This is a genomic window from Solilutibacter silvestris, from assembly GCF_050574925.1.
In the GTDB taxonomy this organism is placed as follows: Bacteria; Pseudomonadota; Gammaproteobacteria; order Xanthomonadales; family Xanthomonadaceae; genus Solilutibacter; species Solilutibacter silvestris_A.
The window spans coordinates 514,651-629,993 of sequence record NZ_JBCMOO010000002.1 but is presented as its reverse complement, the minus strand read 5'-3'; the positions used below and the strand labels follow the sequence as shown (position 1 = coordinate 629,993).

The following is a 115,343-nucleotide window of genomic DNA, read 5'->3' as shown; positions in this document are numbered from 1 at the left end:
CATCCTCGGCCGCGGTGGTTCCGATACCTCGGCGGCGTATTTCGGTGCGCTGCTCGGCGCCGAGCAGGTGGAGATCTGGACCGACGTGCCGGGCATGTTCAGCGCCAATCCGCGCGAAGTGCCGGATGCGCGCCTGCTGGCGCGGCTCGACCACGCCGAGGCGCAGGAAATCGCCACCACCGGCGCCAAGGTGCTGCATCCGCGTTCGATCGCGCCCTGTCGTGAAGCCGGCGTCACCATGCGCATCCTCGACACCGGCAACCCGCACCTCGACGGCACCCGCATCGACGCCAGCGGCCGCACCGTGCCCGGCGTCAAGGCGGTGAGCCGCCGCAACGGCATCGTGCTGGTGTCGATGGAAACCATCGGCATGTGGCAGCAGGTCGGCTTCCTTGCCGACATCTTCGATCGCTTCCGCGCGCACGGCCTGTCGATCGACATGATCGGTTCGTCGGAAACCAACGTCACCGTGTCGCTCGATCCCAGCGAAAACCTGGTCAATACCAGCGTGCTGGCGGAACTCTCCGCCGATCTCGCCCAGGTGTGCCGGGTGAAGGTGATCGCGCCGTGCGCGGCGATCACCCTGGTCGGGCGCGGCATGCGTTCGCTGCTCGACCGCTTGTCCGGCGTGTGGGCGACGTTCGGGCGCGAGCGCGTGCACCTGATCTCGCAGTCGTCGAACGACCTCAACCTGACCTTCGTGGTCGACGAATCCGACGCCGACGGCATGATCCCGGCGCTGCACGCGGAACTGATGCGCAGCGGCGCGATGCCGGTGCACGAGCCCGGCGTGTTCGGTCCGAGCTGGCAGCAGCTGGTAGCGCCGCGCGCGCCGCGACCGCAGCCGTGGTGGGTACAGGAACGTGCGCGCCTGCTCGACATCGCGGCGCGCCATACGCCGGCCTATGCCTACCACCTGCCGACCGTGCGCGAACGCGCGCGTGCGCTGGCCGCGATTCCCGCGATCGACAAGCGCAGCTATGCGATCAAGGCCAATCCACACCCGGCGATCCTGCGCGCGCTGGTTGAGGAAGGTTTCGGCCTGGAATGCGTGTCGCAGGGCGAACTCGAACATGTCTTCGCATCGGTGCCGGGATTGAAGCCGGAGCAGGTGCTGTTCACTCCGAATTTCGCGCCGATCGACGAATACCGCGTGGCGCTGGAGCGTGGCGTCATCGTCACCGTCGACAACGTCGAACTGCTGCAACAGTGGCCGGAAGTCTTCCGCGGCAAGTCGCTGTGGCTGCGCATCGACCTCGGCTACGGCGACGGCCACCACGCCAAGGTCACCACCGGCGGCAAGGACGCCAAGTTCGGGCTGTCGACGCAGCGCTTCGACGAGTTCGTCGATCGCGCGCGCGCGATCGACGTGCGCATCACCGGCGTGCACGCGCACCTTGGCAGCGGCATCGAGACCATCGGTCACTGGAAGGGCATGATCGATGCGATGGCCGGTTTCGCGCGCCGCATCGGCAGCGTGGAAATCCTCGACATCGGCGGCGGCCTGCCGATTCCCTATCGCCCCGACGAGGATCCGTTCGATCTCGCCGCGTGGTCGCAGGGGCTGTCGGAGATGAAGGCGGTGCATCCGGCGTTCAAGATCGCGATCGAGCCGGGCCGCTATCTGGTGGCGGAGGCGGGTGCGCTGCTGACCCACGCGACGCAGGTGGTGGACAAGGATGGCGTGCGCCGCGTCGGTCTAGATGCCGGCATGAACACCCTGATCCGTCCGGCGTTGTACGACGCCTGGCACGGCATTGCCAACCTCAGCCGACTCGGTGACGGCGACGAGCGATTGTTCGACGTGGTCGGCCCGATCTGCGAATCCAGCGATCTGTTCGGCAAGGAACGCAGCCTGCCGCGCGCGACCGCAGCGGGCGACGTGATGGTGATCGCCGACGCCGGCGCCTACGGCTACAGCATGGCCAGCACCTACAATATGCGTCATTTGCCGCATCAGGAGATCATTGAATGACAGCGTGGGCCTTCCAGCGCGATTCCATCCGCGCCTTCCGCTTCGTCGATTGCGGCTTCGATCCGCAGACCGGCGTCGCCAGCCTGCGCTACGCCTTCGATGACAGCCCGGTCCTGACCGAGACGGTCACCATTCCTGGTGCGCCGTTCGTACTGGACAATGCCCGCAAGCGCGCAGTGGATGCGGCGACGCGTCTGCTGCACCTGATCGCCGGCGTCAGCTATTACAAGGCGGCCGTGCCGGAGGAGATCCGCATCGAGAACGGGCCGATCGATGCATCGGTCGCCGAGTATCTCGAGAGCGTCTACCTCAATGGCCTCGGCGAGTTCGCCTATCGCAATGGCCTGAGCCTGCATGGCCGCATCCGTTTTCCGCATTCCGATGCGTCTTCGCAGCCGGCGCCTGCGCTTGGCTTGCGCGAACATGCGCTGGTCGCGATCGGCGGCGGCAAGGATTCGCTGGTGTCGATCGAAGCGCTGCGCTCGGCTGGCATCGCCCAGACGGTGACCTGGGTCGGTGGCTCGCAGCTGATCGCGCAATGCGCGGCGCGCACCGGCCTGCCGACGCTCAACATCGGCCGCCAGATCGCGCCGGAACTGTTCGAGCTCAATCGCCAGGGCGCGTGGAACGGCCACATCCCGGTGACCGCGATCAATTCCGCGATCATGGTACTGGCGGCGTTGCTGGGCGATGCCGACCAGGTGGTGTTCTCGAACGAACGTTCCGCCAGCTACGGCAGCCTGATCGAAGGCACCGGCGAGGTGAATCACCAGTGGTCGAAGGGCTGGGCGGCCGAACAGGGGCTGGCAAAGGTCGTGCGGGAAACCGTCGCTGCCGATCTCCGCTACTACTCGCTGCTGCGTCCGTTGTCGGAGCTCGCGGTGGCGCGCCAGTTCGCCAGGAACGACCATTACGACGCCTGGTTCTCCAGCTGCAATCGCAATTTCCACCTGCTCGGCGAAAAGCCGACGCAGCGCTGGTGCGGCGTCTGCCCGAAATGCCACTTCGTCTTCCTCGCGTTGGCGCCGTTCGTGCCCAAGCCGAGACTGGTCGGCATCTTCGGCCGCAACCTGCTCGATGATCGCGACCAGATCGCCGGTTACGACGCGCTGCTGGAATACCGCGATCACAAGCCCTTCGAATGCGTGGGCGAGGGCGGCGAATCGCGCGCGGCGATGGCGGCGTTGTCGGATCGCTCCGAATGGCGCGAGGACGAAATCGTCCAGCGTTTCCGCAACGAGATCCTGCCGCAATTGGCGGGCGACAATCTCGCCATCGAACCGCTGCTCGAATTGAGCGGCGAACACGGCATTCCCGAATCCGTCTGGGCGCGCGTGCGTGGGCCATTCTCTGCTTGACGGCAAACGCGTCGCGCTCTGGGGCTGGGGGCGCGAGGGCAAGGCGACCTATCGCGCCTTGCGTGCCGCGCCGTTGGCTGGCGGCGATATCCGCTATCCCGATGCGCTGACGCTGTTCTGCAATGCGCAGGAAGCCGAGGATGCCCGCGCGCTGGGCGACCCCCTGCTGCGGATCGATACCGAAGTCGATGGCGAGCGCCTCGCCGCCTTCGACGTGGTGATCAAGTCACCGGGCATCAGCCCCTACTCGGAAATCGCGCGTGCGGCGCAGTCGCGTGGCACCCGCTTCATCGGCGCGACCCAGTTGTGGTTCGCCGAGCGCCGCGATGCCGACACCTTGTGCGTGACCGGCACCAAGGGCAAGAGCACCACCACCGCGATGCTGGCGCACCTGCTGCGCGCGGCCGGCAGGCGCACCGCGCTGGTCGGCAACATCGGCGCGCCGCTGATGGAATTGATCGACGGACAGGCCGATGCCTGGGCGATTGAACTCAGCAGCTACCAGACCCGCGATGTCGCCGAGAGCGGGGCGCATCCGCATCTCGCCATCGTGACCAACATCTACCCGGAGCATCTCGACTGGCATGGCGGGCAGGAACGCTATGTCGCCGACAAGTTGTCGCTGGTGACGGAAGGGAAACCGCGCATCGCCGTGCTCAATGCCGTCGATCCGATCCTGGCGCAGTTGCAACTTCCCGACAGCAAGGTGGTGTGGTTCAACCATGCCGATGGCTGGCACATGCAGGGCGACGTGATCCATCGCGGCGATATGGCGATCTTCGATACCTCGAACCTGCCGCTGCCCGGCGCGCACAACCGCAGCAATCTGTGCGCGGTGCTGGCCGCGCTGGAAGCGATCGGACTTGATGCCGCGGCGCTGGCGCCGCACGCCGCGAGCTTCCAGCCGTTGCCGAACCGACTGCAGGCGCTAGGGGAACGCGATGGCATCCTCTACGTCAACGATTCGATCAGCACCACGCCGCATGCGACGCTGGCCGCGCTCGATCTCTATCGCGAACGTCCGACGGCGGTGCTGATTGGCGGTCATGACCGCGGGCTCGACTGGCACGACTTCGCCGAGGCGATGCGCACGCACGCGCCGCGCGCGATCGTGACGATGGGGCAGAACGGTCCGCGCATCCACGAGCTGCTGGCGCCGATCGCGGGGGAAGGCGGGTTCGCCCTGGCGCAGGCGCGCGATCTCGAAGACGCGATGCGGATCGCCCGCGATGCGTTGGAAGGCGGTGGCGTGATGCTGCTGTCGCCGGGTGCGCCGAGTTTCGGCCCGTATCGCGATTACGTCGCGCGTGGCCGCCATTTCGCGGAGCTGGCCGGTTTCGATCCGGAACGCATCAGCGCCATTCAGGGCATGGGCATCGCCTGACCCGGATCGGCGGTATCCTCGCGCTTTCGCCACGGGAGAATGTCATGCGTCGAATCCTGGTCGCTGCCGGATTGCTGTTTGCCTGTCTGCCCGCGTTCGCCGCGATGAAGAGCAAGCCCGTCGAATGGACGGTCGGCAAGGATCGTTTCAGCGGTTACGTCGTCTATGACGATGCTTCGAAACTCAAGCGTCCCGGCCTGCTCATGGTTCCGGACTGGTATGGCGTGACGCCGGCCGCGCTCGACAAGGCCAAGCAGCAGGCGGGCACGGACTACGTGGTCTTCGTGGTCGACATGTACGGCAAGGGCGAGCGCCCCAAGGGCGACGCCGAAGCGCTGGCGCAAGTGAAGAAGCTGTACCCGAATCCGGCGTTGATGCGCGAGCGGATGCAGGCCGCGCTGGACACCTTCAAGGCGCAGGCGTCATCGGTGCCATTGAACAGCGCGAAGATCGGCGCGTTCGGTTTCTGCTTCGGTGGATCGTCGGTGCTGGAGCTGGCGCGCAGCGGCGCGAAACTGGCCGGCATCGTCACCTTCCACGGTGGCTTGCATACCGAATCACCGGCAGCTGCCAATTCCGTGCATACGCCGTTGCTTGTCCTCAATGGCGCGGCCGATGAAGGCCAGAAGGCGGCGATCGTGCCGTTCGAGGAAGAGATGGATCGCGCCGGTGCCGATTGGCAGTTCGTCAATTTCAGTGGCGCGGTGCACTGCTTCGCACTGGAAACCGCCAACAAGCCGGGATGCAAGTACGATCCCCGCGCGGCGCGGCGCGCCTACGCGATGATGCACGCCTTCTTCGCGGGGCGTTTCGCGGTCGATTGACCGGCGCGCGGATCAGCGGTCGCGGTTGACCGCGTAACGCGCCAGTCCGCGCAGTGCGGCGACGGCATCGTTGTCGGCGAGGCCGTCGATCGCCGCCTCGGCGGCATCGGCATAACGCTGGGCGACCGCGCGGCTGTAGCCGAGGCTGTCGTGCGCGGCGATTGCGGTAGTGACTTCCGGCAGCGCCGAGACATCACCGGATTCGACGATCGCCCGCAAACGATCACGGGTCGCGGCGTCGGCATGCGCCATCGCATGGATCAGCGGCAGCGTCATCTTGCCTTCGGCGAGATCGTCACCGAGGTTCTTGCCCATCGTCGCCGCATCGGAGGCGTAATCGAGCACGTCATCGGCGATCTGGAAGGCGTAGCCGAGATGCATGCCGTAATCATGCAGCGCCTGTTGCGTCGTGGCGTCGGCGTCCGATAGCAGCGCGCCGAGGCGGGTCGCCGCGGCGAACAGGATCGCGGTCTTGCGCTCGATCACGCGCAGGTAGGCGGGTTCGTCGGTATCGGGATTGCGCACGTGCAACAGTTGCAGCACTTCGCCTTCGGCGATCATGTTGGTGGTATCGGCGAGGATGCGCTGCACGTCCATCCGTTCCAGCTCGACCATCAGCTGGAAGCTGCGCGAATACAGGAAATCGCCGACCAGCACGCTGGTGGCATTGCCCCAGACCGCGTTGGCGGTGCTGCGGCCGCGACGGAGGTCGGATTCGTCGACCACGTCGTCGTGGAGCAGGGTGGAGGTGTGGATGAACTCGACCACCGCGGCGAGCTGGTGGGCGTCCGCGCCCATGTGCCCGAGCGCGCGCGACGCCAGCAACAGCAGCATCGGGCGCAGGCGCTTGCCGCCGGCGCCGATGATGTATTCGGCGACCTGGTTGATCAGCACGACGTCCGACGCCAGCCGGCGGCGGATCAGGGCGTCGACGGCGGCCATGTCGGGCGCGGCCAGTTGCTGGATGGCAGGGAGGGAAAGCGCGGAACGATCGGTCATCGGGAGGTTGGCCGGGATGCTGTGCCGATTATAGAAGGTGAACGCGGATCGTCCGGGAACGGGGAAAAACCTGACCCGCCACTGCGACATCGGCCGGCTGGCGGGGCCCGGCGCGCTAGAATGGAATATCCCTGTCGGCGGCAACGCCGGCATCCAATCAACCAATGACCAAAACGTAAGGAGCCAGACATGGCACGCGGAATCAATAAAGTGATTTTGGTCGGGAACCTCGGCAACGACCCCGACACCAAGTTCACCCAGGGCGGCATGGCGATCACCACGCTCAGCATCGCCACCACCACGGTTCGCAAGGACCGCGACGGCAACCAGCAGGAAAAGACCGAGTGGCATCGCGTCAAGCTGTTCGGCAAGCTCGGCGAGATCGCCGGCGAATACCTGAAGAAGGGCCGCGAGGTCTACATCGAAGGCCGCATCGAATACGGCAGCTACGAGAAGGACGGCGTCAAGCACTACACCACCGACATCATCGGTGACGAGATGCAGATGCTCGGCGGTCGCCCCGATGGGGGCGGCCAGGGCGGTGGCGGTGGTGGCTACGAGCGCAGCGCGCGCCCGGCCCCGGCCCAGCGCCGTGAACCGGCTCACCAGGCCCCGGCGGCATCGGTCGCCGATTTTGGCGGTGACTTCAACGACGACGATATTCCGTTCTGAACCGGAAACATCGCGTGATGCATCGGACGGCGCCTGCGGGCGCCGTCTTCGTTTTCGCGGCATTTATCGCAGCGCAGCTGGACTTGACCGCCGCCAGACCTTAGTTTGTCGGCACTTCCGTCCACGGACCCGACATGGCCAACCCGCAGAACGCAGCCGCGCCCCGCAAGGAATTCACCCTGCGCGGCATCATCCTCGGCATCCTCATCACGGTCGCATTCACCGCGGCCAACGTGTTCTTCGGATTGAAGGCGGGCCTGACCTTCGCGACCTCGATCCCGGCGGCGGTCATCTCCATGGCCCTGCTGCGCGGCTTCAAGGATTCGACCATCCAGGAAAACAACGTGGTGCAGACGGTGGCGTCGGCGGCGGGCACGCTGTCGTCGATCATCTTCGTCCTGCCCGGCCTGGTGATGATCGGCTGGTGGACGCACTTCCCGTTTTGGGAGTCGTTCCTGATCTGCGGGCTCGGCGGCATCCTCGGCGTGATGTACTCGATCCCGCTGCGGCGCGCGCTGGTCACCAATTCCGACCTGCCGTATCCCGAAGGCGTGGCCTGCGCCGAAGTGTTGAAGGTCGGCAGCGGCGACGACACCAAGGGCGTGGAAGAGAGTCGCGCTGGCCTGCTGGCGGTGATGTGGGGTGCGATCGTCGCGGCGGCATTCGCGGCGGTGGTGGCGACCAAGGTGTTCGCCAGCGACGTCGCCAACTATTTCCGCATCGGCGATGGCGACAAGGCGCCGGTCTCCGGATACGACTTCTCGCTGTCGATGGCCTTGCTTGCCGTGGGTCATCTCGTCGGCCTGTGGGTCGGCCTGGCGATGCTGCTCGGCGCGGTGATCGCCTGGGTCTGGGGCGTCCCGCATTATTCGGTTTTCTCGACTGTCACCTCGAATGTTGCCGATATCGCTGGCGATACGTGGAGCCACAAGATCCGTTTCATCGGCGCCGGCACCATTGGCGTCTCCGCGATCTGGACGCTGCTGAAGCTGATCAAGCCGGTGATCTCCGGACTCACTTCGGCGATGGCGGCATCGAAAGTGCGCAAGGCTGGCCAGTTGCACACGCTCGACCGCGTCGAGCACGACATCCCGATCGGCGTGGTCGGCGCGATCATGCTCGCCAGTTTCGTGCCGATCGCGTGGCTGTTCGGTCATTTCGCCAATGGCGCCGGACTCGGCGACCACATGTGGCTGCTGGTGATCGGTGGTCTCGTCTATTGCGTGGTGATGAGCTTCCTGGTGTCGGCGGTCTGCGGCTACATGGCGGGACTCATCGGTTCCTCCAACAGTCCGCTGTCGGGCATCGGCATCCTGGTGGTGATCGGTGCGGCCTTGTTGCTGGTGTTCGCGGTCAAGCCGATGTTGCAGCCGGGGCAGGAGAAGTCGCTGGTCGCCTTCGCGTTGTTCGTCACCGCGGTGGTGTTCACCGTCGCCGCGATCGCCAACAACAACCTGCAGGATCTCAAGACCGGGCAACTGGTCGATGCGACGCCGTCCTGGCAGCAGTGGGCACTGGTCGTCGGTGTCGTCGCCGGCGCCGCGGTGATCCCGCCGGTGCTCGATCTCGTCAACCAGGCCTATGGCTTTGCTGGTGCGCCCGGCGCGGTGGCTGGCAAGGCCTTGCCGGCACCACAGGCAGGGTTGATCTCCGCACTCGCGCAGGGCGTGATCCAGAACAACATCGACTGGAGCCTGATCGAAATCGGCGCCTGCATCGGCGTGGTGCTGATCATCCTCGACGCGATCATCCAGAAGGTCACCAACCACAAGGGCCATTGCTCGCCGCTCGCGGTCGGCCTCGGCATCTACCTGCCGACCTCAGCGACGCTGATGGTGGTCGTGGGCTCGCTGGTCGGCGCGCTCTACGATCGTCGCGCCGAGCGCAGCAAGCGACCTGAAGCCGCCAAGCAGATGGGCGTGCTGCTGGCCTCGGGCATGATCGTGGGCGAAGGTCTGATCGGCGTGCTGATCGCCGGTGTCGTCGCCTTCCAGCTGTTCCCGCTGGAACTGGTGGGCGATGGTTTCGCCACCGCAGCCAAGTGGATCGGTGGCGGCGTCTTCGTCCTGGTGATCCTGGGGCTCTACCGTTACGCCGAGGCATTGTCGAAGCGGGCGGGAGCGTAACCTTCCACCGCAGCGCAGCAGGCGACAGGCGCGGCAACCGCTAGAATCGTCCGATCCCTCGATCGGACGACTTTGATGACTCTCCGCCACGCCCTGCTGCCGCTCGCGCTGCTTGCCGCACTTCCCCTGTCCGCGCAGACGCAGCGCGGCTTCACCGTGCGCGACATGGTCGCGCTGGATCGCTACTCGTCGCCGACGCTGACGCCGGACGGCGGCGTGGTGGTGTTCGCCAAGCGCCAGATGAATTCCGAAGTCACCAAGGCGTCGACCTCGCTATGGACGCGCAACCTGCGCACGCGCGACATGGCGCCGCCCAAGCGCCTGACGCCGGAAGGCTGGAACGTCAATTCGCCGACGGTGTCGAAGGACGGCAAGACCGTCTACTTCCTCAGCGGCAAGAACGGCAGCTCGCAGCTGTATGCGATCCCGCTGATGGGCGGTGAGCCGAAGCAGCTGACCGACCTGCCGCTCGATGTCGATGCCTACCAGTTCGCGCCCGATGGTCATCACGTGGCCGTGGCGATGGCGGCATTCCCCGAGTGCAAGGGCGATCTCGCCTGCAGCAAGCAGAAGTTTGATGCCAAGCCCAAGACCAGCGGCGTGGTGTTCGACCGCATGTTCATTCGCCACTGGGATACCTGGAACAACGGCAGCTACAACCGCGTGTTCGTGACCGACATCGGTGATGCCGCGGCCAAGAACGCGACGCTGGTGAGTGGCGCGATCAACGGCGACATTCCGTCCAAGCCGTTCGGGGATCTCGGCGATCTCGCGTGGTCGCCCGATGGCAAGCAATTGGTGATGAGCGTGCGCCAGGGCGATCGCGTCGAACCGTGGAGCACCAACTTCGACCTGTGGCTGGTCAACGCCGACGGCAGCGGCGAGCCGCGCAACCTGACCGCGGCGAACAAGGCCTGGGACGCCGGCCCGGTGTTCTCGCCAGACGGCAAGACCCTGTACTACCGCGCGATGAAGCGCCCCGGTTTCGAGGCCGACCGTTTCGCGTTGATGGCGATGGACATGGCCAGCGGCAACACGCGCGAGATCGATGCGAAGTGGGATGCATCCGCAGACGGCATCTCCCTGTCCGCCGATGGCAAGACGATTTACACCACTGCCGTCGAACTCGGCCAGCATCCGCTGTTCGCGGTCGATGTCGCCAATGGCGAAGTGACCGCGATTTCGGGTGCGAAGAAGGGCTCGATCTCGTCGTTCGCCGTCGCCGGCAACACGATCGCCTTCATGCGCAACAGCCTGCAGAGCGGCGACCAGTTGTTCGTCACCGATGCCCAAGGCAAGGCGCCAGAGCGCGCGATTACCCCGAGCGCCGGCGAGATGCTGCCGGGCGTGAAGTTCGCCGACGCCGAGCAGTTCACCTTCATCGGCTGGAACGGCGAAACCGTGCATGGTTACGTGGTCAAGCCGTGGAACTACCAGCCGGGCAAGAAGTATCCGGTCGCGTTCCTGATCCACGGCGGTCCGCAAGGCAGCTTCGGCAACGGCTGGAGTTATCGCTGGAATCCGCAGACGTATGCCGGTCAGGGCTATGCCGCGGTGATGATCGATTTCCACGGTTCCACCGGCTATGGCCAGAAGTTCACCGACGCGATCAGCCAGCACTGGGGCGATCGCCCGCTGGAAGACCTGCAGAAGGGTTGGGCGGCCGCGTTGCAGAAGTATCCCTTCCTCAACGGCGACAAGGCCTGCGCGCTCGGTGCGAGCTATGGCGGGTTCATGGCGTACTGGATCGCCGGCAACTGGAGCCAGCCGTGGAAGTGCATCGTTGCCCACGATGGCGTGTTCGACAACCGCATGATGGGCTACGCCACCGAGGAGCTGTGGTTCGGCGAATGGGAGAACGGCGGCACGGTGTGGGAGAACACTGCCGGCTACGAGAAGTTCAATCCGATCAACCACGTCAAGGACTGGAAGGTGCCGATGCTGGTCGTGCACAGCCAGCAGGATTTCCGCATCCCGGTGGAGCAGGGCATCGCCGCGTTCAGCGCGTTGCAGCGCAAGGGCATCGAATCGAAGTTCCTCTACTTCCCCGACGAAAACCACTGGGTGCTGAAGCCGCAGAACAGCATCAAGTGGCACGACACGGTGAACGACTGGCTGAAGTCGCACATCGGCCAGTAATCGCGTGGAGGCCGTCACCCGGGTTCCGCTGATCCAGGACGACATCGTCGTCCTGGGCGTTCTCGCCGCCGTGCTCGGCGGGGTGTTCTGGGCGTCTTCTCGAGAGTCCGGATTCCTGCGCCGGTTCTTCGACCTCGTGCCGCCGTTGCTGCTGTGCTATTTCATCCCCGGCATCCTCAACAGCCTCGGCGTCATCGACGGTATCCACAGCAAGCTCTACAACCCGGTTGCGAGTCGCGTATTGCTGCCGGCGTCATTGGTGTTGCTGACGCTGACGGTCGACATCCCGGCGATCCTCAAGCTCGGGCCCAAGTTGCTGCTGATGTATGTCGCGACCTCGGCCAGCGTGATGCTCGGTGGCGTGTTTGCGTTCGTGACGATGCAGGCGCTGTTCCCGGCGACGATGGGCGGCGATACCTGGGGCGGCATGGCCGCGCTCGCCGGCAGCTGGATCGGCGGTGGCGCCAACATGGTGGCGATGAAGGAAATCTTCCATGTCGATGCCGTGACCTTCGGCCAGTTTGCCGTGGTCGATGCCGCGGTCGCCTATGTGTGGATGGCCGTGCTGTTGTTGCTGGCGCAACGCGCGAAGGAAATCGACACTGCGCAAAAAGCCGACACCGCCGCACTCGATGATTTGAAGCATCGCCTTGCCGACTATCGCAGCAAGCACGAACGTCCGGCCACGCTCACCGACATGGTGATGATCTTCGGACTCGCCTTCGGCACCGTCGGACTGGCGCACTGGATCGCCGGCGCCTTCGCGCCGTGGATCGGCGATCAATTCCCGTTGGCGAAACGCGCTGGCCTCGGCGAACCGCTGGTGTGGATCATCGCCATCTGCACCTTGACCGGTTTGTCGTTGAGCTTCACCCGCATGCGTCGCCTCGATGGCGTCGGTGCCTCGACCATCGGCACGCTGTTGCTGTATGTCCTGATCGCCTGCATCGGCATGCAGATGGACATCGGCGCGGTGTTCAACAAGCCGGCCCTGCTGCTGCTCGGCGTGGTCTGGCTCGGCTTCCACATCATCATCCTGTGGCTGGTCGGGCGCCTGATCCGCGCGCCGCTGTTCTATTTCGCGGTGGGATCGCAAAGCCATATCGGTGGGCCGGCATCGGCGCCGGTCGTCGCCTCGGCCTTCCATCCCGCGCTTGCGCCGGTCGGTGCCTTGCTCGGCACGCTCGGCTACGCCACCGGCACGGTGCTCGCCTATCTGCTCGGACTGATGCTGAAGGCGCTTGCGGGCGCATGAGCGAACACAAGACGCGCCCGAGCCTCGGACTTCGCCGCCTGTGGCGTGCGCTCGGTCCCGGCATCACCACCGGCGCGGCCGATGACGATCCGTCCGGCGTTGCCACCTATTCGATCGCGGGCGCGCAGTTCGGTACCCACCTGCTGTGGCTGTCATGGCTGACCTGGCCATTGATGGGCACGGTGCAGATGATGTGCGCACGCATCGGCATGGTCACCGATCGCGGGCTGGCGGGCGCGTTCCGTCTGAAATTCCCGCGCTGGCTGGTCGGTCTGGCCTCGTTGGCGCTGCTGTTGGCCAACGTCATCAACATCGGTTCCGATCTTGCCGGGATGGCCGATGCCGCCGAGATGCTCGGTTGGGGTTCGTCGCACATCTACGTGACGGTGTTTGGCGTCGGCATCGCGATCGCGGCGATCCGCCTGCGCTACCACGTGATCGCTTCGGTACTGAAATGGCTGGCGCTGATCCTGTTCGCCTATATCGCGACCGCCTTCATCGTGAAGCCCGATTGGTCCAGCGTGCTGCACGCGGCGGCGATCCCGCAGTGGCCGCGCAATCATGACGCCTGGGCCACCGTCGTCGCGATCCTCGGCACCACCATCAGTCCCTACCTGTTCTATTGGCAGGCAGGGCAGGAGGTCGAGGAAGCGACCGCCAAGGGCCGCCGGTTGATGCGCCATCACCAGCAAGTGCCCGACGAGGACATCGCCTTCCGTCGCGCGGATGTCGCACTCGGTACGCTGTTCTCCAACATTGTGATGTTCTTCATCATCCTCACCACCGCGCTCACGCTCGGCGCGCACGGCATCACCCAGATCACCACCACGCGCGAGGCGGCGGAAGCACTGCGTCCGCTCGCGGGCAATGCGGCCTACCTGCTGTATTCGGTCGGCATCATCGGCACCGGCCTGCTGGCGATTCCGACCTTGGCGGGATCGGCGGCATACGCGTTCGCGGAAACCTTTGACTGGGCCTACGGGCTCGACCGCAAGTTCCGCCAGGCGACATCGTTCTACGCAGTGTTCGCGTTGGCGATCCTCGCCGGCGCGTCGATGGACTTCATGGACATCGATCCGATCAAGGCGCTGTTCTGGACCGCGGTGATCAACGGCGTGCTGGCGCCGTTCCTGCTGGTCGGCGTGCTGCTGGTGGCTTCGGATCGCAAGCTGATGCAGGGACAGCCGAGTTCACGCATCAGTCGCGTGTGCGTGGCCATCGCCACGGTGTTCATGTTCGCAGCGGCGATCGGGTTGTTCGTGTTCTGAAGTTCAGCAGCAGCGCGAGCGGCCCTTGCCGTAGCGCGCCTGCATCCGCTCCACGAAGAACTCCTCGCGCGTCATCGGCGTGCGTTCGGGATGATGGCTGCGGACGTGGGCAACGTAGGCAGCGTAATCCGGCACACCGATGGCCAGGCGCGCCGTGCGTTCCAGCCAGCGCCAGGCTTCAGTGATCGAAGGCGACATAAGGCGTCTCCCGCGCGGTCGGCACCGTGGACCAGTGCGCGCGCAGCATCTCGCGGATGCCGAAGATCGCCGTCAGCACCACGACGATCACGAACACTGCGCACAAGGCGGCATCGAGCTGGTTGTTGAAGATCACCCGCTGCATGTCCTGCAGCGACTTCGCCGGGGCCAGCACTTCGCCGCGGGCGACCGCTTCCGAGAACTTCTGTGCGTTGGCCAGGAAACCGATCTTCGGATTGGGGTGGAGGATCTTCTGCCATCCCGCGGTCAGCGTGCAGGCGAGCAGCCATACCGTCGGGACCGCCGGAACCCACAGCCAGCGGCTGCGCTTCGACTTCACCATCACCACGCAGCAGAACACCAGCGCGATCGCCGCCAGCATCTGGTTGGCGATGCCGAACAACGGCCACAGCGTGTTGATGCCGCCCAGTGGATCGACCACGCCCTGGTAGAGGAAGTAGCCCCAGGCGCTGGCCGCAAGCAGGGTACAGATGATGTTCGCGCCCCAGTCATGCGTGCGTGCGAACGGCGGATACACGACGCCGGCGAGATCCTGGATCATGAAGCGCGCCACGCGCGTGCCGGCATCGATGGTGGTGAGGATGAACAGCGCTTCGAACAGGATGGCGTAGTGGTACCAGAACGCCATCAGCCCTTCGCCGCCGATCAAGCCGTGCAGGATCTGCGCCATGCCGACCGCCAGCGTCGGCGCGCCGCCGGCGCGCGCAAGGATGGTGGTTTCACCGATGTTGTGCGCGGTCGACGTCAGCACGTCGGGCGTGATCACGAAGCCCCAGTTCGAGATCGCCTGTGCCGCCGCTTCCGGCGTGGTACCGATCAGTGCCGCCGGTGCATTCATGGCGAAGTAGATGCCGGGATCGAGCACGCAGGCGGCGATCAGCGCCATCACCGCAACCATCGCCTCCATCAGCATGCCGCCGTAACCGATCAGCTTGGCTTCGCTTTCGTTCGACAGCATCTTCGGCGTGGTGCCGGATGAAATCAGCGAATGGAATCCCGAAACCGAACCGCAGGCGATGGTGATGAACAGGAACGGGAACAGTTTCCCGGAGAACACCGGACCGCTGCCGTCGACGAATTTGGTGATCGCCGGCATGTGGAGTTGCGGCATCGCCACGATCACGGCAAGCGCCAGCAACAGGATGGTGCCGATCTTGAGGAAGGTGGAGAGATAGTCGCGCGGCGCCAGCAGCAGCCACACCGGCAATACCGCGGCGATGAAGCCGTAGCCGATCAGCATCCATGCCAGTGCGCGGCCATCGAAGGTGAACATGTGCGCGAGTTCGGGCGATGCCGCCACCTTGCCGCCGCCCCAGATCGCCAGCATCAGCAGCACGAAACCGATGATCGACGCCTCCAGCACGCGGCCCGGGCGCAGCCAGCGCAGCGACACGCCCATCAGCAACGCGATCGGGATGGTTGCCGCGACGGTGAACGTGCCCCAAGGGCTGCCGGCCAACGCCTTCACCACCACGAGTGCGAGCACCGCGAGCAGGATCACCATGATCATCAGGATGCCGATCATCGCAGTGACGCCGGCGGCCGCGCCCATTTCGCTGCGGATCATCTCGCCCAGCGAACGGCCATCGCGACGCACCGAGAACACCAGCACCAGGAAGTCCTGCACCGCGCCGGCGAAGATCACGCCGAACAGGATCCACAGGAACCCGGGGAGATAGCCCATCTGCGCGGCGAGTACGGGGCCGACCAGCGGACCTGCGCCGGCGATCGCGGCGAAATGGTGGCCGAACAGGATGGTCTTGTCGGTCGGCTCGTAGTCGAGGCCGTCCTTGTGCCGCCATGCCGGCGTCATCCTGCTGGGATCGAGATGCACCGCGTGCGTCGCGATGTAGCGCGCGTAGAAGCGATAACCGATGAAGAAGACCGACACCGATGCCGCGACCAGCCACATCGCGTTGATGGTTTCGCCACGTTGCAACGCCACCACGCCGAGGCAACAGGCGGCAAACACCGCCAATGCCACCCAGCCCAGCATCTTGATCGCCTGCATGCCGTTCGCTCCACGGGGACTCCCGCGAGCGTGGCGCTTCACGGCGCGGGCGTCAATGCGCGCCGCGGCACGGGATGTTCGACTTTGGTCGTATGCCCGCTGCGATTACAGCCAGCGCACCTTCTTGAGGTAGCGGTAGAGCGCGATGCAGCCCGCGGCCACCAGCACGATCATCACCGGATAGGCATAGGGGTGGTCGAGTTCCGGCATGTGGTGGAAATTCATGCCGTACCAGCTGGCGACCAGTGTCGGCACCGCCAGCAGACCGGCCCAGCCCGCCAGTTTCTTCACCACTTCGCCCTGGTTGATGGTGACCAGCGACAGGTTGGTGTTCATCGCGGTCGAGGCCATCTCGCGCTGCACGTCGATGATGTCGGCGGTGCGCGCGGCGTGATCGGCGATGTCGCGGAAATACGGGCGGGCTTCGTCGGGGATGCCGAAGTCCTGGATGCGCACCAGTTGCTTGAGGATGTCCTGCATCGGCAGCACCGCCATGCGCATCTTGGTCAGTTCCTTGCGCAGCGTGTACAGGCGGCGGATGGTGCCGCGGCTGAAATCCTCGGCGAAGATCGCGTGTTCGAGGGCGTCGAGTTCCTCGGCGAAGGCATCGACGATCGGTTCGTAGTTGTCGACAATGAAGTCGAGCACGCCGTGCAGGGCCACCACCGGCCCCATTTTGAGGCGGTCCGGTTCGCGTTCGAGTTTCTGGCGCACGGGCGCGAAACTCAGCGACGCGCCATGACGAACCGTGAGCAGGAAGCGCGGGCCGTAGAAGATGTGGGTTTCGCCGAGGCGCAGGTGGTGGTCGACCAGTTGCGCCGTGTGCACGGCCATGAATAGCGTGCTGCCGAACACTTCCAGCTTGGGACGCTGGTGGGCGCTGTGCGCGTCCTCGATCGCGAGATCGTGGAGACCGAATTCTTCCTGCAACTCGTCGAGCTGGTGCTCGTCGGGCTCGTAGAGTCCGACCCAGACGAAGCTGCCGTCGTCCTTCGCCAGCACGTCGCTGATGTGTTCGAGCGGAATGTCCTGGCGCACGCCATCGTGGTAGACCGCGCAATTGATCACGCAGGCGAGGGCGTTCGCGGGGGGTGGAGCGGGTGGCGAAGTGGTGGTCGGAGTATCCATCGCCCGCATCCTGCACTCAGTCGCGTGAACGGACAAGCGTGCGGGGCGGCCAGGTTGCCGCCAGCGCCCAATGGATCGGCACCAGCAACGCCACCCAGGGCGCGTTGCGTTGCAGCGGCCCCAGCCACGACACCATCAGACCGCAGAAGGCGAATACCGCCAGCAGCATCAACACGCCACGGCCGAACCGGCTGTCGTTGCCGTACACCCACTGCAGCGCCGGCCACAGCATCAGCAGGGCGAGCGGATTGAGCAGCCACAGATTGTGGTTGGCGGCGGCGACCCAGTGCGCGGTGGCGATCCATGCATAGAGCGACACCGCGCCGAACACGCCGCAGAACAACCAGAACGGCAGCGCGAAGGCGGCGAGCAGGCGCGGGCGCCTGCGTCCGAATGCGAGGATCAGTGCGGCCAATGCAAAGCCCGTGATCAGGAACGGCCACAACGGCAGCGATGCCTCTTCGGGCGCCGGCGCGAGCCGATGCGGCAGCAGCTGTTCCGTCGCACTGACCAGGGGCGCGCCGTTGTTGTTCGCGGTTGCGAGGCTGTCGGCGAGGCGCTGCGGCAGGAAGGCGTCGTCCCAGTGCGTCAGCGGCACGTCGCTGGACGGACCCAGTCCCAGTTCGAAGCCGTAGCGCATCCACGGCGCGGGCGATGCCAGGCGCGTCGCTTCGCTGCGAAAGGTTTCGCCGTTGGAGCTGCCTTCCAGCTGGCGGCGCAGTTGGCCGCCAAGCGCGCGATCGAGCGCGTCGCGCACGCGGGTGGTGCAGTTGTCGCGGAAATAATCGTAGTGGTAGCGGCTGTTCTGCGGTTGCGCGTTGAGTTCCAGCGCCGATTGCAGGGCCTGCGCCTGTTCCGGCGTCAGGTTCAACCACTGGATCGAGACGCCGCGGCCTTCTTCCTGGTAATTCTGCAGGTCCTCGCGCAGCGGCAGCGGCACCAGCGAATACAGCATTTCGCCGCGGATGAAGCGTCCGGTGAATCCGGGCTCGCCGGGATCGAAGAAGCCGAAGTTGTAGGAGATCGGTTCGCCCTTGGCCAGATCGGCCACGATGATCGCGTCGTGGCCAAAGCGTTCCCAGAAGACTTCGCCGGGCTGCATCGTCATCACGCCGATGCGTGGCATGGCCGACGCCGGCAACGCGATCAGGGCAAGCAGGAAAATCTGCAGTACCGCCCGCACCCACTTCATCCCGCGTGGACACCGACATGGAAGGCGTGCACGCGACGGGCATCGGCGTTGGCGACGCGGAACACGAAACGGCCCATCGCCAGTTCCTCGCCGGCTTCGGGCAGGTGCCCGATCGCCGCAGTCACCAGGCCGCCGATGGTGTCGTACTCGTCTTCGTCGAAATCGGCGCCGAAGCGTTCGTTGAAATCGCTGATCGGCGTCAATGCATCGACCACGAACTGGCCGTCGGCGCTGGCGCGGATGTGTGCGGCGTCGTCGCTGGCGTCGTCGTGCTCGTCGTCGATGTCGCCGACGATCTGTTCCAGCACGTCCTCGATGGTGAGCAGGCCGGCGACGCCGCCGTACTCGTCGATGACGATGCCCATGTGGTTGCGCGACAGGCGGAACTCGCGCAGCAGCACGTCGAGGCGCTTCGATTCCGGAATCAGGAAGGCGGGACGCAGCAGGTCGCGCAGGCCGTGATCCTTCTGTTCGACCACCACGCGCAACAGATCCTTCGCCAACAGGATGCCGAGGATCTCGTCCTTGTCCTCGCCGTGCACCGGGAAGCGCGAATGACCGGATTCGAGCACGACCGCCAGTGCTTCCGCCATCGGCTGGTCGATCTGCAGCATGGTGATCTGCGCGCGCGGCACCATCACGTCGTCGACGGTGAGGTCGGAGATCGCGATCGCGCCCTCCATCATCCTCAAGGTGTCCGCGCCGATCAGGCCGTCGGCGCCGGCATCGCGCAGGAATTCGAGGACATCGCCACGGGTGGTGGGTTCGCCGGACAGTGCGGCGCCAATGCGTTCCAGCCAGCTCCGGTGTTCGGGCTGGCCGTTGGGACTGTCAGGATCGTCGGCCATTGGGTCGAGCGGGTCGCGTCATTGCGGGGAAGACGGTTCAGTCTACCTTGCGGCGGTGGCTCGCTGGTGACTGTCGCATTCAGGCGTAGGGATCGGCGATCCCGAGCTCCAGCAGCACCTCGCGTTCCAGCTGCTCCATGGCCTGGGCATCGGCGTCGTGCTCATGGTCCCAGCCCAGCAGGTGCAGGCAGCCGTGCACGGTCAGGTGCGCGTAATGGTGGTTGAGCGATTTGTGCTGTTCCTTCGCCTCTTTCGCCACCACCGGCGCGCACAGCACCAGGTCGCCGAGCAGGGGGAATTTCGCCGCCTTGGGCAGTCCGGGCGGACGCTCCGCCGGGAAGCTCAACACATTGGTGGCGTAATCCTTGCCGCGATAGTGGCGATTCAGCGCACGGCCTTCGTCGGCGCCGACGATGCGCAACGCGAGATCGGCTTCGAGGATGCGGCCTTCCAGCGCCGACGCCACCCACAGGCGGAAGCTGTTGGCGGCCGGCACGCCGGTGCGTGGCACGGCGTAGCTGACAGCGACATCAAGGCGAACGGGTCCGCGGGTCATGAGGGGAGTTTACGCCAGTCGGGCAATCGGCAGATGCCGCCAGCCTTTCAGCCCAGCAGATCGGCAATCGAGTCAATGACTTCCATGATGCGCAATTTGTCGATTTCGGAAGCAACCCGGAACACGCTGAGCAAGCGTACTTCGCTGGGGGTGTGGGGGATGAGTCCTTCCGCGCCGGCGACAGGTTCGAATAGCGATTCGACCACCATTGGCCCGCGTCCTGTTGCTAGCCATTCAAACGATATCCCGGTCAGTGCGGCCAACTTCTGCAGGTTGCTCGTTGACGGACGGGCATCCAGGTTTTCCCAATTGGTGATGGCGCTGCGGCCGATGCCCAGGCTGGCTGCCATGGCCTTTTGCGAGAAACCAATTTTCCTGCGTGCGATGCGAATGCGTGTTGCGATATCCATGGCAAACCGGGAGGTTGTGGGGTTTACATAAATAAATTGAAGAAGGCATTGCAGGCATCTCCAACATGACCCCACATGCTTACGTTAGCTTCGTTGTTCGTTCCTCGCTGTCAGATTTTTCCGATTTTCATATGCAAAAACTGAATTCGAATCGCGATCGATGAATTTGTACAGTTTTGCTGTCATCGGGAGATTTCATCGAAGAAAATTCATGAACACATTGGAATGGCCGCCTGCGATTTCTGACAGGTCAAGCATTTTGTCCATTGACGAGATTCATCGCCGCCAACTAGAACTGATCGCAAGACGGATTGCATGCGAATCAGATGTCACAGGGATTGTTTCGTAAAGAAGTTCTGGAAGCCAAGCGCGCAAGTTGGTTGGGCAGCATCTCGCTGGTGCAACCACTGTCGCTATGGGTATTGACAGGTTTTGCCGCGGCTGCGGCTTTGGCGATTGTTCTGTTTCTGGTGCTCGGGAGCTGTGCCCGTCGCGAACGTGTCACCGGGCAGTTGGTGCCCAGTCGGGGTTTGGCAACAGTGTTGGCGCCGGCAACAGGCGTCGTCTCGGTGGTAGATATTCCGGAGGGAGCAAATGTTCAATCCGGCCAGCGCCTGGCGGTGGTGACGATTCCATCCGCGACCGCTGCAAGCGGCAATACCGCGCAAGCACTGGAAGCGGGCGTGCAGGAGAAAGAGCAGGGGTTGTTCGCAGCACAGACGGCACAGGACGCGGTCTTGAACACGCAGGCGGCTGGTCTCTCCGCGCAGCTGGCCAGTGCCCAACGCGAATGGACTCACATGCAGGATGAGATAGCGACCCAGCGTCGGCAGGTGGCCGTCGCCAATGATTCACTGGATCGCCTGAAACGCGCCGAGCAGGACAAGCTGGTCAGCATCCTGCAAGTGAAGCAGCAGGAAGGCGCGGTGCTGGCCCAGGCAAGCCAATTGCAGGCATTGCAACGTCAGGCCATCGAAGCACAGCGCAACATCGAACAACTGCAACAGCAATTGCGCTCCATCCCTGGTCAACGCATGACCGCGCAAGCCAACTATCGCCGCGATCATGCCGCGCTGGAACAGGAACGAGTCGAAACTGCCGCGCGGGGCGCGCTTCAGGTCAATGCTCCAGTCAGCGGACTGGTAGCGACCCAGCTGGCAAAGCCGGGGCAGGCAGTGCAAGTCGGCCAGCCATTGATGAGCGTGTTGCCCAACGACAGTGCCTTGGAAGCGGAACTGCTGGTGCCGAGTCATGCCATCGGCTTCATCGAGCCGGGGGATCAGGTGTTGTTGCGCTATCAGGCATTTCCGTACCAGAAGTTCGGGCACTACGAAGGGAAAGTCACCCGGATCAGCCGCAGCGCATTGAGTCCGAATGAAATGAATGCTCTGGGGATGAAAAGCGACAGTAGTGAAACCGTTTATCGCGTGATGGTGCAGTTGGCGAAGCAGACGGTGATGGCTTATGGCAAGCCCGAAGCACTGAAGCCAGGAATGGTGCTTGAAGCGGATGTGCTGGGTGAAAAGCGTTCGCTGATCGAGTGGATATTCGAGCCGTTGTATTCGCTCAAGGGGCGGGTGTGATAGGTATGATTTCGGGGTGGTCCCGGAACGGGGCGCAACGTTTTGCGCAGTTTTCAGGAGTAGGTAATGCGTGCATTGACCGTGATTGAAATCGAAGTTGTATCAGGAGGGGATAATGAATGGACGGATCCGGACTTTATGCCGCCGTCAAATCCGCTGGGAGATCTTGCGAGTACGCCCAAGAAGCAGCCTACTGCGAATCAGCAGGCGGTAGCTATCTGTGACAGCCAGAACCTAGCAAATAGCGCGACAATCACGTTCCTTGCCAATAGCGGTTCGACTTCTGCCGCAACTACCGTCGGTGCCAGCGCTGGATTGCCCGGTACTGCAAGCGTGACGGCATCGACTGGGGTGACGGGAACGTCAAATACGGGCTATACAGTCACTACGAATTGTGGGGATGCCAGATCGCAGCCCGATTTCAGTGGCGCTCAGACTGGGGCTTTCGGTACTACGATTCCAGGTAGTTCTCCGCCGCGATGATGAGACCGATTGATTCGCTGCAAGGCACATGCATTCGCATGTGCCTTGTCATTCTGGCTACGTTGTCAGTGTGCGGCTGTCAGTCGTCTCGTGGGACGGCAGAACCCATCTCGCTTAGCTTGGATCGGAATATCTGGTTCGTTGGTACTCCATCACCGCGCACCATCATGGTTTGGTATGGGAAGCCACATTCACTGAATGATTGCCCTGGGCGCCCAGGGCTGGATAGTAAGCTTGTTTCAAGGCAAAAAGAGCGCATCGTTTTCGCAAGTTCCTGCAAATATTTGCATGTTCTAATGGGGAGTGACTATGCAGAGATCTCAAGTGCGAAAATGAGGAGGATTGTTGCTACCCATGAATCATTCCACATAGCTGTTCAAGCTGGAATTCCGGTCAGAATGAAGTTCAATCTTCTGGATGAAGAGGATGGGTTGCCCATAAATCCAGACAAGGTGAATGGCTTTTATCGCGCGCTGACAACTATATTGCAGTCGGGAGATAACACGGGGATATGCAAGCAAATGCATGCAGAATATGGAAGGCTCAACACAAATGAACAGATTTCTGTAGCTAGCCGGATTCAACTTGAATGGCCTGCAGAGTACTACATGGTCAAAAAAATAAATCTGACAGAGAAGGAGTATCTGAAATTTAGATTGGATGGCCTGAGATTCTCTTCCAATGGCTTCAAATTTCCGCCGGGAGACTGGCTCTATATTTCGAGTTATTACGGGTTCAAGAAAATCTCGGCTCGGTATTCGGCAATCGAATGGCAAAAAAAATACCAGGATGGTGAGATGTTGCTGGACATACTCAATGAGTCCTTAGGGTGCAAGGAAAACTTGGTTGCCCATGCGGCGCCCACTGTTTTTACGATGGAGGCACCCAGCAAACTGTATGGCCCTTGATGGGCCTCTTGGTAATGTCATGAAGCCTGTTCTCCAATCTGAAGCCGCCGAATGCGGCCTCGCTTGCCTTGCGATGGTGTTGAATCACTACGATCGCAACGTGGAGGTGGCGGATCTTCGACGCACCCAATCGGTCTCCTTGAAGGGAATGACGCTCAAGGATTTGCTCAAGATCGCGTCGGATCAAGGATTGTCGGCACGGCCCGTACGCCTGGAACTCGGTGAGCTGTCGCAGTTGTCGTTGCCCTGCATCCTGCATTGGAACCTGAACCACTTCGTGGTCCTAACCCGGGTCACGCGAACGCACCTTGTGGTGAACGACCCCGCAGTCGGCCGCAAGAAAATCTCCCTTCGCGAAGCCTCGGAACAGTTCACCGGGGTGGCAGTGGAGTTATCGCCTGCGGCCAGCTTCGAGAAGCAGGAGTCGAAACCGACCGTTTCCCTGAAGCAGTTGTCGGGCTCGATCTGGGGGCTGCGCCGCGGCCTGTTCCAGATCCTGTTGCTGTCGTTGGCGTTGCAGATCTTCGCACTGGTAGCCCCGCTGCTGTCCCAGCTGGTTATGGATCAGGTGATCGTGGGGCGGGACTACAGTCTGCTGACCGTCGTCGTCATCGGCTTTGCCTTGTTGATCGTGATCCAGATGGGCATCGGGCTTGCCCGCAGCTGGGCCGGCATCGTGCTGTCCACACAATTGGGGTTGCAGTGGAATGCCAATGTGCTGCGTCATGTCCTGAAGCTACCCAAGGACTTTTTCGAGAAGCGGCATCTGGGAGACATCACCTCACGGATGGGATCGGTCAACACCATCCAGGGCATGGTGACATCCAGTGCGGTCAGCGTGATTCTCGATGGGTTGATGGCAGTGACCACGCTTGCGGTGATGCTCAAATACAACTCCATGTTGTTTCTGGTCAGCCAGGCGGCATTGGCGATCTATTTCGTAGTTCGCTTTGCCAGCTATCGCATGTTCAAGGAGGCCAACGAGAAGCAATTGGTCCTCTCCGCCAAACAGAACAGTTACTTTCTCGAAACCCTGCGCGGGATCGGTTCCATCAAGGTGTCTGGAGTCGAGCAGGACCGGCATTCGACTTGGCTGAATCTGGCGACACAGACCCAGAATCAGGGCATCCGCATCTCCAAGATGGGCATGTGGTACGGCACGGCCAATGGCTTCATCTTTGGGATCGAAAAGCTGCTGATCATGTATTTTGGTGCCAGGCTGGTGATGGACAACACGTTTTCCATCGGCATGTTGACGGCCTTTCTCGCCTACAACGAGCAGTTCAGCAGCCGGATCGCCAGCCTGATCGATACTTTCATCGGCTTCAAGATGCTGCGGCTTCACAGTGAACGCCTAGCCGATATCGTGCTGACCGAACCCGAAGCGGGATATGACCTGCCGGAAGTGCCCGCTCCGTCCCATGCGGGCATTGAAGTCAGCGGACTGAGTTACCGATACGCCGATGGCGAACCCTGGGTGCTCAAGGACTTCAATCTGTCCATAGCGGACGGGGAATCCGTGGCCATCGTCGGGGCCTCCGGCTGCGGCAAGACGACATTATCCAAACTCCTGCTCGGCCTGCTCACCCCCAACCAAGGCACGATCCGGATCGGGGGGCTGGATCTGCACAAGACCGGTCCGCGCAACCTGCGGACAATGATGGGCGTGGTGATGCAGGACGATCAACTATTCGCCGGCAGCATCGCCGAGAACATCAGCCTGTTCGATCAGGAGTTCGACCAGGAGCGGATTGAGCATGCTGCGAAGCTGGCCGCGATCCATGAGGAGATCATGGCGATGCCCATGGGCTACCACAGCCTGATTGGCGATATGGGCAGTTCGTTGTCCGGCGGGCAGAAGCAGCGCATCCTCCTGGCGCGGGCACTGTATCGCAAGCCCAGACTGTTGATTCTGGACGAAGCCACCAGTCACCTCGATGTGGCCCGCGAGCGGCTGGTCAACGATGCCGTCAAGGAACTCAAGCTGACCAAGGTCATCATCGCCCATCGTCCCGAGACCATCGCCAGTGCCGATCGTGTGCTGGAAGTGGAAGGGGGCAGGGCCGTGCGGGATTTCAAGCCTGTTATCACGCCACAAGCCGAGCAGCCTGTCGTTCTGCAGGCCTAATCTATCTTGGAGTCGATCCCTATGGAGATGATGCTTAACGATGTTGAAAAACAAGCGCTCCTAAAACTGCGTAAAAAGCAAAATCAATGGCCACTTATGCGGTGGGTTTTGATTGTGTTGGGGGTATTGAACATATTTGATGCTGCTTCAGTCTATTTGAGATATCACGACGAAGCGCTTGCCCTTCTAGCCAGTTCAGCCGGATTGGTTTCAGTAGTCCTTGCTGTGTCGATGTGGCACGGGAATCCGGCGCGAATTCTGTTGCTCAAGCTGTTCGAGACCCAAGATCGATCGTAGTCTTGCTGTGCATTCAAATTGATGGTTCTTCACGGCTTGGTTCGGATGATTTATGTTTCGCTATGCCGAATCCTATTCCGTTCTAGTTGTTGCTTATTCGTATATTAATTCGCGGAGTGGATATGTCAAAACCGGAAAATGAAAATCAGAATGCTGTTTTCAATGCGATTCTGGTTATATCGCCTTGTCTTTTCAGTTTGCTCATAACTCTTCGCGTCAATATGATTTGGGCTGTGCCAGTCGCTCTAATATTGAGTGCGATCCTCTTGAAGTTGGCCACATCCAAGCGCCAGAAGATCGCAGTCGCGATTGCTTGCATTGTTCCAGCACTGCTTGTGGCCACGATAACGTTTAGCTATCAGATTGGTAAGAGCATGGCGCTTCGAGATAATTCAACATGCGCGATCAGTTCAAAGGGCTGATCGCAGTCAAACCAATTTTCAGTGCTGTTACGCGTCAGATATTAAACGTCAAGGATTATATTTATGACAAGCGGATTTTTAGAGCCATATCTGTCTGGCGTGCTTCCATGGCTTTATAATTTATAAAGAGTCCCCAGTCTGGACTGCCGTTGGACTAATAGGCAATGCAATCTTCGGATCACGCTTCCTGATCCAATGGCTTCACTCGGAAAAACACAAGAAAATTATTGTGCCCCCGATTTTTTGGCAAATGTCTTTTTGGGGTAGTTTGCTGGCCCTGTTTTACGCTTTCCATATCGACAAGCTGCCAGTAATTCTCGGGGCAGTTGCCTTGCCCTTCATCTACAGTAGAAATATCGTGCTTCAGAGGCGCCAAGTTGCGGCATAACTCAAGCATTAGCTCTGCGTCGGAATCCCCATGATTAAGCAAAAGGCATTCTTTTTCTCTGGGTTGATGTTTTTACTGGCAGGGATCATTCTGTTGAGCGTTGGCCTGTCTGAGCATAAGCGCGCCTTGATAGTATTAGGCTGCGCAAATATTGTTCTCGCCGCCACATACGGCGCGTTGGCTTATCGTGAAGCCAAATTCAATAAGAAAACTAATCGGTAGGTCTAACTGCACGTTCAAGCTGATCCCGCTTTACGGCATTGATTGTTGCAATATGCCGGTTTTGCAGTTCCGGTTGCCAGTCTCGATGCGGTATGACTCAGGCGGCATTACTGCCGCTTTCGCCATCGCGCGCATCCCGTGCCTCATACGCGTTGACGATCCTCGCCACCAGCGGATGACGCACCACGTCGCGCGATTCGAAGAAGGTGAAGCTGACGCCGTCGACATCGCGCAGGACTTCGATGGCATCGCGCAGGCCGGATTTCACGTGCTTGGGCAGGTCGATCTGGGTCATGTCGCCGGTGATCACCGCGGTACTGCCGAAGCCGAGTCGCGTCAGGAACATCTTCATTTGTTCGATGGTGGTGTTCTGCGCCTCGTCGAGAATCACGAAGGCGTCGTTGAGCGTGCGTCCGCGCATATAGGCGAGCGGCGCGATCTCGATCACCGATTTCTCCAGCAGCTTCACCACCTTCTCGACGCCGAGCATTTCGTACAGGGCGTCGTAGAGCGGGCGCAGGTAGGGATCGACCTTCTGGGTGAGGTCGCCGGGCAGGAAGCCGAGCTTCTCGCCGGCCTCGACCGCCGGGCGCACCAGGATCAATCGTTGCACGCGCGATTCGTTGAGTGCATCGACCGCCATCGCGACCGCGAGGAAAGTCTTGCCGGTGCCGGCCGGGCCGATGCCGAAGTTGATGTCGTGGGTGGCGATCTCGTGCAGGTATTTCTTCTGGTTGGCGCCGCGTCCGCGGATGTTGCCGCGCTTCACCCGCACCGACACGTCCTGCGGAACGTAATCGGCTTCGCGCCTGTCGCTGCCATCCCCATTCCCGTGCGCGAATGCAGCGAGGCGGACGTTGATGGCGTGGTCGTCCAAGGTCTCGCCCGCGGTCTCGTCGTAGAGCGAACGCAGCAAGCGTTCGGTGTCGGCGACCGCGGAGGCCTCCTCGCCGGTGATGCGGAACACGTTGCCGCGATTGGCGATCTCCACGCCCATCCGCAGTTCGATCTGGCGCAGGTGTGCGTCGAACGGCCCGGCCAGGTTGGCCAACCGCGTGGTGTCGTCGGGGTCGAGGGCGAAATCGCGTTGGGAGGTACTCATATGTGCATAGGGTACCGCCGAGTGCATGACGGTTGCGAACATGGCCCCTTGCACCGCGCTGCCCGGATAGCCCCGGGCAGCGCACGCCATTCAATCAGGCCGCAACCGCCTGCGGCTGGAATTGCTCTTCTTCGGTGGAACCCTTGAGGGCGGTCGTCGACGATTTGCCGCCCTGGATGGTCTGCGTCACCGCGTCGAAATAGCCGGTGCCGACTTCGCGCTGGTGCTTGACCGCGGTGAAGCCGCGTTCGGCGGCGGCGAATTCCGCTTCCTGCAATTCGACGAAGGCGCTCATCTGGCGCTGGGCGTAGCCGTGCGCGAGGTTGAACATCGAGTAGTTCAGTGCGTGGAAGCCAGCCAGGGTGATGAACTGGAACTTGTAGCCGTAGCTGGCGATTTCCTGCTGGAACTTCGCGATGGTGGCGTCGTCGAGGTTCTTCTTCCAGTTGAAGCTCGGCGAGCAGTTGTAAGCCAGCAGCTTGCCGGGATACTTCGCGTGGATCGCTTCGGCGAACTTGCGCGCGAATTCCAGATCGGGCTTGCCGGTTTCGCACCACACCAGGTCGGCGTAGGGCGCGTAGGCGAGGCCGCGGCTGATCGCCTGGTCGAGGCCCTTGTCCGTCTTGTAGAAGCCTTCGACGGTGCGTTCGCCGGTGCAGAACGGTCGGTCGTTGTCGTCGATGTCGCTGGTCAGCAGGTCGGCGGCTTCGGCATCGGTGCGCGCGACGATCAGGGTCGGCACGCCCATCACGTCGGCTGCCAGTCGCGCGGCAGTGAGCTTCTCGATCGCTTCGCGGGTCGGCACCAGGACCTTGCCGCCCATGTGGCCGCACTTCTTCACCGAAGCGAGCTGGTCCTCGAAGTGCACACCCGAAGCGCCGGCCTCGATCATTGCCTTCATCAGTTCGAAGGCGTTGAGCACGCCGCCGAAACCGGCTTCGGCGTCCGCGACGATCGGTTGCAGGTAGTCGATGCTGTCGTCGCCTTCGGCATGGCTCAGCTGGTCGGCGCGCAGCAGGGTGTTGTTGATGCGCTTCACCACCTGCGGGACAGAATTGGCCGGATACAGCGACTGGTCCGGGTACATCTCGCCAGCCAGATTGGCATCGGCGGCGACCTGCCAGCCCGACAGGTAGATCGCCTTCAATCCCGCCTTGACCTGCTGCATCGCCTGGTTGCCGGTGAGCGCGCCAAGCGCGTTGACGAAGTCCTCGCGGTTCAGCGAATTCCACAGTTTCTCGGCGCCGATCTTTGCGATCGAATGTTCGACGCGCACGGTGCCACGCAGGCGCACCACGTCTTCGGCGCTGTAGTCGCGGCGGATGCCGGCCCAGCGCGGGTTGTTGCTCCACTCGTGCCTGAGTTGTTCGGCGGAGGGAAGAGTGTTCGTGCTCATACAAATCTCCTGGCGTGCGGTTTGAGTGGTGGATGGAACAGGGATCAGGGCAGCTGCGCGTAGGCGGGCAGGGTGAGGAAGTCGGCGAGCGTGTCGGCGTGGGTGAGGTCGTGCAGCAAGGCGATGGCGTCGTCGATGCGGTCGCTGCCGGGGATGTTTGCGGCGCGCAGACGCGAGGGCAGGCCGATCAGCGCGCGCTCCAGCAAGGCGAAGTCGAGCGGGGTGCCGTCGTCGAGATGCAGATCACCGTGGTGCAGCCATTGCCACAATTGCGTGCGGGCGATTTCGGCGGTCGCGGCGTCTTCCATCAGGTTGTGGATCGGCACGCAACCGTTGCCGGCCAGCCACGCGGCGAGATAGCGCACGCAGACTTCGACATTGCCGTCGAAGCCGGCGCGGGTGATGGTGCCGAGGCTCGGACGCAGCAGATCCGTCGCGGAAACATTCACGTCTTCGCGCAGCACGTCGAGTTGGTTGTCGCCGGTCACGACCGTCGCGAAGGCGTCGCGTGCAATCGGGGTCAGCGCCGGATGGGCGACCCAGGTGCCGTCGTGACCGGCACGCGCCTCGCGCAACTTGTCGGCGGTGACGCGTTCCAGCGCGCGGGCGTTGGCTTCGGCATCGTTGGAGATCGGGATCTGCGCCGCCATGCCGCCCATCGCGAACGCGCCACGGCGATGGCAGGTCTGGATCAGCAATTCCGAATAGGCTTTCAGGAACGGCTGCGTCATCGTCACCTGGCCGCGTTCCGGCAGCACGCGGTCGCGATGTCCGCGCAGTGTCTTGATGTACGAAAAAATGTAGTCCCAACGCCCGCAGTTGAGCCCGACGATGCGATCGCGCAGGGCGTGCAGGATTTCGTCCATTTCGAACGCTGCGGGCAGCGTCTCGATCAGCACCGTCACCTTCAGCTGTCCATGCGACAGACCAAGTTCGTCCTCGACGAAGGACATTGCCTGGTCCCACAGCGCCGCTTCTTCCATCGATTGCAGCTTGGGCAGGTAGAAGTAGGGGCCGCGATCCTTCGCCGCGAGTGCGCGTGCGTTGTGGAAGCAGAACAGTCCGAAGTCGAACAGGGCGCCCGACATCGCCTCGCCATCGACGGTCACGTGCTTCTCGTCGAGGTGCCAGCCGCGTGGCCGCACGATCAGCACGGCGCGTTCCTGTTCCGGGCGCAGCGCGTAATGCTTGCCGTTGTCGCCAGTGAATTCGAGGTTGCCGGCGATGGCGGCTCGCAGGGCGATCTGGCCTTCGACCAGGTTGGCCCAGGTCGGGGAGGTGCTGTCCTCGAAATCGGCCATGTAGCAATCGGCGCCCGAATTCAGCGCGTTGATCGCCATCTTGGGATCGACCGGCCCGGTGATTTCGACCTGGCGGCGTTGCAGGGCGGTCGGGATCGCGGCCACCTTCCAATCGCCAGAGCGGATGGCGGCGGTATCCGGCCGGAAGTCGGGCAGGGCGCCGGCATCGTAGCGGGCCTGGCGCTGGTGGCGATCGTCCAGCAAACGGCGGCGAACAGGCTCGAATTTGCGGTGAAGTCCGGCCAACAGGGCCAGGGCGTCAGGGGTCAACAGGCCATCCTGTCCGTTGGCCTGGGCGGTCACATGCGGGAGGTCGGGCGCGAAGGTCTGGGGCTGGGCGGACATCGGCGGGATCTGCGGCACAGCGATCTGCTGCACTGCAACCATCCGGCGCCGGATAGTATTTCGCAACGCAAAGTTGTCAATCGAATATATTTGGAAAACTAATACTGAAATCCCGGCCATGAGCGAAGACCGCGACCACGCGCCTCGTTTCTCCTACAAGGGCAGCCGCCTCAAGCCCTTGCGCGCGTTCTGTCAGGTGGCGCGATTGGGGTCGATTTCGCGGGCGGCCGAGGCGCTGTTCCTCAGCCAGCCGGCGGTGAGCCTGCAGATCCAGGCGCTCGAACGCGAATTCGGCACGCGCTTGTTCCAGCGCCAGGGCCGTCGCTTCGATCTCAGCGAGGACGGCACGCTGCTCTACGGATTGGTCGCGCCGCTGGTCGATGGCCTCGACGGCTTGCACGGCAATTTCCGTGAAGCGCTGCAAGGGCAGGGAACCGGTGAGCTGCAGATCGCCGCGGGCACTTCGACCATCATCCACCTGCTGCCGCCGATCGTCGCCGCCTTCAAGGCCGCGCATCCCGACGTCAAGCTGACCTTGCACAACGTCACCGGTGCTGGCGGACTCGAAATGTTGCGCGCCGACAAGGTGGATCTCGCGGTCGGTTCCATGCTCGACGTGCCCAACGACATCCGCTACGCGCCGGCCTACAACTTCGATCCGATGCTGATCATGCCGCCCGACCATCCGCTGGCCGGCAAGCAAGACATCACGCTGTCGGATCTCTCGCCCTACGGATTGATCCTGCCGCCGCAGCGACTCACCACTTATCGTTTCGTCGACCTGGTGTTCCAGCGCGCGCGCGTGCCCTACACGGTGGCGATGGAAGTCGGTGGCTGGGAAATCATCAAGCAGTACGTGGCGATGGGCATGGGCATCAGCATCGTCACCTCGATTTGCCTGACCCCGGCGGACCACGAGCGTCTCGTTGCGCGTTCGCTGGCGCGCTATTTCCCCTCGCGAAGCTATGGCGTGGTACTGCGCAAGGGCAAGTTCCTGTCGAAGCACGCGCGCGCCTTCGTCGATCTGATCAAGCCGGACCTGCTCGATGCCCGCGACTACTACCACAGCGGTCATTCCGATCGCTGATACGGCTTCGATTGACCCTCACGATGGCGTCGGCATGAGTGGATCACCCCGGATAACATCCTGTTAACAAGACAAAGCGCACTGTGTTCTGGCACTACGGCGCAATGCCGTAACGGCCACTCAGCCGCGCGCACTTCCCCCTCCTTTCTCCGCACTGAGCCTTCGTGTTCCCGCCCCGGCAGGAACTCCGGCTTCGGCCGCCCGCCATTCCGTATATCTGCGGATACGCACTCCAAAAAGGCATCAAACCATGAGCACCATGACCAGCACTCCGAACACCAAGAATCTTCTCGATACCGCTGCCGCCGATGGCTCGTTCAAGACTTTCGGCAAGGCCATCGAGCAAGCCGGCATGAGCGACACCTTGCGCGGCACCGGCCCCTTCACCGTTTTTGCACCGACCGATGCGGCATTCGACAAGCTGCCAGCCGGCAAGTTGGACAACCTGTTCAAACCGGAAAACAAGCAGGAACTCGTCTCGCTGTTGAACTATCACGTCATGAACGGCCGCAAGTCGGTGGCCGACATCGGCAAGTGGGAAGCGGCAAGAACGGTCAACGGCCAATCGGCTCCGATCAAACTGGCCAATGACAAGGTCAGCATCGATGGCGCATTGGTGACTACAGGCGACATCAACTCGAGCAATGGTGTCATCCACGGCATCGACAAGGTCAATATTCCGACCAAGCAATAAGCATTCCGACCAGGCAACAGGATGTTGCTGACGTAAATCGGGAGTTGTGGAGCGGCGGGCAAGGGAGGGCCCGGCCGCTTCTTTTTTACATGAAGATGCTGAGCGCGACGACCGGCGTCACCGATCGTGTGTTGTGGCCCCACGCCGGGATGTAACGCGTTCCGAAGATCACGCCGATGCGCGGCGACCAGTTGTATTCAATCGCCGGAACGACCGCGAAGGTGTCGCTGGCGTGACTACGGCTGCGCACGCCGGATGCGTCGCGCAAAGTTGTCGCGGCGTCGTGGCGATAGTAGAAATCCGTCGCCACCACCCAGTTGCTGGTGATGCTGTATTCCCAGGCATTGTCGAAGGCAACGCTGTTTCCGGGGCGGGCATGGCCGTCGAAGCCGACGGCGGTGCCGTACACGCTGAGGTCGCGGACATGCGCGCGATCCGAATGGGAACCACTGATGTTGACGCGACCGCGCAGGATGCGGCCGTTCGGCATCCAGAAATAGTGCTGCGCGTAGATCCCGAGCGTCGTCGTGCGGGCGCCGCTGCCGAAGCCGTTGCTTGCGCGATCGAGGCGATCGTATTTGCCAGTCGGCAATGATTCCTCAATCGCGACGGCGATCGCCGGTCGGTTCTTTTCCCGCGAGTAGGTGGTCAGCGCGTATTGCGCATGCAGCGATATGTCACCGGTTCCGATGCGCGTGCTGCCACCACCGCCATCGATGCGGGTGTAGCCGAACAACGGGCGCAAGCCGACGGTGACCCGGTCGCTGAGTCCATAGAGCATGTAGGTCTGCGATCCCCAGGCATCGACGCCGGAACTCCTGGCGTCATAGAAATAGGATTCGACATAGCCGTGGCCTTTCGGCAGCGGCGCCGGCGAATTGGAGATTACCGAGCCCGTCCACCAGGCATCATCCAGCGATTGTTGCGCGGGCGAAGTGGTTTCTTCGGCGAAGGCGTGTCCTGCGATTGCGGATCCGCACAGGAAAGCCGCAAGCGACAGTGTGCGAGTCATGCGCTTGCAATCGAATCGATCGATGAACCGGGGCATCGCGGTTTCTCCATCTATCCCGGATTATAGGGACGAAAGCGGTGTGATCCGGATGTGCCGATCGTCAGGGTGATTGGACTGAATGCAGGCGTGCGCGCATCTTCGCGACATCAAGCCTGCGAATGACGCGTGGAAGATTGGTCCAGATCGCGTGATAGCCGTAACCGCCACGCTGCATCTCGCGGATCGCGTCTTCCTTGCTCCAGTCCTGCACCACCACGCGATAGGCCGCGATCATCACGCCGGTGCGGTCGGCGCCGTGTTGGCAGTGCACCAGCATGGGTTGTCTCGCTGGATCGCTGGCGATGCGCAGGAAGTCGAGGATCTCGCCGTCGGTGACGTGCCAGGTCCATACCGGGATGTGTTCGAGCGTCGCGCGTGGCGAGCCGGGGACGGTATCCGGCATTGGCCGCAGGTTGACGATGGTGCGGATCCCGAGCGCATCGGCAGCGGCGAATCCCTGTGCGTCCGGCAGCGACGAACGCCACAAGGTTGGCGTCACCCGGTGGAGGTTGTGCAATCCGGCGTTGGCGACGGGTTGCGCCCAGGTCGACGGGCGCTGCGTGGAATCAACCGCGTGCGTGGTCATGCAGCCGGAGACGGCGCATGCCAGCAGGGCCGCGATCAGGCATTGCCCGACTGCCGGACGTGCGATGAAGTGGGTCATGCGGATTCGGAAGGGATCTGTCGGATGCGACTTGCCGGGATGGGCGCCTGGGCACAGTATCGGTCAGCAGATGTGCACAGTGGGGGGAGGGAAGCGAATGCCTGCGAACAAGACGCAACCGACCGAAGCCAGTGTCGAGCAATTTCTCGCGTCGATCGAACCCGAGTCGCGTCGGGCGGATTGCACGGCATTGGTGGCGCTGATGGCGAAGGCCGCAAAATCGCCTGCCCGAATGTGGGGCAGCGGCATCGTCGGGTTCGGCGTGCATCGCTACAAATATGAGAGCGGGCGCGAAGGCGAGACCTGCGCCGTCGGTTTCGGTTCGCGCAAGGACGCGATCAGCATCTACGGCTTGCATGGCGCCGGCGAGGCATCCGGCCTGTTGGCGAAACTCGGCAAGCACAAGACCGGCAAGGGCTGCCTCTACGTCGCGCGCATGAGCGACATCGATGCCAAGGTGCTGGAGAAGATGGTGGCCGCCGCGACGAAGGCGCGAGCGAACGGTTAAACGACCGCCGCCACGCGCCCGCGCAAGGAATTCGGCAGCGCCTCGGTGATCACGACATCGACGAATCCGCCGACCAGGCGCGGATGTCCGGCGAAATTCACCTGGCGCATGTTCTCGGTCTTGCCGGTGAGTTCGCTGGCGTCCTTGCGCGAGGCGCCGGTGACGAGGATGCGCTGCATCGTGCCCACCATTGCCTTCGACAGCTCGTAACTGTGCGCGTTGATGTGCGCCTGCAGTCGCGACAGTCGCGCGTGCTTGGCCTCGTCGCTGACATCGTCGGCAAGGTCGGCGGCCGGCGTGCCGGGGCGACGCGAATAGATGAAGGAGAACGACTGGTCGAAACCGACGTCCTCGATCAGCTTCATCGTCTTCTCGAAATCGGCATCGCTTTCGCCGGGGAAGCCGACGATGAAGTCGGAGCTGATCGCGATGTCCGGGCGCACCGCGCGCAGCTTGCGGATCTTCTGCTTGAACTCGAGCGCGGTGTAGCCGCGCTTCATCGCCGAGAGGATGCGGTCGCTGCCGGACTGCACGGGGAGGTGCAGGTAGTTGGCGAGCTTGGGCACGTCGCGATAGGCCTCGATCAGCGAGTCGGAGAATTCCAGCGGATGCGAGGTGGTGAAACGAATGCGCTCGACGCCGTCGATCTCGGCGATGGTGCGGATCAACAGGGCGAGGTCGGCGACTTCTTCGCTGTCGCTGATCGGGCCGCGATAGGCGTTGACGTTCTGGCCGAGCAGGTTGATCTCGCGTACGCCCTTGGCGGCGAGCTGGGCGACTTCCACCAGCACGTCCTCGAACGGGCGGCTCACTTCCTCGCCACGGGTATAGGGCACCACGCAGAACGAGCAGTACTTCGAGCAGCCCTCCATGATCGAGACGAAGGCGGTCGGGCCTTCCGCGCGCGGCTCGGGCAGGGCATCGAACTTCTCGATCTCCGGGAAGCTGATGTCCACCTGCGGCCGGCCGGATGCGCGACGGGCGCGGATCAGTTCCGGCAGGCGGTGCAGGGTCTGCGGACCGAACACGAGGTCGACGTAGGGCGCGCGCTTGACGATGCCTTCGCCTTCCTGGCTGGCCACGCAGCCGCCGACGCCGATCAGGACAGGCTTGTCGCCTTGCTTCAGGCTGCGCCAGCGGCCCAGCTGGCTGAAGACCTTCTCCTGGGCTTTTTCGCGGATCGAGCAGGTATTGACCAGGATCACGTCGGCTTCTTCGGCGTTCGTGGTCAACTCCAAGCCTTCATGCTCAGCGAGAACGTCGGCCATTTTCGCCGAATCGTACTCGTTCATCTGGCAACCGTGGGTCTGGATATACAGCTTGCCTTTCACGGCAGTCAGGTCGGTCATCTTCGTCTCCGGGGCGCGGTGGGGAATCCGGGCCGGATGGGTTGGGGCGCATATTCTAATGCCGACCCCGTGTTCCGCACTTGTATCCGCCTGAATTTTGTGGAGACTTCGCAGGATGATCGGGGGGCGACTCGCGCTGGCTTTGTTCGCACTGGCATTGGCCGGACCCGCTGCGGCCGGCACCCTGTATCGCTGCGAAGGCGCCGGTGGCACCACCTATTCCGGTACCCGCCTGGCCGGGATGCGTTGCACGGCGATGAGCACGTACCGCTCCAGCCCCACAGCCGTTTCCCCGCCGCCTGCCGCGACCGTTGCGCCTGCCGTGCAGGGCGCGGCGCCCGTGGCGGTCGCCGCCAACGACACCCAGCCGGCCACCGCCGTCCCGACCGTTTCCGCGACCGGGAGCGCCACTGCCGGTCGAGGTGAGCGCCGTGTCAGTGGCGCGGTCTACTCCTATATGAAGGACGGCATCCGTTACGTCACCAGCAAGCCGCCGCGCGGTGTCGCCGCCGCCGACCTGAAGACCATCCGCTACTCCTTCATCGAGCGCTGCTTCGCCTGCGATCCGACTTCGCATATCAACTTCCGTACCCTGGCGCTGAACACCAGCGCCTACCAGAGTGAAATCTCCTCGGCCGCCAAGCTCTACGGCGTGGAGGAAGCGGTCGTGCGCGCGATCATCCATGCCGAATCGGCCTACAACCCGCGGGCCATGTCCCGGGTCGGGGCCCAGGGGTTGATGCAGCTGATGCCGGCCACCGCCCGTCGCTTCGGGGTCGGCAATCCCTTCGATGCCGCCCAGAACATCCAGGGGGGCGTCCAGTACCTGGCGTGGCTGGCCAAGCGCTACAACGGCGACCTCACCCGCATGGCGGCCGGCTACAACGCCGGCGAGGGCGCCGTGGACAAATACGGCGGGGTGCCGCCCTACAGCGAGACCCGCGCCTACGTCGAGCGTGTCCGCACCTTGGCCGATCGCTACCGGACCCGCAGCAGCGCCAACTGAGCACGGCGTCGCGGCCTTGGGGTGGCCCGGCGGATTGTCGGTTCGTTAAGCCTTCCGTTACACTTTCCTGTCGAACGATGGCCGGGCGTGGCAGCGCGTCCGGACGGATCGCCAACCTTACAAACATCTTTGCTTTCGGAGTGCCGGATGGCCAACAACGAAGTACACGACGGTCCGGCCAGCCCGGGACGTCGGCGCTTCCTGACCGCAACGACTGTGGTCGTGGGCGCGGTAGGCGCGGGTTTCGCGGCGGTTCCCTTCATCAAGTCCTGGAATCCGAGCGCGCGCGCCAAGGTTGCGGGCGGCCCGGTGACCGTCAACGTCGCCAACCTGGTGGCGGGCCAGATCCTCGGTGGCGGCGTCGCCTGGCGCGGCCAGCCGATCTACGTCATCAAGCGCACCACCCAGATGCTGGACATGCTGCCGCAGATGGACGCCATGGTCGCCGATCCGAAGTCGCAGAACACCGACCAGCAGCCCAAGTACGCGCAGAACGAACACCGTTCGATCAAGCCCGACGTGCTGGTGCTGATCGGCGTCTGCACCCACCTCGGTTGCGCCCCGGAGCTGCATTCCGAGGTGAAGCCCGAACCGTTCGATCCCGACTGGAAGGGCGGTTTCTTCTGCCCCTGCCACAAGTCGCGCTACGACATGGCCGGTCGCGTGCTGAAGTCGCAGCCGGCGCCGGCCAACCTGCCGGTGCCGCCGTACCACTTCGAAGGCGACAACCTCGTCATCGGCATCGATCCGCCGGGAGCCGCGTAAATGAGTAACGTCATCACGCGCACCGCGCAGAACGTCATGGACTGGGTCAACGAGCGGGCGCCGGCTTTGATGCCGATCTACCGCAAGCACATGACCGAGTACTACGCGCCGAAGAACTTCAACTTCTGGTACTACTTCGGCGTGCTCAGCCTGGTCGTGCTGGTCAACCAGATCCTGACCGGCATCTTCCTGACCATGCACTACAAGCCGGACGCGAAAGAAGCGTTCGACTCCGTCGAATACATCATGCGCGATGTCGACTGGGGCTGGCTGATCCGCTACATGCACTCGACCGGCGCCTCGCTGTTCTTCATCGCCGTCTACCTGCACATGTTCCGCGGCCTGATGTACGGCAGCTACCGCAAGCCGCGCGAGCTGGTGTGGCTGCTCGGCATGGTGATCTACCTGGTGCTGATGGCCGAAGCCTTCATGGGCTACGTGCTGCCGTGGGGCCAGATGTCGTTCTGGGGCGCCAAGGTGATCATCTCGCTGTTCGGCGCGATCCCGGTGATCGGCACCGACCTGACGCACTGGATCATGGGCGACTACATCCCGTCGGATGCCACGCTCAACCGCTTCTTCGCCCTGCACGTGATCGCGCTGCCGATCGTGCTGCTGCTGCTGGTGGTGTTGCACCTGGGCGCCCTGCACGAAGTCGGTTCGAACAATCCGGACGGCGTCGACATCAAGAAGGGCCCGAAGGGCAACCGCTGGGACGCGAACAAGCCGGCTGACGGCATCCCGTTCCATCCGTACTACACCGTGCACGACCTGGTCGGCATCGGTTTCTTCCTGATGTTCGCCGCGTTCGTGATCTTCTTCATCCCGAACTTCGGCGGCCTGTTCCTGGAACACGACAACTTCACTGCGGCCAACCCGCTGGTGACGCCGGCCCACATCAAGCCGGTGTGGTACTTCACCCCGTACTACGCGATGTTGCGCGTGGTGCCGTCGTTCTTCGGCATCAAGCTGTGGGGCGTGCTGGTGATGTTCGGTGCCATCGTGCTGCTGTTCCTGGTGCCGTGGCTGGACAAGTCGCCGGTCAAGTCCTATCGCTATCGCGGCAAGCTGTCGTGGGCGATGCTGCTGGGCTTCGCGCTGGCCTTTGTCTGGCTGGCCAAGATCGGCGGCGGCCCGGGTACCGATCCCAAGGAAGCGATCATCGGCCGCGTGCTGACCGTCTTCTACTACCTCTTCTTCCTGACCATGCCGATCTGGACCAAGATCGACAAGACCAAGCCGGTGCCGGAGCGGGTGACGTTCAACCATGACTAAGTCGATGACACCGAAGAACATGCTGAAGTCGCTCGCTGCATTCGCTTTGCTGGGCCTGCTGTCCGCGCCGGTGCTGGCGTCGGAGGATGGCGTCGAACTGCAATCCGCGGGCACCGACCTCACCGACAAGGGTTCGCTGCAACGCGGTGCCAAGGACTTCCTGAGCTACTGCGCCGGCTGCCACTCGCTGAAGCACCTGCGCTACTCGCGCCTTGGCGACGATCTCGGCCTGTCCGAGCAGGAAGTGATGGACCAGCTCAATGTCACCGGCGTGAAGAACGTCGGCGAGCCGATCCTGGCGTCGATGACGCCGGAAATGGCCAAGGCCGCGTTCAACAAGGAACCGCCGGATCTTTCGCTGATCGCACGCGTGCGCGGCAGCGACTGGATCTACACCTACCTGAAGTCGTTCTACCTCGACCCGACCCGCCCGGTGGGCTGGAACAACACGATCTTCCCGGGTGCGTCGATGCCGAACCCGCTGTGGTCGCTGCAGGGCACCCAGCAGCCGGAATACACCGCGAAGGTCGCGACCGGCGAGAAGGACGAGAAAGGTCAGGCCATCATGGCTTGCCCACACGGCACCACCGATACTGACCAGGGCTGCATCAGCCGTTTGGTGGTGGCGTCGCCGGGCACGCTGAAGCCGCAGCAATTCGACCAGGTGGCGCGCGACATCACCACCTTCCTCGAATATGCCGGTGAACCCGCGGGTCTGAAGCGTCCGGCGATCGGCGTGTGGGTGCTGGCGTTCCTGGCACTGTTCACGTTCTTGGCGTGGCTGCTCAACCGCGAATACTGGAAGGACGTGCACTGAACGGTGCACGCGACGATGGCTCCGGCAATGGCCGGGCCAGGAGGAGAGATTGATGATGACGATGGCACCCGCAGGCGGACCGCGTTCGCGCAACACGCTGACCCTGTATTCCGCGCTGGACGACGTGGTCTGCCATCGCGTCAGGTTGGTACTGGCGGCGAAGGGCGTGACCTATGACCTCGTGCCGGTCGATCCGCAATCGCCTCCGGAAGACCTGATCGACCTCAACCCGTACCAGTCGGTGCCGACCCTGGTCGAGCGCGACCTGGTGCTGTACGCGGCGTCGGTGGTCAGCGAATACCTCGACGAGCGCTACCCGCATCCGACCCTGATGCCGATGGATCCGATCTCGCGCGCCCGCGTGCGTCTTGCGATGCTGCGCATCGAGCACGATTGGGTGCCGCAGGTGCAGGCGATCCAGCTCGGCAACAAGACCCAGGCCGAAGCCGGCCGCAAGCGCCTGTCGGAGCTGCTGGTGCAGTCGATCCCGCTGTTCAAGGCCAGCAAGTTCTTCCTCAACACCGAGATGAGCCTGGCCGATTGCGCGATGGCGCCGATCATCTGGCGCCTGCAGGCGCTGGACGTGCCGCTGCCGAAGGACGGCAAGGTGATCGAGGATTACGGCAACCGCATCTTCCGCAACCCGGGCTTCACCCGCAGCCTGACGGAAGCGGAAAAGAAGCTGCGCGCGCTGCCGGAGTGAGTGGCGACGCCGACCTGGGGATGACCAGCCAGCGCCCGTACCTGTTGCGGGCGATCTACGAATGGATCGTCGACAACGGCATGACGCCGCACGTGCTGGTGGACGCCAAGCGTCCCGGCGTGAGCGTTCCACCAAGCACGATCCGTGACGGACAAGTGGTGCTGAACATCGCCGAGCGCGCGGTGGGACAGCTGCGCATGGACAACGACCTGATCGCCTTCAACGCGCGTTTCGGGGGTGTCAGTCACGCGGTGTTCGTGCCGATCGACGCGGTGCTGGCGATCTATGCGCGCGAAACCGGGATGGGCATGGCCTTGCCGCCGGATGCGGAAGTCGCCGGCGATGGTGCCGAATCCGCGGAAGATGCCGACGGCGATCACCAGGAATCGTCCGCGCCGCCTGCGATCTCGCCGTTGCGCAGCGTGCCGAGCGATGCCTCGCCCGATGACGCTGGCGACGACGAGCCTTCGCCGACACCGCCGCCGAAGCGCGGCGCGCATTTGAAGATCGTCAAGTAAGACGCGATCCCGCTGCGCTCAGTGCAGCGGCGGGCTGAAATCCGCGACAACCACTGGTTCCGGGCGCGTCGGGCCGGCGAATTCCACCAACCGGTCACCCAGTAGCACCAACTGCCCAGCGTGGCGATCGTTGCCGTCGCTGGAGTACTCGAAGCGGAAGCGGCGCTCGAGTTTCAGCCAGCCATCGCCGGGATCGCGGCGCAGGCGGATGCCGGCGCTTTGCACGCTCTCGTCCAACCATTGCACCTGCGCGGCATTGCAGGCATTGCGCCCGAGTTCGCGCGCGCGATCGTAGGCGCCACGAGCGGACTGCCACCACCAGAAACCGATCCCGAACAGGATCAGCGCGATGAGCGGTGCGGCGTCGCTCATGGATCGCGCAGGCGCAACAGCGCCGCCCAGTTCTGGCGATTGAAGCCGCAGGCCGATTCGTTGTCGGGCGAGCAACCGACCTGGAAGTCTTCCTCTTCCCCCTGCATGCCGATGTTGACCGGGCGCGGCAGCACCAGCAGGTTCTGCGCGTCGAGTTGCAGCTTGCGCAGGGTCACCGCGTTCTCGACATTGCCGCCGATGGTTTCGACGAAATGCCGGTTGAAGTCGGTGCGCACGACCACGTCGCAGTGCGCGGCCTGGTTGAGCGACGGATTGGCGGCAAACGCGGCGCGCAGGCCGTCATAGCCGATGATGGTGCGCGACAGGCGCACGTAGCACAGCAGGTCGCCAAGCTGGGGGCGCGAGATGGCGGGATTGATCGCGTAGTACGGCCCGCGATTGGCGAACGCATCGCGGATGTAATCGATGTGGCGCGGCGACGTGTGGAACCCGGGGATCTGCGCCTTGGTCATCACGTAGGAAATGAACGCCGCCGACCACGGCGTGTCGATGATGAAGCCGCGGCAATCGGAGCGAATGCCGGCAGTGACCATGCCAAAGGCCGATTCGCAGGCACTGGCGCCGGGGCGTCCGCCATCGACCATTTCGCCCAGGGTGTTGCCGTCGCGCCAGTACTCCGAGACCTTCTGCCAGGCTTCGGTGCCGTCGTTGAGGCGGGAGCGCTCGGCTTCGGTGACGGGCAGGGTGCGCAAACCGCCATCGATCGCGATGAAGGGCGAATACCAGTTCCGGTTTTCGCGCTGGGCGATTTCGAGAATGCGCTGCGCCGGTGTACCGGTGGGCACGTAGGCGCGCGGGGAGGGCGCAGGGGTGGGGATCGTTGATTGCGATTGCTGCTGCGCTTGCGTTGCAGTCGGTGGTATCGGCGTTTGCTGCTGTGTGGATTGCTGCGGTTGTGCAACCGGAGGCGCGGTTGGCACTGGCGTGATCTGCGACTGCGCCGATGCCGTGCCGGCCAGCAGCAGGGCTGTGAGCGCGAGGGAGATCCGGTTGGTCATGGTCATGATCCTTGGTTGGGTCCCCTTGGATGGAAAATCAAGCGAGGTGCGCCGGTACTGGCCCCAGTTTCATCGACAGGTCGATGGCGTGCACGTGCTTGGTGAGCGCCCCGATCGAAATGCAGTCGACGCCGTCTTCGGCGATGGCGCGCAACGATGCGAGGTCGACGCTGCCCGACACTTCCAGCGGAATCTTTCCGCCGAATTCGTCGTGGGCGATGCGGACCGCCTCGCGGCGCGTCGTCGCATCGAAATCGTCGATGAGGATGCGGGTGCAGCCGGTGGCCAACGCCTCGCGCAACTGCTCGATCGTTTCGACTTCGATCACCAACGGCAGCTGCGGAAAGCGCGCATGCGCGAGGTCCGCCGCCGCAGCGATGGAACCGGCGGCGCGAATGTGGTTTTCCTTCAACATCACCGTGTCGTACAGGCCGATGCGATGGTTGTGGCCGCCGCCCATCTGCACTGCGTATTTCTGGGCGATGCGCAGGCCGGGCAGGGTCTTGCGGGTGTCGAGGATCTGCGCGCGCGTGCCGGCGACGGCTTCGACGTGGCGCGCGGTGATCGTGGCGGTGCCCGACAGCGTCTGCAGGAAATTGAGGGCGGCGCGTTCCGCCGTGACCAGGGCGCGGCTGCGGCCGTGCAGGATCGCGAGCACCGTGCCGGCCTTGACGCGCGTGCCTTCCTCGACATGCCAGTCGATGCGGACATCGGGGTCGAGCGCGCGATGGCAGGCGTCGAACCACAGTCGCCCGGCGATCACCGCGTCTTCCTTGCACAGCAGGTAAGCGGTGTCGGCGCTGTCAGGCAACAGGCTGGCGGTGGCGTCGCCGCTGCCGATGTCTTCCGCCAAGGCGGCGCGCACGTTCTCCGCGACCACCGCCGGATCGGGCGGCTGCACGCTCGGTGCGACGAAACTCATCCCTGCGCCGGTCCGGCCAGCGATCCCGCGTCCAGCGCCTCGTCGGGCAGCAGCACTGGGATGCCGTCATCGACGCGATAGATGCGCTTGCCATCGCGGGTCACCAGCGCCTCGCGCAGGGCGTCGGTCTGGCGATGCCCGCCGAATTGCACGCCGGACTGGCCGATCGTCGTATTGAGGGCCTTGAGGCGCTCGCCATCGAGTTGGGCCAGCGGCTGGCGCGTGACCGGGCAGACCAGGATGTCCAGCAACTTCTTGTCCATGCGACGGAATTGACGGAATGCGGGGAGAGAACCGATAGAATACGTCTTTAATCGTGGAGACGGCGATGAGCGGCGATCACCCGGCCCCCTTGGTGGGCATCGTGATGGGTTCGCGTTCCGACTGGGAAACCATGGTGCATGCGGCGGAGAAGCTGCAGGCGCTGGGCATTCCGCACGAGGTGAAAGTGGTTTCGGCGCATCGCACGCCCGACGTGCTGTTCGATTACGCCGGGAACGCCGCGTCGCGTGGCCTGCGCGCGATCATCGCCGGTGCCGGTGGCGCCGCGCACCTGCCGGGCATGCTGGCATCGAAGACCGCGCTGCCGGTGCTCGGCGTTCCTGTGCAGTCGAAGGCTTTGAACGGCCTCGATTCGCTGCTGTCGATCGTGCAGATGCCGGCCGGCATTCCGGTCGCGACCTTCGCCATCGGCCATGCCGGCGCCGCCAATGCGGCGCTGTTCGCGGCGGCGATGCTGGCGACGACCGATGCGGATATCGCGAAATCGCTGGCGGCGTTTCGCCAGAAGCAAACCGATGACGTCAAGGCCGCGGACGATCCGCGCATCGCATGACAACGGTTGGCATTCTCGGCGGCGGGCAACTGGCCCGCATGATGGCGTTGGCGGGCGCGCCGCTCGGCCTGCGTTTCCTCGTGCTCGACAGTGTGGTCGATGCCTGCGCCGGGCAGTTCGCGCCGATGGTGGTCGGTGACTACACGGATGAAGCCGCGCTGGCCGAATTCGCCTCGCGCATCGACATCGCCACCTTCGATTTCGAGAACGTGCCGGCGCAGTCCGCACAATGGCTGACCGATCGCGTGCCTGTGTTCCCGAATCCGCGTGCGCTGGGATTGACGCAGGATCGCCTCGCCGAGAAAACCCTGTTCCGCGAACTCGGCATTCCCGTCCCCGATTTCATGGACGTGCCCGATCGCGCGGCGCTGGATGCGGCGGTCAAGACCATTGGCGCGCCGTGCATCCTCAAGACGCGTCGCCTCGGCTACGACGGCAAGGGCCAGTTCCGCCTGCGCGACGATCGTGCGGAAACGCTCGATGCCGCGTGGGATGCGCTGGGGGCACAGGCAAGCCGCACCGGCCTGATCCTCGAAGCCTTCGTTCCGTTCGAAGCCGAAGCATCGGTGGTTGCAGTGCGTGGTCGCGACGGCGAATTCCGTGCCTGGCCGCTCACCCGCAACTGGCACGTCGATGGCGTACTGTCGGCGAGCCTGGCGCCGGCGGGATTTCCCGTCGAGCTAGAAGCACAGGCGACTGCGTATGCGCGCACCCTGGCGGAGTCGCTCGATTATGTCGGCGTATTCGCGCTGGAACTGTTCGTGCGCGATGGCAGGTTGATGGCGAACGAGATCGCGCCGCGCGTGCACAACTCCGGTCACTGGACCATCGAAGGCGCGGAAACCTCGCAGTTCCAGAACCACTTGCGCGCGGTGCTCGGATTGCCGCTCGGCAGCACGCGCATGGTCGGGCATGCGTGCATGCTCAACTGGATCGGCAGCATGCCCGATGCGAATCCGGTACTCGCGGAGATCGGCGGCCATTGGCACGACTACGGCAAGGAAGCGCGCGCCGGACGCAAGGTCGGCCATGCGACATTGCGCGACGATTCGACGCAGGCGTTGGCAGATGCGTTACGGCGTGTCGGTGCTGCGTTGGGGCGTGACGATCAGGTCGCGCCGGTCATCGAGGCGTTGCGCGCCTAGCGCTTCACGCTGCCGGCGGATGCTCGCCGAGTTCGCGCATGCGCACGATCAAGCCGATGTTGTAGACCAGCGTGTAGCTGATCAGCACGGCCGCGATGGCCATGGTCAGCACGCTCGGCTGCTGTTGCGCGCCGGTCATTCCGCCGCCCTGGGTGAAACGCCAGATCAGGCGTCCCGCCAGCGCCAGCGTGAGCAGGCCGCCGATCCACGGATTCGGGATGTAGGTGCGCACGCCATCGCGCCATTCGGCATGGGTGTGGCGCAGGCCGAGCCATCCCAGCACGACGCCTGCAGCCAGGCCGCCTGCCATCGGCAATGCGGCATGCGGCACGAAGACCGCAGCGAGCGCCAGCATCACCGTCACCACCGAGATCAGCGCAAGGCGGAAGTAGGTGCGCTTCGGCTGCCACGCCTGCGGGCCGAAATTGCGGCGGACGCGACGATAGAACATCCATGCAATGAACACCGGCATGGCGTAGGGCAGGAGTTGCTGGGACTGGAAGGTCATGGGGCGATTGGTAGGCGGGACTCGTCGGCATCCTGCCACAACCGCATGTGACAACGGCCGGGAGTCCCGGCCGTTGCTGGTCCAGCGATCGCGACGCAGGCTTACTTCAAGTTGCCGGCGATGAAGTCCCAGTTCACCAGGCTCCAGAAGTTCTCCATGTACTTCGCACGCAGGTTGCGATAGTCGATGTAGTAGGCGTGTTCCCACACGTCGCAGGTCATCAGCGGGGTGTCTTCGCCGGTCAGCGGGGTGGCGGCATTCGACGTGCTGACCAGCGCCAGCGAACCGTCCTTGCGCTGCACCAGCCACGCCCAGCCGGAACCGAAGGTCTTGATCGCGGTGTCGGTGAACTGCTGCTTGAAGGTCGCGAAATCGCCGAAAGCCTTGTTGATGCCGTCGGCCAGCTTGCCGGTCGGCTCGCCGCCACCGTTCGGCTTCATGCAGTTCCAGTAGAACGTGTGGTTCCACACCTGCGCGGCGTTGTTGAACATGCCGCCCTGCGACTTCTTCACGATCTCGACCAGGTCCATCTTCTCGAACTCGGTGCCGGCGATCAGGCCGTTGAGATTGTCGACGTAGGCCTTATGGTGCTTGCCATAGTGGTAATCGATGGTTTCGCCGGAAATATGCGGTTCCAGCGCGGTGCGATCGTAGGGGAGGGCGGGCAATTCGATGGCCATGGGGAAACCTCGGGCAGGCGGTAGAATGTGCATTCTAGCGGACCGACCGTAAGTGGTCCGTGCATGCATATTCCCGGAGATCGTCATGTCCGTCATGGACCGCATCAAGGCCGATGTCGAAGGCCACCCCATCGTCCTCTTCATGAAGGGAACGCCGCAGTTCCCGATGTGCGGCTTTTCCAGCCGCGCGGTGCAGGCGCTCAAGGCCGCCGGCGCCGGCGAACTGTTCACCGTCAACGTGCTGGAAGATCCGGAAGTGCGCGCCAACCTGCCGCGCTATTCCAACTGGCCGACGTTCCCGCAACTCTTCATCAATGGCGAACTGATCGGCGGTTGCGACATCGTCAGCGAACTGTACGAATCGGGCGAACTGGCCCGGATTGTCAGCGAAGCCGGCAAGGCGTGAGCGACGCGCGTCGCCTCGACGGGCGCGTCGTCCTGGTGACGGGCGCCACCGGCGGGCTCGGCCGCGAGGCGGCAATGGCCTGCGCGCGCGAAGGCGCGACGGTGGTGATCCTCGGCCGCAAGCTGGCCAAACTGCATCGCGTCCACGATGCCATCGCTACCGAGGGCGGCGACGTGGCGATTTACCCGATGGACCTCGAGGGCGCCAGCCCTGACGACCATCTCGAACTGGCGGAAAAACTCGATAGCGAATTCGGTCGCCTGGACGGGCTGTTGCATTGCGCCGCGCACTTCAATGCGCTGGTGCCGTTCCCGCACAGCGATCCCGCCGACATCGCGCGCGCGCTGCACGTGAACGCGACCGCACCGGCGTGGCTGACCATGGCCTGCCTGCCGGTGATGCAGAAATCGCAGGACGCCGCCGTGGTGTTCGTCGTCGACGCGCCCGAGCGCTGCGAGCGTCCGTTCTGGGGCGGTTATGGCATGGCGAATCCGGCGCGTCGCGCGCTGGTGCCGATGCTGGCGGGCGAGTTCGTGCCGGAATCTCCCGTTCGCATCCATGGCCTGCAGCCAGGCCCGATGAAAACCGAACTGCGCGGTCGCGCCTGGATGGAGGATTTCGATCCATCCGTGCGCCTGCCCTCGGCCTATGCGCCGGCCTGCATCGAACTGCTATCGTCCGCGGGACGTCCGTTCACCGGCCAGATCCGGGTAGTGCAGGCATGACGCTCGCTTCCGCGGCATTGATGCTGTTCCTGATCCTCGATCCGCTGGGCAACGTCCCCGTGGTGCTGGGACTGCTGCGGCCCCTGCCCAGGGAGCGCCGGCGGGCCGTCCTGGTGCGGGAAATGCTGATCGCGCTCGGCGTGCTGATGGTCTTCCTGTGGATCGGCCCGTCCGTGCTGCGGCTGATGCACCTCGACCAGCAGGCGGTCTCGATCGCCGGCGGCATCATCCTGTTCCTGATCGGCATCCGCATGATCTTCCCGGTCCCGGAAGGGATCATGGGCGAATTGCCGGACGGTGAGCCCTTCATCGTCCCCATCGCCGTGCCCATGGTGGCCGGCCCCTCGGGAATGGCGGCGGTGATGCTGCTGGGCACCGAGGATCCCGCCCATCAGCTGCAATGGAGCCTGGCCTTGCTGCTGGCCTGGGGCGGAACGGCGGTCATCTTGCTGTCATCCACCCTTCTTTATCGCCTGCTGGGAATGCGCGTGCTGACCGCCGTAGAGCGCCTGATGGGCATGCTGCTGGTGGCCATTTCCGTGCAAATGTGCCTTGACGGTATTCGCCAATACCTGGGAGCGGCGACAGGTAGCTGAACCTGTGCGGGCTGTCGGATATCCGGCAAGTCGTTGACATGGCACTGTCATGTCGCTCACCTAAGGTTTAACATGTCGTTAACCCTGCTGCCTGCCCGGGGAGAGCCCCCTGCATGCCTGCGGGATGTGGCGCGTCTACTTATTTCATGAATCGATTCCCAAGGGGGAACTGCATGTCGTCTTCCAATCTCCGACTGTCGAAGCTGAGTCTTGGTCTGTTCGCCGCACTGGCCGTCGCGCCTGTGTTCGCGCAGAGCACCTCATCCGGCGTCGCCGGTCGCGTGACCAATGCCGGTGGCCAGCCTGTTGCCGGTGCCGAAGTCACCATCATCCACGTCGAATCCGGCACCGCCAGCCGCGTGACCACCGACGCCAACGGTCGCTATGCCGCCAACGGCCTGCGCCCGGGTGGCCCGTACACCGTGAAGGTGCATTCGTCGACCGGTGACAAGACCCAGGAAGGCGTCTATCTGAGCCTCGACAAGGTGACTGCGGTCGATTCGACTGTTGGCGCTTCCGGTAGCGACCTCGGCACGGTGGTGGTGAGCGGCTTGCGCGCTTCGCCGCTGTTCTCGCCCGACAAGGCCGGCGCCGGTACCGACGTCAGCCGCCGCACCATCGAAGCCCTGCCTTCGGCCAACGGCAACATCCAGGACTACATGCGCCTCGATCCGCGCGTGACCTACATCGATCGCGCTTCCGGCAGCATCAGCGCTGCCGGCCAGAACCCGCGCTACAACGCAGTGCGCATCGACGGCGTTTCGGCCAGCGATACCTTTGGCCTGGAAGGCAACAACATGCCGACCCGCCGCCAGCCGGTGTCCATGGAAGCGATCGAAGCAATCAAGATCGATCTTTCGAGCTACGACGTCACCATCACCGGCGGTACCGGTGCGGTGGTGAACGCCGTGACCCGTTCCGGCACCAACCAGTTCCACGGCTCGGTCTACGGCCAGTATCGTGATGGCGATTGGTACGGCAAGGGTCCGGCCGGTTATCCGAACCTGACCTCGCCGGCGCAGGACTTCAACGGCTTCACCAAGGAAAAGACCTACGGCTTCACCCTGGGTGGTCCGATCGTGAAGGACAAGCTGTTCTTCTTCGTCAACTACGAGAAGTACAAGCAGGATGCCCCGGGCGCCGACATCGCCAACAGCGCGATTGGTGCCGGTCGCTTCACCGCCGCCGACATCGCCGCGGTCCAGCAGGCATTCCAGAGCCGTTATGGCGTCAGCGCCGGCGGCACCGACAGCAATGGCAATACCGACCTGACCGAGTATGCGGTCAAGCTCGACTGGAACATCAGTGATCGCCACCGTGCCAGCCTGCGCTACAGCGACCTGAAGCAGAGCAAGCTGCGCATCAACGGTTACGGCAGCACGGCAGGCGCGTCGCTGAGCTCGTACTGGTACCAGCACGACAAGGAAATCAAGACGACCGTCGCCCAGCTGTTCAGTGACTGGACCGAGAATTTCTCGACCGAAGCCAAGCTGAGCTATCGCGATTATTCCGCGGTGCGCAACACCCCGACCCAGGGCACGCCGTCGATCCAGATCTCGACCGGCACGCCCAACAGCCTGGGCGTCGGCCAGAGCCCGAATCTGTTCTTCGGCACAGAAGTGAACTCGCAGTACAACGACCTGTTCACCAAGACCTGGAACGCTTACGCCTCCGGCACGTATCACGCTGGTCCGCACGCGATCAAGTTCGGCGTCGATTACAGCACCAACAAGATCTACAACCTGTACGCGCCGTTCGTCGATGGCGGCCTGACCTACAATTCGGTCGCCGACTTCGTCAACAACGTCAAGCCGGCCCTGGCCAGCTATCGCTATCCGGTCGGTGGTGACCTCAAGAACATGGCTTCGGCCTACACCTACAAGACCACGGGCTTGTTCGTGCAGGACCAGTGGCTGGCGACCGATCGCCTGACCCTGACCTACGGTGTCCGCGCCGACAAGTTCGATGTCAATACGCGTCCCGCCTACAACCAGTATGCGTCGGCCTACTGGGGCTACGACAACAGCCAGGTCGGTGGTGGCAAGTTCCTGTGGGAACCGCGTCTCGGCTTCAACCTGAAGCTGTCGGATGACCAGATGGCGCAGATCCGCGGCGGCATCGGCCTGTTCCAGGGCGATTCCCCGGCGGTGTGGATGAGCAACGCCTACAACACCACCGGCCTCAACTACTCGCAGGTTGATACCTACAGCAAGGCTGGCGCAGCGTCGACGACTCCGCGCATGAACACCAACTTCGTGGCAGGCGACTTCAAGCAGCCGTCGAGCTGGAAGGCCAACCTGGCGTTCGATTGGGAAATCGGCAAGACCGGCATCATCGCGTCGGCCGAACTGCTGGCCACCAGCGTCAAGGACGCGCTGTACTACAAGCGCCTCGACGTGGGCACGCCGACGACGCATGGCCAGGATGGTCGTGATCTGTTCTGGAGCAAGACCAATACCGGTTCGGGCACTGCGCGCGCCAATGGTTATGGCAGCACCAACAAGATCAACGGCATGCAGATCGGCGACGTGCTGCTGCTGGACAACACCAACAAGGGTGCCAGCCAGCAGATGACCTTCAGCCTGAGCAAGCCGTACAGCAGCAAGAGCGACTGGACCTGGAACCTGGGTTACACCTTCACCAATGCCAAGGAAGTCGCCGGCCTGACCAGCTCCACCGCGACCTCGGGCTGGAACTACACCTACGTGTACAACGCCAACGAGAACGCCTCCAACCGTTCGCGTTACGAAATCCGCAATCGCTTCAGCGGCTACGCTGGTTGGCACCACAACTTCTTCGCCAACTACAAGACCGAAGTGGGCCTGGTGTATGAAGGCCGCAGCGGTCGTCCGTACAGCTTCGTGTACTTCAACGACATGAACGGCGATGGCCGCTCGGCCAACGATCTGTTCTACGTCCCGGCTGGCCCTGGCGACGTCGAGTTCGGTGCGCTCAACACCACCACCGGTGCGTACACCGCCAACCCGGCGATGGAGAAGGCGTTCTTTGATTACATGAATGCCAACAAGCAGCTGCGCCAGTACGCGGGTCGCGTGGCTCCGGCCAACGGCGGCATCGCACCGTGGGTCAACACCTTCGATCTGCGCATCAGCCAGGAATTCCCGGGCTTCTTCAAGGGCCACAAGTCGGAGATCGCGCTCGACATCTTCAATGTCGGCAACCTGATCAACAAGAAGTGGGGCCGCATCATCGACTACGGATTCTTCGCCAACCAGCGCATCGCGTCCTACCAGGGCATCGATCCGAAGACCGGCAAGTACGTCTACAGCTTCACCGCACCGGATCGCCCGACCGTGGCCAACGCCGATGCCGATGGCTTCAACGTTGGTGTCTCGCAGTGGTCGATGCAGCTGACCCTGAAGTACAAGTTCTGATCCATCGCGACACCTGCAACACCACGAAGGCCGGGGAAACCCGGCCTTCGTTTTTTCGTGGGCAGGTCGTGAGCCTGATTCCACGGAAGGGCGCTAGAATCGAAGCATGAATACGACAACGAAGAATTCCGGAACCGATCCGCAGCCCCTGGAAAGCCAGGCCAATACCACCGTCGATGCCAGCTTGTACCCCAAGGGCAGCCTCGACATCCTGTCCCGCGAGGAAGTCGCCAGGTTGCGCGACGCCTCGGCCGGCGGCATGCACGATCTCCTGCGCAAATGCGCCCTGGCGGTGCTGACCAGCGGCAGCGCCTCCGATGATCCGCATCTGGCCAGCCGCAAATATTCCGATTTCGACATCCAGGTCCAGCAGCAGGATCGCGGCGTCCGCATCGAACTGAAGAACGCACCGGCGATGGCTTTCGTCGATGGCCAGATCATTCGCGGTGTCGCCGACCTGCTGTTCTCGGTCGTGCGCGACATCGCGTGGATGGCGATGGAAATGGGGCCGGAAGACGCGAAGGAACTGGAGACTTCAGCAGGCATCACCGATGCGGTGTTCCGCTTGTTGCGCCACGCGCGCATGCTTCGCCACGGCGACCCCAACCTGGTGGTGTGCTGGGGCGGTCACTCGATCAGTCGCGAGGAATATCTCTACACGAAGGAAGTCGGCTACGAACTCGGCCTGCGCGGACTCGACATCTGCACCGGCTGCGGTCCCGGCGCGATGAAGGGACCGATGAAAGGCGCGACCATCGCCCACGCCAAGCAGCGCAGAACCAACCCGCGCTACATCGGCATCACCGAGCCCGGCATCATTGCCGCGGAATCGCCGAACCCGATCGTCAACAACCTCGTGATCATGCCGGACATCGAGAAGCGCCTCGAGGCGTTCGTCCGCGTCGCGCACGGCATCATCGTGTTCCCGGGTGGCGCAGGCACCGCCGAGGAAATCCTCTACCTGCTCGGCGTGTTGCTGCGCGAGGAAAACGCCAAGCTGCCGTTCCCGATGATCCTGACCGGACCGAAGGATTCCGCCGCGTATTTCGAGGAGATCGATCGCTTCATCCGGCTGACGCTGGGCGAGGAAGCGACGAAGCATTACCAGATCATCGTCGATGACCCGGTGGAGGTTGCGCGCACGATGATCGCCGGCATCCGCAAGGTGCGTGAATACCGCATCGAGCATCGCGACTCGTTCTACTTCAACTGGGCGCTGGACATTCCGTTCGACCTGCAGCGTCCGTTCGACCCGACGCACGAGGCGATGGCCGCGCTCGACCTGCACCATGGTCGTCGCCCCCAGGATCTCGCTGCCGACCTCCGTCGCGCGTTCTCGGGCATCGTCGCCGGCAACGTCAAGGAAGGTGGCGTGCGTCGCATCCAGGAGCATGGACCGTTCGAGATCCATGGCGATGCCGACATCATGGCCGCGCTTGACGACATGCTGCGCAGTTTCGTCGACCAGCGCCGCATGAAAATCTCGGGCGAATACAACCCTTGCTACAAGGTCATCCGCTGAGCGGTCATGTGTTGAGTGGAATGCGCGCGCGCGCGATGTAGCGTTCGCCTTCGATTCCCGCGTTGAAACTGCCGCCTGCCTCGCGCAGGCGCGCAGTGACTCCAGCCTGTCCGACACGATGACCGCGATCCGTACGCTGCGATGACGGATCGGGCAGGGGATTGCCAATTTCGACCACGACATCGTGGTCCTCTTCGGTGATGCGGACGGTCACCGTGCCGCCTTCCATGCGTGGTTCGATGCCATGGTGGATCGCGTTCTCCACCAGCGGCTGGATCGACAATGCCGGAAGCGCCAACTGCGGCAGCGTATCGGGTTCATGCCATTCCACCTGCAGGCGTGGACCGAAGCGCAGTTGTTCGATGTCGAGATAACGTCGCGTGAGATCGAGTTCGTCGGCAAGCGTGATCGTGCGTGGGCCGGACAGGGCGGCGCGGAATAGATCGGAAAGATCGAGCAGCAATTGTTCGGCGGCATCGGGGTGGGCATGGACCAGTGCGATGCCGGTATTGAGCGTGTTGAACAGAAAGTGCGGATCGACGCGCGCCTGCAATGCCAGCAGTTCGGCCTGCTGCGCCTGCCACGCGGCGCGCTGTGCGCTCCAATGGCTGCGCAGTGCCAGCAGTCCGAAGGCCGACATCGCCAGCAGACAGGCATAGAAGCGCAGGCCTCCCGTCAGCCAGGGCGAGCCGGGCGCTGCCACGATGCCGCCGATGGCTTTTTCGGCGAGGGCGGCGGACGCCAGCGTGACGACAAGCATCAGGGCCAGACTCAGGGCAATGACGCGTCCAGCGCCAAGCGCGATCAAGCGAGCGCGCAACAGATAAAGGGCGCCGAGTGTGAACAGTACGACCCACTGCACCACGAACGAGGTCAGTCCAAAACGCACCAGATAGGAGTCGTCCAACGGGGGGGCTGCCAGGGTCAGGATCAGTGCCAGCAACTCGCCGGCGGCGAAGATCGACAGCAGGGTAGCGGGTTGCCACAGGATGTCGATTGGGTGTTCGCGGGGTGGGGTTGGGCGATCCATGGCCCATGCTACGACGCCGACTGCCGTTCAGTCGCCCGATGGTGCCGCCTGTCGGATCCTGGCGGGGCCGGGACACGGGCGGGCTACCGTGTCCCTTGTGGAAAAAGGGGTTGGATGATTCGATGGGGCGACGCATGACAAGACGGGACGAACAGGGCTTCTCCCTGATCGAGCTGATGGTGACGGTGGCGATACTTGCGATCATTGCCGGAATCGCGGCGCCGAGTTTCGTCAATCTCATTCGTGGCAACAGGGTGACCTCGGCCGCGAATGAATTGGTCGCCTTGTTGCAGGTGGCGCGCTCGGGTGCGATCAGCAATCGTGCGACGGCAACGGTCTGCCCAAGCAGTGACGGCTCGACCTGTGCCGCCGCCACCGGAAACCGCTGGATCGCCACCATGACCAAGAATGGCGTGACGACCGTCCTGCGCGATTCGACCTTCTCGAGTGGTGTCGCGGTGACCGCCAGCGCCAATCTGTCCGGTGCCAACAACAAGCTCACCTTCACTCCGAACGGATTTTCGGCGGCTGGCGCCAACACCAGTGGGACCGTCGGTATCTGCGTCGGTGCACTCTCCGGCCAGAACGACATCGACGTAAGCGCGAATATTGGGCGCATCAGTACCGCGCGGCGTGCGGCAACTTCCGCCTGTACGGCGCCTGGCGACAATTGAGGCAATCATGAAGCAGAAGACTCCATTCCATGGTCGTCGCGCCCAGCAGGGCGTCGGCATGCTGGAGGTGATGATCGCCGTGCTCGTGCTGGCGATCGGCATCCTCGGCATCGCCGCGTTGCAGGCAATCACGCTGAAGAATACCGGTAGTTCCGCAAGCCGGACGCAGGCGGCGATCCAGGTGTATTCGATGATGGACATCATCCGTGCAGATCGCGCCAATCTCGGCACCTACAACACCAACATCTATACCGCCGGTGATGGAACGGGGACTGCCGGCACCATGATGGGCTGGCTGGATGGATTGAAGACCACGGTCGCTCCAGATGCCAAGGGCAGAGTCATCTGTGATGCCAATTCCATGATCTGCAGCATCGGTGTCCAATGGAGCGATGTGCGTGCAACCGGCGGAGCGGCCATCCCCGGCAAGATCGAGGTCACGAGCCAGCTATGAATCACACATCATCCAGCATCCGCGGATTGCAGCGCGGCTTCACACTAATCGAATTGATGGTCGCGCTCGTGCTGGGCTTGCTGGTCATCGGAGCTGCGGGCAGCATCTTCCTGTCGAATCGACGCGTCTACGGATCGACGGAAGCCATCAACCGGATCCAGGAAAACCAGCGAACCGCATTCGAACTGCTGGCGCGCGATGTCCGCGAGGCGGGTGCCAACCCATGCCAGCGGTTTACCTCGACCAATCGGCCGATCGTCTTGCAAACTGCACCGAACGCCACTTTCTGGACGCGATTCCCGGATGGCTTGTTCGGCGTCGACGGCACCGGTGCCGGCGGTTCCGACAGCATCACGCTGTATTCCGGAAACAATAGTCAATACAACGTGGTCCAGCACAAGTTGCCGACCGACCCGATCACCGTCAACAACACGACGGGGCTGACCAATGGTCAGGCACTGATGATCTGCAACACCGATTACGCGATCGTTTTTGCGGCGACGAGCATCACCGCGGGCGGCACTACGATCGGGCACGACGGCGCAGGAAATTGCGGCAAGGGCCTGACGCCGACACCGGATCTCACGCAATGTGCGGCGACGAATTCCGGGCCTGGCTATTGCTATCAGGTCCCGGGCGTCCCGCCTGGAACGCCGAGCGCGACAGACACGACCAATTGTCCCAAGGGAATCGGGCAGTCACCGGCTTTCGTACTGGTGCCTACGGATGCAGTATGGACAGTCGAGGCGAATAGTCGCGGCGGCAATTCCCTATATCGGACATTCGCAGGTGCGCGGAGTGAAATTGCCGAAGGGATCACGAGCCTGAGGGTGACCTACAGGGTTGGGACGACGCCCGCTTATGTCAGCGCCGCCAACGTGACAGCAGCCAATGCCTGGTCTCTGGTGACGGGCGTCCATTTGGCGATGACGTTCCAGGCGGCCCAGGGTGCGATGGCCCAAGGCGACAACAAGGGCACCGACAACAGCGTGCTGACACGCACCTTGGACGATTTCATCGCGCTCCGGAACCATCAGGACATCCAATGAACGACATGTCGAACATGACCCGGACGAAGGCTGGCCAATCGGGTGCGGCATTGATTGTCGTGCTGTTGTTACTGATCATCGTGACCCTTCTGGGCCTGGCGGCATTGCGCGGAGCAATCATGCAGGAACGCATGGCGGCGAGCACCACCGCGCGCAGCATGGCTTTCCAGGTCGCCGAGGCCGGTTTGCGCCAAGGCGAAGTTCTTGCCCGGGACAGCAATATCACCTTCCCGGCATCCGGGTGCTCCGCCGGTCGTTGTGCCATGCCAGTGCCGAATTCCACTCCAGCGTGGATGGCGAGCGGGTTCTGGGCGAGCGGAACTGGCTTCCAGACGGGAACTGCGGTTTCGACCAGTGCTGGAAATCTAACTCCGAAATTCGTCGTCGAAAACTTCGGGCAGACGACTGCCGGCGTTGGCAGTTCCAGCTGCATCGATGCATCAAAACCCTGCATCCAGTCGGTCGTTCAGAACGTCTATCGGATTACCTCTTACGCTTCCACGCCTAATGGCGCCGAAGTGATTCTCCAATCGCTGTACAAGCGCTGATGGAGCGCGCCATGAAGAATTTTCCAAAATCATCCCTGGCGGAACGCATTCGCAATGCAGCCTTCGCTGCAGTGGCGACGCTTGCAGGGTTGCCGGCGAATGCGGCGACCACGGCCTTTCCGCAATATCCGTTGCTCACCGGAGGAAGTTCGATTCCGCCGAACATCCTGTTGATCCTCGACGATTCTGGATCGATGTCATATCCATCGATGCCCGTGGATCAAAGCAGTCTGAACGACGATGTTTCGGCTCGCTCCTATATCAACAACACGGTTTACTACAATCCCAACAGGACATATTTGCCGTGGCGCACGGCGAGCACCAACCTGAGTACCCGGTTGGCGAACGCGGATTTCACCAACGCCGCAGGCAATGCCACCGGATTCGGCAATTACAGGGATCTGCGCGACACCTCGGAATCGTACTTCTACGTTCCGAAATCCGGAGTCTCCAATCCCGGCACGAACTCCAGCAACTACGATAAATACCGGATCGCGACATCCAGTTCCGCCAACAGTTACAACGGCGGTGTGGTGCAAATGCAGATTTCTTCCACCACGACACTGTTGAACGGTTCAATAGCGTCCATTTCCAAGAACAATTATTCGAGCTGCATAGTCGTCACCACCAACTCCGCCGACAGCGTGACCATCTCGACGTCCGGCGGCAGCGGGGATGGCGATTTGTACGTCTATTCAAGCGGAAATTGTTCCGGCGGAACCTATGACGTCAGCCAGGGCAACACTAATTCCGAGAGCGTAACTTACGGGACGCCTCCGGCAACGATCAGTTTCAGGATCCTTGCGTACGCGGCCGTCAGCAACATCAGCTACACGGTCACCGCAACCACCAACTGGCAGGATGCAACGCCCACCGGCCGTAGCCAGCAGGACGAACTGCAGAATTTCGCCAATTGGTATCAATACCATCGCACGCGCAACAAAATGGCCAAGGCCGGTGCTTCGGAGGCATTTGGTCGTCTCGGCAAAAATTATCGCGTCGGCTTCGATACCATCTGGAACCGGGATACCAGCGGCAATTCGATCGGAGTGACGGGTTCCACGCCCGCCTATCCCATTCCCGTCTCTTCCGACAACGGTTTGTTCGAAGATACGGGTTCGACGACGAACCGGACCACGTTCTATTCGAGACTGCAAGGTGCCGGCGCTAATGACGGTACTCCGCTCCATGGCGCGTTGGAACGCGCGGGGCGCTATTTCGCCACCGACGACCCCTGGAAGGATTCCAGCGGCAACAAGCTGACTTGCCGGCAGAATTACGCGATTCTGACGACCGACGGTTATTGGAACCAGAAGGACGGCTTCGATGGTTCCGCCATCCAGAAATATTCAGATGGCACGAAAGCGGGTGATGGCAAGGGCAATGTCGATTCCGGGGCGGGGTATCCCTACCAGGACAGCATCGCCTATACCCTGGCCGACGTGGCCTACTACTTCTGGAAGAACGATCTGCGCACGGACATGGCGAACAATGTCCGTACGAGCGCATCGGATTCCGCCAACTGGCAGCATATGGTCACGTTCGGCGTGTCGATCGGTCAGCAGGGCAATTATGATCCGGGTGGAAATCCACCGAACCCTTTCCCCGATGTCTGGCTCAAGGACAGTTATTCGAACTCGTCTTGGTCCAACAGCGATGGCAAGCAACGCATCGACGATCTCTGGCATGCCGCCATCAACGGCCATGGCAGTTTCGTGGTGGCGACGGACACCGACAAGTTCGCCTCGGCACTGCAGGCGGCACTTGCGACGATCGATGCGCGCAGCGCTTCCGGTTCCAACATCGCATCTAGCTCGACCAAGACGGATACGTCGACGCTGACCTTCGTCGCCGGTTTCACCTCGAGCACCTGGCTCGGCGACCTGATCACCAGTCCGTTCAACGCCGCATTGACGGGCGTGTCGACGAGCGCGCTGTGGACCTTGTCCAAGACCTTCGGCGCCGGAGGCGTCAACCAGGCATTCGCGAACCGCACCATTCTCACCAGCAAGGGAGGGACCCCGGCGCTTTTCGATACATCGGTTTCCGGGGCCAGTGATTTTGCAGCGAGGACGGGCTTGTCGGACGAGGTTTCCGCCGCCGACAATATTGCGTACCTGAAGGGGGATCAAAGCAAGGAGATCGGGAAGACGGGAGGCACTTTGCGTGCGCGCGCCTGGACGATCGGCGACATCGTCGACTCCTCGCCAGCCTATGTCGAGGACACCAAGACGGTGTATGTCGGCGCCAACGACGGCATGTTGCACGGCATCGATACCAGCAATGGCAAGGTGTTGTTCTCCTACGTGCCCAAGGGCCTGGATTTCGCCGCAATGGCCAGCCTGAGTTCGACCTCATACGACCACCGCTATTTCGTCGATGGTCAGATCGATGTGGTCAGCAAGGCGAATCAGGGCAATGGCAAGAACATCCTGGTCGGCGCACTGGGGCGTGGCGGACGGGGCGTGTTTGCGCTCGACGTCAGCAATCCCAGTACGATGTCGACGACCAACGTGCTGTGGGACAACACGACGCAAGATGCGACTGCCGACAAGGACATGGGCTATGTCCTTGGCCAGGTGCGTATCCGCAAGGGCAATGGCGGCAAGACCTATGCGTTTGTCCCCAATGGCGTCGATAGCCTCAACGGCTCGGCAACACTGTACGTCTATCAACTGGACGCGAATGGCGGCATCAGCGCCACCACAAAACTCGTCGCGGATGCTGCGGGCGGCAACGGAATGATGTCGCTGGGCATGGCCGATCTCAATGGCGACGGCACCATCGATACGGTGTATGGCGGCGACTTGAAGGGCAATGTCTGGCGTTGGGATTTCACGGGCAACAATCCGCCTTCGAGCGCCGTGAAGTTGTTCCAGGCGACCGACGGTACGAATCCGCAACCGATCACCGGCGGCATCGGCGTCGGGCGCGACAGCAATGGCAATATCTTTGTCGGATTTGGCACCGGGAAGTTCATCGCCGGCAGCGACTTGCCGGGCAATCCCGGGTATGTCGCGCAGACGCAAAGCATGTACGGGGTCGTCGATAAAGGAACGACGGTCACCGGCCGCGCGCAGTTGCAGAAGCGCACGATCCCGTTCACCGGTACCAATGCATCGGGACAGTCCGTCCGCGGCTTCGAGAATTATTCCGTCCTGTCTTCGGGCAAACAGGGTTGGTACATTGATTTCACCTCACCCGAAGAGGTCATTTCCTCGCCGACCGTCTATGGTTCCGCGATGTTCCTGGCATCCGTTATTCCAGCGAGCGGTAGTGATTGCGCAGGCGCGACCGGCAGCGGGTACATCAATGCAGTCGATCTGTTCACGGGAACCAGTCCGCCGTCCGGTGGGTATTTCACCGACGGGACTGTGGTCAAGGACTCCAATGGCAACGCTGGTGTCGTCGGATCGATCGGCGTGAGCGGCGGCATGCCGACGGAGGTCAACCTGACCAATTCGTTGGCGACGGTCGGCACCGGTGCATTCTCCAGCGACGGGACAGGGAACACGGTCAGCACCGGCATCAACACTCCGACGGGCGGTCGACCGAGTCGAGTCAACTGGCGCGAAATCGTTCCGAACAATTGATGGGATCACGAACGTGAATCGGCAAAAACTGAAAAACTCGGGTTTCACCCTGATCGAGCTGATGATCGTGGTCGCGGTGATCGCGATCCTCGCGGGAATCGCGTATCCCAGTTACATCGAGCACATCAAGAAGACACGGCGGTCGGCCGCAGCGGCATGCCTGCTGGAGCGAGCGCAATTCATGGAGCGCTTCTATACGACCAACATGGGGTATAACAAGGACTCGAGCGGTGCAGCGGTTGCCATTCCCAGCACGGCATGCAAATCAGATCTGGCGCCCTATTACGATTTCGGAACGGTAACGCCGGATACTTTTGCTACTACCACCTACACGCTCAATGCGACCCCGCAGGGCGCGCAGGCGAGCGATGCCTGCGGTACGCTCAGTATCAACCAGAACGGTACGAAATCGGTCTCCAATGGCAGCAAACCGGTAACGCAATGCTTCTGATCTGACAAACGCGACACAAAAACAAAACCCCGCCATCGGCGGGGTTTTGTTTTCAATCTGGCGCCCGAAGTTGGACTCGAACCAACGACCCCCTGATTAACAGTCAAGTGCTCTAACCGGCTGAGCTATTCGGGCGTGAGCCAATTAGGATAAATCGGCTGCCTGTGAGGGTCAACCCTGCACCGATGGGCAAGGTACGGCCCCGGCAGTCCGTTCCACCCGCACGCGCCCGGCATTGTTCACCACCAGGGCGCCATAGGCCTGACCATCGACGCAGGCGGTGATGGTGGCGTTGCTGCCATAGCTGAAGCCGGAGGGCAGGTAGCGCAGGGCGGTTCGGCCATCGGTGGAATGCAGCCAGAGATCCCCGTTGCGCGGGGCCTGATGGGTGCCGAGGACCTGTTCGTCGGCACCCAGGTGGCGGTCGTCGTTGCCGTCCACGAAGACCAGCCAGCCTTCGGTCCAGTCGCCGTCATCCATGCAGCTGGTGGCGTCGCGGCTGGGGCAGGCGGTGACCGCCTTGCCGCGGGAAATCGCGACCATGCGGGCAAGGGCGAGATCGGCGGTGAGGGCGTTCAATGCGGCGCTGGCGCGATGCCTGTGCAGCAGCCGGTTGAGGCTGGGGCCACCGATGCCGGCGATGATGGTGACGATCGCCAGGCCGGCCATCAGTTCGATCAGGGTGAAGCCGCTCTGCGATCCGCGCATGTGCACCGTCCGTGTGGGCATGGACATAGCCTCGATCGCACGGGCCACGACTGCTGCCAGTTCCTGACCCGTGGCCATGTCAGGATTCGCCCCGTCTCTGTGTGGGCGACGCGGTCCCCTACACTGGTTGATCCCCCACGTCCGCGGCCCCATTTCCTGCCCATGTCCGAAGACGCCGGTTTCCAGCTCGTTTCCCCCTACCAGCCCGCGGGCGACCAGCCGCAGGCGATCGAACGCCTGGTCGCCGGGTTCGAGGCCGGCCTGGCGCAGCAGACGCTCCTCGGCGTGACCGGGTCGGGCAAGACCTACACCATCGCGAATGTGGTGCAGCAGATCCAGCGGCCGACATTGGTGATGGCGCCGAACAAGACGCTGGCGGCGCAGTTGTACGGCGAGTTCAAGTCGTTCTTCCCGCACAACGCGGTCGAGTATTTCGTCAGTTATTACGACTACTACCAGCCGGAAGCCTACGTGCCGTCTTCCGACACCTATATCGAGAAGGACAGTTCGCTCAACGAACACATCGAGCAGATGCGGCTGTCGGCGACCAAGGCAATGCTGTCGCGGCGCGATGCGCTGGTCGTAGCGACGGTGTCGGCGATCTATGGTCTTGGCGATCCCGAGGACTACCTCAAGCTGCGCCTGATCCTCGCCACCGGCGAGCGCATCGGCCAGCGCGACCTGATCCGCCATCTCACCGAGTTGCAGTACACCCGCAATGACGTCGAACTGCGCCGCGGCACCTATCGCGTGCGTGGCGAGGTGATCGACGTGCATCCGGCGGAAAGCGACGACGAGGCCCTGCGCATCGAGCTGTTCGACGACGAGATCGAGACGCTGTCGCTGTTCGATCCGTTGACCGGTGAGATCCGCCGCAAGATCCCGCGCTACACGGTGTATCCGAAGACGCATTACGCCAGCACGCGCGAATCGACCCTGCGCGCGGTCGATACCATCAAGATCGAATTGGCCGATCACCTGAAGCTGCTGCACGAGCAGAATCGCCTGGTCGAGGCGCAACGCCTGCAGCAGCGCACGCAGTTCGATCTCGAGATGATGGCCGAGGTCGGTTACTGCAACGGCATCGAGAACTATTCCCGCCATCTCACCGGACGCGCGCCGGGCGAGCCGCCACCGACGCTGTTCGATTACCTGCCGCCCGATGCCCTGCTGGTGGTCGACGAATCGCATGTGACGATTCCGCAGATCGGCGCGATGTACAAGGGCGATCGTTCGCGCAAGGAAACGCTGGTGGAGTTCGGCTTCCGCCTGCCGTCGGCGCTCGACAATCGCCCCCTGCGTTTCGAGGAATGGGAGGAGCGCGCGCCGCGTTCGGTCTACGTGTCCGCCACGCCGGGAGCGTACGAAAAGGAGAAGTCGGGCGACAACGTGGTCGAGCTGGTGGTGCGCCCGACCGGACTGATCGATCCCGAGGTGGAAATCCGCCCGGTGGCGACGCAGGTCGACGATCTGCTGTCGGAGATCAACTTGCGCGTGGCGATGGGCGACCGCGTGCTGGTGACGACGCTGACCAAGCGCATGGCCGAGAACCTCACCGAATACCTGAGCGAACACGGCGTGCGCGTGCGCTACCTGCACTCCGACATCGAGACGGTGGAACGCGTCGAGATCATCCGCGACCTGCGCCTTGGTGCGTTCGACGTGCTGGTCGGCATCAACCTGCTGCGCGAAGGCCTCGACATGCCCGAGGTGTCGCTGGTGGCGATCCTCGACGCCGACAAGGAAGGCTTCCTGCGCTCGACCAATTCGCTGATCCAGACCATCGGTCGCGCGGCGCGCAACCTGCGCGGCAAGGCCATCCTCTATGCCGACCGCATCACCAACTCGATGCAGAAGGCGATCGACGAAACCGACCGTCGCCGCCAGAAGCAGGTCGAATACAACCTCGAGCACGGGATCACGCCGAAGTCGGTGACCACCGCGGTGCTCGATGTCATGGACGGCGCACGCGACGATTCGCCGGGACGCCGCGGGCGCGGCAAGGTCTCGCAGCGCCGGGTTGCCGAGGAGCGCGAGGACTACGCGACGATGACCGCAGCCCAGATCGACAAGCGGGTGAACGAGCTGGAGCAACGCATGTACCAGCACGCCCGCGACCTTGAATTCGAGGAGGCCGGGCGCCTGCGCGACCAGATCCGCCGGCTGCGCGACGCCGAATTGGCGGGATAGGGCAACAGTGGTTGAGAAAATCCGGCCAGCCCGTTAAACTTGTCGGCCTTGCGTGGCACCCACGCGGGCGGTTAGCTCAGCGGTAGAGCACTACCTTGACATGGTAGGGGTCACAGGTTCGAACCCTGTACCGCCCACCAAAATCAATAAGTTGCAATTGATTTGGAAAGAAAACCCCGGCCTGAAGCCGGGGTTTTCGTTTTTCTGCCGCGCCAGTTTCGTCCCCGACAGTCGCGAGTCATTTCAGCCGCGTCAGATCGGCCTTGAACGCCGTGGCCCAGGTGCGGCCACCGTCGCGGGAATAGGAAATCTCGAAACGATGGGCGTTGGCCGTGATGTCGGACCAGACGCCGCGGACCAGGAGGGTCCGTCCGTCGTGGACCGTCGTGCCGTAGAACTCGCCACGACCATCCTTGAAGCTGCCGATGGTCGGTGCTTCGATCCCGCCAGAATCGCCGTCGATGTAAGTCTGGCTCCATTGCCCGGCCTTGGCGTTGTAGACGAAGAGGGTTGCGCCCTCCCAATGCCCGTTCGGGCCGTCGGCTTCGATTTCCTCCAGCCAGGCGCGGCCGTTCCAGACCGGGCGTGCCGTCTTGGTGCCTTCCATGACCACGGTGTGGGTTCCGCCATCGAACGGATCGAGCACCTGGGTGGCATGGGTGTGCCAGACGCCGCGGGCAAAATCGAAATCGTGGACGCCATCCCTGACGGGTGCGGTGGCAGCGGCAAGTGGCAAACAGGCAAGCGCAGCGACGAACACGATTCCACGCAACAACAATTTCGATATCACGACGTTCTCCCTGTTACGGATTCAGGGCGTGACTGTAGGAAACTCCCCGGGTTTCCAGTTGGGCCAATCGGGGAAATCTGGAGTGGGCCACTCCATCGGAGGCGACTGCATTCAGAGCGCGCGACGCAATGCCTTCAGGCCCATCTCGATCCCGTCGAGATCGACGGCGCCATAACCGAACACCAGGCCTTGGGAAGTCGGCGTGTCGAGGAAATAGCGATCGAACGAATGCAATTGCACGTTCGTTTCCGCCAGGCGCGCGGTGACGCGCCCGAGATGCTTGCCCGCCGATGAGAACGCCGCCACGTGCATTCCGTAGTGGGATGGCATCGGCGAGAGTTCGCTTGGAAACAACGACTGGAGCATTTCCCGGACAAGGTCCCGCCGCGTCTTGTAGACCTTGCGGAGCTTGCGCACGTGACGCGCCAGGTGTCCGTCCGCGATGAAGCGCGCGACCGTCATTTGCGTCAGGGTCGGGCAATGCCAATCGAGGCAATTCTTCGCGGCGACCAGCGTCGGCATGGCCCAGCGCGGCGCTACCACGAATCCCAGCCGCAGCGCCGGCAGCATGCATTTCGAGAAGGTGCCGACGTAGAACACGTCGTCCGCCGCCGCGGTCGATCGCAATGCCTGCAACGGAGTGCCGTCGTAACGGAATTCGCCGTCATAGTCGTCCTCGATGATGACGGCCCCGTGTTTTCGCGCGAAGGCGAGCAATGCTGCGCGTCGTTGCGCGGACATCGATACGCCGAACGGGAATTGATGCGAGGGGCATACGCAGACGATGTGCGCGGAAGCAGGCAGGGCATCGACCACCAGTCCTTCCACGTCCACCGGTACCGGAACGACTTTCGCGCCTGCCGCAAGAAACGCCGCGCGCATGGGCGGATAGCCAGGATCTTCAATGGCGACAGTGGTGATCCCCGGTTTGACCAGCGTGCGTGCGAGGAGGTCGAACGCCTGCTGGGCGCCTGCGGTTACGAGTACGTCGTCGGGTTCGCAAACCACGGCGCGCGAGACGCCGATGTGCGTCGCGATGGCGGTCCGCAACGGGAAATGTCCCTGGTTGCCCTGCGGACTCTTGAAGACGGGTGGCTTGAGTTCCATGCGCCGGAGTTGCCTGACGCTGACGCGGCGAAATATCTCGAACGGGAACAATCGCGGATCGACCAGTGCAGGACGGAAATCCAGCGATGGGGCTGTCCGCGACGATGCTGCATGCGGGTTGTCGTGCCAGAAGCCGAGTCCCTGGATCAGCTCCGGCTGCAACCACAACGGGTTCAGGCGCGGATCGGTCGTGAGTCGCGTGGAAGCGGGATCGCGCCGTGGCCGTTGTTGCTTAGTCGCGACGTAGGTGCCGGATCCATGCCGCGGCAGTACCAGTCCTTCCACTGCCAGCCGTGCATAGACGCGGGCGATGGTATTCCTGGAGACGCCGAAGAAAGCCGCGGACTGGCGTTCGGCGGGGAGTCTTGTTCCCGGAACCAATCGGCCGTCGAGGATTGCAGCGCGCAATTGGGCGTGGACGGATTCCGAGGATCGCCGGCTGCCCCTGGGTGGAAGTTCGAAGGCGATTTCGAAAGGATTGCCGGTGGCATTCCCGTCGTTGTTCACGGGGACGGGGTTTGGCCGTTGAGGCGATACACCACGCCATCCTTCATCACGAAGCCGACCTTCTGCATCCGCTTGATGTCGTCGAGCGGATTGCCTTCGACCGCGATCACGTCGGCGAGCTTGCCGGCTTCGACGCTGCCGAGATCCTTGGACTTCTTCAGAAGTTCCGCGGCGTGCGTGGTCGCCGCCTGCAGCACGAACATCGGCGGCATGCCGGCTTCGACCATGTAGGCGAATTCCTGCGCGTTGCGGCCGTGGGGATAGACCGCGGCGTCGGTGCCGAAGGCGATCTTCACCCCAGCCTTGTAGGCCTTGCCCGCGGTGGCCTGGATGATCGGTCCGACTTGTTTTGCCTTCGCCGCGACCTGCGCCGGGTAGTAGCCAGGAACGTTGGCCATTTCCTGCACGTATTTGCCGGCGACGATGGTCGGGACGTACCAGGTGCCGTGTTCCTTCATCAGCTTCATGTCGGCGTCGTCCATGAAGGTGCCGTGTTCGATCGAGTCGACGCCGGCGATCACCGCGCGCCGGATCGCCTCGGCGCCGTGCGCGTGCGCGGCGACGGTGAAGCCGTAATCGTGCGCGGCCGCGACGATGGCCTTGATCTCCTCGATGGTCATCTGTGCGTTGTCGACGCTGCTGCTCTCGTCGAGCACGCCGCCCGAGGGCATGATCTTGATGACGTCGACGCCGTCCTTGTAATGCTGGCGAATCGCCTTGTAGGCGTCGTCGACATTGTTGATGATGCCGTCCTTGGGGCCGGGATCGCCTTGCAGGTCGGCGCGATAGCCGTCGGTGTCGTCGGCGTGGCCGCCGGTGGTGCCGATCGCGCCGCCCGCGGTGAAGATGCGCGGGCCGGGCACGATGCCGGCATTGATGGCGTTGCGCAGCGCGATCGAGGTGTTGGCGGAATCGCCGAGGTTGCGCACGGTGGTGAAGCCGGCGTCGAGCGTACGCCGGGCGTACACGGTTGAGCGGATGGCGTAGTCGGCGGGGTTCAGGCGGAACTGGTCGGTGTAGCCGGTCGGGCTGGTCTCGCTGGTGAGATGGGTATGGCTGTCGATCAGGCCGGGCAGGCAGGTGGCGCCGCCGAGCTCGATGGTGCGCGCGCCGGGGATGTCGATGCGGCCGGCCTGGACCTGGCGGATGCGCTTGCCCTCGGTGACGACCGTGGTCTCGCCGAGCAGGCGACCGGCGACGGTATCGACCAGATGGCCGCAGTGGAGGACGACGGGCGTGGGCGCAGTCGCGGTCTCCGCGGAAATGGCCGGCGTGGCGGCAAATACCAGCAGGAGGGCAGCGGGCAGGCGATGCATGGCGGTGGTCCCCGGGGAGTGCTTCGATGTTGGCATATCGGGCTTTGGCATGACGCCGGTGCTGCACTGCGGTAGTCTGGCAGACCGATTTCCTGCATGTTTCCGTCGTGACCGAACAACAGCATCCCGCCGAACCCAGCCATTACGACCCGATCCTGGTCGAATCCGCCGCCCAGCGGTATTGGGAGGCGCGGCATGCCTACGAGGTGACGGAAGACAAAAGCAAGCCGAAGTACTACTGCCTGTCGATGCTGCCGTATCCGTCGGGCGCGCTGCATGTCGGCCATGTCCGCAACTACACCATCGGCGACGTCATCAGCCGCCACAAGCGCATGACCGGCTTCAACGTGTTGCAGCCGATGGGTTGGGACGCCTTCGGCCTGCCGGCGGAAAACGCCGCGATCAAGAACAAGACGGCGCCGGCGAAGTGGACCTACGCCAACATCGAGCACATGCGCGCCCAGCTCAAGAGCATGGGCTACGCGATCGACTGGTCGCGCGAGTTCGCGACCTGCCGTCCCGATTACTACGTGCACGAACAGCGCATGTTCACCCGCTTGATGAAGCAGGGTATCGCCTATCGCAAGAACGCGGTGGTGAACTGGGATCCGGTCGACCAGACCGTGCTCGCCAACGAGCAGGTGATCGATGGTCGCGGCTGGCGTACCGGCGCGATCGTGGAGAAGCGCGAGATCCCGCAATGGTTCCTGCGCATCACCGATTACGCGCAGCAGTTGCTCGATGGCCTGGACGAACTGCCGGGCTGGCCGGATTCGGTCAAGACCATGCAGCGCAACTGGATCGGCCGCAGCGAAGGCCTGGAAATCCAGTTCCGCGTCGATGGCGAAGTCGAACCGTTGACGGTGTTCACCACGCGCCCCGACACCTTGATGGGCGTGACCTTCATCAGCATCGCCGGCGAACATCCGCTGGCGAAGAAGGCCGCCGCCAACAATCCGGAACTCGCCGCCTTCATCGCCGACCTCAAGCAGGGTGGCGTGTCCGAAGCCGAGCTGGAGACGCAGGAAAAACGCGGCATGGCCACCGGCCAATGGGCGATCCATCCGATCACCGGCGATGACGTGCCGGTCTACGTCGCCAATTTCGTGCTGATGGGCTACGGCACTGGCGCGGTGATGGCGGTGCCGGCGCATGACGAACGCGACTGGGAGTTCGCCAAGGCCTACGGCCTGCCGATCAAGCCGGTCATCGTTCCGCTGGCGGTGCGCGACGCGCTGGAGGAAATCTCCGCACACGAACAGAAGCATTCCGACGTGATGCAGGCGGCGCTCGGCGTGCAGACCGCGCTCGACGTTTATGAAAACGACGCTGCGGTACAGGTCGTTTCCGATTACCTGCGTTCGATCAACGATGACGGCGCGGCGACCGAGCGTGGCTGGCTGATCAACTCCGGCGACTTGAACGGCATGGACTACGACCAGGCCTTTGATGCGCTGGCCAAGGAATTCGAAGCCGATGGCCGCGGCCAGCGCCGGGTGAATTTCCGCCTGCGCGACTGGGGTGTGTCGCGCCAGCGTTATTGGGGTTGCCCGATCCCGGTGATCTACTGCGCCAAGTGCGGCGCGCTGCCGGTGCCGGAAGACCAGCTGCCGGTGGTGCTGCCGGAAGACGTCGAATTCATGGGTACCGGATCGCCGATCAAGGCCGATCCCGAGTGGCGCAAGACGACATGCCCGCAGTGCGGTGGCGCGGCCGAGCGCGAGACCGACACCTTCGACACCTTCATGGAGTCGAGCTGGTACTACGCGCGCTACACCTCGCCGGGCGCGAAGGACATGGTGGACGATCGCGCCAATTACTGGCTACCGGTCGATCAGTACATCGGCGGCATCGAGCACGCCATCCTCCACCTGATGTATTTCCGCTTCTTCCACAAGCTGCTGCGCGATACCGGCATGGTCCACAGCGACGAGCCGGCGACGCGCCTGCTGACGCAGGGCATGGTGATCGCCGAGACCTTCTATCGCGAAGGCGAGGATGGCCGGAAGGAGTGGATCAATCCCGCCGATGTCGAGCTCGAGCGCGACGAGCGCGCGCGCATCGTCGGCGCGACCTTGAAGTCGGACGGCAAGCCGGTGCAGATCGGCGGCACCGAGAAGATGTCGAAGTCGAAGAACAACGGCGTCGATCCGCAGGTGCTGGTCGAGCAGTACGGCGCCGACACCGTGCGCCTGTTCTCGATGTTCGCGGCGCCGCTGGAGCAGTCGCTGGAATGGAGCGAGGCCGGCGTCGAAGGCATGAGCCGCTTCCTGCGCAGGGTCTGGCGCGAAGTGCATCGCCACGTCGAGGGGCCGGATCATCCCGAGCTCGATGCCGCGCAGTTGAACGATGCCCAGCGCACGCTGCGTCGCCAGGTCCACGAAACCATCGCCAAGGTCGGCGACGACTACGGCCGTCGCCACAGCTTCAACACCGCGATCGCCGCGCTGATGGAGTTGCTCAACGCGATCTCGCGCTACGACGACAACAGCCCGCAGGGTCGCGCGGTCTGGCACGAGGCGCTGGATGCGCTGGTGCTGATGCTCAACCCGGTCACGCCCCACATCAGCCACGCGCTGTGGCAGGCGCTGGGCCATCCGGAAACGGTGCTGGAAGACGTGCCGTTCCCGCAGGCCGACCCGAGCGCACTGGTCCGCACCAGCGTGACGCTGGCGGTGCAGGTCAACGGCAAGCTGCGCGGCACCATCGAGATGGCAGTGGATGCCCCGCGCGAGGCGGTCGAGGCCGCGGCGATGGCGGAGCCCAACACCGCGAAGTTCCTCGAAGGGCAGACGGTGCGCAAGGTGATCGTGGTGCCGGGGAAGATCGTCAATATTGTCGCAGGCTGACCGGAGAGCCGGCCTTTAAAGCCCGTTCCCGGTCGCGGCGCTACACTGGCGCCTCCCGACCGCATCGCGATCCCGAGCCCATGAAGAAACCGGCTGTTTCCGTGTTCGTTGTATCCGTGCTTGCCCTGGCCCTGTCCGGCTGTGGATTCCATCTGCGCGATGCGGTGCAGTTGCCGTCCGACCTCGGCCCGGTGCGCGTTGTCAGCGCGGATCCCTACAGTCCGCTGGCGGAAATGCTGTCGGAATCGATGACGCGTGCGGGCGCGGTCCCGGCCGACCCCAAGGAATCGGTTGGCGTGGCGACGCTGGAAGTGATTTCCGAACGCTGGGGTGATATCCCGATCTCGCTCGACCAGTACGGCCGTGCCCAGGAGTTCAGCCTGCGCTATGCGGTGATCTTTGCCCTGCGCGGCGCCAACGGCAAGGACGTGGTGCCGCAGCAGGCGATCGAGCTCACCCGCGATTACGTCGCGCCCGCGGCCGACGCCGTCGGCAAGGCCAGCGAACACGAGTTGCTGGCGAAGGAAATGCGCCGCGACATGGCGGCGTCGGTGATGCGCCGGATCGACGCGGTCTCGCGCAAGATCAACCGCCAAGGCCAGTAACGGGCGCGCTGGCAGGACCGAGTGGAACTCAAGCCCGACCGACTGGCGGCACAGCTCGAACGCGAACCGTTGCGCCCGGCCTATCTGATCGCCGGTGCCGAGCCGTTGCTGGTCCTGGAAGCCGCCGATGCCGTTCGGGCGAAAGCGCGCGCCGAGGGCTGCACCGAGCGTGAAGTCTTCGAGGCCGACGACCGCAGCTTCGACTGGGACGAGGTCAGCGCGAGCTTCCAGGCGATGGGCTTGTTCAGCCGGTTGCGGCTGATCGACCTGCGACTGCCCACCGGCAAGCCGGGCAAGGACGGCGCCGAAGTGATTTCGACGTTCTGTGCCGATCCGCCCGCCGATACCATCCTGCTGGTGACCGCCAACGAATGGAGCAAGGCGCACGCCGGCAAGTGGAGCGAAGCCATCGCCCGCATTGGCCACATCGCGATCGCATGGCCGGTGAAGCCGCACGAATGGAGCGAATGGATCGAGCGCCGCCTGCGCATGCGCGGCGTGCAGGCCGATCGTGATGCAGTGGAGCACCTGGCCGGGCGTACCGAAGGCAACCTGCTGGCGGCGGCGCAGGAAATCGACAAGCTCGCGCTGCTGGTCGATCCCGGCGAAGTGCTGGGCGTCGAACGGATGGACGCACTGGTCGCCGATGCTGCGCGTTTCGACGTGTTCCGCCTGGTGGATGCCGCACTGGTCGGACAGCCGGCGCAGGTGGCGCGCATGCTCGCGACGTTGCGTGCGGAAGGATTGGCGGTCCCGGCATTGCTCGGCATGGTGGTGATGGAGCTGCAGCGCCTCGCCGCGTTGTCGCGGGTGCAGGCGCGCGGCGGCAACCTGATGGCGGAGTTCAAGGCGCAGCGCGTCTGGGACAGCAAGCAGGCGGTGTACAAGCGCGCGCTGGGTCGCCATGCGGCGGGACACTGGGACGCATTGCTCGCCGAAATCGGGCGGGTCGATCGCGCGTCGAAAGGGCGCGCACCGGGCGATCCCTGGCAGTTGCTGGAACGCGTGCTGCTGGCGGTCGCCGAGCCGCGAGCGTTCAAGCTGATCGCCGTACACGCCTGACGTGACGCTGCGCATCCTCTACGGCGGCACCTTCGATCCGATCCACAACGGCCATCTCGCGGTGGCACTGCATGCGCGCGATGTGCTGCATGCCGAGGTATCGCTGTTGCCGGCACGCGATCCGCCGCACAAAGGACCCACATCCGCTGCCGCCGACGACCGCGCACGGATGTGCGAACTGGCGGTCGCCGGCCTCGAAAGCATCGATGTCGACGCGCGTGAACTGCATCGCGACACACCATCCTGGACCATCGATACCCTGCGCGAATTGCGTGGGGAGATCGGCGATCGCGCGCCGCTGGCGCTGCTGGTCGGGGCCGACAGTTTCCTCGGCCTGCCGACCTGGAAGGAATGGCGGGAGCTGCCGAAGTTCGCGCATTTCGTCATCGCCGAGCGGCCCGGTTTCGACCTGGATGCGGCGATGTCGCCGGAACTGGCAGCCGAGTTCGGCCCGCGTTTCACCGCGTCCGCCCAGGCCCTGCACGGCGCGCCTGCCGGGCTGGCCTTCCGCCTGCGCCAGCCGGCCACGCCGGAATCGGCCACCGAGCTGCGCCGGCGCATCGCCGCAGGCGAGCCCTGGCAGGACTGGGTGCCGCCCGCGGTCGCCGGCTATATCGTCCGGAATTGCTTGTATGACCCCGCCTGTATGGGGCCGGCTGCGACCCCGCCGCCCGGACATTTATAATTGGCCCGAGTCCCCGGAAGCCCGACTTTGGCCAACAATCAAGCGCACGTCATCAAGACCCAGCTCCCCAATCCGCCGCCACCGGTGGATGTTTTGCTCAAGCACGTCCGCACCGCGGTCGAGAACCTCAAGGCCAACGACATCGTCGAGATCGATGTCCGCGGCAAGACCAGCGTCTGCGATTACCTGGTGATCGCTTCGGGCACGTCGACGCGCCACGTCAAGTCGATCGCCGACGAAGTGGTGCGCGAAGCGAAGAAGCTCGACTGCCAGCCGCTGGGCGTCGAAGGCGAGCGCGAAGCCGAGTGGGTGCTGGTCGATCTCGGCGACGTGGTCGCCCACGTGATGCTGCCGCGCGTGCGCGAGTTCTACGCGCTGGAGCGACTGTGGACGGTCGGTGACGAGCCGCCCTCCGAGTCTGCTTGAAGGCGAAACTGATCGCCGTCGGCGAACACGCGCCCGCGTGGGTTGCACAGGGGTTCGCCGATTACCAGAAACGATTGCTGCATGGACTTCCACTGGAACTGGTGGAGGTCGAGCCCGGCGTGCGTGGCAAGGGTCGCGATGCCGCGCGCGCGATGAGCGATGAAGGCGCCCGCGTGCTGGGGGCGATTCCGCGCGGCACGTGGGTGGTCGCGCTCGACGGGCGCGGCAAGGCCCACAGTTCGGAACAGCTGGCACAGCGCATGGAACACTGGCGCGGGCAGGGGCGCGATCTCGTTTTCCTGATCGGCGGGCCGGAAGGGCACGCTGCCGACGTCATCGCGCGCGCCGACGAGCACTGGTCGCTGGGGCCGCTGACGTTGCCGCACATGCTGGTGCGATTGCTGGTGGCGGAGCAGCTGTATCGCGCGGTGTCGATCCTGGGGAATCACCCGTACCACCGTGCATGAAACAACACGCGCTGGCCATGCGTCGAGCCAGCGCGTGCCACCCCTCAGCGATTGAGCGTGAAGTTCACCGGCACCCGGCCGATCGCGCGCACGGCATGGCCGTTCTGCATCGCTGGCTGGAAGCGCCATGCACGCAACACCTGTTCGCGCGCGGCGCGATCGAGTTCGCGCGAGCCGCTGCTGGTCGCGATCACGACATCGATCGGCTTGCCGTTCTCGTCCACCGTCACCTCCAGGATCACCGTGCCTTCGATATTGTCGCGAAGGGCATTGCGCGGATAGACGGGTGCGGGCGCGCTCGCATAGGCGAGTTGCGATCCGCGTAATGTTGGAATCTCGGTCTTCGGCTCGACCACGGCTTCGGTCGTGCCACCACCGCTTGCAACCACCGTGCCGGATGTCGAATCCGTGCTGGCGGCAATCGGAGGCGCGTCATTGCTCGCGACCGCGGTGTTCGTCCCGGTCGGCGGAGTCACCGTGGGCGGCCGTGTTACGGGATCAGGCGTCATCCGCGGTGGACGATGGGTCACGTCGACCGGAACCAGCGGGGGTGGGGGCGTCGCGGGCAGAACGATGATGATTGGCGTGCGTTGCTCGATGCGCCCGGGATCGGGAATGCGCGTCGGCGCGAGCAGCAATCCGGCGGCGATCACGTGGATGGCGATGACGGCGCTGAAGGCGCCGATGCGGGCGAAATCGAGCCGATCGTCCTGTTGCAGGGTCCTGGCGCGGGACAACGCGAGCGTTTGCGACTGCATGATCCACCTCCGGTTTGTTGAGCCTGTGGACTACAACGCGCGACGCGCGACAACGGGGTTGGGGTCGCGCACTTCGACAGTGCGCCGATCAATCGACTGCTTGCAAGGGAACGTAAGCGGGTGGCGCAACCGGCCACCCGCTGCGGTGCGCGTACTTAGCGCCCCAGCTCGAACACCACGTTGAGGTGTGCCGAGAGGTTGGCTTCGCCCGGCGAGACTTCGGTGTCGGCCGCCGGTGCCGCTGCTGCCATCGCCTTCATCGCCATCATCGGGATCGGGCGCGGGAAGCTCGACCCACTCTCGTCGATGCTGACGATCCGGCGCACGCGCAGGCCCAGCGCCTTGGCGTACATCTCCGCACGCGCCTGCGCCTTCTCCAGCGCGCCACGGCGTGCCTCGTCATAGGCCTCGTCCGGCTTGTCGACTTCGAACGACGGGCCATTGAGATCGTTGGCGCCGGCCGCGACCAGGCTGTCCATCACCTTGCCGAGCTTGGCGATGTCGCGCACCTTCACGCTGACGGTATTGCGTGCCTCGTAGCCGGTGATCTTCGGCGGCTTGTTGGGCGTGTAGTTGTAGTTCGGATTGAGGTTCACGCCGCTGGTCTGGATGTCGCGCTCGGCGACGCCGGCGGCCTTGATGGCGGCCATCACCTTGGTCATCTGGTTGGCGTTATCGCGCATCGCGGCGTTGGCATCGGCGGCGCGGGTGACCACGCCGGTCGAGATCGTCGCCACGTCGGGGACGCGCTTGGAAGAGCCGTCGGCCGAGACCGAGAGCAGGGTGCCGTCGCTGTTGGCGATGGTGGCTTGCGGGGTGGGCTGGGCGTCGAGAGTCATGGGGACAAGGGCGGCAAGGGCGAGGGAAAGTGCGAGCGGGCGAAACGGACGCATGGTGGGCTCCTGAAAAGTTCACGTTGGTACATGACTGGTTAACGGTTAGTGATTCGCGACGGGGTTGGGTGGCCCGGAAATGTTGCCCGGTGTTCAGCCGCCGGGGGAGGCCGGGCGGCCCTCGCACGGTATCCTTGCACCATGCTGCATCTTGCCTCGCGCTCCCCTCGCCGGTCGGAACTGTTGGCCCGTCTGGGGCTGGCGTTCGGCGTGCTCGATCTCGACGTTCCCGAAGTCCGCGCCGAAGGCGAACCGCCGGAGGATTATGTCCGCCGCGTCGCTCGCGAGAAGGCCGGCGCGGGCTTGCTGCAGCTCTCCGGACAGCGCGATGCCTGGGTGCTTGCCGCCGATACCGAAGTGGTGCTGGACGACATTGTTTTCGGCAAGCCCGTCGATCGCGATGATGCCGCCCGCATGTTGCAACTGCTCGCCGGTCGCCCGCATACGGTGATTTCCGCCGTGTGGCTGGTGTCCGCCTCCCGGGAGTTGCAGGTAGTGTCGAAATCGACGGTCACGTTCGGCGAACTTCCGGCGACCGTGCTCGACTGGTATCTCGACACCGGCGAGTGGCAGGGCAAGGCGGGCGCCTACGGCATCCAGGGCGCGGCGCAGGTCTTCATCACCCATCTCGATGGCAGCCACAGCGGGGTGATGGGCCTGCCGCTGGCGGAAACATCACGTCTGTTGGCGCAAGCAGGAGTCTGGCCATGACCGAAGAAATCCTGGTCAACGTCACTCCGCGCGAAACCCGCGTCGCCGTGGTCGAGAACGGCATGCTGCAGGAATTGCACATCGAACGCGGCTGGCGTCGCGGCGTCGTCGGCAACATCTACAAGGGCAAGGTCCAGCGGGTGATGCCGGGGATGCAAGCGGCTTTCGTCGACATCGGCCTGGCGCGCGCGGCCTTCCTGCACGCCAACGACATCCTGCGGGCGATGCCGGCGATCCCGAACGAAGACGGCGCCACCGCTGCCGAAACCCCGGCGCCTCCAACCCGACCGATCACCGAACTGCTGCGCGATGGCCAGGACATCGTGGTGCAGGTGGTCAAGGACCCGATCGGCAGCAAGGGTGCGCGTTTGACGATGCAGCTGAGCGTGCCGTCGCGCTACCTGGTGATGTTGCCGCAGTCGAAAGTGGTCGGCGTGTCGGCGCGCATCGAGGACGATGCCGAACGCGCACGATTGAAGGGCTTGGTCAGCGAGCTGGCGATGACCGGCGGTTCCGGTTTCATCATCCGCACCAATGCCGAAGGACAGCCGGCGGAAGCGCTGGCCGAAGACATCGCCTATCTGTCGCGGGTGTGGGGCCTGGTCGAGGAGCGCGCGCGCAACGCGCCGGTGGGCACCTGCATCTACGACGACCTGAGCCTGCCGATGCGCGCGGTGCGCGACCTGATGCGTCGCGACGTCGAGAAGGTGAAGGTGGATTCGCGCGAAACCTGCGAGAAGCTGCGGGTGTTCGCCGCGCAATACATGCCGGGCCTTGCCGAACGCATCGAGCTTTACAGCGGCGCGCGTCCGATCTTCGATCTCTACGGCGTCGAGGACGAGATCCAGCGCGCGCTGCAGAAGGAAGTGCCGCTGAAGTCGGGCGGCTACCTCGTCATCGACCAGACCGAGGCGATGACCACGGTCGACGTCAACACCGGCAGTTTCGTCGGCCAGCGCACGCTCGAGGAAACCGTCTATCGCACCAATCTCGAAGCGGCACAGGCGGTGGCGCGGCAACTGCGCCTGCGCAACCTCGGCGGCATCATCATCATCGACTTCATCGACATGCACGATCCCGAGCATCGCCGCCAGGTGTTGCGGATGCTGGAGAAGTCGCTGTCGAAAGACCACGCCAAGACCACCGTCTACGATTTCTCGCCGCTCGGCCTGGTCGAGATGACGCGCAAGCGCACGGTGGAATCGCTGGAGCGTCAGTTGTGCGAACCGTGTCCGGCCTGCAATGGCCGCGGCACGCTGAAGACCGCGGAAACGGTGACCTACGAAATCTTCCGCGAGATCACCCGGGCCGTGCGCCAGTTCGATGCCGAGCGCCTGCTGGTGATCGCGTCGCCGGCGGTGGTCAATCGCATCACCGAGGAAGAATCGACCGCCGTCGCCGAGCTCGAGGAATTCCTCGGCAAGTCGATCCGCTTCCAGCAGGACGACCAGTACGTGCAGGAGCACTACGATGTCGTCCTGCTGTAAGACCCCGTTCTGATGCGGCGGCATATCCACCTCGCGGGCAAATCGCTCTATTACGCGATCGGTGTGTGCCTGTTGTTGCTGGCGTTGCTCACCGCGGCGTTGAGCCGGGTGATGCCATGGATCGAAGAACACCCGAACGAAGTGCGCGCATGGTTGAGCGAACGCGCTGGACGCCCGGTGCAGTTCTCCAGCGTGCACGCGCACTGGACGCGTCGTGGTCCCTTGTTGTCGTTGCGCGATCTCACCGTCGGTTCGCCTGACAATCCGTTGCGGCTCGGCGATGCCGAATTGCTGGTCTCCCAGTACACCGGCTGGCTGCCGGGCAATCGCCTCACCGAACTGCGCCTGCGCGGCATCCACGTCAACCTGCAGCGCGACGACGATGGCACCTGGCATGTGCGCGGTTTGCCGGGGCAGACCAATGGTGGCGATCCGCTGACCACGCTCGAACCGCTGGGCGAGTTGCAGGTGATCGGCGGCAGCCTGACGCTGGATGCGCATTCGCTGGGATTGCACGCCGACATTCCGCGCATCGACGTCCGTACGCAGGTCAACGGCGCGCGCGTGCGCGTCGGCATGCGCGGCTGGCTGAAGGGCGTCGCGACGCCAACCTTCGCCACGATGGATTTCGATCGCCACAGTGGCGACGGTCGCGTCTATGTCGGCAGTCGCGGTCTCGACCTGAAGGGTTACCAGGGCTTCCTGCAGTTGTTCGGCGTCGCGCTGGCCGGTGGCCACGGCAGCGGCGAGGCGTGGCTGGACGTGGGCGCACGCCGGGTGACGAAATTGGTGAGCCGCAGCGATTTCAGCGATGTGCTGTTGCGTTCGAGCACACCGGGATCGACCGCCACGCCGGTGCTGTTGCAGCGCGTGCAAGGGTTGGCCGGTTATCGCCATTCCGGCACGGATTGGCGCATGGACGTGCCGACGCTCACCATCACCCGTGCGGGCACGACGCAGGCGCTGGATGGTTTGAGCGTTGCAGGCGGCGATCGTCTTTCGGCCGCGGTGGCGCGCGTCGATCTGCCGATGGTGGCGTCGATCGCGGCATTGTCGGACCGGGTTCCCGCGGGTCTCGCGCGCTGGCTGGCGGAAGCGCAGCCGCAGGGCAGCCTGCGTGACGTGCGCCTGGCCGGAAGCGCGGACCAGCCGCGCGTGACCGCAACAGCCGATCGTGTCGGCTTCCGCGCGGTTGGCCATGCCCCGGGCGTGAGCGGCGTGAGCGGGCGCATGGTCGGCGATCGCGATGGCGGCGCGCTGGCGCTCGATCCGACAAGTCGTTTCACCTTCGATTGGCCCAGCGGTTTCGGCGTGCCGCACACATACCAGCCCAACGGCAACATCGTCTGGTATCGCGATGGCGATGGTTTCGGTTTCGGCACCGACGCCTTGCATCTGTCATCGCCCGACGTCTCGGTGGATGCGCGCGGCGGCTTGCGCTGGCAGGGCGATGGCACCCGACCGCTGATCGGCATCGCCGCCGATGTCACCAGCCAGACGCCGGTGACGGCATCGCACGGCTACTGGGTGAACTACATGATGCCGAAGGCGACCGTCGACTGGTTGAACATGGCATTGGTCGGCGGCCATATCGAACGCGCGCACGCAGTGGTGTCCGGCGATCTCGACGACTGGCCGTTCCGCAACAACAGCGGCCTGTTCGAAGTCGATGCCGACGTCCGCGACGCGGTGTTGAAGTTCCAGCCCGATTGGCCCGAATTGCGCGGCAAGCTCACGCACGTGCAATTCCTCGGCGCCGGCATGCACATCGAAACCGATGGCACCATCGCCGGGGTCAACGTCACCCATGCGGTGGCCGACATTCCCAATTTCGACAAGGCCGAGTTGACCATCAAGGCCGATGGCAATGGCGACGCCAAGCAGATGCTGGAGATGCTGCGCCAGAGTCCGTTGGAGAAGGATCTCGGATCGGTGTTCGCGCAACTCGATGTCGGCGGCCCGGCGCGCACCAGCCTCACCCTGTTCCTGCCGTTCCACGACGATCTGCCCTACAAGCTAGACGGCATCGCCATGCTGGACGGCGCCAAGCTCGCGCATCGTGAATATGGCCTGCGCTTCGACAACGTGCGAGGCAGTGCGAAATACGATCGCAGCGGTTTCGTCGCCGATGGCTTGAACGTGGTGCACGAAGGCCAGCCGGGCACGCTCGACCTGCGCGCGGGTGGCGATGTCCGCGACCACGGCAACGTGTTCGAAGCCGCGCTCGAAGGCACGTTCGGTGCGCGCGAATTGCTGGCGCGCGTGCCCGACCTGAAATGGATGCAGCCGCATGTCGATGGACGTTCGCGCTGGACGGTGGCGGTGGACGTGCCGAAGGGCGCGAGCGCGACGACGGTCAACCATGTCGAGTTGCGCTCGGACCTGTTGGGAACGAAGCTTGATCTCCCCGCGCCATTCGCGAAGGTCGCGGCAACGACGATGCCTTCCGTCATCACCTTGCCGCTGCCGCTGGGGCAGGGCGAGATCGGAGTGAAGCTGGGTCGCGTCGTGAACGTGCGCGCGCGCAGCGCGAACGGTCACACCGGCATCGCCATGGCGATGGGCGACGGCAGTCCCGAAACGCCGCCCGATTCCGGGCTGGTGGTGACCGGGCATGCTCCGAGCCTGGATGCGCCGGCATGGCTGGCGATGACCGGTGGCGATGACAGTTCCTTCTCCCTCAAACGCCTGGACATCACCACCGATCGCCTGTTGCTGGGTGCAGCGACATTCCCGGCATCGCGCCTGCGGATGACGCCGAGCGGCAACGGTTATCTGGTGCAGGTGCAGGGGGATGCCTTGCAAGGGCAGTTGACGATTCCCAATGCAAGCAATGCCACCATCAGCGGCAAGTTCGATCGCGTGCATTGGACGTCGTCGCCGGGCGGTGCGGCAGCGACGGCATCGGCGTCTTCTTCAAGCAACGACATCGATCCCGCGCACATTCCGCCGTTGGCACTCGATATCAACGACTTGCGCATCGGTGCCCTTGCATTCAACACCGCGGTGTTGCGCACGCACCAGGTCGCCGGCGGATTGCAGGTGGATCGACTCGACCTGCAATCGCGCCAGCAGCATCTCGCCGCCACCGGCAGTTGGCTTGGAACGGGGCGCGCCGCACAGACGCGCGTACAGGCCCGGCTCGATACCCAGGATTTCGGTGCGCTGCTCGACGGATTGGGAATGAAAGGACAACTCGGCGACGGCAAGGGCAGCGTGCTGCTCGACCTGCGCTGGCCCGGCGCACCGATTGATGCCAGCGGCGCGACATTGGCGGGATCGATGAACATCGACATGCGCGACGGGCAACTGGTGAAGGTGCAGCCCGGCGTCGGTCGCGTGCTCGGCCTGCTCAGCCTCGCCCAGTTGCCGCGCCGGCTCACGCTCGACTTCCACGATTTCTTCGACAGCGGCTTCCGTTTCAACAGCGTCACCGGCGACATCCGTTTCGACGGCGGCAAGGCGCACAGCAACAACCTGGCGATCAAGGGATCGGCGGCCGACATCCGCATCGAGGGTGCGGCGGACATGGCCGCGCAGCAGTTCGACCAGACCATTCATGTCTATCCCAAGACCGGCAACGTCCTGACCGCGGTCGGCGCGTTGACCGGCGGTCCGGTGGGCGCGGCGATCGGCGCGGTGGCCGGGGCGGTATTGCGCAAGCCCTTCAGCCAGATGGCCGAAAAGACCTATCGCGTCACCGGGCCGTGGAGCGATCCGAAAGTGCAGGAAACCGGGAAAGCGGCGGCGCAAGCGCCTGCGCGGTGAGTGTTTCGCAATCGCCCTTGCGGTCGCGGGTGGCCTATCCCGTGCGCGACACGCCGTGAATACATCCATGTAGGCTCGTCCGCCGCATCCATGCGGCGGAACGGTCGCACCCGAGACAGGCCACCCACGCCCCGGGCGATTGTTTGGCTCCGCGTGCGCTGGCGCTTGATTTTCCGCGCTTTCATCCCGACATGAGATGATCGCTTCCTCGTTTCCTGCCGGGAAATCCATGCAAAATCCGCTCCAGATCGCCAGTTCCACCTTGCTGGTTCCGTCCGGGCTCGACCTGCAACGACTCGATCCCGCATTCGCCGCGCTGATGGGCAAGGGCATCGATTTCGGCGACCTCTATTTCCAGCACGCCAGACGCGAGAGTTGGAGCATCGAGGACGGCATCGTCAAGGACGGCGCGCACTCCATCGACCAGGGCGTCGGCGTGCGTGCGATCAGTGGCGAGAAGACCGGTTTTGCCTATTCCGGCGACATCAGCGCGCAGGCCTTGCTGGAAGCCGCTGGCGCCGCGCGCGCGATCGCCCGCGATGGCGGGCTCCATGCGCCGCAGGCGCTGGTGTCGCGCACGCAGGGCGCGTTGTATCCCGCGCTCGACCCCGTCGATGCCTTGTCGAACGATGCCAAGGTCGATGCCTTGCGCAAGGTCGATGCCCTGGTGCGCAGTCTCGATCCGCGCGTGAAGCAGGTGATGGTCGGGATCTCCGGTGGCGTCGACACCGTGCTCGTCGCCAACAGCGCAGGCGTGCTCGCCGCCGACGTGCGTCCTCTGGTGCGGATGAACGTGCAGGTGATCGTCGAGCAGAACGGTCGCCGCGAATCCGGCTATGCGGGATTCGGCGGACGCTATTCGTACGAAGAATTATTGGGCAACGGCAAGCCGGAAAAATTCGCGCGCGAGGCCTTGCGCGCCGCGCTGCTGAATCTCGAGGCGGTCGATGCGCCGGCCGGCGTGATGCCGGTGGTGCTCGGCAACGGCTGGACCGGCGTGCTGCTGCACGAGGCGGTCGGTCACGGCCTGGAAGGCGATTTCAACCGCAAGGGCACCTCGACCTACGCCGGGCGCATGGGCCAGCGCGTGGCGTCGCCGGGCGTGACGATTGTTGATGACGGCACGCTCGCCGGTCGCCGCGGTTCGCTCAACATGGACGACGAAGGCACGCCCACCAACTGCACGACGCTGATCGAAGACGGCGTGCTCACCGGCTACATGCAGGACACGCTCAACGCGCGCCTGATGGGCGCGAAGTCGACCGGCAACGGTCGTCGCGAGTCGTACGCGCATACCGTGATGCCGCGCATGACCAATACCTACATGCTTGCGGGCACGCATTCGCCCGAAGACATGATCCGCAGCGTGAAGCGTGGCCTGTATGCGGTGAACTTCGGCGGCGGCCAGGTCGACATCACCAGCGGCAAGTACGTGTTCTCCGCCACCGAGGCCTATCTGATCGAGGATGGCAAGGTCACCGCGCCGGTCAAGGGCGCGACGCTGATCGGCAACGGTCCCGAGACGATGCAGCGGGTGACGATGGTCGGCCACGATCTCGCGCTCGACGATGGCGTGGGCGTCTGCGGCAAGGATGGGCAGTCGGTACCGGTCGGCGTCGGCCAGCCGTCGCTGCTGATCAGCGAGATGACCGTGGGCGGAACGCAGGCGTGAAAACCGCGCGCTCAGGCGTCGCTGGAATCGTCGTCGGCGACGTCGGCATCGAAATCGTGCGACGCGGTGTTGCCGCCCTCGAACGCGCTGCGGATCTCGCGGAACAGTTCGCGGAAGGCGCGCGGCGGCTTGTTGCGCGCGGCCTCGTCCTTGGCGTTGCGCACCAGCTGGCGCAGACGCTGGCGATCGGCGTCCGGATGCGTATCGACGAAAGCCGCCATCGCGTCATCGCCGCCTTCGATCAGGCGCAGGCGCCATTCCTCGGCGCGATGCATGTCGGCGACCTGGCGCTTGGATCCCTCGCTGTGCGCGTCCAGCGCGTCGCGGATCGCATCCAGGGCTTCGTCATCCTGGCGGCGCATCTGCTTGGCGAGAAACGCGATCTGGCGCTTCTTGGCGATGTGCGAGGTGATGCGGCGGGCATCGTTCAAGTGCGGCAGCAGTTCTTCCGGGATCGGCAGCGCCGCCAGCTGGCCACCGGGAAGCCCGGTCAGGGTTTCCGCCAGTTCCAGCACGTCCAGCGCTTCGCGCCGCTGCTGGCTGCGGCTGGCGCCAAGGAATTCACCGGTTTCGGAATCGCGACCGCGCACCACTAATCTCCAGTTTCAAGCCTCAAGGATACGCCATTGAACACGTCCGACCTGTCCATCGCCCATTCCACTGACGACAGTCCGCAACGAATCGAGGCCCTGTCGACGCTGGCGCAGCGGGTGCTGGACCTGTGCAAGAGCAGTGGCGCGACCCAGGCCGAAGTCGATTGCTCGGAATCGCGGGGGCTCAGCACTTCGGTGCGGATGGGCGCGGTGGAGACGGTGGAATCGACCCGCGATCGCGGCGTCTCGCTGACCGTCTATTTCGGCCAGCGCAAGGGTTCGGCCAGCACCGGCGATTTCTCCGAAGCCAGCCTCGCGGCGACGGTCGAGCACGCCTGCACGATTGCTCGTTACACCGAAACCGATCCGGCCGCGGGACTCGCCGATCCCGAGCGGATGGCGCGCGAATTGCGCGAGTTCGACCAGTGGCATCCGCAACATTTCGATGCCGACGCGATGATCGCGCAGGCGCTCGACTGCGAGCAGGCTGGCCGCGATGCCGACGCCCGCATCCGCAATTCCGATGGCTGCTCCAATTCCGCCAGCGAAAGCGTCAGCGTCTATGCCAACTCCCATGGCTTCATGGGCCACGAGCGCGAGACGCAATACAGCCTGTCGTGCGCGTTGATCGCGGGCGAGGGCGACGGCATGCAGCGCGATGGCTGGTACACCGCGGCCCTGCGTTCGGATGCGCTGGAATCGGCGCGGTCGGTGGGCCGGCGCGCAGCGGCGCTCACGGTGGAACGCCTCGATCCGCGCGGACTGCCGACCGGATCCCTGCCGATCGTGTTCGCGCCGGAAGTCGCGCGTTCGCTGGTCGGTCATTTCATCGGCGCGGTTTCGGGTGGCGCGCTGTATCGCCACGCCAGTTTCCTGGTCGACCATGCCGGCAAGCAGGTGTTCCCGGATTGGGTGTCGATGATCGAACAGCCGCACCTGATGGGCGGATTCCGCTCAACGTCGTTCGATGCCGAAGGCACCGCGACGCAGACATCGCCGCTGGTCACCAACGGCGTGTTGCAGCGCTACGTGCTCGGCAGCTATTCGGCGCGCAAGCTGGGCCTGCAGAGCACGGCGAATGCCGGCGGCATCTACAACCTTGACGTCGAGGGGAATGTCGACGACCTCGAGGGCATCATCGCCAACCTGCCGCGCGCGCTGCTGGTCACCGAACTGATGGGGCAGGGCGTGAATACCGTAACCGGCGATTATTCGCGCGGCGCTGCCGGCTATCTGATCGAGAACGGCAAGCGCGTGCACCCGGTCGATGGCGTGACCATCGCCGGCAACCTGCGCGACATGTTCATGGCGGTCGAGGCGATCGGCCGCGATATCGACCCGCGTTCGTCCACCCGCATGGGCTCGCTGCTGGTCGGGCGGATGACCGTCGCCGGCGGCTGAGCCGGCCGGTTGGCCCGGTCATCCGGCTGGCGTACCATCGATCCAAACCAATATCGGGAGGGGTAACGATGGACGAAGAGACGACACAGACAACCGCCGGGGCATCCGGAATCAGCGCCGACGAACGGCAGTGGGGAATGATCGCGCACCTGTCGGCATTGGCAGGGTTGATCGTTCCGTTCGGCCATCTGCTTGGCCCGCTGATCATTTGGATGGTGAAGAAGGACACGATGCCGTTCGTCGATGACCAGGGCAAGGAAGCGTTGAACTTCCAGATCACCCTGTCGATCGCATTGTTCGTCTGCTTCCTGCTGATCTTCGTGGCCATTGGCATCGTGCTGATGCCGCTGGTCGGCCTGGCGGGCCTGATCCTTGCCGTGATCGCCGGCATCAAGGCCAATGAAGGCGTGGCTTACCGCTACCCATTCACCTTGCGCCTGATCAAGTGACAGATTCGTAATGTCGTAGGCGCGCGTCAACCCGCTGGGGCTGGCGCGCGTTCCCGTGGCAGGTACTTCATGAGTCCTGCCATGGCGCAGCCGATCGCTGTAGTCACTGCCGTCAACCGCTTCGGGCTGGGCGCCCGTCCGGGCGAGCTTGGCGATGCCGCGAGCGATCCGCATGGCTGGTTGTTGTCGCAGCTCTCCGCCGGCGCCGAAGTGCTTCCCGATGCCTTGCCGAACAGCCTGGATTATCTGCGCCAGGAAGGCACCGTGCGCGACCTGCGCAAGATGGCGAAGGATTCGAACGGCGACATGATGGCGCAGCAGGCGGCAAAGGACGCCGAGAAAGACCTGCGCCAGCGCATCCGCCAGGAAATCGCGTTGCGGCAACAGGTCGCGGTGGTCACGGCGCGCAGTTTCCCGGAACGCATCGTCCGTTTCTGGTCGAACCACTTCGCGATTTCCACCGACAAGAACATCGCGGCCTCGTTTGCGGCGCCGATGGAGCGCGAGGCGATCCGCCCGCATGCCTTCGGCAAGTTCTCCGATCTCTTGATGGCGATCGAGACGCATCCGGGCATGCTGCTTTATCTCGACAACACGCAATCGATCGGCGTCGATTCCAAGGCGGGCATGCGTGCGCGCAACGCGCCGAACCCGAAGGCGGCGCGCCGCGGCCTCAACGAGAACCTCGCGCGCGAAATCCTCGAATTGCACACGCTGGGCGTCAACGGCGGCTATGCGCAGGGCGACGTGATCGAACTGGCGAAGGCGATCACCGGCTGGAGCCTGCAACGCCCGCAGGACAGCTCAGACACCGGATCACCATTCCGCTTCAACGCCAACACGCACGAGCCCGGCGATCGCCGCGTGCTCGGCAAACGCTATCGGGAAGAGGGCGAGGCACAGGGACGTGCCATTTTGGCGGATCTCGCGCTGCATCCGGCGACCGCGCAACACCTGTCGTTCAAGCTGGCACGGCACTTCGTCGCCGACCAGCCGCCGCCACAGCTGGTGGCCGCGATGGCGAAGGCCTATCTTGCCTCCGGTGGCGATCTTTCGACGCTCTATTCGACGATGGTGAAGCATCCGCTGGCGTGGGCGCCGACCGCGCGCAAGTTCAAGACGCCGCAGGATTTCCTGGTGTCGTCGATGCGCGCGTTGACGCTCGACGGCCAGAAGGATGCCGCGCGCACGCTCGACCTGCAGGCGCGCATGGGCCATCCGGTGTTCCAGCCGCGTTCGCCGGCGGGATTCGCCGACACCGCGGCCGACTGGTCCGGCCCCGATGCGTTGTTCAAGCGCGTGCAGGCGGCGCAGACGCTGGCCGATGCCGCGCCGCAGACCGCGAGCAACGATCCGGTGCAGATGGCGACGCGCGCGCTCGGCGACGGCATGGATGCGGAAACGCTGCTCGCCGTGCGCCGTGCCGAATCGCCGCGCCAGGGCGTCGCCTTGTTGCTGGCCAGTCCGTCCTTCCAGTGGAGAGCCTGAGATGGCCCTGAGCCGACGCCAATTCCTAATGGCAGGCGCCGCCGCATCGCTGGTGGGAACGCTGCCGAAGTTCGCTCTGGCCGCGACCTCGGCGAACGACACCCGCCTGGTGGTGGTGTTGCTGCGCGGCGGCCTCGACGGTCTCCATGCGTTGCCGCGTCCGAACGATTCCGACTACCTGCGCCTGCGCGGCGCACTCGGCGAAGCGGCGATCAAGGACGCCCACGCGATCGATGGCGGTTTCGCCCTGCATCCGTCGCTGACGTTCGCTTCGCAACTGTACGCGGCGAAGGAATTCCTGCCGATCGTCGCGGTGGCGCCGCCGTATCGCGAGCGCTCGCATTTCGAAGCCCAGGACTGCGTCGAGAACGGCACCCAGGGCCCGGGCGGTCGCAGCGGCTGGATGAATCGTTGCGTGCACGAGCTCGGTGGATCGAGCGGCCTGGCGATCACCGCGGTGATGCCGTTGATCATGCGCGGCAACGGTGCCGCGACGACGTGGTCGCCGCCGCTGGCGCATGCGATCGATCCGATCCTGATGCAACGCCTGCAGTTGTTGTATGCGCGCGACCCGATGCTGGGGCCGGCATTCGCGAGGGCCGGCACCGACGAGAACGACAACACCGCCAAGGCCGGCGACAAGCGCGGGCATCTCGCCGATGCACTGGGCGCCGCCGCGCATTTCATGTCGGCCGCCGATGGTCCGCGCATCGCCTTCGTCGAGGACACCGGCTGGGACACGCATTACAACGAAGCCGGCATCCTGCAACGCAAGCTGTTCGAACTGGATTCGGGGTTGCAGGCGTTCAAAAGCAACGGTGACGCGATCTGGCAGCGCACGGCGATCGTGGTCGTCACCGAATTCGGACGCACGGCCGCCGTCAACGGCACCAATGGCACCGATCATGGCACCGGCGGCGTCGCCTTCCTTGCCGGTGGCGCGGTGAATGGCGGGCGCGTGGGTGGGACATGGCCGGGGCTCGCCAATTCGCAACTCAATCAGCAGCGTGACCTGCTCGCCACCAGCGACATGCGCGGACTGTTCAAGGGCGTGCTGGAATCGCACCTGGGCGTGGGCGCGGCCGCCAGCGATGCCCGCGTGTTTCCCGCCAGCGCCGATGTCGCGTCGATGCATGGCCTGATCCGCGCAGCCTGAACACGACGAAAGTCATCCCCACCTCCGTCACTTGTTGCCGGGCAGGGCGATCACCATAGTGATCCCGTCATCCTTTTCTGGTTGGAGTGGTGAAGATGGACACGATCGAACAAGTCGCCGTGCACGATGCCGCCGATCGCCAATGGGCGACGGGCGTGCATGTGGGCGCGTTGCTGGCTGCGTTCTTCACCCACTGGTTCGCCGGCGTGGCCGGTGCGCTGGTGGCGCTGGGCGTGTGGGCGCTGGTGCGCGACCGCCATCCGTTCGCGGCCGAACATGCCAAGGAAGCGCTCAACTTCAACATCACCATGTTCCTCGGCGCCTGTGCCGCGATCCTGATCGGCATCGTGCTGGTGGGCGCCACCGTGGTCACGCTCGGCATCGGCGCGCTGGTCACGATCCCGGCCGGACTGCTGTTGCTGGCCGTGCTCGGGGCAGGTGCGTTGATGTGGCTGGTGTGCTCGATCCTTGCCGCGATCGCGGCATGGGAAGGCAAGCCCTATCGCTATCCGTTCTCGCTGCGGCTGGTGAAGTAACCGCGCAGCTTCAGCGATCGCGCTCGATCACCTGGCGCGCGATCGCACGCAGCGCATCGGCGCGCTGGTCGAAGCCGGCCAGCGCGTCGTTCATTTCGGTCGCAAGTTCGTGCAGGCGTTGCCGCGAGGCATCGATGCCGAGCAGGGCGGGGAAGGTCGATTTCTGCTGTTGCAGGTCCTTGCCCGCGGTCTTGCCGAGCGTGGCGCTGTCGCCTTCGATGTCGAGTAGATCATCGCGAATCTGGAAGGCGAGGCCGAGGGCATCGGCGTAGCGATCAAGCGCCTCGTGTTGCGCATCGTCCGCGCCACCGGCAAATGCGCCCATGCGCACCGCCGCGCGCAGCAACGCGCCGGTCTTGAGCGCATGCAGGCGTTCCAGCTCGGCGATCGACAGTGCGTCGGCGGCGCCGGTCGCCTCGAGGTCGAGCATCTGCCCGCCGCACATGCCGTCGATGCCGGAGGCGTGCGCGAGTTCGCGCAGTTGCTTCACGCAGACATCGGCAGGCACGGCGCCGTAGGCCAGGATGGTGAACGCCAACGATTGCAGGGCGTCGCCAGCGAGGATCGCGGTGGCTTCGTCGAAGGCGACATGCACGGTCGGCTGGCCACGACGGAGGGCGTCGTCGTCCATCGCCGGCAGGTCGTCGTGGACCAGCGAATAGGTGTGGAGCAGTTCCACCGCGACGGCGGCCTGCCGCGCGCGTTCGCCATCTTCACCCAATGCGTGCACCGTCGCATGCACCAGCAATGGCCGGATGCGCTTGCCGCCGGCCTTCACCGCATGACGCATGGCGTCGGCGAGGCGCGTGCTGGCGAAGGTGTCCGAAAGGACGTGGTCGAGATCGGATTCGGTGCGCGCCCGCCAGTCGGCGAGCAGCGCGGCGGGATCAGGCATCACCGGAACGATCCGTCGAGTCATCCGGGAAGGGACGGGCCGATTCCGGTGCATCGAGGTCGCTGAGCAGCCGCACCCGCAACTCGGCCTGTTCCAGCGCCGCCTGGCATTCACGGTAGAGGCCGATGCCGCGCTCGTAGGCGGACAGGGATTCCTCGAGACCGAGATTGCCCTGTTCCATGCGTTCGACCAGCGCTTCGAGCGCGTCGAGCGAGGTCTCGAAGGTGGCGACCGGGGACGGGTCCTGTGGCGACGATGCGGGGGATTTGCGGGCCATGGGTCGAGTTTAGCCGAGATGCCAGCGCAGGCGGGCGCCGCGATCGTGCAGCCAGCCGTGCAGGCGCGCGGAAAGCAATTCGCCCGCGGCGAGGACTTCGTCGCCGTCGACGAGCAGGGGCAGGCGCTCGCGCAGCCAGGGTGGCATGCCGGCCTGCTGCAGGGCGTGCTTGAGCGCGTGCGAATGATCGCGTCCGGGCAGGCGGATGCGCTCGCCACCGCGCCGGGCATGGACGTCGAACGGATGATCGAAGGCTGGCGCGCCGATCAGTTCCAGTCGCGCGCCATCAGGCAGCTGCAGTGGATCGCTGCCATCCCAGTGGGCGCGGAAATCGGGATCCAGGGACGGACGCGAGGTTTCGGCGTGGAGGCGATCGCGCCAACGCAGGATGCGCGCTTGCTGCCAGCGGTATTCGGCTTCGGCGTCGGCGCGCGCGGGCAACAGTTGCCGCTCGATCGCGTCGATGCCGCTGGCGGGCAATGGTGGCAGCCCGGCTTCGGTCACCCAGTGACGCAATACGTCGGCGCGCAACGATGAAGGAAGTCGTTGCAAGGCGGTGGCGTCGAGATCGCCATCGTCGCGGTGACAGGCGAGCAGGGCGATGCGGACGCCATCGGCATCGCGCTCCGTTGTTTCCGCGGCCAGCGTGGCGCTGCGCGCGAAGGATGTCGATGCTTGCGGCCAGCGTTGGCGCAGCAACGGCAGCACTTCGTTGCGCAGGAAATTGCGATCGTAGGTGGCGTTGGCGTTGGAAGGATCCTCGATCCATGCCAATCCGTGTGCATTCGCATACGCAAGAATGTCCGCGCGCGACGTGTCCAGCAGTGGTCGCCACAACCAGCCGTGTTCGTACCGCCGCCACGGACGCATCGCCGACAACCCGTTGGTTCCGGACGCGCGCAGCGCCCGCAGCAGGAAGGTTTCCGCCTGATCGTCACGATGATGGGCGAGCGCCAGCACTTCGCCGTCCTGCAGTTCCGCCGCAAACGCGGCATGGCGTGCGGCGCGGGCAGCGCCTTCCGGCCCGAGTCCGGAATCGCGATCGACTTCGACGCGAATGATGTGCAAAGGAACATCGAACGCCGCGCACATTGCAGCGCAATGTTCCGCCCACGCATCGGCATCGGGATGCAGACCGTGGTGGACGTGGATGGCGCGAAGGCGCGGGGCGATATCACGCAGGCGATGCAGCAGGACCGTGGAGTCGAGGCCGCCGCTGAGGCCGACCACCACCGATGCGGCATCGATGGCGGTCGGTGATGCCGTCAGCGACAGCGTTGCACTCATTCCGTCTCGACGCGAATGCCGCCAACCCAGCCGGCGGCCAGGTTGTAGATGAGCGCCTGGATCAGCCCGCCGATGAAACCGAAAACGCCGTAGAAAATCGGCAGGACGACGATGCCGGCGACGCCACCGAACATGGCGCCAGCGAAGCCATTGCCCTGGTGCGCCATCGCGCCGGCAAACATGCTGCTGAACAGGAAAAGGAACACGCCTGCGATCAGGCCGATCGCGACGCCGATGATGCCGGAGATCTTGCCGGCCGAAACGGGATCAATGCGCTTAATGATCATCTTGTGCAACCTTCCCCGATGGATGCCGGCCGATTGCCGGCACCCGGAGTATAGGTTGGGCTGGCGATGCCGATCAGCCGTTCTCGAACGCCCCGTAGCCGCGCAGGCGCTGGTAGCGGTGTTCCAGCAGCTCGTCGACCGAGAGCGCGTCGAGCGTAGCCAGCTCGTTGAGCAGGATCGCCTTGAGGCGCTTCGCGGTCTGCTGCGGATTGCGCTGCGCACCGCCGATCGGTTCTCGCACGATCTTGTCGATCAGGCCCAGCGCCTTCAGCTTGGGCGCGGTGATCGCCATCTGCTCGGCGGCTTCCTTGGCCTTCGACGCATCCTTCCACAGGATCGCCGCGCAACCTTCCGGCGAGATCACCGAATAGGTGCCGTATTCGAGCATCAAGGTGCGGTCGCCGACGCCGATCGCCAGCGCGCCACCGGAGCCGCCTTCGCCGATGACGGTGCAGATGATCGGCACGCGCAGTTCGGCCATCTCCATCAGGTTGCGGGCGATCGCTTCCGACTGGCCGCGTTCTTCCGCGCCGATGCCGGGGTAGGCGCCGGGGGTGTCGATGAAGGTGAAGATCGGCAGCTGGAAACGCTCGGCCAGCTTCATCAGGCGCAGGGCCTTGCGATAGCCCTCGGGGCGCGGCATGCCGAAATTGCGGCGGACCTTCGACTTGGTGTCGCGGCCCTTCTGGTGGCCGATCACCATCACCGGGCGACCGTCGATGCGGGCCAGGCCGCCGACGATCGCCGCGTCATCGGCGAAGGCGCGGTCACCGGCCAGTTCCTGGAATTCGTCGCAGATCACCTTGACGTAGTCCAGCGTGTACGGGCGCTGCGGGTGGCGCGACATCTGCGAGATTTGCGCCGGGGTGAGGTCGCGGAAGATCACGGCGGTGCGCTGGCGCAGCTTTTCCTGCAGCGCGCGCACTTCGTTGTCGACATTGACCCCCGGGCCGGCGCTGGCCTGGCGCAGTTCCTGGATTTTCGCTTCCAGATCGGCGATGGGTTGCTCGAAATCGAGGTAATTCGGGTTCATGAAGGGTCTGGGTGAAACAAGGAGGACAGTCTAGCGGATGACGATGACAGGGCCGGACGGTGGCGTTCGGAGCAGCTGGATCAGCCGGCGTCGGGCCGGGTCTGCAGCCAGGGCTTGTCTAGGACCAGGGCGACCCCGCGCACGCCCGGCTGGGCCTTGAGCGCGGCGGCCAAGCCGGCGCTGACGCGGATGGCGTTGCTGCCGTCGAGGTCGATGGCGCCACGGGCGCCGTCGCGGAGCATTTCCAGGCGGATCGGGGTGGAGCCGGGGCGGTGTTCGGCGAAGGCCTGGTCGAGCGCCTGCAGCGCGCCGGGCACGCGCATGTCCATGCGCACGGTGAGCTTGCGCGCGGCGTTCGGGCACAGCAGCTCGAAGTCCCAGCAGCGGCGCGCGCGCAGGCTGTAGCCGCCGCTGAATTCGTCTTCGCGCAGTCCGCCTTCGATCACCAGGATGCGGTCGCGGGTGAGCAGCGCGGAATATTCCGTCAGCGCTTCCGAGAAGAACATCACCTCGATGCGGCCAGCGCCGTCTTCCAGGGTCACGAAGGCCTGCGATTCGCCGCGCTTGCGCAGCGCGATCACCTGACCCGCCAGGACCACGGTTTTTTCCGGACGCCAGCCGCGCTTCTCTTCGTTGCTGCGGTTGGCCCAGATCGCGTCGAGGTCGTTGAGGCCGTGGCCGACCAATGCCTTCAACGCATCGCGGTAGGGATCGATGGGGTGGCCGGAGAGATAGGTGCCGAGCGTTTCGCGTTCGCCATCGAGTTTGCGCGACAGCGGCCAGTCGGCGACTTCCGGCAACTCGATGCGCAAGGTCGGCGCGGCGCTACCGCCACCGCCGAACAGCGAATCCTGTCCGGTTTCGCGTTCGCGTGCCTGCTGTTCGGTGGCCTTGAGCGCTTCCGGCAGCTGCGCGAGCAGGCTGGGACGATTGACGCCCAGCGCATCCATCGCGCCAGCGTTGACCAATGCTTCCACCGCGCGACGGTTGAGCTTGGTCATGTCGACGCGCTGGCAGAAATCGAGCATGTCGGTGAACGGGCCGCCACGTTCGCGTTCGTCCGCGATCGCTTCGCAGGCGTTCTGGCCGACGCCCTTCACCGCGCCCAGGCCGTAGCGGACTGTCCTCGCATCCACCGCATCGAACATGTAGCGCGAGGCGTTGACGTCGGGCGGCAACACGGCGAGTCCGATCGTGCGCGCTTCGTCCAAGAAACCGACCACCTTCTCGGTCTTGTCCATGTCGGACGACAGCACCGCGGCCATGAATTCCGCCGGGTAATGCGTCTTCAGCCACGCGGTCTGGTAGCTCACCAATGCGTAGGCGGCGGCGTGCGACTTGTTGAAGCCGTAGCCGGCGAACTTTTCCAGCAGGTCGAAGATCGGGCCCGACACGCGCGATTCGAGGTGGTGATGTTCCTTCGCGCCTTCCTCGAACTTGACGCGTTCCTTCGCCATTTCCTCGGGCTTCTTCTTGCCCATCGCGCGGCGCAGCAGGTCGGCGCCGCCGAGCGAGTAACCGGCAAGGATCTGCGCGGTCTGCATCACCTGTTCCTGGTACACCACCACGCCATAGGTCGGGCTCAGCACCGGCTCCAGCAGGGGATGCGGATACTTCACTTCGGCGCGGCCGTGCTTGCGCTCGATGAAGTCGGGGATCAGGTCCATCGGGCCCGGACGGTACAGCGACACCAGGGCGATCAAGTCGTCGAAACGGTCGGGCAGGGCGCGCTTCAGCAACTCGCGCATGCCGCGCGATTCGAACTGGAACACGGCGACGGTATCGCCGCGTGCGAACAGTTCGTAGGTCTTGGCGTCGTCGAGCGGAAGCTTGGTGATGTCGAGCGGCGTCTCGTCCCTGGGCTTGCGCGCATTGATCGCCTTGACCGCCCAGTCGACGATGGTGAGCGTGCGCAGGCCGAGGAAGTCGAACTTCACCAGGCCGACTGCTTCGACGTCGTCCTTGTCGAACTGCGTCACCGGGTTGCGGCCTTCGCCACCACCGGCGTGTTCCGCGAACAGCGGGCAGAAGTCAGAGAGCGGCGATGGCGAGATCACCACGCCACCGGCGTGCTTGCCGGCGTTGCGTGGAAGATCCTCGAGCTTGAGGGCGAGATCGATCAGGTCGCGGACGTCGTCCTCGGCCTCGTAGCGGCCGATCAGTTCGTCGCTGCGCCAGGCGTCGTCCTTCTGCGCTTTCTCGGTGCGGCCGAGCGCGTCCTCCAGCCCGACGCCGAGCGTCATCGGGATCAGCTTGGCGACGCCGTCGACGAAACCATAGGGGAAGCCGAGCACGCGGCCGGTATCGCGCACCACGGCCTTCGCCGCCATGGTGCCGTAGGTGATGATCTGGCTGACGCGATCGCGACCGTATTTCGCGGCGACGTAATCGATGACTTCGTCGCGGCGATCCATGCAGAAGTCGATGTCGAAGTCGGGCATCGACACGCGTTCCGGATTGAGGAAGCGCTCGAACAGCAGGTCGTAGGGAATCGGATCGAGATCGGTGATGCCCAGCGACCACGCCACCAGCGAACCGGCGCCGGAACCGCGACCGGGTCCGACGGGAATGCCGTGATCCTTGGCCCAGTTGATGAAGTCGGCCACGATCAGGAAGTAGCCGGGGAAGCCCATCTTGATGATGACGTCGAGTTCGCGATCGAGGCGCTCGCGATAGCTCGCCGCATCATGTCCTTCGGCGGGCGCCTGCTGTTCGAGGCGCGCGCGCAGGCCGGCATGCGACTGGCCGCGGATCCAGCTGTCCAGTGTTTCGTCGGACGGCACCGGGAATGCCGGCAGGTAATAGGTGCCGAGGCGCAGTTCGAGGTTGCAGCATTCGGCGATGGCGAAGGCGTTGTCGATCGCGTCGGGAATGTCGGCGAACAGTTCAGCCATCGCCTCACCGGATTTCAGCGACTGTTCCGGCGAATACAGGCGCGGGCGCTTGGGATCGTCGAGCACGCGGCCGGTGGCGATGCAGACGCGCGCTTCGTGGGCGTCGAAATCTTCGCTGTCGAGGAAGCGCACGTCGTTGCTGGCGACGACCGGGATCGAATGCTGTCCGGACAGATGCAATGCGTAGGCGTTGAACGCGTCCTCGTGCGGGCGCTGGGTACGCGCCAACGCGAGATTCAATCGATCGCCGAACAACCGTTGCAGGCGTTCGACTTCGGCCTGTGCGTGTTCGTCGCGACCGCCGAGCAGCGCCGCGCCGATCGAGGAATCGCGTCCCGCCAGCGCGAACAGGCCGGAGAGGTTTTCGTCATCCAGCCATGCGCTGTCGATGCCGACGCCATCCTGACGATGGCCATGCATCCATGCGCGCGTCAGCAGGCGCGACAGCGCGAGATAGCCGTCGTGGTCGCGACAGAGGAGGGTGAGCTGGCTGCTGGCGCCCTCGGGATCGACAACCGTGAGGTCGGCGCCGGCGATCGGCTTGAGGCCGGCGCCCTCGGCCAGCTTGTAGAACTTCACCAGCGCGAACAGGTTGTTGCGGTCGGTGATCGCCACCGCGGGCAGGCCGAGTTCCACGCAGCGCCGCACCAGTCCGTCGAGGCGGATGGTGGAATCGACCAGCGAATACTCGCTATGCAGCTGCAGATGGGCGAAACGGGCCGACATGCGCTCCCAGTGGCGCAGGCGCGCCGAGATCAGGGATCAGGGTAGGGTCGCGGACGGGTCGGGACAAGGCTTGACATGGGCCGGATCGCGGGGCGCCGGCTCAGAGGAGTTGGCCCTGCACGATCAGCGTCTCGCGGACCGGTGCGAAACTGCGGCGGTGCTGCGGGCAGGGCCCGTGCTGGCGCAGGGCCGCGAGATGCTGCGGGCTGCCGTAGCCCTTGTGGCCATCGAAGCCGTACTCGGGGTATTGGCGGTGGAGATCGGCCATCAGGCGGTCGCGGGTGACCTTGGCCAGGATCGATGCCGCCATGATCGACCGGCAGCGGGCGTCGCCGCCGATCCATGCCTCGGCCGGGCAAGGCAGGCCCTTGGGCAGGGCGTTGCCGTCGATGCGCGCGATATCGCAATGAGCGGCCACCGCTTCCAGCGCGCGGCGCATGCCGGCCATGGTCGCCTGGTAGATGTTGATGCGGTCGATCTCCTCGACCTCGACCTCGATCACGCTCCAGGCCAGCGCGCGTTCGATGATGCGCGGATAGAGCGCCTCGCGGCGATTGGCACTGAGCTGCTTGGAGTCGTCGAGGCCGTTCACCGGCGTGCGTCCCGGCGGAAAGACGACCGCGGCAACCACCAGCGGGCCGGCGAGCGGGCCGCGACCGGCTTCGTCCACGCCGGCAATGCGCAGCATTGAATCGGATTCGGACGAGGATTGCGCGCTCATGCCGCCGGCGACGGCGCGCGTTGCGCGATCAAGTCGGAAATCGCCTGCGCTGCCTGCGTTGATGCGTCGCGGCGCAATTCGTCGTGGATGCGAACGAATTCCGGTTCGATCGCGGCGAATGCCTGCGGATCGCGCAGCCAGCGCAACAGTTCGCCGGAGAGGCGTTCCGGCGTGCAATCGTCCTGCAGGCATTCCGGGACCAGTTCGCGATTGGCGAGGATGTTGGGCAGGCTGACGAAGCGCGATTTCAGCAGGCCGAACATCCTGACGATGCGATAGGTGGTCGGCGAGATGCGATGGCCGATCACCATCGGCCGTTTCGCCAGCATCGCTTCCAGCGCGGCGGTGCCTGATGCCAGCAGCACGACGTCACTGGCGACCATCGCCTGCTGTGCCTGCCCGTCGAGGATGCTTGCGCGCGCATGCGCCAGCGGCGTCTGTTGCAATCGGGATTCGATCGCGCGCCGGCACTGTTCGTCCGCTGCCGGAATCAGGACTTCGAGATTGTCGATCTGCTTGCCGACGCGATCCGCGGTTTCCAGGAATGTCGGCAACATCCGCGCGATTTCGCCCATGCGCGATCCCGGCAACAACGCCAGCACCGGACCATTGCTGGTGATGCCGAGCGCGTGCCGTGCAGCAGCGCGATCCGGTTGCAGCGGCATCGAATCGGCCGACGGATGACCGATGAAGCGTGCATCGACACCATGCTTGGCGTAAATCGGCGGTTCCATCGGGAACAGGCAGAGCACGCGATCGGCGCTCTCGCCGATCTTCTCGGCGCGCTCCTCGCGCCAGGCCCAGATCGAAGGACTGACGTCGTGCACGGTGCGCACGCCGCGCGCCTTCAGCCATTTCTCCACGCCGAGGTTGAAGTCGGGGGCATCGATGCCGATGAAGACATCGGGTTTCCAGTCGAGCACGCGTTGGCGGAAGTCGCGGCGCAGGCGCAGCAATCGCGGCAGGTGGCGCAGCACTTCGGCCAGGCCCATCACGCTGAGTTCGGAAGCGTCCCACCACGACGTGACGCCGGCGGCGCGCATCTTCGGTCCGGCGATGCCGGCGAATTCCACATCGGGGAAACGTTCGCGCAAGGCGCGCACGAGGTCGGCGCCGAGCAGGTCGCCCGAGGCCTCGCCGGCGCACAGGGCGATGCGCAGCGGCGTGTTCATCGCAACAGCGGTCGCTCGCCGCGTTCGATGAAGTCGAGGAAGGCGCGGACGTCTTCGCTGCCGGCGGCGATCTCCGCCAGTTCGACCTTCGCTTCGTCGAGTTTCGTCTCGCCCATGTAGAGCGTGCGGTAGGCGCGCTTGATCGCGGCGATCCGCGTCGCATCGAAGCCGCGTCGCTTGAGGCCTTCGCTGTTGATGCCGCGCGCGCGGGCGTATTTTTCCTGCGCCACCATCAGGAACGGTGGCACGTCGCCATTGACGAAGGCGCCCATGCCGATGAAGGCGTGGGCGCCGATGCGGCAGAACTGGTGGACGCCGGCGAAGCCGCTGAGGATCACCTGGTCGCCGACCACGACATGGCCGGCGAGGGTGGCGTTGTTGGAGAACACGCAGCCATTGCCGACGATGCAGTCGTGGGCGATGTGCACGTAGGCGAGCAGCCAGTTGTCGTCGCCGATGCGGGTGATGCTGCCGCCGTCGCCGGTGCCGCGGTTGATCGTGACGAATTCGCGGATGGTGTTGCGGTCGCCGATTTCGAGCGTGGTGTGTTCACCGTGGTATTTCTTGTCCTGCGGGTCGCCGCCGATCGCGGCGTGGCCGACGATGCGGTTGTCGCGACCGATGCGGGTGGTGCCGGTGACGCTGCAGTGCGATCCGATCCAGGTGCCGTCGCCGATCTCCACGTCCGCGCCGATCACGGTGAACGCGCCGATGCGCACGTTCGCGCCGATGCGGGCGCCGGGATCGATCTGCGCGCTGGGGTGGATCTCGCTCGCCATCAGTCGGCCTTGACCTCGGCGCAAAGGATTTCGGCACAGGCGACCTGTTCGCCATCGACGCGGGCGATGCCGGTGAAGAGTGTCATGTTGCGGATGACGCGCTTGATCGAGACATCGAGTTCGAGGCGATCGCCCGGCACGACCATTCGCGAGAACTTGGCGTCGTCGACCTTGACCAGATAGGAAATCATGTCCTTGTCGGGTGCGGTGTCGCGCGAGAGATAGCCGAGCAACCCGCCGGCCTGCGCCATCGCTTCGATCACCAGCACGCCGGGCATCACCGGGTGGCCGGGGAAGTGGCCCTGGAAGAATTGTTCGTTGGTGCTGACGTTCTTGTAGGCGAGGATGCGCTTGCCAGGTTCGAACTCCGTCACTCGATCGACCAGCAGGAACGGGTAGCGGTGCGGAAGCAGTTTCTGGATTCCGACCGCGTCGATCGGCAGTTGCAGGGTGTTGCTCATGAATTCTCCTTGTCCTGGCCGTTCACCTTGCGGGCCAGCGCATCCAGTTGCCGGAAGCGGGCCGCCGAGCGGCGCCACTGCCTATTTTCCATCATCGGGGTCCCCGAGGAATACTCGCCCGGCTCATGGATGGAATGGGTGACCAGCGTCATCGCGGTCACGGTGACCTTGTCGCACAGCTCGATGTGGCCAACGATGCCGGCCGCGCCGCCGATCAGGCAGTAGCGGCCGATGCGCGCGCTGCCGGCGACCGCCACGCAGCCCGCCATCGCGGTATGCGCGCCGACGCGCACGTTGTGGCCGATCTGGATCTGGTTGTCGAGGCGCACGTCCTCTTCCAGCACGGTGTCGTCGAGCGCGCCGCGATCGATGGTGGTGTTGGCGCCGATCTCGCAATCGTCGCCGATCGCCACGCCGCCGAGTTGCGGCACGTTGAGCCAGCGTCCGGCCTCCATCGCCAGGCCGAAGCCGGCGGCGCCGAGCACGGCGCCGGGATGGATGCGCACGTTGCGACCGAGGCGCACGCGCGTGACCAGGGTGACGCGCGCGACCAGCTCGCAGCCGGCACCGACGACGCAGTCTTCGCCGATCACGCAACCGGGGCCGATCACCGCGCCTGCCTCGATGCGGCTGCGCGCGCCGATGCTCACGAACGGGCCGATGGAAGCGGATGGATCGACCACCGCATCGGCGGCAATCGCCGCGCTCGGATGGGCACCGGCGGGATGCGTTTCGCGCGCTTCGAACAGCGCCGAAATCTTCGCGAACGCGGAGTAGGGATCGCGTGCGACCAATGCCGGCATGGTCGCGGCATCGGCATCTTCCGCGCGCACGATCACCGCAGCGGCCTTGCTCTCCACAAGCTGCCCGCGATAGCGCGGATTGGCGAGGAAGGCGAGTTGTCCGCCGCCGGCCGATGCCAGGGTGGCGACGCCGTGGATCAGGACGGTCGGATCGTCGCCGCGCAACTCCAGGCCGAAGCGTTGCGACAACTCCGCAAGCGTGAACCCCGTGGCTGTGTCCCCCACCTCCGCACCGTCTTCGTCAGAAGGTGCCGGAGAAGGTGAACTGCAGGCGTTCGATCTGGTCCTTCAACTGGCCGGGCTTGTCGGCGCGCTGGTAGCGCAACGGATAGGCATAGCTGATCGAGATCGGGCCCATCGGCGAGCGCCACATCAGCGCGATACCGGTGGACGCGCGCAGTTCCGAGGTCTTGAAGGCGGCGCGGTCCTTGAACACGTTGCCGAAGTCGAGGAAGGCCGACAGGCGTGCCGACGGCGAATCGATGATGCGCGGGAAGAACGTTTCCAGCGTGCCGACGGTCTTGAACGAACCGCCCATCGGCTGCGGATAGCTGTAGAAGTCCGAAGTCGCCTGCGGACCCAGCGAGTTGTCGACGAAGCCGCGGACGCGACCGCCCGACGACACGCCGCCCGCGTAGTAGTTCTCGAAGAACGGCAGGCCGCGCGAATTGACGATGCGGCCATCCGGCAGGGTGGTGGTGCGGATGGCGCCGTAGGAGTTGCCGTAGCCGACGTCGCCGACGGCGTTCAGCACCAGCCAAGAGCTCAACGGCCAGTACTTGGAGACGGTGTATTCCATCGTGTAGTACTTGGCGGTGGAACCCGGCAGCGTCGCTTCCAGCGACAGGCGCTGCAGCATGCCGACGCTGGGCTGCAGGGCATCGTTGCGGGTATCGCGGCCGAACGCCACGCGCGCGCGCGCCGCCTTGAAGGTCATGTGGCCGATCGCGTTGATGTAGTCCCAGATCGGCTGCGGGGTGTAGATGTTCGCGCTGATCTTCTTGCGATCGACGCCGAGCATGAACGACACCGAATCCCATTCCGTGATCGGCAGGCCGAGCACCATCTGCGCCGCGCCCTGGCTGGACGAATAGTTGGCGACGTTGGCGTCGGCGTAGTTGGTGTCGCTGTAATAGACGTTGTAGCCCAGCGAGACGCCGTTCTTGGTGAAGTACGGGTTGAGGAAGTTGAAGGAGATCTGCTTCTGGTAGGCGCTGCGCTGCAGGGCGATGGTGAGCTGGTTGCCGCTGCCGAGGAAGTTGCGCTCGGAGATGCTGCCGTTGAGCATCACGCCGCCCAACTGCGAGTAGCCGACGCCGAAGCTCAGCGTGCCCGAGTTGGTTTCCTTGACGTTCACCGCCAGGTCGACCTGGTCGGGGGCGCCCGCCACCGGCTGCGATTCGATGTCCACCTTCTCGAAGTAGCCGAGCTGCTGCAGGCGGATCTTGGAGCGGTCGATCGCCGCCTGCGAGTACCACGCGCCTTCGAACTGGCGCATTTCGCGGCGAAGCACGTCGTCGGCGGTGCGGTTGTTGCCCTTGAACACGATGCGGCGCACGTTGACGCGCGGACCCGGCTGCACCTGCATGTCGAGCGCGACCGTGCGCGCCTCGCGATCCACCGTCGGGTTGGGGACGACCTGGGCGTTGGCGTAGCCGATGTTGCTCAGCATCGCCGTCACCGAATCGGTGGCCGCTTCCATCGCGCGCCGCGAGAAGACGTAGCCCGGCTTGATGAAGGCGTCGAACTGCTTCTGGATGGTTTCCTTGGACAGGATGGTGTCGCCGCTGATGGTCAGCGCCGATACCTTGTACTGCTCGCCCTCGGTCAGGCCGGCGGTGATGAACATCGCGCGCTTGTCGGGGCTGATCGTGACCTGGGTATTGTCCTGGCTGACGTCGGCGTCGATGTAACCGCGGTCGAGGTAGTAGGACTGCAGCTTCTCGACGTCGCCGGAGAGCTTTTCCTTCGAGTACTGGTCGTCGCGGCTGTACCAGCTGCTCCAGTTGGTGGTCTGCGATTCCCAGCCACGCATCAACTGCTTGTCGGTGAACTTCTCGTTGCCGATGATGTTGATGTGCTTGATCTTGGCAGCCTTGCCTTCCTTGATCGCGATGGCGACGTCGACGCGGTTGCGGTCGAGCTTGGTCACCGACGGCGTCACCTGGACGTTGTACTTGCCGCGATTGTTGTACTGGCGGGTCAGTTCCTGCGACACGCGGTCGAGGCTCATCGGATCGAAGGTGTCGCCTTCGGTCAGGCCGATTTCCTTCAGCGGCTTCTTGAGGTCGTCGTCCTTGATGTCCTTGTTGCCGGTGACGGTGACCTTGTTGATGGCCGGGCGTTCTTCCACCGACACCACCAGGATGTCGCCCTGGCGATCGAGCTTGACGTCGCTGAAGAAGCCGGTCTTGTAGAGCGCGCGGATCGCCTGTTCAGCCTTGGCCTGGTCCAGCATGTCGCCGCGTTCCACCGCCAGGTAGGTGAATACGGTGCCGGGAGCGATGCGCTGCAAGCCGTCCACGCGGATGTCCGACACCCGGAAGGGCTCGACGATGGACTGCGCCCAGGTGGGCGTGGCCAGGGCGGCGGCCAGGGCGAGGGCAAGCAGGTGACGGCTGGGGTTTCGCATCATCGAATCCGGTGGGGGGCTAGTGGAACTGGCCAAAGAGGTCATTGTAGAACGCCAGGCCCATCAGGCCGAGGATCATCATCAGCCCGATCGATTGGCTGATGGCGAGGGCGCGCTCGCCCAGGGGGCGGCCGCGCACGGCTTCGACGGCGTACATGGCGAGGTGGCCGCCGTCGAGGATCGGGATGGGCAGCAGGTTGAGCACGCCCAGGCTGAGCGACATCAGGGCGAGGAAGCGCAGGAAGTAGGCCGGGCCCATCTGGGCCGAGGCATTGGCGATCTTCGCGATCGTGACCGGGCCGGACACCGATTCGCGCGAGGCCTGGCCACGGATCATGCGACCGATCATGGTCACCGAATCGTGGAGCAGGGCGCCTGTCTCGTGGATGGCCGCGGGCACCGCCTGCAGCGGGCCAAGGCGGCGCACGGTGTCGTAGGGGGGATTGTCGTCCTGCTGCGGCCCGATCCCGATGACCCGGGCGCCGTCCTGCACGATGGGCGCGATGGCCATGTCCAGCGTCTTGCCGGCGCGCTCGACCACCAGCTGGACCGGCGCGCCCGGCTCCGTTTTCTGCACCAGGGGACGAATGTCCCCGAAGTCGGTGATCCGGCTGCCGTTGACGCTGAGAATGCGATCGCCGGGCTGCACATGGCCGACGGCGGCACTGCCGGCCGCGACGTCCCCCACGATCGGAGGCGCGGGCGGTCGCTTGGCGGCCATGCCCATGTCATCCATCAACTCGAGTTCGTTGATGCGCGCGGGCAACTGGTCGAGTCGCAGGGCGTGGGTGGATTCGCGGCCATCGGCACCGCGGACATCGACCGTCGCGACTTGGTGGGCGATGGCGCGGCGGGCCAAGGCCGGCAGGGCGTCGTTCCAGGTCGGGATGTCTTCGCCGTCGATGCGCAGGATGCGATCGCCAGGCTGGATGCCGGCCGCGGCGGTGAGGCCTTTGACTTGGCCGATCACCGGCGCGTAGTCGGGACGGCCGATCACCAGCATGCCCCAGAGCAGGGCCACGCACAGCACGATGTTGAAGACGGGACCTGCGGCGACGATCAGCATGCGCTGCCAGATCGGCTTGCGATTGAATGCCTGGTCGAGTTCTTCCGGGGCGACGTCGGCTTCGCGCTCGTCGAGGAATTTCACGTAACCACCGAGCGGAATTCCGCCGATGGCATATTCGGTGCCGTCGCGACCGATGCGCGACCAGATCGGCTTGCCGAATCCCACCGAGAAGCGCAGCACTTTCACGCCGAAGTGGCGGCCGACCCAGAAGTGGCCGAATTCGTGGAAGGTGACCAACACCCCGAGGGTGATGAGCAGCCACCACAACGATCCGAAGAAACCATTCATGCGTGCGGGGTGGCTCGGGGGAGATGACGGGACAGCAGGCGCTCACCCACCGTGCGTGCCTCGCGATCGGCGTCGCGCAGCACGTCCAGCGATGTCGCCGCCATGACGGGCAGCATCGCCAGTCCTTCTTCGACCAGCGCGGGAATGTCTAGGAAACGCAATTTCCCCTGAAGAAAGGCTGAAACGGCCAATTCATTCAAGGCGTTGAGCATGGCGGGCGCGGTGCCGCCGGTACGCAACGCCTCGTAGGACAGGCGCAGCGCGGGAAAAGTTTCGAGGTCGGGCGCTTCGAACTGCAGGGTGCCGTGCTGCAGCAGATCGAGCCGATCGACGCCGGAAGCGACGCGCTGGGGCCAGGCCAGGCCGACCGCGAGCGCGGTGCGCATGTCGGGCAGGCCGAGCTGCGCCAGCGTTGATCCGTCCTCGAACTCGACCAGCGAATGCACCAGGCTCTGCGGATGCACCAGCACGCGGATGCGTTCGGCGGGCAGGTTGAACAGGTGGTGGGCTTCGATCACCTCGAGGCCCTTGTTCATGAGGGTGGCGGAATCGACCGAGATCTTCGGGCCCATCGACCACTTGGGGTGCGCCACCGCCTGCGCCGGGGTGACGTCCGCCAGTTCGGCGCGCGTGCGGCCACGGAAGGGGCCACCGGATGCGGTCAGCACGATCGACGACAGGGCGCTGCGATCGCCGTCGACCGGCAGGCACTGGAACACCGCATTGTGTTCGCTGTCGATCGGAACGATGGTGCTGCCGTGTTCGCGAGCGGTCGCCATCAGCAACTCGCCGGCCAGCACCAGCGATTCCTTGTTGGCCAGCAGCAGGCGCTTGCCGGCGCGCGCCGCGGCCAGGGTGGAATCGAGCCCGGCGGCACCGACGATCGCGGCCACCACCACCTCGCAGGCATCGCTGCCGGCAAGCGCGTCGATCGCGGCCATGCCGGCGTGGGCCTGCGTCGCGAGTCCGGCATCGCGCAAACCGTCGCACAGGGCGGCGAAAGCCGATTCGTCGGCGACCACCGCGTGTTCGGGGCGATGGTGGCGGCACAGTTCGATCAGTTCGGCGACGCGGCTGCCGGCGACCAGCACGCTGGCGCGCCATTGCCGAGGATGGCGGGCGATGACGTCGAGCGCGGATGCGCCGATCGATCCGGTCGCGCCGAGTACCGCGACCCGGACGGGGCCGGTGTGCGCGTTCACAGCCCCAGCAATCCTTTCACCAGCGCGAATACCGGCAATGCCGCGAGCACGCTGTCGGCGCGATCGAGGATGCCGCCGTGGCCGGGAATCAGGTCGGAGGAATCCTTGGCGCCGGCGTGGCGCTTGAGCAGGCTCTCGAAGAGATCGCCAACCGCCGAAATCAGGACGGTGATCGCGCAGAGGAGGGCGACCGCGGGCAGCGAGGTGATCGCGATGCCGGTGAAGCTCGCCACGGCCATGCCGACGATCACGCCCAGCAGGAGTCCGCCGGCCAGTCCTTCGATGGTCTTGTTGGGGCTGATGCGCGGCGCCAGCTTGTGCTTGCCGAAGGCGCGTCCGGCGAAATAGGCGCCGGTATCCGCGGCCCAGACCGTCATCAGCGCGACAAGCAGCCAGACGTGGCCTTTCGGGATCAGGCCATGGTCGACCGTACCCTGCGGCGTGCCGTGCAGGACCAGCAGCGCGCACCAGGCGGGGATCACCGCCAGCGTGCCGGCGAGCAGTTTCACCACCCGCGACCAGCTTTCATGGTGGGAGCCGAATTCGTAATTGGCCAGCCACAGCAGGCTCAACAGCCACCAGGCCGCGCCGATCACGATCACGACTTCGAAGAGGGCCGAGGTGCCGCCTTGCGCCGTATGCGAGCCCCAGGCCAGCGCCACCATCATCAACAAATGCAGCGCGACCAGCAGCAGGCGCGACAGGCTGTCCTCGACGCCGGAGAGCTTGAACCATTCCCACAAACCGCCGAGGAACAGCAGCGCGGCGACCACCGCCATCCAGCTGGTGGGCAGGAACAGGACCGCCAGCAGGGCCGCCGGCCCCATCACGAAGGCGGAAATCATGCGGGTACGGGTCGCTGCCATGCGTTATGCCTGTTGCCGGGACGCCTGCGCCCCGGTGAGTCCGAAGCGGCGCTGGCGCCGGGAGAAGTCGTCGAATGCGGCCTGCAGTGTCGCTGCATCCATGTCCGGCCACAACGTCGGGGTGAACCACAGTTCCGCGTAGGCCAGCTGCCACAGCAGGAAATTGCTGATCCGCAGGTCGCCACCGGTGCGGATGCAGAGATCGACGGCGGGGAGATCGGCCAGCGCCATGTGGGCAGCGAAGACCGTTTCGTCGATGGTGGCGGGATCGATGCGGCCATCGCGGGCGGCGGTCGCCAGTTGGCGGGCCGCGGCGGCGATGTCCTGGCGGCCACCATAGTTGGCGGCGATCACCAACGTCAGCCCGGTGTTGGCGGCGGTCAATGCCTCCGTCGCCTGCATGCGCTTCTGGATGTCGGGCGAGAATGCCTGCGCCTCACCGATGAAGCGGATGCGCACGCCGCGACGCGCCAACTCGTCCACCTCGCGATCGAGCACCGACAGGAACAGCCGCATCAGGCCGCTGACTTCTTCCTGCGGGCGTCCCCAGTTCTCGCTGGAGAACGCGAACAGCGTGAGCGCCTCGACGCCGTGCTCGATGCAGAACTCGATGGTGTCGCGCACGGCGCGTGCGCCAGCGCGATGGCCGACCAGGCGCGGGCGCCGGCGTTGTTCGGCCCAGCGCCCGTTGCCGTCCATGATGATGGCGACGTGCCTCGGGGTGCCAGCGTTCATGGCACCACTTTCCAAACCATCTCAGGGCCGTCGTGAGCGCAGGTCAGGCAAGGAAGAGGAACCCGAGCGCGAGGGAGCGTACTGAAGTACGTGACCGAGCGCGAGTGGTTCCGATGACGCTGCATGACCAAGCGCAACAGGCCCATCAAACCGACATCAATTCCTGTTCTTTCAGTTTCACGACCTCATCGACATCCTTGATCGCCTTGTCGGTCATCTTCTGGATCTCGTCGTCCTGGCGCGCGGCCTCGTCCTCGGTGATCTTCTTTTCCTTCAGCAGATCCTTGGCGTGCTGGTTGGCGTCGCGACGGATGTTGCGGATCGCCACCTTGGTGTCCTCGCCCTCGCCATGCACCGCCTTGGAGAGTTCCTTGCGGCGATCTTCGGTGAGGGCAGGGATGTTGATGCGGATCGTGGTGCCGGCGGTGGTCGGGGTCAGGCCGAGGTCGGAATTGATGATCGCCTTCTCGACCGCCGCGACCATGGGCTTTTCCCAGGGCGTGATGGTGAGCGAGCGCGCATCGGTGACGGCGACGCTGGCGACCTGCGCCAACGGCATGTCGGAACCGTAGTAGTTCACCTTGATGTGATCCACCAGCGCACTGGTGGCGCGACCGGTACGAATCTTGGTCAGGGTGTGGCGCAGGGCATCGATGCTCTTGAGCATGCGCGCCTGTGCGTCTTTCTTGATTTCGTTCAGCATCCCCGGCCTCCTACAAAAACGTGACCCGGGATTATAGGGGGGAACGCCGCCGCGCCGCCGGTCGGGCCACTCCCGGGCCCTCAGTGGTCGTGATGATCGTGATGCGCTGCGCGATCGTGGCAGCCGTGGCCGCATTCCCGGCCGTGCTCCACCTGCAGCGTGGCGTGGTTGATGCCGAAGCGATCGTCGAGCGCATGGTTGAGGTGGTCGATGAAGCCGTCGTGGTCGCTGTCATCCGGTGCGGGCGGGCGGGTGACGTGCGCGGTCAGCGCGATCTCGTTGCTGCCCAGCGACCACAGATGAAGGTGATGGACCGCGACGACGCCGGGCTGTTCGCGGATGAAGGTCGAGACTTCCTCGATGTCGATGTGGGCGGGGGCCGCGTCCATCGCCGCATCGAAGCTGTCGCGCAGCAGCTTGAAGCTGCCGACCAGCACCACCACCGACACCAGCAGCGCGGTCACCGGATCCAGCCAGCTCCATCCGAACAACATCATGCCGGCGCCGGCCAGTACCGCCGCCAGCGACACCGCGGCGTCGGCAACCAGGTGAAGGAAGGCGCCACGGCGATTGAGGTCGTTTTCGTGGCCGCCATGCACGAAGGCGGCAGCGGCGAGATTCACCACGATGCCGATCGCGGCAACCACCATCACCGGCACTGGCGGGATGGTCGGCGGCGCATTGAAGCGACGGATCGCCTCCCAGCCGAGTGCGCCGGAGAACACCACCAGCAGCAGTGAATTGGCCAGCGGCGACAGCAAGGTGGCGCGGCGCCAGCCGTACGTGTGGCGACCTTGCGGGGGGCGCTTGGCCAACAACGCGGCGCCCCAGGCCAGCCCGAGGCCGAGCACGTCGCCGAAGTTGTGGACCGCATCGGAGAGCAGTGCCAGCGAATTGGTGCTGAAGCCGTACCACGCTTCCACCGCCGTGTAGGCGAGGTTGATCAGCGTGACCCACGCGAACGCGCGGGTATTGGAATGGGAATGGTCGTGGTGTCCGCTCATCGCGGAAGTCTGGGCGATGCCGCGCGCGGATACTATTTCAGATGATTGGAATCACGCAGCGACGAGCGTGCCGATCGCTTCGCCGCTGAGGATGCGCAGCAGCGCGCCGGGTTCGTCGATGTCGAACACGCGCATCGGCAGCTTGCTGTCGCGGGCCAACGCGAAGGCGGCGGTATCCATCACCTGCAGGTTGCGGGCGATCACGTCGTCGTAGCTCAGGCGGTCGTAACGCACGGCATCAGCATGCTTCTTGGGGTCGCGATCGTAGATGCCATCGACCTTGGTCGCCTTCAGCAACAGGTCGGCCTCGATCTCGATCGCGCGCAATGCGGCGCCGGAATCGGTGGTGAAGAACGGGTTGCCGGTGCCGGCGGCGAAAATCGTGATGCGGCCCTTCTCGAGATGACGGACGGCGCGGCGGCGGATGTAGTCTTCGGCGACCGCGTTGATCTTGATCGCGCTCATCACCCGCGCCTTCAGTCCGACCTTTTCAAGCGCGTCCTGCATCGCCAGCGCGTTGATCACCGTTGCCAGCATGCCCATGTGGTCGCCGGTGACGCGATCCATGCCGCCTTCGGCCAGGCCCGCACCGCGGAAGATGTTGCCGCCGCCGATCACCAGCGCGACTTCGGCGCCGGCGTCGTGCGCTTCCTTGACCTCGTTGGCCAGGCGCACCAGCACCTTGGGATCGATGCCGTAATCCTCGTCCCCCATCAGCGCCTCACCCGACAGTTTCAGCAGGACACGGCGATGGACGAGGGCGGTCATGGGCGCTCCGGGGCAGGTCGGGGGATGCCGCGATTCTACCGGAATGGCCGAATCGCCGGTCGTTCCGTTTCCGGATTCAATAGCTGACGGTCACCGTGACGGTATCGCTGTAGTTGCCCGGAGTGGCGTTCTGCGGCGCGGGGACGCGCCCGTAGACGGTCACGCCCTGGTCGATGCCGGTGCCGGTGCCGGCGGTGGTATCGACGTTGACGGTATTGCCCCAACGTTGCGTGCGCGCACTGTCGCGATACAGCTCGTAGTTCACGTAGTTGCCGGATCCGTCCGTCATCCGCCGCGTGCTGCCGCTGGCGTTGATGCCGTTGTCGAGGCCCATCTTCCAGGCGGTGGCATTGGTGCAGTTGAGCGTGACCAGCGAAGTCTGGTCGACGTTCGCGGCAAGGATGCCCGGCACGCTGCCGAAAGCGAGGTCGGTCGCGGTGCGGATCAGGCAACGCGCGGCGACATTGGCCGAAACGGTGAAGGGGAAGGCGAGCGAGGTCGTCGAGCCGCCATTGCCGCCGCTCTTGCAGCTGGCGGGTTGCGATGTGCCGCCGCCGAAGCCGGTGGGTTCCGAACCTCTGAATTCGCCACTGGTCGCCGTCAGGGTCTGGGAATAGGTGCCGGTCGACAATCCGGTCTGCGCGGGGATCCTTGCGCTGATCGGCACCGTGATCTGGCCGCTGCCGCCGCTGCTGAACAGTCCGCCGACCTGGTAGCTCAAGGTGAAGATCTGCTGCGAGGGAGGACTCGCCGACGAGGCCTGCCAAACGGTTCCGGCCGACGTGTAGAGGTCATAGGACAGCGAATTGCTTCCGTTCTGCAGCGTGCGCGGCGTGTTGCCGATGTAGAGGCACAAGGTGACGTAAACGGTTCCGCCCAACAGCGAGCTCGCGTCCGAATTGCAGGTCACCGTCACGTTGGTGTTGGCCGATGCCTGCGCGCTGCCGTCGTAGCCGGCGACCACGATGTCGGGCGCGGATGCGCTGCAGGTCGTCGTTGCATGCGCATGCGGCGATGCCAGGTTGAGGCCGGCGAGGAAGAGCAACAGCAGGATGGCGCGCAGGTTCATTTCGCGTTCTCCGCGGCGCAGGTCACTGGCCCGATGCGTGGAATGTCGGCGCCATGCGCGGCGTAGTCGAAGCGCGCCGTGCAACGGCCGTTCGGCATGGCGATTTCCAGCACGTTGCTTGCGGACAGGTCTTCCAGATAGACCTCGCCATCGTAGCCGACGATGGTGTCGTCGCCATTGTCGGCCGCACCGGCGCGATGCACGTCGCTGCCCATCGGCAATACGCGGCCCGCGGCATCGTGGAGCACGACGATGGCCGCATGCACCTGTGCAAGTTCGAATGACACCTTCGCTGCGCCGCTGGCACCGGGCACCACGACCTTCTCGCGCACCGGCACGCGCACATTGGCTGGCAGTGCGGTCGGATCGATCGACACGAGGTTGCGCTGGAACGGGAACAATGGCGTCACGATGATCTGGCCGCTGCGGTTGGTGATGCCGTAAGGGCGGTTTTCGAGCTTGACCGGCACGTCGGGATAGCCGGTGTCGACCAGCGCGAAACCATCCGTGACCTGGCGAGATGCGAACACGCTGCGTCCCAGCCACACCACGCTTCCATTCGCCGCGAGGTGGTACTGGCGATTGCCATTGTCCTGCGCGACGCCAGCGGTCAACTGCACGGCTTCCGTCAGCCAGGTCGCCTCGGCCAATCCGCCATTGCCGCCGGCAGTGTCGTGGCGCGCTTGCAGGCGCCAACCGATGTCGCCGTTTACCCGTGCCATCTTCGCCATGTCGATTTGCGTGATGGTTCGCTCCTGCGAACGCTGGACCGAAGCGTGCCCCTGGCGTTGTCCGTCCAGCAGCACGGTGAGGCCCAGCGAGAAGCTGCGCTGGTCGTGGTGATCGAGATCGATGTTGCCGCCGGCGTTGACGAACCAACGGCGCCCCGCCGCGCGACTCCAGTACAGGCCGGCCAGGCGGCTGGCCGGTTGTCCCACGTATTGGAGATGCGCATAGGTAAGGTTGAAGTTGCCCAGCGTCGCCAATGAAAGGCCGACATTGGCGCTTTCGGACACGCGTGGCGGCAGGAAACCGGATTCGACCGCGGCAAGATCGCGGTAATCGCCGTGGCTGCGGATGCTGTCGAGCGCGAAGCTGAAGCGCCCGTTGGCCCATTGATAACCCCACGCCGATTGCGATCCGTGCAATGCGCCGGTGCTGCTGGCTGCCCAGGCAGCATGCACGACGCCGGCGCGACCAAGCAACCAGGAACCGCCGGCGCCGCCTTCGCGCAGGCCTCGGGTGGCCTCGAGATGGAATTCGCTGGTGAAGCTGCCATTCAAGCCGCGCCGCCAACTGGCGTCGAGCGCGGTATCCGATGCGTAGTGCGAGGAACGCGCGCCGTAGTCGAGGCGCACGCGCCCGAGCGTGACCGACCAGTCGTCGAGTCCCGGCGCCAGCAAACGCTGCGAGCCATAGAAGGGAATGTCGATGCTGCGACTGCGGCCGAATGCGTCGGTCACCACCAGTTGCGCGTTGCCGAGGCCTTCCATCGACGGCGCGCCATTGACGACGAAACGACCGGCCGGCGCTTCGCCTTCGTACTGCTTGATGCCGTTGACGTACAACTCGACGTTCGAGGGCACCGCGCTTTCGCCATTGAACACCGGGCCGGGCGACAGCACGCGATATGGCTGCAACGAACGGTAATTGGTACCGATGCGGATGCCGCCCATGCGGGTTTGCCGGCTCCAGTCCGGGCCATCGGTCAAGGTGTCGCCAATGACGACTTCCAGTGCACGATCCGGGAACGTCCAGCGCGCGCGGGTATCGAGTCGCACGCTGCGGCTGTGCCAGCCATCGCCGATCGAACTGGACTGCACGATGCCATCGGTTTCCAGGGTGGCGCGGCCGAGCCCGAACAGTTTCAGCGCTGGCGCGATCACCACGTTGCCGCCATTGCCGCTGTGGATGGCGTCGGCGTCGTAACTGAGAAGCACGCCGAGCGGCGTCGGCGATGCCGTATCGGCCTGGGCGCGCGCGTCGATGCGGGTGGTGGCGAGCACCATTTGCGCCAGTGGCGCGGTGATCGTCACGCGTTGGGCGGCGACGTCGTACGCGACCACGATGCCATCGTGCTCGACCGGCAACAGATCGTTGCCCGCGTTGGCATCGGATGTCCGCAAACCCAGCTCGCGCAAGGTCGACGGGCTTGCATAGAGATGACCGTCGCGGACCACGAAGCGATACAGCGCCGGCTTCTGCGTCTGGTTCAGCGATACCTCGAGATAGACCTCGTCGCCAGTCGCTCCCGGATCGGCGGCAGTGCCGTCGCCTGCCATCGCGATGACGGGAAACAGGCAACAGGCCAGTGCGACCGCAAGGAGGTCAGGGCGTCGTCGAAGTCGGCAACGGGCTGGCGGCGTTGTCATCGTTGATCACCGCCTCGAAGGCGCTGGTGCCCGGATCCTTGGCGGGTGGCAGCGTCCAGCGCATGGTCTGGCCAGGCAATACATACCCGAGCAGGCCGGGGAACAACGGGCTGCGCCGTCCCCCCGCACCCACTTCCGAAACCTGCGACAGCCGGGCATGCATGCGCCCGCTGTTGGACACCTCGAGTTCATTGCCGATGCGCCGTGCATGCAATGCATAGTCATTGCCTTGCGTGGCGCCTGACGGCAACAGGAAGACCGGCAGCGAATATTCAAGGGCGAATTGCAGACCGACCTTGACGCCTTCTTTTTTCGGCGGCGGCAATTCGCTGACGATCACCCGGTAACTGCCTTCCGTGGCTCCGGGTGACGTCAGCCGCACCACACGCACCAGCTGGCTGGCGCCCGGCGCGATCGACAGCATGGCCGGCGTGGCCACGATGTCGCGCGTCGGTTCCAGCACGTCCTTGCCATTCTGCTGGGTCCAATGGAATACCCGTACTTGCGCCCGCATCGGCTCGCTGCCGGTGTTGGACAGCCGCAGCACGTCGGCATTCTGATTGGCGGCCAGGGCGAGGCCGGTCGGCGCCACCTGCAACGACGACGCCCGTGCGGGTGTCGTCGCGAAGAGTGCGCAGGCCAGCAGGCAGGCAGAAAGGGCGCGTGCTGCAGTCATGGGTCTAGCTTAGTAGGAGACGGAGACCGTGACGACATCCGAATAGCTGTCCGGAGTGACGTTGAGCGCGCTCGTCAGCACCTGGCCATACGCGGTGAGCGTCTGGTTGGCGCCATTGCCGGTTCCACCGACCGTGCCGGCAGTGGTGCCCCAGTTGGTGCCGCCGCTGGAATTGTTGGCAATCGTGTAGGCCACGGTGTCGGTGGTGGTGGCGCCCTTCATGACGCGCGCGGTTTCGCTGGCGCCGTTGGTGCCCTTGTTGAGCGCGACGGTGTAGGCCGTGCCCTTGGTGCACTTCACGGTGATGGTCGAGTTGGCGTTGAGCGGGCCGGCTTCGGTGAAGTCGTGGGTGCCGAAGGCGATGTCGGTGGCGCCGACGGTGCAGGCCTTCTGCACGGTCAGGGTGACATTGAAGTTGGCGGTGGCCGGATTGGTGGCAGCCATGGCGGGAGCGGCGGCGACGGCGAGAACGGCGACGGCGAGGAGGGAGAGCTTCTTCATGGGGAACGATTCCTGGGGTATGGAAGAGTGAAACGGGATTTCCCCCATCCATGAGCAGGAGCCGTGCCAGCGGATGCCAGGTCGATTGCCCTGAAATCTAAACTGTGCGGTTCGACAATTATTCGACAATCATGAATGCCTAAACGCGATTTCCATCAAGGTTTGTCTGGCATTCGAACAATGCGAATACAGTCGGGAAATGAATCGGTGCTCAACACGGCATGAAAACAATTTCATGAAGTGACGCAGCGTCAGTTCCGTGGACATACGCTGCCGTACAGCGTCACACCGCAACAAAAAAAGCCCGCTGTTGCCAGCGGGCTTTCGATTTCACGCGAACGTGGAGATCAGACCTGCATCGCCTTGGCGACTTCGGCGGCGTAGTCTTCCTTCACCTTCTCGATGCCTTCGCCCACGGCCAGACGCTGGAAGCGCACCACGTCGGCGCCGGCGGCCTTGGCCGCGGCTTCGACGCTCAGGTCGGTGTTGAGCACGAAGGGCTGGCCGTACAGGGTGACTTCGTTGACGATCTTGGCGATCTTGCCGCCGATGATCTTCTCGAGGATGTCGGCCGGCTTGGCCTTGTCCTTCTCGGACATCTTGGCCAGCTCGATTTCCTTTTCCTTCTCGACGAAGTCGGCCGGCACGTCGGCGGCCTTGTTGTACGGCGGGTTCATCGCCGCAACGTGCATGGCGACGCCACGCGCGAAGTCGGCGTCGCCGCCCTTGACTTCGACCAGCACGCCGATCTTGCCGCCATGGACGTAGGCCGCGACGTTGTTGGCGCTGTCGATGGCGACGAGGCGACGGACCTGGATGTTCTCGCCGAGCTTGGCGATCGCGGCGGCGCGGGCTTCTTCCACCGTCTCACCGGAAGCGAGCTTGGCGGCCTTCAGCGCCTCGGCGTCAGCAGCGCCGGAGGCCAGGGCGGCCTGGGCGACGGCGTCGGTGAAGGCGATGAAGTTGGCGTCCTTGGCGACGAAGTCGGTTTCGGAGTTCACTTCGACCAGCACGGCCTTGCCGCCGGCCTGCGCCATGGCGATGCGGCCTTCGGCGGCCACGCGATCAGCCTTCTTGTCGGCCTTGGCGAGGCCCGACTTGCGCAGCCACTCGGCCGCGGCGTCGATGTCGCCGTTGTTTTCGGTCAGTGCCTTCTTGCACTCCATCATGCCGGCGCCGGTGCGCTCGCGCAGTTCCTT

103 protein-coding genes and 2 tRNA genes (2 of these 105 only partly in view) are annotated in these 115,343 nt (G+C 64.4%); 52 read left to right on the top strand and 53 right to left on the bottom strand.

Annotated features, from left to right (window positions below; translation table 11 throughout):
- The 4 genes in view from ABE093_RS03485 to ABE093_RS03470 are tightly spaced (at most 44 nt apart) and all read left to right on the top strand, a layout consistent with a single transcriptional unit that may run on beyond the window.
- Positions 1-1,975: the 3' portion of a bifunctional aspartate kinase/diaminopimelate decarboxylase gene (locus ABE093_RS03485; protein ID WP_430759450.1), read on the top strand. The gene continues 623 nt to the left of window position 1, outside the view; the window shows 1,975 of its 2,598 coding nt (coding positions 624-2,598); its start codon lies off the left edge, out of view; it ends in the stop codon at positions 1,973-1,975.
- Entirely contained in the window at positions 1,972-3,333 is a 1,362-nt protein-coding gene (gene murL, locus ABE093_RS03480) for a UDP-N-acetyl-alpha-D-muramoyl-L-alanyl-L-glutamate epimerase (RefSeq protein ID WP_430759449.1), read from the top strand. Before ABE093_RS03485 ends, murL begins: the two co-directional genes overlap by 4 nt.
- The gene (murD, locus tag ABE093_RS03475) at positions 3,314-4,717 is read left to right on the top strand and encodes a UDP-N-acetylmuramoyl-L-alanine--D-glutamate ligase (protein WP_430759448.1); all 1,404 of its coding nucleotides are present in this window, start codon (positions 3,314-3,316) and stop codon (positions 4,715-4,717) included. Before murL ends, murD begins: the two co-directional genes overlap by 20 nt.
- A 44-nt stretch (positions 4,718-4,761) precedes the next feature.
- Positions 4,762-5,541 carry a dienelactone hydrolase family protein gene (locus tag ABE093_RS03470; protein ID WP_430759447.1) on the top strand — a complete coding sequence of 260 codons (780 nt, stop codon included), beginning with the start codon at positions 4,762-4,764 and terminating at the stop codon, positions 5,539-5,541.
- A gap of 12 nt (positions 5,542-5,553) precedes the next feature.
- On the opposite strand, the gene ABE093_RS03465 is transcribed toward ABE093_RS03470, so the two are convergent.
- The gene (locus ABE093_RS03465; protein WP_430759446.1) at positions 5,554-6,540 is read right to left on the bottom strand and encodes a polyprenyl synthetase family protein; all 987 of its coding nucleotides are present in this window, start codon (positions 6,538-6,540) and stop codon (positions 5,554-5,556) included.
- Positions 6,541-6,729: 189 nt separating this feature from the next.
- Between ABE093_RS03465 and ssb the strand changes: the two genes are divergently transcribed.
- From ssb to ABE093_RS03440, 5 genes are all read left to right on the top strand, one after another.
- Positions 6,730-7,212: a single-stranded DNA-binding protein gene (gene ssb / locus ABE093_RS03460; RefSeq protein WP_430759445.1), complete on the top strand. Its 483-nt coding sequence runs from the start codon at positions 6,730-6,732 to the stop codon at positions 7,210-7,212.
- Between the two features lie 134 nt (positions 7,213-7,346).
- Positions 7,347-9,338 carry an OPT family oligopeptide transporter gene (locus ABE093_RS03455; protein WP_430759444.1) on the top strand — a complete coding sequence of 664 codons (1,992 nt, stop codon included), beginning with the start codon at positions 7,347-7,349 and terminating at the stop codon, positions 9,336-9,338.
- Positions 9,339-9,413: 75 nt separating this feature from the next.
- Complete coding sequence (locus ABE093_RS03450; RefSeq protein WP_430759443.1) at positions 9,414-11,477, top strand: prolyl oligopeptidase family serine peptidase; 2,064 nt, start codon at positions 9,414-9,416, stop codon at positions 11,475-11,477.
- A gap of 28 nt (positions 11,478-11,505) precedes the next feature.
- Entirely contained in the window at positions 11,506-12,732 is a 1,227-nt protein-coding gene (locus tag ABE093_RS03445) for a DUF819 domain-containing protein (RefSeq protein ID WP_430760076.1), read from the top strand.
- Positions 12,729-14,000, top strand: a complete 1,272-nt coding sequence (locus ABE093_RS03440; protein WP_430759442.1) for an NRAMP family divalent metal transporter — start codon at positions 12,729-12,731, stop codon at positions 13,998-14,000. Before ABE093_RS03445 ends, ABE093_RS03440 begins: the two co-directional genes overlap by 4 nt.
- Positions 14,001-14,003: 3 nt before the next feature.
- Here the strand turns inward: ABE093_RS03440 and ABE093_RS03435 are convergent, their stop codons facing one another.
- The 7 genes from ABE093_RS03435 to ABE093_RS03405 all read right to left on the bottom strand — a co-directional run bounded on the left by ABE093_RS03435 (position 14,004) and on the right by ABE093_RS03405 (position 20,364).
- Entirely contained in the window at positions 14,004-14,198 is a 195-nt protein-coding gene (locus ABE093_RS03435; RefSeq protein ID WP_430759441.1) for a YbdD/YjiX family protein, read from the bottom strand.
- On the bottom strand, positions 14,179-16,230 hold the full coding sequence (locus ABE093_RS03430; protein WP_430759440.1) for a carbon starvation CstA family protein: 2,052 nt from the start codon (positions 16,228-16,230) through the stop codon (positions 14,179-14,181). The genes ABE093_RS03435 and ABE093_RS03430 overlap by 20 nt, the downstream gene beginning before the upstream one ends.
- A gap of 105 nt (positions 16,231-16,335) precedes the next feature.
- A complete protein-coding gene (locus ABE093_RS03425) occupies positions 16,336-17,358 on the bottom strand; it encodes a magnesium and cobalt transport protein CorA (protein WP_430759439.1) in 1,023 nt (340 codons plus the stop codon).
- Between the two features lie 16 nt (positions 17,359-17,374).
- On the bottom strand, positions 17,375-18,550 hold the full coding sequence (locus ABE093_RS03420; RefSeq protein WP_430759438.1) for a DUF4105 domain-containing protein: 1,176 nt from the start codon (positions 18,548-18,550) through the stop codon (positions 17,375-17,377).
- On the bottom strand, positions 18,547-19,398 hold the full coding sequence (locus ABE093_RS03415) for an HlyC/CorC family transporter (RefSeq protein WP_430759437.1): 852 nt from the start codon (positions 19,396-19,398) through the stop codon (positions 18,547-18,549). The genes ABE093_RS03420 and ABE093_RS03415 overlap by 4 nt, the downstream gene beginning before the upstream one ends.
- Positions 19,399-19,477: 79 nt before the next feature.
- Complete coding sequence (ybeY, locus tag ABE093_RS03410) at positions 19,478-19,954, bottom strand: rRNA maturation RNase YbeY (protein ID WP_430759436.1); 477 nt, start codon at positions 19,952-19,954, stop codon at positions 19,478-19,480.
- Between the two features lie 47 nt (positions 19,955-20,001).
- On the bottom strand, positions 20,002-20,364 hold the full coding sequence (locus ABE093_RS03405; RefSeq protein ID WP_430759435.1) for a helix-turn-helix domain-containing protein: 363 nt from the start codon (positions 20,362-20,364) through the stop codon (positions 20,002-20,004).
- 326 nt (positions 20,365-20,690) lie between these two features.
- On the opposite strand from ABE093_RS03405, the gene ABE093_RS03400 reads away from it, so the two are divergent.
- From ABE093_RS03400 to ABE093_RS03385, 4 genes are all read left to right on the top strand, one after another.
- Entirely contained in the window at positions 20,691-21,947 is a 1,257-nt protein-coding gene (locus tag ABE093_RS03400; protein ID WP_430759434.1) for an HlyD family efflux transporter periplasmic adaptor subunit, read from the top strand.
- Between the two features lie 881 nt (positions 21,948-22,828).
- Positions 22,829-23,338, top strand: coding sequence for a hypothetical protein (locus tag ABE093_RS03395; protein ID WP_430759433.1), 510 nt, complete (start codon positions 22,829-22,831; stop codon positions 23,336-23,338).
- A gap of 19 nt (positions 23,339-23,357) precedes the next feature.
- Complete coding sequence (locus ABE093_RS03390; protein ID WP_430759432.1) at positions 23,358-25,466, top strand: peptidase domain-containing ABC transporter; 2,109 nt, start codon at positions 23,358-23,360, stop codon at positions 25,464-25,466.
- Between the two features lie 807 nt (positions 25,467-26,273).
- Entirely contained in the window at positions 26,274-26,573 is a 300-nt protein-coding gene (locus ABE093_RS03385; RefSeq protein WP_430760075.1) for a lipid-A-disaccharide synthase N-terminal domain-containing protein, read from the top strand.
- A 319-nt stretch (positions 26,574-26,892) separates the two neighbouring features.
- Here ABE093_RS03385 and ABE093_RS03380 read toward each other — a convergent pair whose 3' ends face one another.
- From ABE093_RS03380 to aceB, 3 genes are all read right to left on the bottom strand, one after another.
- Positions 26,893-27,897 carry a PhoH family protein gene (locus ABE093_RS03380; protein WP_430759431.1) on the bottom strand — a complete coding sequence of 335 codons (1,005 nt, stop codon included), beginning with the start codon at positions 27,895-27,897 and terminating at the stop codon, positions 26,893-26,895.
- 94 nt (positions 27,898-27,991) lie between these two features.
- A complete protein-coding gene (gene aceA / locus ABE093_RS03375) occupies positions 27,992-29,293 on the bottom strand; it encodes an isocitrate lyase (RefSeq protein ID WP_430759430.1) in 1,302 nt (433 codons plus the stop codon).
- A gap of 44 nt (positions 29,294-29,337) precedes the next feature.
- Positions 29,338-30,939 (bottom strand): malate synthase A, encoded by a 1,602-nt coding sequence (aceB, locus tag ABE093_RS03370; RefSeq protein WP_430759429.1) that lies wholly within the window; start codon positions 30,937-30,939, stop codon positions 29,338-29,340.
- A 118-nt stretch (positions 30,940-31,057) separates the two neighbouring features.
- Between aceB and ABE093_RS03365 the strand changes: the two genes are divergently transcribed.
- Both ABE093_RS03365 and ABE093_RS03360 read left to right on the top strand, forming a co-directional pair.
- Positions 31,058-32,026 carry a LysR family transcriptional regulator gene (locus ABE093_RS03365; RefSeq protein WP_430759428.1) on the top strand — a complete coding sequence of 323 codons (969 nt, stop codon included), beginning with the start codon at positions 31,058-31,060 and terminating at the stop codon, positions 32,024-32,026.
- 250 nt (positions 32,027-32,276) lie between these two features.
- Positions 32,277-32,720: a fasciclin domain-containing protein gene (locus ABE093_RS03360; protein ID WP_430759427.1), complete on the top strand. Its 444-nt coding sequence runs from the start codon at positions 32,277-32,279 to the stop codon at positions 32,718-32,720.
- An 85-nt stretch (positions 32,721-32,805) separates the two neighbouring features.
- Here ABE093_RS03360 and ABE093_RS03355 read toward each other — a convergent pair whose 3' ends face one another.
- Complete coding sequence (locus ABE093_RS03355) at positions 32,806-33,732, bottom strand: transporter (RefSeq protein WP_430759426.1); 927 nt, start codon at positions 33,730-33,732, stop codon at positions 32,806-32,808.
- Positions 33,733-33,832: 100 nt separating this feature from the next.
- Positions 33,833-34,435 carry a fused DSP-PTPase phosphatase/NAD kinase-like protein gene (locus ABE093_RS03350; RefSeq protein WP_430759425.1) on the bottom strand — a complete coding sequence of 201 codons (603 nt, stop codon included), beginning with the start codon at positions 34,433-34,435 and terminating at the stop codon, positions 33,833-33,835.
- Positions 34,436-34,532: 97 nt separating this feature from the next.
- Here ABE093_RS03350 and ABE093_RS03345 point away from each other — a divergent pair, with 97 nt between their 5' ends.
- Positions 34,533-34,943, top strand: a complete 411-nt coding sequence (locus ABE093_RS03345; RefSeq protein ID WP_430759424.1) for a DUF1801 domain-containing protein — start codon at positions 34,533-34,535, stop codon at positions 34,941-34,943.
- Here the strand turns inward: ABE093_RS03345 and miaB are convergent.
- A complete protein-coding gene (miaB, locus tag ABE093_RS03340; protein ID WP_430759423.1) occupies positions 34,940-36,292 on the bottom strand; it encodes a tRNA (N6-isopentenyl adenosine(37)-C2)-methylthiotransferase MiaB in 1,353 nt (450 codons plus the stop codon). The genes ABE093_RS03345 and miaB overlap by 4 nt on opposite strands.
- Positions 36,293-36,407: 115 nt before the next feature.
- On the opposite strand from miaB, the gene ABE093_RS03335 reads away from it, so the two are divergent.
- The 6 genes from ABE093_RS03335 to ABE093_RS03310 all read left to right on the top strand — a co-directional run bounded on the left by ABE093_RS03335 (position 36,408) and on the right by ABE093_RS03310 (position 41,376).
- The gene (locus tag ABE093_RS03335) at positions 36,408-37,298 is read left to right on the top strand and encodes a lytic transglycosylase domain-containing protein (protein WP_430759422.1); all 891 of its coding nucleotides are present in this window, start codon (positions 36,408-36,410) and stop codon (positions 37,296-37,298) included.
- 147 nt (positions 37,299-37,445) lie between these two features.
- Positions 37,446-38,063 (top strand): ubiquinol-cytochrome c reductase iron-sulfur subunit, encoded by a 618-nt coding sequence (gene petA, locus ABE093_RS03330; protein ID WP_430759421.1) that lies wholly within the window; start codon positions 37,446-37,448, stop codon positions 38,061-38,063.
- Entirely contained in the window at positions 38,064-39,338 is a 1,275-nt protein-coding gene (locus ABE093_RS03325; protein ID WP_430759420.1) for a cytochrome b, read from the top strand. It begins immediately after the preceding gene.
- 4 nt (positions 39,339-39,342) lie between these two features.
- Positions 39,343-40,155, top strand: a complete 813-nt coding sequence (locus ABE093_RS03320) for a cytochrome c1 (RefSeq protein WP_430759419.1) — start codon at positions 39,343-39,345, stop codon at positions 40,153-40,155.
- A 61-nt stretch (positions 40,156-40,216) separates the two neighbouring features.
- A complete protein-coding gene (locus ABE093_RS03315) occupies positions 40,217-40,858 on the top strand; it encodes a glutathione S-transferase N-terminal domain-containing protein (RefSeq protein WP_430760074.1) in 642 nt (213 codons plus the stop codon).
- A 20-nt stretch (positions 40,859-40,878) separates the two neighbouring features.
- A complete protein-coding gene (locus ABE093_RS03310) occupies positions 40,879-41,376 on the top strand; it encodes a ClpXP protease specificity-enhancing factor (protein WP_430760073.1) in 498 nt (165 codons plus the stop codon).
- 18 nt (positions 41,377-41,394) lie between these two features.
- Here the strand turns inward: ABE093_RS03310 and ABE093_RS03305 are convergent, their stop codons facing one another.
- Genes ABE093_RS03305 through ABE093_RS03290 form a run of 4 tightly spaced genes read right to left on the bottom strand, consistent with a single transcriptional unit; the run spans position 41,395 to position 43,952 of the window.
- Positions 41,395-41,748, bottom strand: coding sequence for a DUF3301 domain-containing protein (locus ABE093_RS03305; RefSeq protein WP_430759418.1), 354 nt, complete (start codon positions 41,746-41,748; stop codon positions 41,395-41,397).
- Positions 41,745-42,767, bottom strand: coding sequence for a DUF2272 domain-containing protein (locus ABE093_RS03300; protein WP_430759417.1), 1,023 nt, complete (start codon positions 42,765-42,767; stop codon positions 41,745-41,747). The genes ABE093_RS03305 and ABE093_RS03300 overlap by 4 nt, the downstream gene beginning before the upstream one ends.
- Before the next feature lie 37 nt (positions 42,768-42,804).
- A complete protein-coding gene (nadC, locus tag ABE093_RS03295; protein WP_430759416.1) occupies positions 42,805-43,689 on the bottom strand; it encodes a carboxylating nicotinate-nucleotide diphosphorylase in 885 nt (294 codons plus the stop codon).
- Positions 43,686-43,952, bottom strand: coding sequence for a Trm112 family protein (locus ABE093_RS03290; RefSeq protein ID WP_430759415.1), 267 nt, complete (start codon positions 43,950-43,952; stop codon positions 43,686-43,688). Before ABE093_RS03290 ends, nadC begins: the two co-directional genes overlap by 4 nt.
- A 65-nt stretch (positions 43,953-44,017) precedes the next feature.
- On the opposite strand from ABE093_RS03290, the gene purE reads away from it, so the two are divergent.
- Positions 44,018-44,524 (top strand): 5-(carboxyamino)imidazole ribonucleotide mutase, encoded by a 507-nt coding sequence (purE, locus tag ABE093_RS03285; RefSeq protein ID WP_430759414.1) that lies wholly within the window; start codon positions 44,018-44,020, stop codon positions 44,522-44,524.
- Positions 44,521-45,669 carry a 5-(carboxyamino)imidazole ribonucleotide synthase gene (locus ABE093_RS03280; RefSeq protein ID WP_430759413.1) on the top strand — a complete coding sequence of 383 codons (1,149 nt, stop codon included), beginning with the start codon at positions 44,521-44,523 and terminating at the stop codon, positions 45,667-45,669. Before purE ends, ABE093_RS03280 begins: the two co-directional genes overlap by 4 nt.
- Before the next feature lie 4 nt (positions 45,670-45,673).
- Here the strand turns inward: ABE093_RS03280 and ABE093_RS03275 are convergent, their stop codons facing one another.
- Positions 45,674-46,177, bottom strand: coding sequence for a hypothetical protein (locus tag ABE093_RS03275; protein WP_430759412.1), 504 nt, complete (start codon positions 46,175-46,177; stop codon positions 45,674-45,676).
- 101 nt (positions 46,178-46,278) lie between these two features.
- Positions 46,279-46,857 (bottom strand): Fe-Mn family superoxide dismutase, encoded by a 579-nt coding sequence (locus ABE093_RS03270; RefSeq protein WP_430759411.1) that lies wholly within the window; start codon positions 46,855-46,857, stop codon positions 46,279-46,281.
- An 85-nt stretch (positions 46,858-46,942) separates the two neighbouring features.
- Between ABE093_RS03270 and grxD the strand changes: the two genes are divergently transcribed.
- From grxD to ppnN, 5 genes are all read left to right on the top strand, one after another.
- The gene (gene grxD / locus ABE093_RS03265) at positions 46,943-47,263 is read left to right on the top strand and encodes a Grx4 family monothiol glutaredoxin (RefSeq protein WP_430759410.1); all 321 of its coding nucleotides are present in this window, start codon (positions 46,943-46,945) and stop codon (positions 47,261-47,263) included.
- Complete coding sequence (locus ABE093_RS03260) at positions 47,260-47,988, top strand: SDR family NAD(P)-dependent oxidoreductase (RefSeq protein WP_430759409.1); 729 nt, start codon at positions 47,260-47,262, stop codon at positions 47,986-47,988. The genes grxD and ABE093_RS03260 overlap by 4 nt, the downstream gene beginning before the upstream one ends.
- Positions 47,985-48,584 carry a YhgN family NAAT transporter gene (locus ABE093_RS03255; protein WP_430759408.1) on the top strand — a complete coding sequence of 200 codons (600 nt, stop codon included), beginning with the start codon at positions 47,985-47,987 and terminating at the stop codon, positions 48,582-48,584. The genes ABE093_RS03260 and ABE093_RS03255 overlap by 4 nt, the downstream gene beginning before the upstream one ends.
- 173 nt (positions 48,585-48,757) lie before the next feature.
- Positions 48,758-51,979, top strand: coding sequence for a TonB-dependent receptor (locus tag ABE093_RS03250; RefSeq protein ID WP_430759407.1), 3,222 nt, complete (start codon positions 48,758-48,760; stop codon positions 51,977-51,979).
- A 106-nt stretch (positions 51,980-52,085) separates the two neighbouring features.
- On the top strand, positions 52,086-53,501 hold the full coding sequence (ppnN, locus tag ABE093_RS03245) for a nucleotide 5'-monophosphate nucleosidase PpnN (protein WP_430759406.1): 1,416 nt from the start codon (positions 52,086-52,088) through the stop codon (positions 53,499-53,501).
- A gap of 4 nt (positions 53,502-53,505) precedes the next feature.
- Here ppnN and ABE093_RS03240 read toward each other — a convergent pair whose 3' ends face one another.
- Positions 53,506-54,531: a sensor histidine kinase gene (locus ABE093_RS03240; protein WP_430759405.1), complete on the bottom strand. Its 1,026-nt coding sequence runs from the start codon at positions 54,529-54,531 to the stop codon at positions 53,506-53,508.
- Positions 54,532-54,665: 134 nt separating this feature from the next.
- On the opposite strand from ABE093_RS03240, the gene ABE093_RS03235 reads away from it, so the two are divergent.
- Genes ABE093_RS03235 through ABE093_RS03210 form a run of 6 tightly spaced genes read left to right on the top strand, consistent with a single transcriptional unit; the run spans position 54,666 to position 61,300 of the window.
- Positions 54,666-55,205, top strand: a complete 540-nt coding sequence (locus tag ABE093_RS03235; RefSeq protein WP_430759404.1) for a GspH/FimT family pseudopilin — start codon at positions 54,666-54,668, stop codon at positions 55,203-55,205.
- Between the two features lie 7 nt (positions 55,206-55,212).
- Positions 55,213-55,659: a type IV pilus modification protein PilV gene (pilV, locus tag ABE093_RS03230; RefSeq protein WP_430759403.1), complete on the top strand. Its 447-nt coding sequence runs from the start codon at positions 55,213-55,215 to the stop codon at positions 55,657-55,659.
- A complete protein-coding gene (locus ABE093_RS03225; protein WP_430759402.1) occupies positions 55,656-56,708 on the top strand; it encodes a prepilin-type N-terminal cleavage/methylation domain-containing protein in 1,053 nt (350 codons plus the stop codon). The genes pilV and ABE093_RS03225 overlap by 4 nt, the downstream gene beginning before the upstream one ends.
- Entirely contained in the window at positions 56,705-57,256 is a 552-nt protein-coding gene (locus ABE093_RS03220; RefSeq protein ID WP_430759401.1) for a pilus assembly PilX family protein, read from the top strand. The genes ABE093_RS03225 and ABE093_RS03220 overlap by 4 nt, the downstream gene beginning before the upstream one ends.
- The gene (locus tag ABE093_RS03215) at positions 57,256-60,849 is read left to right on the top strand and encodes a PilC/PilY family type IV pilus protein (RefSeq protein WP_430759400.1); all 3,594 of its coding nucleotides are present in this window, start codon (positions 57,256-57,258) and stop codon (positions 60,847-60,849) included. The genes ABE093_RS03220 and ABE093_RS03215 overlap by 1 nt, the downstream gene beginning before the upstream one ends.
- 13 nt (positions 60,850-60,862) lie before the next feature.
- Positions 60,863-61,300: a type IV pilin protein gene (locus ABE093_RS03210; RefSeq protein WP_430759399.1), complete on the top strand. Its 438-nt coding sequence runs from the start codon at positions 60,863-60,865 to the stop codon at positions 61,298-61,300.
- A gap of 58 nt (positions 61,301-61,358) precedes the next feature.
- Here the strand turns inward: ABE093_RS03210 and ABE093_RS03205 are convergent.
- Positions 61,359-61,435: transfer RNA gene (locus tag ABE093_RS03205), tRNA-Asn, on the bottom strand.
- Between the two features lie 36 nt (positions 61,436-61,471).
- Positions 61,472-62,029: a GspH/FimT family pseudopilin gene (locus ABE093_RS03200; RefSeq protein ID WP_430759398.1), complete on the bottom strand. Its 558-nt coding sequence runs from the start codon at positions 62,027-62,029 to the stop codon at positions 61,472-61,474.
- 141 nt (positions 62,030-62,170) lie between these two features.
- On the opposite strand from ABE093_RS03200, the gene uvrB reads away from it, so the two are divergent.
- Together uvrB and ABE093_RS03190 are read left to right on the top strand one after the other, a co-directional pair.
- The gene (gene uvrB, locus ABE093_RS03195; protein ID WP_430759397.1) at positions 62,171-64,198 is read left to right on the top strand and encodes an excinuclease ABC subunit UvrB; all 2,028 of its coding nucleotides are present in this window, start codon (positions 62,171-62,173) and stop codon (positions 64,196-64,198) included.
- A 65-nt stretch (positions 64,199-64,263) separates the two neighbouring features.
- A tRNA-Val gene (locus tag ABE093_RS03190) sits at positions 64,264-64,338 on the top strand.
- A gap of 98 nt (positions 64,339-64,436) precedes the next feature.
- Here ABE093_RS03190 and ABE093_RS03185 read toward each other — a convergent pair.
- The 3 genes from ABE093_RS03185 to ABE093_RS03175 all read right to left on the bottom strand — a co-directional run bounded on the left by ABE093_RS03185 (position 64,437) and on the right by ABE093_RS03175 (position 67,918).
- A complete protein-coding gene (locus tag ABE093_RS03185; RefSeq protein WP_430759396.1) occupies positions 64,437-64,988 on the bottom strand; it encodes a hypothetical protein in 552 nt (183 codons plus the stop codon).
- Between the two features lie 111 nt (positions 64,989-65,099).
- Positions 65,100-66,602: a PLP-dependent aminotransferase family protein gene (locus ABE093_RS03180; RefSeq protein WP_430759395.1), complete on the bottom strand. Its 1,503-nt coding sequence runs from the start codon at positions 66,600-66,602 to the stop codon at positions 65,100-65,102.
- Positions 66,599-67,918: an amidohydrolase family protein gene (locus ABE093_RS03175; protein WP_430759394.1), complete on the bottom strand. Its 1,320-nt coding sequence runs from the start codon at positions 67,916-67,918 to the stop codon at positions 66,599-66,601. The genes ABE093_RS03180 and ABE093_RS03175 overlap by 4 nt, the downstream gene beginning before the upstream one ends.
- A 107-nt stretch (positions 67,919-68,025) precedes the next feature.
- Between ABE093_RS03175 and leuS the strand changes: the two genes are divergently transcribed.
- The 6 genes from leuS to rlmH all read left to right on the top strand — a co-directional run bounded on the left by leuS (position 68,026) and on the right by rlmH (position 74,012).
- On the top strand, positions 68,026-70,767 hold the full coding sequence (gene leuS / locus ABE093_RS03170; protein WP_430759393.1) for a leucine--tRNA ligase: 2,742 nt from the start codon (positions 68,026-68,028) through the stop codon (positions 70,765-70,767).
- 101 nt (positions 70,768-70,868) lie between these two features.
- Complete coding sequence (gene lptE, locus ABE093_RS03165) at positions 70,869-71,372, top strand: LPS assembly lipoprotein LptE (protein WP_430759392.1); 504 nt, start codon at positions 70,869-70,871, stop codon at positions 71,370-71,372.
- 21 nt (positions 71,373-71,393) lie between these two features.
- Positions 71,394-72,434 carry a DNA polymerase III subunit delta gene (gene holA / locus ABE093_RS03160; RefSeq protein WP_430759391.1) on the top strand — a complete coding sequence of 347 codons (1,041 nt, stop codon included), beginning with the start codon at positions 71,394-71,396 and terminating at the stop codon, positions 72,432-72,434.
- A gap of 1 nt (position 72,435) precedes the next feature.
- Positions 72,436-73,119, top strand: coding sequence for a nicotinate-nucleotide adenylyltransferase (gene nadD, locus ABE093_RS03155; protein ID WP_430759390.1), 684 nt, complete (start codon positions 72,436-72,438; stop codon positions 73,117-73,119).
- Between the two features lie 27 nt (positions 73,120-73,146).
- Positions 73,147-73,545, top strand: a complete 399-nt coding sequence (rsfS, locus tag ABE093_RS03150) for a ribosome silencing factor (RefSeq protein WP_430759389.1) — start codon at positions 73,147-73,149, stop codon at positions 73,543-73,545.
- On the top strand, positions 73,542-74,012 hold the full coding sequence (gene rlmH, locus ABE093_RS03145) for a 23S rRNA (pseudouridine(1915)-N(3))-methyltransferase RlmH (protein ID WP_430759388.1): 471 nt from the start codon (positions 73,542-73,544) through the stop codon (positions 74,010-74,012). Before rsfS ends, rlmH begins: the two co-directional genes overlap by 4 nt.
- A gap of 44 nt (positions 74,013-74,056) precedes the next feature.
- Here the strand turns inward: rlmH and ABE093_RS03140 are convergent, their stop codons facing one another.
- Together ABE093_RS03140 and ABE093_RS03135 are read right to left on the bottom strand one after the other, a co-directional pair.
- The gene (locus ABE093_RS03140) at positions 74,057-74,770 is read right to left on the bottom strand and encodes an energy transducer TonB (protein WP_430759387.1); all 714 of its coding nucleotides are present in this window, start codon (positions 74,768-74,770) and stop codon (positions 74,057-74,059) included.
- Positions 74,771-74,925: 155 nt separating this feature from the next.
- Complete coding sequence (locus tag ABE093_RS03135) at positions 74,926-75,663, bottom strand: SIMPL domain-containing protein (RefSeq protein WP_430759386.1); 738 nt, start codon at positions 75,661-75,663, stop codon at positions 74,926-74,928.
- Positions 75,664-75,804: 141 nt separating this feature from the next.
- Between ABE093_RS03135 and ABE093_RS03130 the strand changes: the two genes are divergently transcribed.
- From ABE093_RS03130 to tldD, 4 genes are all read left to right on the top strand, one after another.
- A complete protein-coding gene (locus ABE093_RS03130; RefSeq protein ID WP_430759385.1) occupies positions 75,805-76,374 on the top strand; it encodes a Maf family protein in 570 nt (189 codons plus the stop codon).
- The gene (rng, locus tag ABE093_RS03125; RefSeq protein ID WP_430759384.1) at positions 76,371-77,861 is read left to right on the top strand and encodes a ribonuclease G; all 1,491 of its coding nucleotides are present in this window, start codon (positions 76,371-76,373) and stop codon (positions 77,859-77,861) included. Before ABE093_RS03130 ends, rng begins: the two co-directional genes overlap by 4 nt.
- Before the next feature lie 12 nt (positions 77,862-77,873).
- A complete protein-coding gene (locus ABE093_RS03120) occupies positions 77,874-81,629 on the top strand; it encodes a YhdP family protein (RefSeq protein ID WP_430759383.1) in 3,756 nt (1,251 codons plus the stop codon).
- Positions 81,630-81,858: 229 nt separating this feature from the next.
- Positions 81,859-83,301 (top strand): metalloprotease TldD, encoded by a 1,443-nt coding sequence (gene tldD, locus ABE093_RS03115; RefSeq protein WP_430759382.1) that lies wholly within the window; start codon positions 81,859-81,861, stop codon positions 83,299-83,301.
- Positions 83,302-83,312: 11 nt separating this feature from the next.
- On the opposite strand, the gene yjgA is transcribed toward tldD, so the two are convergent.
- Positions 83,313-83,891 (bottom strand): ribosome biogenesis factor YjgA, encoded by a 579-nt coding sequence (gene yjgA / locus ABE093_RS03110; protein WP_430759381.1) that lies wholly within the window; start codon positions 83,889-83,891, stop codon positions 83,313-83,315.
- Between the two features lie 51 nt (positions 83,892-83,942).
- Between yjgA and pmbA the strand changes: the two genes are divergently transcribed.
- The 5 genes from pmbA (at position 83,943) to ABE093_RS03085 (ending at position 88,924) form a co-directional block, all read left to right on the top strand.
- Positions 83,943-85,295, top strand: a complete 1,353-nt coding sequence (gene pmbA / locus ABE093_RS03105; RefSeq protein WP_430760072.1) for a metalloprotease PmbA — start codon at positions 83,943-83,945, stop codon at positions 85,293-85,295.
- A 68-nt stretch (positions 85,296-85,363) separates the two neighbouring features.
- On the top strand, positions 85,364-85,744 hold the full coding sequence (locus ABE093_RS03100) for a DUF4870 domain-containing protein (protein WP_430759380.1): 381 nt from the start codon (positions 85,364-85,366) through the stop codon (positions 85,742-85,744).
- An 81-nt stretch (positions 85,745-85,825) separates the two neighbouring features.
- On the top strand, positions 85,826-87,232 hold the full coding sequence (locus tag ABE093_RS03095; protein ID WP_430759379.1) for a DUF1800 domain-containing protein: 1,407 nt from the start codon (positions 85,826-85,828) through the stop codon (positions 87,230-87,232).
- Positions 87,233-87,260: 28 nt separating this feature from the next.
- A complete protein-coding gene (locus ABE093_RS03090) occupies positions 87,261-88,388 on the top strand; it encodes a DUF1501 domain-containing protein (RefSeq protein ID WP_430759378.1) in 1,128 nt (375 codons plus the stop codon).
- Positions 88,389-88,483: 95 nt separating this feature from the next.
- A complete protein-coding gene (locus ABE093_RS03085; protein WP_430759377.1) occupies positions 88,484-88,924 on the top strand; it encodes a DUF4870 domain-containing protein in 441 nt (146 codons plus the stop codon).
- Between the two features lie 10 nt (positions 88,925-88,934).
- Here the strand turns inward: ABE093_RS03085 and ABE093_RS03080 are convergent, their stop codons facing one another.
- From ABE093_RS03080 to tsf, 24 genes are all read right to left on the bottom strand, one after another.
- The gene (locus ABE093_RS03080) at positions 88,935-89,819 is read right to left on the bottom strand and encodes a polyprenyl synthetase family protein (RefSeq protein ID WP_430759376.1); all 885 of its coding nucleotides are present in this window, start codon (positions 89,817-89,819) and stop codon (positions 88,935-88,937) included.
- The gene (locus ABE093_RS03075; RefSeq protein WP_430759375.1) at positions 89,812-90,096 is read right to left on the bottom strand and encodes an exodeoxyribonuclease VII small subunit; all 285 of its coding nucleotides are present in this window, start codon (positions 90,094-90,096) and stop codon (positions 89,812-89,814) included. The genes ABE093_RS03080 and ABE093_RS03075 overlap by 8 nt, the downstream gene beginning before the upstream one ends.
- A 9-nt stretch (positions 90,097-90,105) precedes the next feature.
- Positions 90,106-91,383, bottom strand: a complete 1,278-nt coding sequence (gene tilS / locus ABE093_RS03070) for a tRNA lysidine(34) synthetase TilS (protein ID WP_430759374.1) — start codon at positions 91,381-91,383, stop codon at positions 90,106-90,108.
- Positions 91,380-91,670, bottom strand: coding sequence for a hypothetical protein (locus ABE093_RS03065; RefSeq protein ID WP_430759373.1), 291 nt, complete (start codon positions 91,668-91,670; stop codon positions 91,380-91,382). Before ABE093_RS03065 ends, tilS begins: the two co-directional genes overlap by 4 nt.
- 73 nt (positions 91,671-91,743) lie before the next feature.
- Entirely contained in the window at positions 91,744-92,703 is a 960-nt protein-coding gene (locus ABE093_RS03060) for an acetyl-CoA carboxylase carboxyltransferase subunit alpha (protein WP_430759372.1), read from the bottom strand.
- A gap of 80 nt (positions 92,704-92,783) precedes the next feature.
- Positions 92,784-96,323, bottom strand: coding sequence for a DNA polymerase III subunit alpha (dnaE, locus tag ABE093_RS03055; RefSeq protein WP_430759371.1), 3,540 nt, complete (start codon positions 96,321-96,323; stop codon positions 92,784-92,786).
- A 100-nt stretch (positions 96,324-96,423) separates the two neighbouring features.
- A complete protein-coding gene (locus ABE093_RS03050; protein WP_430759370.1) occupies positions 96,424-97,044 on the bottom strand; it encodes a ribonuclease HII in 621 nt (206 codons plus the stop codon).
- Positions 97,041-98,216, bottom strand: coding sequence for a lipid-A-disaccharide synthase (gene lpxB, locus ABE093_RS03045; RefSeq protein ID WP_430759369.1), 1,176 nt, complete (start codon positions 98,214-98,216; stop codon positions 97,041-97,043). Before lpxB ends, ABE093_RS03050 begins: the two co-directional genes overlap by 4 nt.
- On the bottom strand, positions 98,213-98,995 hold the full coding sequence (gene lpxA / locus ABE093_RS03040) for an acyl-ACP--UDP-N-acetylglucosamine O-acyltransferase (protein ID WP_430759368.1): 783 nt from the start codon (positions 98,993-98,995) through the stop codon (positions 98,213-98,215). Before lpxA ends, lpxB begins: the two co-directional genes overlap by 4 nt.
- Complete coding sequence (fabZ, locus tag ABE093_RS03035) at positions 98,995-99,456, bottom strand: 3-hydroxyacyl-ACP dehydratase FabZ (protein ID WP_430759367.1); 462 nt, start codon at positions 99,454-99,456, stop codon at positions 98,995-98,997. Before fabZ ends, lpxA begins: the two co-directional genes overlap by 1 nt.
- Complete coding sequence (lpxD, locus tag ABE093_RS03030) at positions 99,453-100,484, bottom strand: UDP-3-O-(3-hydroxymyristoyl)glucosamine N-acyltransferase (protein ID WP_430759366.1); 1,032 nt, start codon at positions 100,482-100,484, stop codon at positions 99,453-99,455. The genes fabZ and lpxD overlap by 4 nt, the downstream gene beginning before the upstream one ends.
- Before the next feature lie 16 nt (positions 100,485-100,500).
- Entirely contained in the window at positions 100,501-102,894 is a 2,394-nt protein-coding gene (bamA, locus tag ABE093_RS03025; protein WP_430759365.1) for an outer membrane protein assembly factor BamA, read from the bottom strand.
- 16 nt (positions 102,895-102,910) lie between these two features.
- Complete coding sequence (rseP, locus tag ABE093_RS03020; RefSeq protein ID WP_430759364.1) at positions 102,911-104,248, bottom strand: RIP metalloprotease RseP; 1,338 nt, start codon at positions 104,246-104,248, stop codon at positions 102,911-102,913.
- Positions 104,245-105,450, bottom strand: coding sequence for a 1-deoxy-D-xylulose-5-phosphate reductoisomerase (gene dxr, locus ABE093_RS03015; protein ID WP_430759363.1), 1,206 nt, complete (start codon positions 105,448-105,450; stop codon positions 104,245-104,247). Before dxr ends, rseP begins: the two co-directional genes overlap by 4 nt.
- Complete coding sequence (locus ABE093_RS03010) at positions 105,447-106,316, bottom strand: phosphatidate cytidylyltransferase (RefSeq protein ID WP_430759362.1); 870 nt, start codon at positions 106,314-106,316, stop codon at positions 105,447-105,449. The genes dxr and ABE093_RS03010 overlap by 4 nt, the downstream gene beginning before the upstream one ends.
- A gap of 3 nt (positions 106,317-106,319) precedes the next feature.
- A complete protein-coding gene (gene uppS / locus ABE093_RS03005; RefSeq protein WP_430759361.1) occupies positions 106,320-107,051 on the bottom strand; it encodes a polyprenyl diphosphate synthase in 732 nt (243 codons plus the stop codon).
- Between the two features lie 145 nt (positions 107,052-107,196).
- Complete coding sequence (gene frr, locus ABE093_RS03000; protein WP_430759360.1) at positions 107,197-107,754, bottom strand: ribosome recycling factor; 558 nt, start codon at positions 107,752-107,754, stop codon at positions 107,197-107,199.
- An 80-nt stretch (positions 107,755-107,834) separates the two neighbouring features.
- On the bottom strand, positions 107,835-108,758 hold the full coding sequence (locus ABE093_RS02995; RefSeq protein ID WP_430759359.1) for a cation diffusion facilitator family transporter: 924 nt from the start codon (positions 108,756-108,758) through the stop codon (positions 107,835-107,837).
- 51 nt (positions 108,759-108,809) lie between these two features.
- Positions 108,810-109,526: a UMP kinase gene (gene pyrH, locus ABE093_RS02990; protein ID WP_430759358.1), complete on the bottom strand. Its 717-nt coding sequence runs from the start codon at positions 109,524-109,526 to the stop codon at positions 108,810-108,812.
- A 76-nt stretch (positions 109,527-109,602) separates the two neighbouring features.
- On the bottom strand, positions 109,603-110,595 hold the full coding sequence (locus ABE093_RS02985) for a Csu type fimbrial protein (protein ID WP_430759357.1): 993 nt from the start codon (positions 110,593-110,595) through the stop codon (positions 109,603-109,605).
- Positions 110,592-112,877, bottom strand: a complete 2,286-nt coding sequence (locus ABE093_RS02980; protein WP_430759356.1) for a fimbria/pilus outer membrane usher protein — start codon at positions 112,875-112,877, stop codon at positions 110,592-110,594. Before ABE093_RS02980 ends, ABE093_RS02985 begins: the two co-directional genes overlap by 4 nt.
- A gap of 46 nt (positions 112,878-112,923) precedes the next feature.
- On the bottom strand, positions 112,924-113,643 hold the full coding sequence (locus ABE093_RS02975; RefSeq protein WP_430759355.1) for a fimbrial biogenesis chaperone: 720 nt from the start codon (positions 113,641-113,643) through the stop codon (positions 112,924-112,926).
- A gap of 9 nt (positions 113,644-113,652) precedes the next feature.
- Positions 113,653-114,144: a Csu type fimbrial protein gene (locus tag ABE093_RS02970; protein ID WP_430759354.1), complete on the bottom strand. Its 492-nt coding sequence runs from the start codon at positions 114,142-114,144 to the stop codon at positions 113,653-113,655.
- Positions 114,145-114,491: 347 nt separating this feature from the next.
- Positions 114,492-115,343, bottom strand: partial view of a translation elongation factor Ts gene (tsf, locus tag ABE093_RS02965; protein WP_430759353.1) — the 3' portion only. 27 nt of this gene lie beyond the right edge of the window; only the last 852 of its 879 coding nucleotides appear in the window; its start codon lies beyond the right edge, outside the window; the stop codon is at positions 114,492-114,494.

Coding starts and splice junctions, on each gene's coding strand:
- murL (WP_430759449.1), top strand. CDS start 1,972: ATGACAGCGTGGGCCTTCCAGCGCGATTCCATCCGCGCCTTCCGCTTC.
- ABE093_RS03470 (WP_430759447.1), top strand. CDS start 4,762: ATGCGTCGAATCCTGGTCGCTGCCGGATTGCTGTTTGCCTGTCTGCCC.
- ABE093_RS03465 (WP_430759446.1), bottom strand. CDS start 6,540: ATGACCGATCGTTCCGCGCTTTCCCTCCCTGCCATCCAGCAACTGGCC.
- ssb (WP_430759445.1), top strand. CDS start 6,730: ATGGCACGCGGAATCAATAAAGTGATTTTGGTCGGGAACCTCGGCAAC.
- ABE093_RS03455 (WP_430759444.1), top strand. CDS start 7,347: ATGGCCAACCCGCAGAACGCAGCCGCGCCCCGCAAGGAATTCACCCTG.
- ABE093_RS03450 (WP_430759443.1), top strand. CDS start 9,414: ATGACTCTCCGCCACGCCCTGCTGCCGCTCGCGCTGCTTGCCGCACTT.
- ABE093_RS03440 (WP_430759442.1), top strand. CDS start 12,729: ATGAGCGAACACAAGACGCGCCCGAGCCTCGGACTTCGCCGCCTGTGG.
- ABE093_RS03435 (WP_430759441.1), bottom strand. CDS start 14,198: ATGTCGCCTTCGATCACTGAAGCCTGGCGCTGGCTGGAACGCACGGCG.
- ABE093_RS03430 (WP_430759440.1), bottom strand. CDS start 16,230: ATGCAGGCGATCAAGATGCTGGGCTGGGTGGCATTGGCGGTGTTTGCC.
- ABE093_RS03425 (WP_430759439.1), bottom strand. CDS start 17,358: ATGGATACTCCGACCACCACTTCGCCACCCGCTCCACCCCCCGCGAAC.
- ABE093_RS03420 (WP_430759438.1), bottom strand. CDS start 18,550: ATGAAGTGGGTGCGGGCGGTACTGCAGATTTTCCTGCTTGCCCTGATC.
- ABE093_RS03415 (WP_430759437.1), bottom strand. CDS start 19,398: ATGGCCGACGATCCTGACAGTCCCAACGGCCAGCCCGAACACCGGAGC.
- ybeY (WP_430759436.1), bottom strand. CDS start 19,954: ATGACCCGCGGACCCGTTCGCCTTGATGTCGCTGTCAGCTACGCCGTG.
- ABE093_RS03405 (WP_430759435.1), bottom strand. CDS start 20,364: ATGGATATCGCAACACGCATTCGCATCGCACGCAGGAAAATTGGTTTC.
- ABE093_RS03400 (WP_430759434.1), top strand. CDS start 20,691: ATGTCACAGGGATTGTTTCGTAAAGAAGTTCTGGAAGCCAAGCGCGCA.
- ABE093_RS03395 (WP_430759433.1), top strand. CDS start 22,829: ATGAAGTTCAATCTTCTGGATGAAGAGGATGGGTTGCCCATAAATCCA.
- ABE093_RS03390 (WP_430759432.1), top strand. CDS start 23,358: ATGAAGCCTGTTCTCCAATCTGAAGCCGCCGAATGCGGCCTCGCTTGC.
- ABE093_RS03380 (WP_430759431.1), bottom strand. CDS start 27,897: ATGAGTACCTCCCAACGCGATTTCGCCCTCGACCCCGACGACACCACG.
- aceA (WP_430759430.1), bottom strand. CDS start 29,293: ATGAGCACGAACACTCTTCCCTCCGCCGAACAACTCAGGCACGAGTGG.
- aceB (WP_430759429.1), bottom strand. CDS start 30,939: ATGTCCGCCCAGCCCCAGACCTTCGCGCCCGACCTCCCGCATGTGACC.
- ABE093_RS03365 (WP_430759428.1), top strand. CDS start 31,058: ATGAGCGAAGACCGCGACCACGCGCCTCGTTTCTCCTACAAGGGCAGC.
- ABE093_RS03360 (WP_430759427.1), top strand. CDS start 32,277: ATGAGCACCATGACCAGCACTCCGAACACCAAGAATCTTCTCGATACC.
- ABE093_RS03355 (WP_430759426.1), bottom strand. CDS start 33,732: ATGACTCGCACACTGTCGCTTGCGGCTTTCCTGTGCGGATCCGCAATC.
- ABE093_RS03350 (WP_430759425.1), bottom strand. CDS start 34,435: ATGACCCACTTCATCGCACGTCCGGCAGTCGGGCAATGCCTGATCGCG.
- ABE093_RS03345 (WP_430759424.1), top strand. CDS start 34,533: ATGCCTGCGAACAAGACGCAACCGACCGAAGCCAGTGTCGAGCAATTT.
- miaB (WP_430759423.1), bottom strand. CDS start 36,292: ATGACCGACCTGACTGCCGTGAAAGGCAAGCTGTATATCCAGACCCAC.
- ABE093_RS03335 (WP_430759422.1), top strand. CDS start 36,408: ATGATCGGGGGGCGACTCGCGCTGGCTTTGTTCGCACTGGCATTGGCC.
- petA (WP_430759421.1), top strand. CDS start 37,446: ATGGCCAACAACGAAGTACACGACGGTCCGGCCAGCCCGGGACGTCGG.
- ABE093_RS03325 (WP_430759420.1), top strand. CDS start 38,064: ATGAGTAACGTCATCACGCGCACCGCGCAGAACGTCATGGACTGGGTC.
- ABE093_RS03320 (WP_430759419.1), top strand. CDS start 39,343: ATGACACCGAAGAACATGCTGAAGTCGCTCGCTGCATTCGCTTTGCTG.
- ABE093_RS03315 (WP_430760074.1), top strand. CDS start 40,217: ATGGCACCCGCAGGCGGACCGCGTTCGCGCAACACGCTGACCCTGTAT.
- ABE093_RS03310 (WP_430760073.1), top strand. CDS start 40,879: ATGACCAGCCAGCGCCCGTACCTGTTGCGGGCGATCTACGAATGGATC.
- ABE093_RS03305 (WP_430759418.1), bottom strand. CDS start 41,748: ATGAGCGACGCCGCACCGCTCATCGCGCTGATCCTGTTCGGGATCGGT.
- ABE093_RS03300 (WP_430759417.1), bottom strand. CDS start 42,767: ATGACCAACCGGATCTCCCTCGCGCTCACAGCCCTGCTGCTGGCCGGC.
- nadC (WP_430759416.1), bottom strand. CDS start 43,689: ATGAGTTTCGTCGCACCGAGCGTGCAGCCGCCCGATCCGGCGGTGGTC.
- ABE093_RS03290 (WP_430759415.1), bottom strand. CDS start 43,952: ATGGACAAGAAGTTGCTGGACATCCTGGTCTGCCCGGTCACGCGCCAG.
- purE (WP_430759414.1), top strand. CDS start 44,018: ATGAGCGGCGATCACCCGGCCCCCTTGGTGGGCATCGTGATGGGTTCG.
- ABE093_RS03280 (WP_430759413.1), top strand. CDS start 44,521: ATGACAACGGTTGGCATTCTCGGCGGCGGGCAACTGGCCCGCATGATG.
- ABE093_RS03275 (WP_430759412.1), bottom strand. CDS start 46,177: ATGACCTTCCAGTCCCAGCAACTCCTGCCCTACGCCATGCCGGTGTTC.
- ABE093_RS03270 (WP_430759411.1), bottom strand. CDS start 46,857: ATGGCCATCGAATTGCCCGCCCTCCCCTACGATCGCACCGCGCTGGAA.
- grxD (WP_430759410.1), top strand. CDS start 46,943: ATGTCCGTCATGGACCGCATCAAGGCCGATGTCGAAGGCCACCCCATC.
- ABE093_RS03255 (WP_430759408.1), top strand. CDS start 47,985: ATGACGCTCGCTTCCGCGGCATTGATGCTGTTCCTGATCCTCGATCCG.
- ABE093_RS03250 (WP_430759407.1), top strand. CDS start 48,758: ATGTCGTCTTCCAATCTCCGACTGTCGAAGCTGAGTCTTGGTCTGTTC.
- ppnN (WP_430759406.1), top strand. CDS start 52,086: ATGAATACGACAACGAAGAATTCCGGAACCGATCCGCAGCCCCTGGAA.
- ABE093_RS03240 (WP_430759405.1), bottom strand. CDS start 54,531: ATGGATCGCCCAACCCCACCCCGCGAACACCCAATCGACATCCTGTGG.
- ABE093_RS03235 (WP_430759404.1), top strand. CDS start 54,666: ATGACAAGACGGGACGAACAGGGCTTCTCCCTGATCGAGCTGATGGTG.
- pilV (WP_430759403.1), top strand. CDS start 55,213: ATGAAGCAGAAGACTCCATTCCATGGTCGTCGCGCCCAGCAGGGCGTC.
- ABE093_RS03225 (WP_430759402.1), top strand. CDS start 55,656: ATGAATCACACATCATCCAGCATCCGCGGATTGCAGCGCGGCTTCACA.
- ABE093_RS03220 (WP_430759401.1), top strand. CDS start 56,705: ATGAACGACATGTCGAACATGACCCGGACGAAGGCTGGCCAATCGGGT.
- ABE093_RS03215 (WP_430759400.1), top strand. CDS start 57,256: ATGGAGCGCGCCATGAAGAATTTTCCAAAATCATCCCTGGCGGAACGC.
- ABE093_RS03200 (WP_430759398.1), bottom strand. CDS start 62,029: ATGCCCACACGGACGGTGCACATGCGCGGATCGCAGAGCGGCTTCACC.
- uvrB (WP_430759397.1), top strand. CDS start 62,171: ATGTCCGAAGACGCCGGTTTCCAGCTCGTTTCCCCCTACCAGCCCGCG.
- ABE093_RS03175 (WP_430759394.1), bottom strand. CDS start 67,918: ATGCATCGCCTGCCCGCTGCCCTCCTGCTGGTATTTGCCGCCACGCCG.
- ABE093_RS03140 (WP_430759387.1), bottom strand. CDS start 74,770: ATGCAGTCGCAAACGCTCGCGTTGTCCCGCGCCAGGACCCTGCAACAG.
- ABE093_RS03135 (WP_430759386.1), bottom strand. CDS start 75,663: ATGCGTCCGTTTCGCCCGCTCGCACTTTCCCTCGCCCTTGCCGCCCTT.
- ABE093_RS03130 (WP_430759385.1), top strand. CDS start 75,805: ATGCTGCATCTTGCCTCGCGCTCCCCTCGCCGGTCGGAACTGTTGGCC.
- rng (WP_430759384.1), top strand. CDS start 76,371: ATGACCGAAGAAATCCTGGTCAACGTCACTCCGCGCGAAACCCGCGTC.
- ABE093_RS03120 (WP_430759383.1), top strand. CDS start 77,874: ATGCGGCGGCATATCCACCTCGCGGGCAAATCGCTCTATTACGCGATC.
- tldD (WP_430759382.1), top strand. CDS start 81,859: ATGCAAAATCCGCTCCAGATCGCCAGTTCCACCTTGCTGGTTCCGTCC.
- ABE093_RS03100 (WP_430759380.1), top strand. CDS start 85,364: ATGGACGAAGAGACGACACAGACAACCGCCGGGGCATCCGGAATCAGC.
- ABE093_RS03095 (WP_430759379.1), top strand. CDS start 85,826: ATGGCGCAGCCGATCGCTGTAGTCACTGCCGTCAACCGCTTCGGGCTG.
- ABE093_RS03090 (WP_430759378.1), top strand. CDS start 87,261: ATGGCAGGCGCCGCCGCATCGCTGGTGGGAACGCTGCCGAAGTTCGCT.
- ABE093_RS03085 (WP_430759377.1), top strand. CDS start 88,484: ATGGACACGATCGAACAAGTCGCCGTGCACGATGCCGCCGATCGCCAA.
- ABE093_RS03080 (WP_430759376.1), bottom strand. CDS start 89,819: ATGCCTGATCCCGCCGCGCTGCTCGCCGACTGGCGGGCGCGCACCGAA.
- ABE093_RS03075 (WP_430759375.1), bottom strand. CDS start 90,096: ATGGCCCGCAAATCCCCCGCATCGTCGCCACAGGACCCGTCCCCGGTC.
- tilS (WP_430759374.1), bottom strand. CDS start 91,383: ATGAGTGCAACGCTGTCGCTGACGGCATCACCGACCGCCATCGATGCC.
- ABE093_RS03065 (WP_430759373.1), bottom strand. CDS start 91,670: ATGATCATTAAGCGCATTGATCCCGTTTCGGCCGGCAAGATCTCCGGC.
- ABE093_RS03060 (WP_430759372.1), bottom strand. CDS start 92,703: ATGAACCCGAATTACCTCGATTTCGAGCAACCCATCGCCGATCTGGAA.
- dnaE (WP_430759371.1), bottom strand. CDS start 96,323: ATGTCGGCCCGTTTCGCCCATCTGCAGCTGCATAGCGAGTATTCGCTG.
- ABE093_RS03050 (WP_430759370.1), bottom strand. CDS start 97,044: ATGAGCGCGCAATCCTCGTCCGAATCCGATTCAATGCTGCGCATTGCC.
- lpxB (WP_430759369.1), bottom strand. CDS start 98,216: ATGAACACGCCGCTGCGCATCGCCCTGTGCGCCGGCGAGGCCTCGGGC.
- lpxA (WP_430759368.1), bottom strand. CDS start 98,995: ATGGCGAGCGAGATCCACCCCAGCGCGCAGATCGATCCCGGCGCCCGC.
- fabZ (WP_430759367.1), bottom strand. CDS start 99,456: ATGAGCAACACCCTGCAACTGCCGATCGACGCGGTCGGAATCCAGAAA.
- bamA (WP_430759365.1), bottom strand. CDS start 102,894: ATGATGCGAAACCCCAGCCGTCACCTGCTTGCCCTCGCCCTGGCCGCC.
- rseP (WP_430759364.1), bottom strand. CDS start 104,248: ATGAATGGTTTCTTCGGATCGTTGTGGTGGCTGCTCATCACCCTCGGG.
- ABE093_RS03010 (WP_430759362.1), bottom strand. CDS start 106,316: ATGGCAGCGACCCGTACCCGCATGATTTCCGCCTTCGTGATGGGGCCG.
- uppS (WP_430759361.1), bottom strand. CDS start 107,051: ATGAACGCTGGCACCCCGAGGCACGTCGCCATCATCATGGACGGCAAC.
- frr (WP_430759360.1), bottom strand. CDS start 107,754: ATGCTGAACGAAATCAAGAAAGACGCACAGGCGCGCATGCTCAAGAGC.
- ABE093_RS02995 (WP_430759359.1), bottom strand. CDS start 108,758: ATGAGCGGACACCACGACCATTCCCATTCCAATACCCGCGCGTTCGCG.
- pyrH (WP_430759358.1), bottom strand. CDS start 109,526: ATGACCGCCCTCGTCCATCGCCGTGTCCTGCTGAAACTGTCGGGTGAG.
- ABE093_RS02985 (WP_430759357.1), bottom strand. CDS start 110,595: ATGAACCTGCGCGCCATCCTGCTGTTGCTCTTCCTCGCCGGCCTCAAC.
- ABE093_RS02980 (WP_430759356.1), bottom strand. CDS start 112,877: ATGGCAGGCGACGGCACTGCCGCCGATCCGGGAGCGACTGGCGACGAG.
- ABE093_RS02975 (WP_430759355.1), bottom strand. CDS start 113,643: ATGACTGCAGCACGCGCCCTTTCTGCCTGCCTGCTGGCCTGCGCACTC.
- ABE093_RS02970 (WP_430759354.1), bottom strand. CDS start 114,144: ATGAAGAAGCTCTCCCTCCTCGCCGTCGCCGTTCTCGCCGTCGCCGCC.